Annotated in this window: 96 protein-coding genes, 10 tRNA genes, 3 rRNA genes and 2 other annotated features (2 of these 111 running past the window's edge); of the genes, 101 read left to right on the forward strand and 8 right to left on the reverse strand. The window is 46.9% G+C overall.

Annotation, left to right across the window (positions count from 1 at the left end; translation table 11 throughout):
- A protein-coding gene (locus tag MKY28_RS02150; RefSeq protein WP_340934653.1) for a S8 family serine peptidase crosses the window boundary here: on the forward strand, positions 1 to 2,299 show its 3' portion. The gene continues 1,661 nt to the left of window position 1, outside the view; 2,299 of the gene's 3,960 nt are visible here — the last part of the coding sequence; the start codon falls outside the window, past its left edge; the stop codon is at positions 2,297 to 2,299.
- Positions 2,300 to 2,427: 128 nt separating this feature from the next.
- Here the strand turns inward: MKY28_RS02150 and MKY28_RS02155 are convergent, their stop codons facing one another.
- Positions 2,428 to 3,657: a CynX/NimT family MFS transporter gene (locus tag MKY28_RS02155; RefSeq protein ID WP_047841195.1), complete on the reverse strand. Its 1,230-nt coding sequence runs from the start codon at positions 3,655 to 3,657 to the stop codon at positions 2,428 to 2,430.
- A gap of 625 nt (positions 3,658 to 4,282) precedes the next feature.
- Positions 4,283 to 4,356 (reverse strand) — tRNA-Arg (locus MKY28_RS02160).
- A gap of 189 nt (positions 4,357 to 4,545) precedes the next feature.
- Here MKY28_RS02160 and MKY28_RS02165 point away from each other — a divergent pair.
- The 66 genes from MKY28_RS02165 to yajC all read left to right on the forward strand — a co-directional run bounded on the left by MKY28_RS02165 (position 4,546) and on the right by yajC (position 70,793).
- Positions 4,546 to 5,526: a hypothetical protein gene (locus MKY28_RS02165; RefSeq protein WP_370511445.1), complete on the forward strand. Its 981-nt coding sequence runs from the start codon at positions 4,546 to 4,548 to the stop codon at positions 5,524 to 5,526.
- 138 nt (positions 5,527 to 5,664) lie between these two features.
- Positions 5,665 to 7,005 (forward strand): trigger factor, encoded by a 1,341-nt coding sequence (gene tig, locus MKY28_RS02170; protein WP_338706911.1) that lies wholly within the window; start codon positions 5,665 to 5,667, stop codon positions 7,003 to 7,005.
- 379 nt (positions 7,006 to 7,384) lie between these two features.
- Positions 7,385 to 7,975, forward strand: a complete 591-nt coding sequence (gene clpP, locus MKY28_RS02175; RefSeq protein WP_340934658.1) for an ATP-dependent Clp endopeptidase proteolytic subunit ClpP — start codon at positions 7,385 to 7,387, stop codon at positions 7,973 to 7,975.
- 12 nt (positions 7,976 to 7,987) lie between these two features.
- Positions 7,988 to 9,241 (forward strand): ATP-dependent protease ATP-binding subunit ClpX, encoded by a 1,254-nt coding sequence (gene clpX, locus MKY28_RS02180; RefSeq protein ID WP_036605887.1) that lies wholly within the window; start codon positions 7,988 to 7,990, stop codon positions 9,239 to 9,241.
- Between the two features lie 120 nt (positions 9,242 to 9,361).
- Positions 9,362 to 10,459 carry a flavodoxin-dependent (E)-4-hydroxy-3-methylbut-2-enyl-diphosphate synthase gene (ispG, locus tag MKY28_RS02185; protein ID WP_017692591.1) on the forward strand — a complete coding sequence of 366 codons (1,098 nt, stop codon included), beginning with the start codon at positions 9,362 to 9,364 and terminating at the stop codon, positions 10,457 to 10,459.
- Positions 10,460 to 10,626: 167 nt separating this feature from the next.
- Positions 10,627 to 12,381 (forward strand): ATP-dependent protease LonB, encoded by a 1,755-nt coding sequence (gene lonB / locus MKY28_RS02190; protein ID WP_340934661.1) that lies wholly within the window; start codon positions 10,627 to 10,629, stop codon positions 12,379 to 12,381.
- Between the two features lie 86 nt (positions 12,382 to 12,467).
- Positions 12,468 to 14,807 carry an endopeptidase La gene (gene lon, locus MKY28_RS02195; protein WP_036605889.1) on the forward strand — a complete coding sequence of 780 codons (2,340 nt, stop codon included), beginning with the start codon at positions 12,468 to 12,470 and terminating at the stop codon, positions 14,805 to 14,807.
- A gap of 156 nt (positions 14,808 to 14,963) precedes the next feature.
- Positions 14,964 to 15,620, forward strand: coding sequence for a ribosome biogenesis GTP-binding protein YihA/YsxC (gene yihA, locus MKY28_RS02200; protein ID WP_100527752.1), 657 nt, complete (start codon positions 14,964 to 14,966; stop codon positions 15,618 to 15,620).
- A 267-nt stretch (positions 15,621 to 15,887) separates the two neighbouring features.
- Positions 15,888 to 16,475 (forward strand): hypothetical protein, encoded by a 588-nt coding sequence (locus MKY28_RS02205; RefSeq protein WP_036605891.1) that lies wholly within the window; start codon positions 15,888 to 15,890, stop codon positions 16,473 to 16,475.
- A 335-nt stretch (positions 16,476 to 16,810) separates the two neighbouring features.
- Entirely contained in the window at positions 16,811 to 17,212 is a 402-nt protein-coding gene (gene speD, locus MKY28_RS02210; RefSeq protein ID WP_036673526.1) for an adenosylmethionine decarboxylase, read from the forward strand.
- A 345-nt stretch (positions 17,213 to 17,557) separates the two neighbouring features.
- A complete protein-coding gene (hemA, locus tag MKY28_RS02215) occupies positions 17,558 to 18,943 on the forward strand; it encodes a glutamyl-tRNA reductase (RefSeq protein WP_036605893.1) in 1,386 nt (461 codons plus the stop codon).
- A gap of 14 nt (positions 18,944 to 18,957) precedes the next feature.
- A complete protein-coding gene (gene ccsA / locus MKY28_RS02220; RefSeq protein ID WP_036605894.1) occupies positions 18,958 to 19,785 on the forward strand; it encodes a cytochrome c biogenesis protein CcsA in 828 nt (275 codons plus the stop codon).
- A gap of 5 nt (positions 19,786 to 19,790) precedes the next feature.
- Positions 19,791 to 20,441, forward strand: a complete 651-nt coding sequence (locus tag MKY28_RS02225; protein ID WP_127548251.1) for a precorrin-2 dehydrogenase/sirohydrochlorin ferrochelatase family protein — start codon at positions 19,791 to 19,793, stop codon at positions 20,439 to 20,441.
- A gap of 2 nt (positions 20,442 to 20,443) precedes the next feature.
- Positions 20,444 to 21,400: a hydroxymethylbilane synthase gene (gene hemC / locus MKY28_RS02230; protein WP_036605896.1), complete on the forward strand. Its 957-nt coding sequence runs from the start codon at positions 20,444 to 20,446 to the stop codon at positions 21,398 to 21,400.
- 4 nt (positions 21,401 to 21,404) lie between these two features.
- Positions 21,405 to 22,967, forward strand: a complete 1,563-nt coding sequence (gene cobA, locus MKY28_RS02235; protein WP_340028524.1) for a uroporphyrinogen-III C-methyltransferase — start codon at positions 21,405 to 21,407, stop codon at positions 22,965 to 22,967.
- A gap of 102 nt (positions 22,968 to 23,069) precedes the next feature.
- On the forward strand, positions 23,070 to 24,071 hold the full coding sequence (gene hemB / locus MKY28_RS02240; protein WP_076216943.1) for a porphobilinogen synthase: 1,002 nt from the start codon (positions 23,070 to 23,072) through the stop codon (positions 24,069 to 24,071).
- 25 nt (positions 24,072 to 24,096) lie between these two features.
- Positions 24,097 to 25,401 carry a glutamate-1-semialdehyde 2,1-aminomutase gene (hemL, locus tag MKY28_RS02245; RefSeq protein ID WP_338706907.1) on the forward strand — a complete coding sequence of 435 codons (1,305 nt, stop codon included), beginning with the start codon at positions 24,097 to 24,099 and terminating at the stop codon, positions 25,399 to 25,401.
- On the forward strand, positions 25,398 to 26,306 hold the full coding sequence (locus MKY28_RS02250) for an RluA family pseudouridine synthase (RefSeq protein ID WP_340028525.1): 909 nt from the start codon (positions 25,398 to 25,400) through the stop codon (positions 26,304 to 26,306). The genes hemL and MKY28_RS02250 overlap by 4 nt, the downstream gene beginning before the upstream one ends.
- 366 nt (positions 26,307 to 26,672) lie before the next feature.
- On the forward strand, positions 26,673 to 28,256 hold the full coding sequence (locus MKY28_RS02255; protein WP_340934672.1) for a LysM peptidoglycan-binding domain-containing protein: 1,584 nt from the start codon (positions 26,673 to 26,675) through the stop codon (positions 28,254 to 28,256).
- A gap of 155 nt (positions 28,257 to 28,411) precedes the next feature.
- Positions 28,412 to 28,693 (forward strand) — a binding site (T-box leader).
- Positions 28,694 to 28,754: 61 nt separating this feature from the next.
- The gene (locus tag MKY28_RS02260; protein WP_340028527.1) at positions 28,755 to 31,421 is read left to right on the forward strand and encodes a valine--tRNA ligase; all 2,667 of its coding nucleotides are present in this window, start codon (positions 28,755 to 28,757) and stop codon (positions 31,419 to 31,421) included.
- Positions 31,422 to 31,499: 78 nt separating this feature from the next.
- Positions 31,500 to 32,876, forward strand: a complete 1,377-nt coding sequence (locus tag MKY28_RS02265; protein WP_076253344.1) for a bifunctional folylpolyglutamate synthase/dihydrofolate synthase — start codon at positions 31,500 to 31,502, stop codon at positions 32,874 to 32,876.
- A gap of 56 nt (positions 32,877 to 32,932) precedes the next feature.
- The gene (gene murC, locus MKY28_RS02270) at positions 32,933 to 34,252 is read left to right on the forward strand and encodes a UDP-N-acetylmuramate--L-alanine ligase (protein WP_047841184.1); all 1,320 of its coding nucleotides are present in this window, start codon (positions 32,933 to 32,935) and stop codon (positions 34,250 to 34,252) included.
- 116 nt (positions 34,253 to 34,368) lie between these two features.
- Positions 34,369 to 35,598 (forward strand): SPOR domain-containing protein, encoded by a 1,230-nt coding sequence (locus MKY28_RS02275; RefSeq protein WP_340934674.1) that lies wholly within the window; start codon positions 34,369 to 34,371, stop codon positions 35,596 to 35,598.
- A gap of 145 nt (positions 35,599 to 35,743) precedes the next feature.
- A complete protein-coding gene (locus MKY28_RS02280) occupies positions 35,744 to 35,986 on the forward strand; it encodes a DUF4321 domain-containing protein (RefSeq protein ID WP_047841183.1) in 243 nt (80 codons plus the stop codon).
- Positions 35,987 to 36,080: 94 nt separating this feature from the next.
- Entirely contained in the window at positions 36,081 to 36,692 is a 612-nt protein-coding gene (locus MKY28_RS02285) for a Maf family protein (RefSeq protein ID WP_036673538.1), read from the forward strand.
- A gap of 37 nt (positions 36,693 to 36,729) precedes the next feature.
- Entirely contained in the window at positions 36,730 to 37,419 is a 690-nt protein-coding gene (gene radC / locus MKY28_RS02290; RefSeq protein WP_036673540.1) for a RadC family protein, read from the forward strand.
- A 183-nt stretch (positions 37,420 to 37,602) separates the two neighbouring features.
- Positions 37,603 to 38,637 (forward strand): rod shape-determining protein, encoded by a 1,035-nt coding sequence (locus MKY28_RS02295; RefSeq protein WP_017692612.1) that lies wholly within the window; start codon positions 37,603 to 37,605, stop codon positions 38,635 to 38,637.
- A gap of 185 nt (positions 38,638 to 38,822) precedes the next feature.
- The gene (gene mreC, locus MKY28_RS02300) at positions 38,823 to 39,695 is read left to right on the forward strand and encodes a rod shape-determining protein MreC (protein ID WP_076253325.1); all 873 of its coding nucleotides are present in this window, start codon (positions 38,823 to 38,825) and stop codon (positions 39,693 to 39,695) included.
- Positions 39,695 to 40,228 carry a rod shape-determining protein MreD gene (gene mreD, locus MKY28_RS02305; protein WP_036673543.1) on the forward strand — a complete coding sequence of 178 codons (534 nt, stop codon included), beginning with the start codon at positions 39,695 to 39,697 and terminating at the stop codon, positions 40,226 to 40,228. The genes mreC and mreD overlap by 1 nt, the downstream gene beginning before the upstream one ends.
- Positions 40,229 to 40,302: 74 nt before the next feature.
- Entirely contained in the window at positions 40,303 to 40,965 is a 663-nt protein-coding gene (gene minC / locus MKY28_RS02310; RefSeq protein WP_017692615.1) for a septum site-determining protein MinC, read from the forward strand.
- A 3-nt stretch (positions 40,966 to 40,968) separates the two neighbouring features.
- The gene (minD, locus tag MKY28_RS02315; protein WP_017692616.1) at positions 40,969 to 41,763 is read left to right on the forward strand and encodes a septum site-determining protein MinD; all 795 of its coding nucleotides are present in this window, start codon (positions 40,969 to 40,971) and stop codon (positions 41,761 to 41,763) included.
- A gap of 149 nt (positions 41,764 to 41,912) precedes the next feature.
- Positions 41,913 to 42,764 carry a M23 family metallopeptidase gene (locus MKY28_RS02320; protein ID WP_076320302.1) on the forward strand — a complete coding sequence of 284 codons (852 nt, stop codon included), beginning with the start codon at positions 41,913 to 41,915 and terminating at the stop codon, positions 42,762 to 42,764.
- On the forward strand, positions 42,757 to 43,617 hold the full coding sequence (locus MKY28_RS02325) for a M50 family metallopeptidase (protein ID WP_076329937.1): 861 nt from the start codon (positions 42,757 to 42,759) through the stop codon (positions 43,615 to 43,617). Before MKY28_RS02320 ends, MKY28_RS02325 begins: the two co-directional genes overlap by 8 nt.
- Positions 43,618 to 43,723: 106 nt before the next feature.
- Positions 43,724 to 44,974 carry an Rne/Rng family ribonuclease gene (locus tag MKY28_RS02330; protein WP_036605911.1) on the forward strand — a complete coding sequence of 417 codons (1,251 nt, stop codon included), beginning with the start codon at positions 43,724 to 43,726 and terminating at the stop codon, positions 44,972 to 44,974.
- A 56-nt stretch (positions 44,975 to 45,030) separates the two neighbouring features.
- Positions 45,031 to 45,115: a sequence feature (ribosomal protein L21 leader region), on the forward strand.
- Positions 45,116 to 45,129: 14 nt separating this feature from the next.
- Positions 45,130 to 45,441 carry a 50S ribosomal protein L21 gene (gene rplU / locus MKY28_RS02335; protein WP_017692620.1) on the forward strand — a complete coding sequence of 104 codons (312 nt, stop codon included), beginning with the start codon at positions 45,130 to 45,132 and terminating at the stop codon, positions 45,439 to 45,441.
- A gap of 14 nt (positions 45,442 to 45,455) precedes the next feature.
- On the forward strand, positions 45,456 to 45,785 hold the full coding sequence (locus tag MKY28_RS02340) for a ribosomal-processing cysteine protease Prp (protein WP_340934684.1): 330 nt from the start codon (positions 45,456 to 45,458) through the stop codon (positions 45,783 to 45,785).
- Between the two features lie 23 nt (positions 45,786 to 45,808).
- Positions 45,809 to 46,120: a 50S ribosomal protein L27 gene (rpmA, locus tag MKY28_RS02345; protein ID WP_017692622.1), complete on the forward strand. Its 312-nt coding sequence runs from the start codon at positions 45,809 to 45,811 to the stop codon at positions 46,118 to 46,120.
- Between the two features lie 90 nt (positions 46,121 to 46,210).
- Positions 46,211 to 47,008: a Spo0B domain-containing protein gene (locus MKY28_RS02350; RefSeq protein WP_235193928.1), complete on the forward strand. Its 798-nt coding sequence runs from the start codon at positions 46,211 to 46,213 to the stop codon at positions 47,006 to 47,008.
- 17 nt (positions 47,009 to 47,025) lie between these two features.
- Positions 47,026 to 48,336 (forward strand): GTPase ObgE, encoded by a 1,311-nt coding sequence (obgE, locus tag MKY28_RS02355; RefSeq protein WP_036673545.1) that lies wholly within the window; start codon positions 47,026 to 47,028, stop codon positions 48,334 to 48,336.
- A gap of 229 nt (positions 48,337 to 48,565) precedes the next feature.
- Positions 48,566 to 49,003: an ACT domain-containing protein gene (locus tag MKY28_RS02360; RefSeq protein WP_017692625.1), complete on the forward strand. Its 438-nt coding sequence runs from the start codon at positions 48,566 to 48,568 to the stop codon at positions 49,001 to 49,003.
- Between the two features lie 58 nt (positions 49,004 to 49,061).
- Positions 49,062 to 50,348: a homoserine dehydrogenase gene (locus MKY28_RS02365; RefSeq protein ID WP_017692626.1), complete on the forward strand. Its 1,287-nt coding sequence runs from the start codon at positions 49,062 to 49,064 to the stop codon at positions 50,346 to 50,348.
- Between the two features lie 123 nt (positions 50,349 to 50,471).
- The gene (gene thrC, locus MKY28_RS02370) at positions 50,472 to 51,542 is read left to right on the forward strand and encodes a threonine synthase (RefSeq protein WP_036673546.1); all 1,071 of its coding nucleotides are present in this window, start codon (positions 50,472 to 50,474) and stop codon (positions 51,540 to 51,542) included.
- Complete coding sequence (gene thrB, locus MKY28_RS02375; protein ID WP_340028530.1) at positions 51,539 to 52,507, forward strand: homoserine kinase; 969 nt, start codon at positions 51,539 to 51,541, stop codon at positions 52,505 to 52,507. Before thrC ends, thrB begins: the two co-directional genes overlap by 4 nt.
- Positions 52,504 to 53,376, forward strand: a complete 873-nt coding sequence (pheA, locus tag MKY28_RS02380; protein ID WP_340934692.1) for a prephenate dehydratase — start codon at positions 52,504 to 52,506, stop codon at positions 53,374 to 53,376. The genes thrB and pheA overlap by 4 nt, the downstream gene beginning before the upstream one ends.
- 148 nt (positions 53,377 to 53,524) lie before the next feature.
- Complete coding sequence (gene ilvE, locus MKY28_RS02385) at positions 53,525 to 54,409, forward strand: branched-chain-amino-acid transaminase (RefSeq protein WP_017692630.1); 885 nt, start codon at positions 53,525 to 53,527, stop codon at positions 54,407 to 54,409.
- A gap of 195 nt (positions 54,410 to 54,604) precedes the next feature.
- A complete protein-coding gene (locus MKY28_RS02390) occupies positions 54,605 to 56,233 on the forward strand; it encodes a LysM peptidoglycan-binding domain-containing protein (RefSeq protein ID WP_340934694.1) in 1,629 nt (542 codons plus the stop codon).
- A 546-nt stretch (positions 56,234 to 56,779) separates the two neighbouring features.
- Positions 56,780 to 58,332 (forward strand): 16S ribosomal RNA (locus MKY28_RS02395).
- A gap of 310 nt (positions 58,333 to 58,642) precedes the next feature.
- Positions 58,643 to 61,568: ribosomal RNA gene (locus MKY28_RS02400) — 23S ribosomal RNA — on the forward strand.
- Between the two features lie 73 nt (positions 61,569 to 61,641).
- Positions 61,642 to 61,758 (forward strand): 5S ribosomal RNA (gene rrf, locus MKY28_RS02405).
- The 16S, 23S and 5S rRNA genes sit together here with 9 tRNA genes alongside, the layout of an rRNA operon.
- A gap of 83 nt (positions 61,759 to 61,841) precedes the next feature.
- Positions 61,842 to 61,917, forward strand: a tRNA-Asn gene (locus MKY28_RS02410).
- A 4-nt stretch (positions 61,918 to 61,921) separates the two neighbouring features.
- A tRNA-Glu gene (locus tag MKY28_RS02415) sits at positions 61,922 to 61,993 on the forward strand.
- Between the two features lie 7 nt (positions 61,994 to 62,000).
- A tRNA-Val gene (locus MKY28_RS02420) sits at positions 62,001 to 62,076 on the forward strand.
- 17 nt (positions 62,077 to 62,093) lie between these two features.
- Positions 62,094 to 62,167 (forward strand) — tRNA-Met (locus tag MKY28_RS02425).
- Between the two features lie 27 nt (positions 62,168 to 62,194).
- Positions 62,195 to 62,272 (forward strand) — tRNA-Asp (locus MKY28_RS02430).
- Positions 62,273 to 62,296: 24 nt separating this feature from the next.
- Positions 62,297 to 62,371, forward strand: a tRNA-Gly gene (locus MKY28_RS02435).
- A gap of 6 nt (positions 62,372 to 62,377) precedes the next feature.
- Positions 62,378 to 62,454, forward strand: a tRNA-Arg gene (locus MKY28_RS02440).
- A gap of 16 nt (positions 62,455 to 62,470) precedes the next feature.
- Positions 62,471 to 62,549, forward strand: a tRNA-Leu gene (locus MKY28_RS02445).
- A 7-nt stretch (positions 62,550 to 62,556) separates the two neighbouring features.
- Positions 62,557 to 62,630: transfer RNA gene (locus MKY28_RS02450), tRNA-Pro, on the forward strand.
- 202 nt (positions 62,631 to 62,832) lie between these two features.
- Positions 62,833 to 63,525 carry a BofC C-terminal domain-containing protein gene (locus tag MKY28_RS02455; RefSeq protein WP_253502864.1) on the forward strand — a complete coding sequence of 231 codons (693 nt, stop codon included), beginning with the start codon at positions 62,833 to 62,835 and terminating at the stop codon, positions 63,523 to 63,525.
- 308 nt (positions 63,526 to 63,833) lie between these two features.
- Positions 63,834 to 64,337 (forward strand): crossover junction endodeoxyribonuclease RuvC, encoded by a 504-nt coding sequence (ruvC, locus tag MKY28_RS02460; protein WP_076252971.1) that lies wholly within the window; start codon positions 63,834 to 63,836, stop codon positions 64,335 to 64,337.
- Positions 64,334 to 64,948: a Holliday junction branch migration protein RuvA gene (gene ruvA, locus MKY28_RS02465; protein ID WP_036616866.1), complete on the forward strand. Its 615-nt coding sequence runs from the start codon at positions 64,334 to 64,336 to the stop codon at positions 64,946 to 64,948. Before ruvC ends, ruvA begins: the two co-directional genes overlap by 4 nt.
- Before the next feature lie 55 nt (positions 64,949 to 65,003).
- On the forward strand, positions 65,004 to 66,014 hold the full coding sequence (ruvB, locus tag MKY28_RS02470) for a Holliday junction branch migration DNA helicase RuvB (protein ID WP_036616868.1): 1,011 nt from the start codon (positions 65,004 to 65,006) through the stop codon (positions 66,012 to 66,014).
- 105 nt (positions 66,015 to 66,119) lie between these two features.
- Positions 66,120 to 68,207 (forward strand): SpoIID/LytB domain-containing protein, encoded by a 2,088-nt coding sequence (locus tag MKY28_RS02475; RefSeq protein ID WP_340934699.1) that lies wholly within the window; start codon positions 66,120 to 66,122, stop codon positions 68,205 to 68,207.
- A 6-nt stretch (positions 68,208 to 68,213) separates the two neighbouring features.
- Positions 68,214 to 69,242 (forward strand): tRNA preQ1(34) S-adenosylmethionine ribosyltransferase-isomerase QueA, encoded by a 1,029-nt coding sequence (queA, locus tag MKY28_RS02480; protein WP_340028535.1) that lies wholly within the window; start codon positions 68,214 to 68,216, stop codon positions 69,240 to 69,242.
- Between the two features lie 35 nt (positions 69,243 to 69,277).
- Positions 69,278 to 70,414: a tRNA guanosine(34) transglycosylase Tgt gene (tgt, locus tag MKY28_RS02485; RefSeq protein WP_036616872.1), complete on the forward strand. Its 1,137-nt coding sequence runs from the start codon at positions 69,278 to 69,280 to the stop codon at positions 70,412 to 70,414.
- A gap of 67 nt (positions 70,415 to 70,481) precedes the next feature.
- Entirely contained in the window at positions 70,482 to 70,793 is a 312-nt protein-coding gene (gene yajC / locus MKY28_RS02490; RefSeq protein WP_074096232.1) for a preprotein translocase subunit YajC, read from the forward strand.
- A gap of 125 nt (positions 70,794 to 70,918) precedes the next feature.
- On the opposite strand, the gene MKY28_RS02495 is transcribed toward yajC, so the two are convergent.
- Positions 70,919 to 71,311 carry a TIGR04086 family membrane protein gene (locus MKY28_RS02495; protein WP_036616878.1) on the reverse strand — a complete coding sequence of 131 codons (393 nt, stop codon included), beginning with the start codon at positions 71,309 to 71,311 and terminating at the stop codon, positions 70,919 to 70,921.
- 228 nt (positions 71,312 to 71,539) lie between these two features.
- On the opposite strand from MKY28_RS02495, the gene MKY28_RS02500 reads away from it, so the two are divergent.
- Positions 71,540 to 72,253, forward strand: coding sequence for a YetF domain-containing protein (locus MKY28_RS02500; protein ID WP_422395291.1), 714 nt, complete (start codon positions 71,540 to 71,542; stop codon positions 72,251 to 72,253).
- A gap of 3 nt (positions 72,254 to 72,256) precedes the next feature.
- Here the strand turns inward: MKY28_RS02500 and spoVB are convergent, their stop codons facing one another.
- Positions 72,257 to 73,879, reverse strand: a complete 1,623-nt coding sequence (gene spoVB / locus MKY28_RS02505; RefSeq protein WP_127551042.1) for a stage V sporulation protein B — start codon at positions 73,877 to 73,879, stop codon at positions 72,257 to 72,259.
- A gap of 227 nt (positions 73,880 to 74,106) precedes the next feature.
- On the opposite strand from spoVB, the gene MKY28_RS02510 reads away from it, so the two are divergent.
- From MKY28_RS02510 to MKY28_RS02535, 6 genes are all read left to right on the forward strand, one after another.
- The gene (locus tag MKY28_RS02510) at positions 74,107 to 74,346 is read left to right on the forward strand and encodes a post-transcriptional regulator (RefSeq protein ID WP_036617497.1); all 240 of its coding nucleotides are present in this window, start codon (positions 74,107 to 74,109) and stop codon (positions 74,344 to 74,346) included.
- Positions 74,347 to 74,437: 91 nt separating this feature from the next.
- Positions 74,438 to 75,688, forward strand: coding sequence for a protein translocase subunit SecD (secD, locus tag MKY28_RS02515; protein ID WP_051447453.1), 1,251 nt, complete (start codon positions 74,438 to 74,440; stop codon positions 75,686 to 75,688).
- The gene (gene secF, locus MKY28_RS02520; RefSeq protein ID WP_340028536.1) at positions 75,678 to 76,586 is read left to right on the forward strand and encodes a protein translocase subunit SecF; all 909 of its coding nucleotides are present in this window, start codon (positions 75,678 to 75,680) and stop codon (positions 76,584 to 76,586) included. Before secD ends, secF begins: the two co-directional genes overlap by 11 nt.
- A gap of 73 nt (positions 76,587 to 76,659) precedes the next feature.
- The gene (locus MKY28_RS02525) at positions 76,660 to 77,619 is read left to right on the forward strand and encodes a cation diffusion facilitator family transporter (protein ID WP_340934701.1); all 960 of its coding nucleotides are present in this window, start codon (positions 76,660 to 76,662) and stop codon (positions 77,617 to 77,619) included.
- 40 nt (positions 77,620 to 77,659) lie between these two features.
- Complete coding sequence (gene recJ, locus MKY28_RS02530) at positions 77,660 to 80,068, forward strand: single-stranded-DNA-specific exonuclease RecJ (RefSeq protein ID WP_036616889.1); 2,409 nt, start codon at positions 77,660 to 77,662, stop codon at positions 80,066 to 80,068.
- A 37-nt stretch (positions 80,069 to 80,105) separates the two neighbouring features.
- Positions 80,106 to 80,618: an adenine phosphoribosyltransferase gene (locus MKY28_RS02535; RefSeq protein ID WP_017686780.1), complete on the forward strand. Its 513-nt coding sequence runs from the start codon at positions 80,106 to 80,108 to the stop codon at positions 80,616 to 80,618.
- Positions 80,619 to 80,770: 152 nt separating this feature from the next.
- Here MKY28_RS02535 and uraA read toward each other — a convergent pair whose 3' ends face one another.
- Complete coding sequence (gene uraA / locus MKY28_RS02540; protein ID WP_340934704.1) at positions 80,771 to 82,087, reverse strand: uracil permease; 1,317 nt, start codon at positions 82,085 to 82,087, stop codon at positions 80,771 to 80,773.
- A gap of 373 nt (positions 82,088 to 82,460) precedes the next feature.
- Here uraA and MKY28_RS02545 point away from each other — a divergent pair, with 373 nt between their 5' ends.
- The 12 genes from MKY28_RS02545 (at position 82,461) to MKY28_RS02600 (ending at position 99,416) form a co-directional block, all read left to right on the forward strand.
- The gene (locus tag MKY28_RS02545) at positions 82,461 to 84,638 is read left to right on the forward strand and encodes a RelA/SpoT family protein (protein WP_036616894.1); all 2,178 of its coding nucleotides are present in this window, start codon (positions 82,461 to 82,463) and stop codon (positions 84,636 to 84,638) included.
- 12 nt (positions 84,639 to 84,650) lie between these two features.
- A complete protein-coding gene (gene dtd / locus MKY28_RS02550; protein WP_047844082.1) occupies positions 84,651 to 85,112 on the forward strand; it encodes a D-aminoacyl-tRNA deacylase in 462 nt (153 codons plus the stop codon).
- Positions 85,113 to 85,188: 76 nt separating this feature from the next.
- A complete protein-coding gene (locus MKY28_RS02555) occupies positions 85,189 to 85,356 on the forward strand; it encodes a hypothetical protein (protein ID WP_017686784.1) in 168 nt (55 codons plus the stop codon).
- Between the two features lie 266 nt (positions 85,357 to 85,622).
- Positions 85,623 to 86,129: a type 1 glutamine amidotransferase domain-containing protein gene (locus tag MKY28_RS02560; RefSeq protein ID WP_036616900.1), complete on the forward strand. Its 507-nt coding sequence runs from the start codon at positions 85,623 to 85,625 to the stop codon at positions 86,127 to 86,129.
- 104 nt (positions 86,130 to 86,233) lie between these two features.
- Positions 86,234 to 86,680 (forward strand): hypothetical protein, encoded by a 447-nt coding sequence (locus MKY28_RS02565; protein WP_036616903.1) that lies wholly within the window; start codon positions 86,234 to 86,236, stop codon positions 86,678 to 86,680.
- A 631-nt stretch (positions 86,681 to 87,311) separates the two neighbouring features.
- Positions 87,312 to 88,580 (forward strand): SEC-C metal-binding domain-containing protein, encoded by a 1,269-nt coding sequence (locus tag MKY28_RS02570; RefSeq protein WP_340934706.1) that lies wholly within the window; start codon positions 87,312 to 87,314, stop codon positions 88,578 to 88,580.
- 822 nt (positions 88,581 to 89,402) lie between these two features.
- Positions 89,403 to 90,656: a histidine--tRNA ligase gene (hisS, locus tag MKY28_RS02575; protein ID WP_340934707.1), complete on the forward strand. Its 1,254-nt coding sequence runs from the start codon at positions 89,403 to 89,405 to the stop codon at positions 90,654 to 90,656.
- Positions 90,657 to 90,869: 213 nt separating this feature from the next.
- Positions 90,870 to 92,648 carry an aspartate--tRNA ligase gene (aspS, locus tag MKY28_RS02580; protein ID WP_036616911.1) on the forward strand — a complete coding sequence of 593 codons (1,779 nt, stop codon included), beginning with the start codon at positions 90,870 to 90,872 and terminating at the stop codon, positions 92,646 to 92,648.
- Positions 92,649 to 92,666: 18 nt separating this feature from the next.
- Positions 92,667 to 93,425: a tRNA threonylcarbamoyladenosine dehydratase gene (locus tag MKY28_RS02585; protein ID WP_076320351.1), complete on the forward strand. Its 759-nt coding sequence runs from the start codon at positions 92,667 to 92,669 to the stop codon at positions 93,423 to 93,425.
- Between the two features lie 434 nt (positions 93,426 to 93,859).
- Complete coding sequence (locus tag MKY28_RS02590; RefSeq protein WP_340934708.1) at positions 93,860 to 95,158, forward strand: NCS2 family permease; 1,299 nt, start codon at positions 93,860 to 93,862, stop codon at positions 95,156 to 95,158.
- 73 nt (positions 95,159 to 95,231) lie between these two features.
- Positions 95,232 to 97,010, forward strand: coding sequence for an ABC transporter ATP-binding protein (locus MKY28_RS02595; protein ID WP_340934709.1), 1,779 nt, complete (start codon positions 95,232 to 95,234; stop codon positions 97,008 to 97,010).
- Between the two features lie 225 nt (positions 97,011 to 97,235).
- The gene (locus MKY28_RS02600; RefSeq protein WP_340934711.1) at positions 97,236 to 99,416 is read left to right on the forward strand and encodes a HelD family protein; all 2,181 of its coding nucleotides are present in this window, start codon (positions 97,236 to 97,238) and stop codon (positions 99,414 to 99,416) included.
- A gap of 123 nt (positions 99,417 to 99,539) precedes the next feature.
- Here the strand turns inward: MKY28_RS02600 and MKY28_RS02605 are convergent, their stop codons facing one another.
- Positions 99,540 to 100,457 (reverse strand): DMT family transporter, encoded by a 918-nt coding sequence (locus tag MKY28_RS02605; RefSeq protein WP_340934712.1) that lies wholly within the window; start codon positions 100,455 to 100,457, stop codon positions 99,540 to 99,542.
- A 136-nt stretch (positions 100,458 to 100,593) separates the two neighbouring features.
- Here MKY28_RS02605 and MKY28_RS02610 point away from each other — a divergent pair, with 136 nt between their 5' ends.
- The 4 genes from MKY28_RS02610 to crcB are packed head-to-tail and all read left to right on the forward strand — an operon-like array spanning position 100,594 to position 103,625.
- A complete protein-coding gene (locus tag MKY28_RS02610) occupies positions 100,594 to 101,484 on the forward strand; it encodes a LysR family transcriptional regulator (protein WP_076252950.1) in 891 nt (296 codons plus the stop codon).
- 42 nt (positions 101,485 to 101,526) lie between these two features.
- Positions 101,527 to 102,834, forward strand: a complete 1,308-nt coding sequence (locus MKY28_RS02615) for a replication-associated recombination protein A (protein ID WP_282320419.1) — start codon at positions 101,527 to 101,529, stop codon at positions 102,832 to 102,834.
- Positions 102,835 to 102,867: 33 nt separating this feature from the next.
- Entirely contained in the window at positions 102,868 to 103,269 is a 402-nt protein-coding gene (locus MKY28_RS02620) for a FluC/FEX family fluoride channel (RefSeq protein ID WP_340934714.1), read from the forward strand.
- Entirely contained in the window at positions 103,266 to 103,625 is a 360-nt protein-coding gene (gene crcB / locus MKY28_RS02625; protein WP_340934715.1) for a fluoride efflux transporter CrcB, read from the forward strand. Before MKY28_RS02620 ends, crcB begins: the two co-directional genes overlap by 4 nt.
- 131 nt (positions 103,626 to 103,756) lie before the next feature.
- On the opposite strand, the gene mnmA is transcribed toward crcB, so the two are convergent.
- Entirely contained in the window at positions 103,757 to 104,881 is a 1,125-nt protein-coding gene (mnmA, locus tag MKY28_RS02630; RefSeq protein ID WP_340934717.1) for a tRNA 2-thiouridine(34) synthase MnmA, read from the reverse strand.
- Positions 104,882 to 105,202: 321 nt separating this feature from the next.
- Here mnmA and cymR point away from each other — a divergent pair, with 321 nt between their 5' ends.
- Positions 105,203 to 105,622, forward strand: coding sequence for a cysteine metabolism transcriptional regulator CymR (cymR, locus tag MKY28_RS02635; RefSeq protein ID WP_017686811.1), 420 nt, complete (start codon positions 105,203 to 105,205; stop codon positions 105,620 to 105,622).
- 177 nt (positions 105,623 to 105,799) lie between these two features.
- Here cymR and MKY28_RS02640 read toward each other — a convergent pair whose 3' ends face one another.
- A complete protein-coding gene (locus MKY28_RS02640; RefSeq protein ID WP_340934718.1) occupies positions 105,800 to 106,216 on the reverse strand; it encodes a hypothetical protein in 417 nt (138 codons plus the stop codon).
- Between the two features lie 132 nt (positions 106,217 to 106,348).
- On the opposite strand from MKY28_RS02640, the gene MKY28_RS02645 reads away from it, so the two are divergent.
- The 10 genes from MKY28_RS02645 to mltG form a co-directional block, all read left to right on the forward strand.
- Entirely contained in the window at positions 106,349 to 107,500 is a 1,152-nt protein-coding gene (locus MKY28_RS02645; protein ID WP_340934719.1) for a cysteine desulfurase family protein, read from the forward strand.
- Between the two features lie 164 nt (positions 107,501 to 107,664).
- Complete coding sequence (locus MKY28_RS02650) at positions 107,665 to 108,186, forward strand: PRC-barrel domain-containing protein (RefSeq protein WP_017686814.1); 522 nt, start codon at positions 107,665 to 107,667, stop codon at positions 108,184 to 108,186.
- A gap of 10 nt (positions 108,187 to 108,196) precedes the next feature.
- The gene (locus tag MKY28_RS02655; protein WP_017686815.1) at positions 108,197 to 108,406 is read left to right on the forward strand and encodes a hypothetical protein; all 210 of its coding nucleotides are present in this window, start codon (positions 108,197 to 108,199) and stop codon (positions 108,404 to 108,406) included.
- 295 nt (positions 108,407 to 108,701) lie between these two features.
- Complete coding sequence (locus MKY28_RS02660) at positions 108,702 to 109,769, forward strand: AI-2E family transporter (RefSeq protein WP_091027676.1); 1,068 nt, start codon at positions 108,702 to 108,704, stop codon at positions 109,767 to 109,769.
- A 434-nt stretch (positions 109,770 to 110,203) separates the two neighbouring features.
- Entirely contained in the window at positions 110,204 to 112,834 is a 2,631-nt protein-coding gene (gene alaS, locus MKY28_RS02665) for an alanine--tRNA ligase (protein ID WP_074096207.1), read from the forward strand.
- Positions 112,835 to 113,076: 242 nt separating this feature from the next.
- Positions 113,077 to 113,337, forward strand: coding sequence for an IreB family regulatory phosphoprotein (locus MKY28_RS02670; RefSeq protein WP_036616950.1), 261 nt, complete (start codon positions 113,077 to 113,079; stop codon positions 113,335 to 113,337).
- A gap of 128 nt (positions 113,338 to 113,465) precedes the next feature.
- Positions 113,466 to 113,882, forward strand: coding sequence for a Holliday junction resolvase RuvX (ruvX, locus tag MKY28_RS02675; RefSeq protein WP_036616953.1), 417 nt, complete (start codon positions 113,466 to 113,468; stop codon positions 113,880 to 113,882).
- Between the two features lie 12 nt (positions 113,883 to 113,894).
- Positions 113,895 to 114,194, forward strand: a complete 300-nt coding sequence (locus MKY28_RS02680; protein WP_017686820.1) for a DUF1292 domain-containing protein — start codon at positions 113,895 to 113,897, stop codon at positions 114,192 to 114,194.
- On the forward strand, positions 114,195 to 114,509 hold the full coding sequence (locus tag MKY28_RS02685) for a DUF1292 domain-containing protein (RefSeq protein WP_036616957.1): 315 nt from the start codon (positions 114,195 to 114,197) through the stop codon (positions 114,507 to 114,509). It begins immediately after the preceding gene.
- Between the two features lie 76 nt (positions 114,510 to 114,585).
- On the forward strand, positions 114,586 to 115,343 hold the 5' portion of the coding sequence (mltG, locus tag MKY28_RS02690) for an endolytic transglycosylase MltG (RefSeq protein WP_243391439.1). 283 nt of this gene lie beyond the right edge of the window; 758 of the gene's 1,041 nt are visible here — the first part of the coding sequence; it begins with the start codon at positions 114,586 to 114,588; its stop codon lies beyond the right edge, outside the window.

Here is a 115,343-nt window from a genome sequence, read left to right on the forward strand (position 1 = left end):
ACAGCGTGGTGAAATCGCATTTGTAGAGAAAATCGCCAATGCTAAAGCAGCCGGAGCCTTGGCTGTTATTGTATATAACAACATTCCCGGTCCAATCGGTGTAAGTCTGGGAGATAACTTTGAACTTATTCCAACACTGAGCATGTCCAAGGAAGATGGAGATGTGATCAAGGCTGAGCTGGACGCAGGCCAAGCCGTTGAAGTGAGCTTTAGTGATTTTGAACGTTCCCAAACTCCGGGCGATGAAATGAGTTCATCCAGTTCACGTGGACCTGCAAAGGTAACGCTGGATATCAAACCGGATATTGTTGCACCAGGTACAAGCATTTTGTCTACCATTCCTGCGTACGGCAAGGATGAGCCAGACGCAGATTACGCACAAGCTTATGATCGTAAATCAGGTACAAGTATGGCTACACCTCATGTAGCAGGTTTGATTGCGTTGCTGATCGAGAAGCATCCGGAATGGACACCATTTGATATCAAAGTTGCACTGATGAACAATAGTAAAGTGCTGGATACAACCAAGTTTGATGTATTTGATCAAGGTGCTGGCCGTATTCAGGCTGTCAACACCATTGATCCTGCTGCTTTTGTCAAAGTGCTTGATGTGACTCAATACACAGAAAGTGGCTCTGTTGTTGAAAAGGAGAATATCACCGGAAGTATCAACTACGGTAATTTCTTAAGTACAGATGAAAAGACGATTACCAAAACGATTAAAGTTGAAGCGCTGAATGGTAGTGGCGGGGATTACACCGTAAATGTGAATCCAACTCGTAACGTCGCTGGTGTATCCGTTGCGGTAGACAAGAGTTCCTTCACACTGAATGGTGAGGAAGAACTTGCAGTAACAATCACCGTTCCAAGAGGGGTTACTGCGACTACAGAAGCACAAGGATACATTGAATTCTCAAACGGAACCAATACTTTTACTGTGCCATATGTTGCTCATTTCAACGTTACGTTGAGTGGGGTTAAATATATTGAAACCGTAAAAGGCACTGAAAAAAATCCATTCCACTATCCATTGAAGGCTGATGGTACGTTGGATACCCTTAATGTAGCGATGGAATTCTATAATCCAATGACTTTTGCCCTGATTGAGATCTATGATGGTCTTAATCCGGAAGGTGGATATTATCAAGATGGTTATATCGGCTCCATCTTTGGTAACTATTTTAACTTCAATGCCAATGCAAGATACAACCTTGCTTGGGACGGCTCATATGCAGATTACACAACCGATGAAGTGACTGAGATTCCGGATGGTTTATATACCGTAGACATCACTACTATTGGTACGGACGGCAAAACCTATAAGGAAGACACTTCGCCATTTTTGGTGAAAAAGACAGCTCCGGCTGTAACTGCACCAGAAGCGTTGGAGTTCAAAGAGGATGAGTCTGCTGTCCTTAACGGTAGCGTGGAAGACTTGTACTTCCGTGTAGCTCCTGCGCTTGCCAGCGGATGGGACATCACGTTTGATCCGGCCGCTTCTCTGGAAGCAACGTATGTTGTGAAAAAAGAGGATGGATCGGTTTATAAAGAAGGAGTCTTTGAAGTACAAGCTGATGGTACCTTCAACCTTTCTTTGGAGGGAATTGAAGCAGGCGAGTATGCTGTTGAACTTACAGTAAAAGACCAACAGGGGCTTTCGGGTACAGCCAATACGGCACTGAAATTGGAAGCCGTGGAGACCGAACCTGAAACTCCGGCAACCAAGGCCCCAGGTACGCCTGTATTGTCTCACAATAACTGGGTAGGCAACGGCTTACCAGAGGGCGCGTATATCGTTACAATGAACCTGTGGTGGGGCGAGAACGCAACTAGCTACAAGTTATATGAGGACGGGGTTTTGGTTGATACACAAAAGCTGACTTACAACGCACCTTGGGCGCAGTTTGCTCAGACGAAGATCACGGGCAAAGCCAATGGCACGTATACGTACGTGGCTGAGCTGACCAACGACAAGGGAACAACGCGTAGTCAGACGTTGACTGTTCGGGTTACCAACGCAACGCCAGGCAAAGCGGTTCTTTCTCACGATAACTGGGATGGCGATGGCAATTATAAGGTGACCATGAACCTGTGGTGGGGGACCAACGCTACAGAGTATCGTCTCTATGAAAATGATAAGTTGATCGATACGCAAGAACTCCGTTCGGCTACACCTTATGCACAAAGTGCTGTGACTACACTGTCCGGGAAAACATCGGGCACGTATACGTATCGGGCAGAGTTAATTAACGCAGGCGGTGTTACCAGCACAGACACGATTAAGGTAAAAGTGAAGTAAGTTCATTCCTCATTGAAATTGATTAAAATGGATTCAATTAATGAAGGAATTGTTCTATGCATAAACGGCCTCCATCCTGATTTGCAGGATGGAGGCCGTTTTGTTTTTTTTATAAATGAATTGTATGACTAACCGATCATTCTATTTTTGCTGGCCTGAATCCCTGCGATTAGCAAAGCGATGGCCAGAATGACCTGTATTAGCAACGGCAGGGTCCATCCTTTTGTCCAGTCATGAAGCATACCGAACAGTAAAGGTCCAATTGCCGCTAGCATATATCCGAAGGACTGGGCCATACCGGACAGGCTGGCAGCTTGTCTGGCATCTTTTGTGCGAAGGACGAAGAACATCGTTACCATTCCAAATGAAGCTCCAGCGCCTATTCCTGCCAACGTGACACCAATGGTAACGAGCGAAGCGATGCCACTTAACAATAAAGCATACCCGACAATTAAAGAAGAGCACGTAATCGCGGTTAGAACACGCTGATCTCGCGTTCGGCCGGCGAGGATTGGAACGATAAAGGTAGCCGGTACACTAACCATCTGCATTAGGGAGAGCATCCACCCTGCTGAGGTGGGGCTGAATCCTTGCTCAGCGAGAATCTCGGGAAGCCAGGTAATCGTTGTATAGAATATTAGAGATTGAAGACCCATAAATAAAGTAATGAACCAGGCCAGGGAAGAGGTCCGTAGACGTACAGGTGTCCCTTCACTCTGTGTGGCTATGAATAACATTCGCTGACGTCCTGCGGCGATCTGGGGGAGCCACAAGAGAAGCGCCAATATGGACAACAAGGCCCACATGCCTAACGAAGCACGCCAACCCATAGATGTGGCTCCTGCTACGGGCACACTCACACCTGAGGCGATGGCGCCAAATATGTTCATGGATACAGAGTATAATCCGGTGACGATACCTACCCGTAATGGAAAATCACGTTTGATCAAACTTGGCAAAAGCACGTTGCTTAATGCAATGCCGCACCCCAAAATTGCGGTTCCTGCATATAAGGAAAGAACGGAAGGCAACAAGCGTAAGGCCACCCCAATGGTTACGATCATAACAGCCAATAGCAGAGCAGATTCGAGTCCTAAACGTTTGGCAAGACGTGGTGCAAAAGGAGAGACTGCTGCAAAGGCGAGCAAAGGAAGTGAGGTCAGAAGCCCGACCATCGTATGGCCGATACCTGTATCTGAGCGGATCATCTCCACGACGGGACCGGTTGCGGTGATCGGTGACCTCATGGTAGCGGCGATGACGATAATGCCTGCTAATAACAGGCCGAATCTTTTTGATGTCGAAGAATGTTCTTCCTCAGTATGGATAGATGAGTGTTGCTGTATTGAAGATGACATTGATAAAATCTCCTGTTTCCTAAGAAGTTAATATGTATGGATTGTTACATTACCCACTGGGTAAGCATAACATTCTATGTCAATATTGAGCAATGAAATGAAAAAACACCCAATCGACAATGGGTGCCTTGACTACCCTGTGAACTCTAACGAATCCACGTGGTCTTATAATGGGTAAAACGGCTATTTTCAAATTCTAACGAACCTCAGCGACGTTAATCAGGCTATGAAGTGCAGATAAGTGAGTTAACACCCCGGAAGGCGAAATAAGCTCTCTCAGATTCGTTAGAATTCCACAATGCTGAATTTGGAGCAAATAAAGTGTCCTATGTTCGTTAGAATATCGATACTTCAACGTGTTGCTTATAGAGTGATCAAATGCGTGCGCTCCAATACAGCGACATAGAGCATGTAACGAAGTGGATGCTCCGACGAACTGTTGGGGTTCTCATCCCTAGAACGCAAAAGAAGCTTCCCGAAGGAAGCTTCTTTTTATACGTCCCAGGAGGGATACTCTCCTTGCAGTCGAGACTGCGAAGTGGTGCTAACGAAGTGAATGCTCCGACAAACCGTTGGGGATCCCCAGAACGCAAAAAAACTTCCCGAAGGAAGTTTCTTTTTAATACGTCCCAGGAGGGATTCGAACCCCCGACCGACGCCTTAGAAGGGCGTTGCTCTATCCAGCTGAGCTACTGAGACATGAATTTTTTCAAGCAAAATTGATTTTATCATATGCATACAGGAATATCAAGCATTTTATTTTAAACTATTTTTCGTATATGATATTTGGCGGCAGTAACGTTTTTTTCATTATATTTAAGGTTATGTTAGAATATCAGGAGAACTCAGAAAATAGATCAACAATCGTTTTAATATATACATCTATTTATGTTGATTCCGACTGGAGATTCAGGATATAGAGGAGGTGCTCCCATTAAGGAATCCACGACCCCGGAAACCGAGCATAACAACAATATTGTGCTGTTTCCTAAGACGCTGGACTATTACCAGATTCAATTGACAGTTATGCTTGAAAATGAACGGTATGGTGAAGCGATGAAATTGCTTCACTTTTTGCTGCAATGTCAGGGACAGGAAGAGCGCCATTACGATGAATGGCGGGCCCTGCTCGAATGGCTTCAGGCTGCGTTTCCTCAATATGAAGAAACCTCGCCTGCCGTTCTTGAAGAACGAGAAGAGGAAGAAGAGATTAGTGAGGAGGACATGGCACGGCAGCATGCCCGAATGAAGCTTGAACAGGATGATGGTTATGCAGATAAGATGCTTCGCACAGTAATGGAAGAGCCGCTGTCTGAACAGACGATGCTGGCTTTGGAGCAGTTGGCCTATCTTGATCTGCCGAAGATTGACGAGGCTCTTACCAGTTGGTTAAAAGATAAGTCGCTTCACCCTCTGCTTCAATTTCGGGTGCTGCAAACCTTGCGTCGCCGAGGTGTTCAAGGTATGATCCTGTTTACGAGAGGCGAAGAGCAGGTTGAAGTCGAGATCGACACCGTGCCTCTTAGACCAGAGGAATTCCCGCTCCAAATTGTTCAGATTCTGGAACGAGTGGCAGATCAGACGGAGGTTCATGAACCTACGCTCTTTTATTTTGCCCAGGAACTGTGGATACAATATGTCATGGCGGTGTATGGAACCCGTGATTATGTATCGATGCTGGAAGAAAATGATTCCATGACAGATATATGGGCAGCAGCTCTACATATGACCGTTGCAGACAGTCTGGGTGGTTCGCATGATGAGGAAAATACCCGCTCAATGTATGCTGTGACAGGCGCGATGCGCTTTCGACTGGAGCAGGCTTATCGTTCCATGAAACAGTTTGTATCTGCCGGTTTGGATGGTTAATCGAGGCCGGAAACGTTTTCCTTAAACTGTATCAAGGGATTCCCCTTGAAAAAGAATCTAATCTTGTTTATACTAAAATGGTTATTTTGTACGTGATTGCCTACGTGAACATGTGAATTTTGGAGGGGAAAGTATACAATGAAAGCAACTTGGGAAAAGATAGAGAAGAACCTTGGGGTTCTTGAGGTTGAAGTGGATGCAGATCGTGTAACTGCAGCACTCGACAAAGCTTTTAATAAAGTGGTTAAACAAGCAAACGTACCTGGATTCCGTAAAGGTAAAGTACCACGTTCCATTTTCGAAGCACGTTTTGGTGTAGAGAGCCTTTATCAAGAAGCAATCGACATTTTGCTTCCTGAAGCTTATACAGAAGCAATCGACCAAACGGATATCTTCCCGGTTGATCGTCCTGACGTAGATGTTGAACAATTTGCTAAAGGACAAACATTCAAGTTCAAAGCAAAAGTAACTGTGAAACCTGAAGTTACTCTTGGTGAGTACAAAGGAATCGAAGTTGCTGTAGCAAAAGGTGAAGTAACTGAAGCAGAAGTGACTGAAGAACTTGAGCGTCTTCAACAACGTCACGCTGAACTCGTTGTAATCGACGAAGGTTCCGCTGCTAACGGCGACGTTGCAGTAATCGACTTCGACGGTTCCGTTGATGGTGTACCTTTCGAAGGTGGACAAGCTGAGCGTTATTCCCTGGAACTGGGTTCCAACACATTCATTCCTGGATTTGAAGAGCAAGTTGTGGGTCTGTCCACAGGTGACTTCAAAGACGTAGAAGTGACTTTCCCAGAGAGCTACCATGCAGCAGAACTTGCTGGCAAACAAGCGGTATTCAAAGTGAAAATTCACGAAATCAAACGCAAACAACTTCCTGCATTGGATGATGAGTTTGCTAAAGATGTTAGCGAATTCGACACACTTGAAGAGTACAAAGCTGACCTGAAAACACAATTGGAATCCCGCAAAGCTGACGAAGCCAAAGCTGCACAAGAAAATGCAGTTGTAGAAAAAGTGGCTGAAAACGCTGAAGTGGACATTCCTGCTGCAATGGTTGAGAGCGAAGTACAAAACATGATGCGTGATTTCGACAACCGTCTGCGTAACCAAGGTATGAACCTTGAAATGTTCCTGAGCTTCTCTGGCCAGACTCAAGCTGACCTGAGAGGGCAAATGCAAGAAGATGCTTCCAAACGTGTTCGCAACAACCTGGTGCTTGAAGCTGTAGGTAAAGCGGAAAACATTGAAGTATCTGACGAAGAAGTGAATCAAGAACTCGAGAAAATGGCTGAATCTTACAAGCGTCCTGCTGATGAGATCCGTGGCATCCTCGAAGGTAATGGTTCCTTGGACAGCCTTCGCGATGAAGTTAAACTGCGTAAAACGATTGATGTTCTCCTTGAGAACAGCACAGTTGTTGAACCGGTTGAAGCTCCAGCTGAAGAAGTTGTTGCAGAAGCTGACGAAAAATAAGACAAGCTGTTATCAACTTGTCAGTTGAATAAACGATAAGGCACGTGAATTATTGCGTGCCTTATTTTTAAATTATGACATCCATTTTATAGAAAATGAAGTAATTATATGGATGAACACTAATTTTATTGATCCGCGTACACTTTTTACATACCTATGTACTTCATGCAAATAAAAAACGGCAAGACGGCATAGGATGGCTTCAATTTGCACATACATAGAAAACATGGTTAAATATGATCAGGCTAAAAAAGTAAACAAATTGATGTCTCACCCCTCTTGTGAAAAATGACATTGTCACAGGAAAGTGTTAGAATGAATTTGGGTTTGCTTTACAGGTGGCCTATGTCTAATTACATGTAGAAAAGAGGTTGGTCTCATGAGTCTGGTGCCAATGGTTATAGAACAAACCAATCGAGGCGAGCGGTCTTACGATATATATTCACGTTTGCTGAAAGATCGCATTATCTTTCTAACCAGTGCGATTGATGACGATGCAGCCAATCTTGTCATAGCACAGCTTTTGTTTTTGGCAGCCGACGATCCTGAGAAGGATATCAGCTTGTACATTAACTCACCTGGTGGTTCTGTCACCGCAGGGATGGGTATATACGATACGATGCAATTTATCAAGCCGGATGTATCTACCATTTGCGTAGGGATGGCAGCAAGCATGGGCTCGTTATTGCTGACAGCCGGTGCACCTGGCAAGAGATATGCGCTGACAAATAGCGAAGTAATGATTCATCAGCCGCTTGGCGGCATTCAAGGACAGGCTGCGGATATTAAGATACATGCAGAATGGATTATTAAAACACGTCAGAAACTGAATCAAATATACGTCGATCGTACGGGTCAGCCTCTTGAGAAAATTGAGCGGGATACCGACCGTGACTTCTTCATGAGCGCTGAAGAAGCTAAGACGTACGGCATTATTGACCAGGTGCTCAGTAGACCGATCAATTCCTAAAGGGGTGGTTTCATGTTTAAATTTAACGATGAGAAAGGGCAGTTGAAATGCTCTTTTTGCGGTAAATCTCAGGAGCAGGTACGCAAGTTGGTCGCTGGACCAGGCGTGTACATCTGTGATGAATGTATCGAACTTTGCACCGAAATCGTTGAGGAAGAACTTGGTCATGATGAAGAAGTAGACCTGAAAGATATTCCGAAACCAAAAGAAATTCGTAATATTCTGGATCAATATGTTATTGGACAGGAACAAGCGAAAAAATCATTGTCTGTTGCGGTGTATAATCACTACAAACGGATCAACACGCAAAGCAAGATCGAAGACGTTGAATTGTCAAAGAGTAACATTTTGCTGTTAGGACCAACAGGTTCTGGTAAAACGTTGCTTGCGCAAACGATGGCAAAAATTTTGAATGTTCCTTTTGCTATTGCGGATGCTACGTCATTAACAGAAGCGGGTTATGTAGGTGAGGATGTAGAGAACATCCTGCTCAAACTGATTCAAGCTGCTGATTATGATGTGGAAAAAGCAGAGCGTGGCATTATTTATATCGATGAGATTGATAAAGTAGCGCGTAAATCCGAAAACCCATCCATTACTCGTGATGTATCGGGCGAAGGTGTGCAACAGGCTCTCTTGAAAATTCTTGAAGGAACTGTGGCTTCTGTACCACCACAAGGTGGCCGTAAACACCCTCATCAAGAATTCATTCAGATCGATACAACAAACATCCTGTTCATTTGCGGCGGTGCCTTTGATGGTCTGGAGCAAATGATCAAACGCCGGATCGGTAAAAAAGTCATTGGCTTTAATACCGTTTCTGAGCAAAAAGATCTGAAACCAGGTGAATACCTGGGTATGGTATTGCCGGAAGATTTGCTGAAATTTGGTCTGATTCCGGAATTTGTAGGCCGTCTGCCAGTCATCTCCACTTTGGAGCCGTTGGATGAAGATACGCTGGTACGGATTCTTTCCGAACCAAAAAACGCGCTTACCAAACAGTACCAAAAACTGCTTGAACTGGATAATGTGAATCTGGTCTTTGAACCAGCTGCATTGCTTGCGATTGCAAAAGAAGCAATTAAACGTAACACAGGTGCACGTGGATTGCGTGCCATCATTGAAGGTATCATGCTGGAAATCATGTATGAAGTGCCTTCACGTGAAGATGTTACGAACTGTGTCATTACCGAGGAAGTTGTTGAGAAAAGAGTCGTGCCTGAACTAAGCCAATCGAAGGACGATAAGCAGGAAGAGAGCGCCTGATATAGGCCTCAATCCCGTTGAACTCTGAAATATAGACTTGTCAGTTCTCCACTTTGGCAGAAGGCGAATTTTTGTCTCTGTCAGGGTGGAGCTTTGACGTTGTGGGGAGAGAAATCACTCATGTATTTAAGACAGGATACACGTCCCGTGAAAGTGGGAAACGTAACGATCGGTGGCAGTAACGAAGTCATTATCCAAAGTATGTGTACAACCAAAACGGCAGACGTTGAAGCAACGGTTGCAGAGATTCTGCGACTGGAAGAAGCGGGCTGTCAAGTGGTACGTGTAACGGTGAATAATGAGGAAGCTGCCGCAGCCATCAAGGAAATCAAAAAACGCATTAATATACCGCTCGTAGCGGACATTCATTTCAACTATAAGCTGGCTTTACTTGCGATTGAGAACGGCATCGATAAAGTTCGGATTAATCCAGGTAACATCGGTAAACGTGCAAAAGTGGAAGAAGTGGTTAAGGCTTGTAAAGACCGCGGCATTCCGATTCGGATTGGAGTAAATGCGGGTTCTTTGGAAAACCATCTCCTTGAGAAGTATGGGTATCCTACGGCAGATGCTATGGTAGAAAGTGCATTGTATCACATTGGTATTTTGGAAGAGCTTGATTTCCATGATATCATCGTGTCTCTCAAAGCATCGGATGTGCCGATGGCAATTGAGGCATATACCAAAGCAGCTCAAATCATTCCGTATCCGTTGCATCTCGGGATTACCGAAGCAGGTACACTGTTCTCCGGTACAATCAAAAGCTCCGCAGGTATGGGAGCCTTATTGTCTATGGGTATTGGTTCTACGATGCGGATCTCACTGAGTGCGGACCCGGTAGAAGAAATTAAGGTCGCTCGTGATCTGCTCAAAACATTTGGACTCATCACAAATGCAGCTACATTGATCTCCTGCCCAACGTGTGGACGTTTGGATATCGACCTGTTCTCCATTGCCAACGAAGTGGAAGAGTATATCTCCAAACTGAAGGTGCCGATTAAAGTATCGGTGTTGGGTTGTGCGGTTAATGGTCCAGGTGAGGCCAAAGAAGCGGATATCGGCATAGCCGGTGCTCGTGGAGAAGGTCTCTTGTTCCGTCATGGTAAGATGATTCGTAAAGTGCCTGAAGAAATCATGGTTGAGGAATTAAAAAAAGAGATCGACAAAATCGTCGAAGCCTACGAAGAGACAGGTGTTATTCCTGGTCGTTCGCACTGATTGATTCATATCTTGTTATAACAAAAGCTCGCCAGCGATGGCGGGCTTTTTATTTTCTCGCATACAAATTCCGTATCGCCCGTTTACGTCGCGTTGAAAAGGCTATACTACCAAGTATTAGCATGATCTCATATGAGAATAGCGACAAAATAGGAGGATGTGAAGACATGGAATTTGGTATGGTCATCATGTTGATTCAGTTATTTTTTGGAGTGGTGATTGGTTTGTATTTCTGGAACCTACTGCGTGGTCAGAAAACGAACCGCAGTGCCGTTGAGCGAGAATCTCGCAAGGAAATGGAGAAGCTGCGTAAGTTGCGTTCAATCTCACTCACCAAGCCGTTGTCGGAGAAGACGCGTCCAGCTACCATTAACGATATTGTTGGGCAAAAAGACGGGCTGCGTGCCCTTAAAGCTGCTTTGTGTAGTGCTAATCCGCAACATGTTATCATTTATGGCCCTCCCGGAGTCGGGAAGACAGCTGCGGCAAGGGTCGTTTTGGAAGAGGCTAAGAAGAATCCAACATCTCCTTTCAAGCCAGACGCGAAATTCACGGAGTTGGATGCAACAACAGCCCGTTTTGATGAACGTGGTATTGCGGACCCCTTAATTGGTTCGGTTCATGATCCGATATATCAGGGAGCAGGAGCTATGGGCGTTGCTGGTATTCCCCAACCAAAACCGGGCGCTGTGACGAAAGCGCATGGGGGAATGCTTTTTATTGATGAAATTGGTGAATTACATTCGATTCAGATGAATAAGCTGTTGAAAGTATTGGAGGATCGCAAGGTGTTTTTGGAGAGTGCGTACTATAACTCGGAAGACACGCATACTCCTGCTTATATCCACGATATTTTTCAAAATGGCCTGCCGGCCGATTTCCGCCTGGTTGGAGCAACGACACGTTCGCCTCATGAACTGCCACCAGCTTTGCGTTCCCGCTGCATGGAAGTTTATTTCCGACCTTTGTTGCCTGAGGAGATTGGGCGAATTGCAGAGGATGCTGTCCAGAAAATAGGGTTCAGTCCATGTCCGGATGCCGTTGATGTGGTCAAGCGATATGCAACCAATGGACGTGAAGCGGTCAATATCATCCAGCTGGCTGCTGGACTTGCGCTGACAGAGAAGCGTGAGACGCTTCAGGCATCCGATGTGGAGTGGGTGGCGGGTAGCAGCCAGATCCAGCCACGGCCTGACCGGAAGGTCCCTTCAGAGCCACAGGTGGGTTTTGTTAACGGCTTGGCGGTATATGGACCGAATATGGGAACCATTTTGGAGATCGAAGTGTCTGCTGTTCCGGCTCTTAAAGATCAAGGCCGAATCAACATTACAGGCGTTGTGGATGAAGAAGAGATTGGAGGCGGTTCGCGTACACTCCGGCGAAAAAGTATGGCCAAAGGCTCGGTTGAAAATGTGTTAACCGTATTAAAAGCCATGGGTATTCGTCCGAATGATTACGATTTACACGTGAATTTCCCAGGTGGGACGCCTATTGACGGTCCATCCGCCGGGATCGCCATGGCGACTGCCATTACATCAGCCATTCAGAGGCGTCCTGTGGATCATGAGACAGCGATGACTGGCGAGATCAGTATTCATGGTCGGGTTAAGCCTATCGGTGGCGTGCTAGCCAAGGTGGAGGCTGCCTTTCAGGCAGGAGCGAAGACCGTTATTATTCCTGCGGAGAACTGGCAGTCCATTTTTGAGAATCTGGATGGCTTGCGCGTTATCCCGGTAGATACGGTACAGGACGTATTCCGTGAAGTGTTCGCCTGGGTCCCGGAATCACAACAGATGGAACAAACGAAGCTTGCAGAGGAGACAGTTGCACCTGCACCGGAGATTTTTCCGCCGGCATCCGCTTCCTATTTGCGTGCGGACGTGCCTCGTCCAGGACAGGTTACAGATTCGGGAAGCTGCTAAGCGCTTCCCTTCATTGGTTTTTTATGTGAACATTTGATAGAATAATGAATGACTACAACCTGAGAGCCATTGGAGGTGCGAAAGCGATGGGACCGAGCAAAGCGAAAGGTCGTCGTTTTCCTTTACTGCCTTTAAGAGGACTTCTCGTCTACCCGAGTATGGTACTGCATCTCGATGTGGGCCGGGAGAAATCGGTCAAGGCTTTAGAAAAAGCGATGGTAGAAGAACATCTGATTCTCCTATGTTCCCAAGCCGAAGTAAATATTGAAGAACCAACACAAGAGGACATTTTCAGAATCGGAACCGTGGCCAAGGTCAGACAGATGCTGAAGCTTCCGAACGGTACGATTCGTGTACTCGTTGAAGGCTTGGAACGGGCTGAAATTATTGAATATACGGACAACGAGGAATATTATGAAGTACTGGCTAAAGAGCTGCCTGAAGAGGAGAATACCCATCCGGAGACGGATGCCTTGATGCGTACCGTTCTGAACCAGTTCGAGAATTATATTAATCTGTCCAAAAAAGTGACACCAGAGACACTCGCAGCGGTGTCTGACATCGAAGAACCAGGGCGTCTGGCCGATGTCATCACGAGTCACCTGTCCTTGAAGATCAAGGATAAACAGGAAATTCTGGAGACCATCGACGTTCGGGAACGTCTGGAGAAATTGCTGGATATCCTGAACAATGAGCGCGAAGTGCTGGAGCTTGAACGCAAGATCAGCCAACGTGTGAAGAAACAGATGGAGAAAACGCAGAAGGAATATTATTTGCGCGAGCAGATGAAAGCGATCCAGAAAGAACTGGGTGAAAAAGAAGGCCGTGCGGGTGAGGTCGAGGAACTTCGCACTCAGATGGAAGAACTCGGCTTGCCGGACAAGGTGAAAGAAAAGGTCGAGAAAGAAATTGATCGACTGGAGAAAATGCCTGCAAGTTCAGCCGAGGGCGGAGTCATTCGCAACTACGTGGATTGGCTGCTTGGCCTTCCTTGGAGTCAGATGACAGCGGATGATCTGGATATCCAAAAAGCCGAAGATGTGCTCAATGCAGATCATTACGGACTGGAAAAGCCGAAAGAACGTGTGCTTGAATATCTGGCTGTCCAGAAGCTCGTCAAGAAGCTCAAAGGGCCAATTCTCTGTCTGGTTGGACCTCCAGGGGTCGGTAAAACATCACTTGCTCGTTCGATCGCCAGATCGCTAGGTCGGGAGTTTGTAAGAATATCTCTTGGCGGCGTGCGGGATGAAGCCGAGATTCGTGGTCACCGACGAACCTATGTAGGGGCTATGCCTGGGCGTATCATCCAAGGGATGAAAACGGCAGGTTCACTCAATCCGGTATTCCTGCTGGACGAGATTGATAAGATGGCTTCAGACTTCCGCGGAGATCCTTCCGCAGCGTTACTTGAGGTACTTGATCCGGAACAAAATAATACGTTTAGTGATCATTTTGTAGAATTGCCGTTTGACTTATCCAACGTTATGTTTATAACAACTGCCAACACGGTACACAATATTCCGCGTCCATTGCTGGATCGGATGGAAATGCTCAACATCCCTGGTTATACGGAACTGGAGAAGCAACAAATTGCGAAAAACTATTTGTTGCCCAAACAGAAGCAGGACCATGGTTTGGAAGAAGAGCAATTGGAAATCCCGGATGACGCGTTGTTGCGTGTAATTCGTGAATATACACGGGAGTCAGGTGTGCGTAATCTGGAACAGCAGATGGCTTCGTTGTGCCGGAAAGCTGCCAAGAACATCGTATCGGGTGTGGAAGGTCAGATTAACATCTCATCCGATGAGATCAAAGACTACCTTGGACCTGGCAAGTTCCGTTATGGTATGGCCGAACTGGAAGATCAGATTGGTACCGTAACGGGTCTGGCGTGGACTGAAGTGGGTGGAGATACCCTTATCATTGAAGTGACTGTTGTGCCTGGAACAGGTAAATTGACTCTCACAGGTAAACTGGGGGATGTCATGAAGGAATCGGCACAAGCCGCATTCAGTTACACCCGTTCCAAAGCTACACAGCTTGGAATTTCGCCTGACTTCCATGAGAAGAACGATATCCATATCCACGTTCCGGAAGGAGCGATTCCGAAGGATGGTCCATCTGCCGGGATTACGATGGCAACAGCGTTAATCTCAGCCTTGACGAACAAACATGTGTCCAAGGATATCGCGATGACTGGTGAAATAACACTGCGTGGACGTGTGCTGCCGATCGGTGGTCTGAAAGAGAAATCATTGGCGGCCCATCGTGCCGGCTATAAAAAAATATTATTGCCTAAGGATAACGAACGGGACCTGCGTGACATTCCAGACAGCATCAAGGAAGATGTGGAGTTTGTCCCTGTAGCCCATATGGATCAGGTATTGCAGCATGCACTTGTTGAGCAGACAGGAATTCACCTGTAATCCACGTATCCGAAAGGTTCGTATGAAGAGTAGACCGTTCTGCGGAGGCTTCGGCGTCCGCTGGAACGGTTTTTTTGGTATGATAGAACAATCCATGGCATAATACCTTCAACAGGTGATGCATAGCACAGGCGTTCAAGAGAGGAAAGATACAATATGAAAGTAAATCAATCTGAATTTATTATCAGTGCCGTTCGGCCTGAACAATACCCCGAGGACGGTCTGCCAGAGATTGCTTTGGCGGGACGCTCCAATGTGGGAAAATCTTCCCTGATCAACCGTTTGATTAATCGTAAAAATTTGGCTCGGACGAGCTCTACACCGGGTAAGACACAGCAACTCAACTATTATAAAATTAATCAGGATCTCTACTTCGTCGATTTCCCGGGATATGGCTACGCTAAAGTTTCCAAAGAGCAACGCTTTGCCTGGGGTAAAATGATGGAGAAATACTTGTTGGGACGCGAGGAATTGAAACTGGTCATGCAGATGGTTGATATGAGACATGAACCGTCCAAAGAGGACAAGATGATGAACGAATGGCTTCGTCATAATGGACTGCCTTTGGTTGTTGTAGCAACCAAGATGGACAAGATTCCAAAAACACGCAGAGCCAAATATATCAAAGTCATTAAGGAATCACTGGGTCTTCGTTCAGGGGATTTGTTTGTGCCGTTTTCATCCGAAGAGGGATTGGGGAAAGAAGAGTTATGGGACATCATTACCCGCCATGCCCGCATAGATAAGTATGCACCAGTGCTGGATGCAGAGGGTGCTTCTGATGAGGAAGAAAGCAACGAAATTAACGGATAACCGAGATAGTATACCGTTTTAGTGCAGGAAAGTGAGCATGCTAAATGAATCTTTGATGAGATCCAGATTAATCCGGTTTTTTAAGGGATTTCGTGAGAATTCATCATCTGGGTCTGGAGAAAAATAACGTTAGGGTAGTGTATAATGAGCATAGGTGCATATTGCCAACAGTACCAAAATTACCGGCCGTGCCGGCCTGAAGAATTTTGAGATGACTGCTACATGTGCAGGAAGGCAAAACAATCGGGAAAGAATTGAGGGATTTGTATGGCTCAGCGGTTAGCCACAGAGTACGTTAAGGCCACTATGAAATTGTCAGAACCCCAGATGCATCAGTTTTTGCGCATGACAGAAGACGGCAGGCTTCATCACCGGGTTAAGGTGTTGGACAATGGTTGTCAGGAGGTTGTGCTGGGGGATGTAAGTGGAGAAGAAGTGCATTTCCCTTTTGACCGCATAGAAGGGTTTTATATCTGTGAATTATCTTGCCGCCTGGTGAATCTGCATCTGACCAACGTTGTCCGGAAGCTCTTTGTGACTTTTAAGGGTGACGGGGTCGTTCATCGGATCTATAAAGGGTTCACCATGACGTATGTTTATGCTCAAGGCACTGTCCGCAAAATTGTGGAGAAGACCGGGGAGAACACCCGAGTGATCTATGAATACAAAAATACGTTGCTTGAATTGCAACATCTGTTCCAGGCCAGAGATGTAGAACGCGAAATCAACCGTGTGTATGCCGAGATCGATTCACTACTGGACACTAGAAAAGATGCGACTGCTGATCAGCTCCATCAGATTGATGAGACCCTTGCTCGTCATCAAAAACGGTTGTTTGAGCTTGAAGCTTATTAACTTAAAATTGTATGTTTATAAACGTATATGTATATAATGAATTCCCTTGTATCTTCCGTGCAGTGGCACTCGCCAATGTGGAGGTTGCAGGGGGATTTTTTGATGTGAGATGGAATATTCCGAATTGGAAATATTTATTTTACAATCTTCTGGAAAAGGGTTGATTTCACTCTGATTCAATGTTATTTTTAATCTCGTTGAAAACAAAATAGGAACCAGGATTCACTCAGGACATTATATGTTGCGAGAGATTTTTCCCTCGGGAAGTGAATGACGTAGGTCCTAGCGGATGAAATTTTTCAAACATTTTATTCCTAGGAAGGGGGAACCGAAGGATGGAATATTCAACTTTCGGAAGACACGTTGCTGTTGATACTTGGGGTGTTGACTTTAATCTACTGAACAATGCAGAGTATCTGGAAGCCCAAATGGTTGAAGCAGCAGAGGCATGTGGCGCGACAGTGATGTCCGTACAATCCAAGCAGTTTGATCCACAGGGAGCGACCGTACTTGTACTATTGTCTGAGAGTCATCTCTCCATTCATACGTATCCTGAGAGAGGTTTTGCAGCGATTGATTGTTACACTTGTGGGGAGACTGTAGATCCACAGCTTGCTATTGACTACCTGGTATCCGTATTAAAGCCTGAAAAAACGTATGCAAAGAAGTTGGTACGTGGTTTGGGCGAATTGCAAGTTGAAACACCAGACATGAACAACCAGACTGAACGGGTTTAAATAAAAAGTATATTGCATACACACAAATGTTCACATATCGGGATGGACACATAACCTCCCAAACTCTAATAGTCATGGAATAATTCCATGGCTATTTGTTTTAATATGCGTATCGTTATGAATATTCATAATCGGCACTTTTTAACGCATAACGGTGAACTTTGGTGAGACACTACAATAAATGACAGTGCATATGATGATGAACATGGTGATTTCATAAACATTTCATAAAAATGACCCGGTCACGGCTATGATGTGTGATATAATTAACCTTGTCAATCATAAATGGATAGACATATGCAGTAAGCACTTTGATTGGAAATTTATTAGGCAGGTGAACTTGCAATGCACATCGTTGTCGTTGGTTTGAATTATCGCACGGCGCCTGTAGAGGTTAGGGAACGATTCACATTTGCAGAAAAGGATTTGTCTGAAGCGCTGCAGCAGCTCAAGCTGACCAAGAGTGTATTGGAAGGTGTAATCGTAGCCACATGTAACCGTACCGAGTTGTATGTTGTGGTGGACCGTCTTCACATGTGTGGTTATTTTATTCGAACATTCATGGAACAATGGTTTAACGTACCACGGGAAGAATTTACGCAACACTTATATATATATGAAGATGATCAAGCCATGCGCCATTTGTTCCGCGTCATCTGCGGACTAGATTCCATGGTCATTGGTGAGACTCAGATTCTTGGACAGGTGAAACAGGCTTTTCTTAAAGCGCAGGAAGAGAAATCAACAGGTACCTGGTTTAATATGCTGTTCAAACAGGCTGTTACGCTGGGCAAACGGGCACATTCGGAGACTTCCATCGGGGAGAGCGCCGTATCTGTCAGTTATGCTGCTGTTGAACTCGGTAAGAGGATTTTTGGCATGTTCACAGACAAGAAGGTGCTCATTTTGGGTGCCGGCAAGATGAGTGAACTAACCGTGAAACATCTCTATGCCAACGGGGCATCCGAGGTCATCGTGGCGAATCGCACGCTCGCAAGAGCTGAAGAATTGGCAGCCAAGTTCCGGGGGACACCTTGTACGATGGAACAGGCATTAGATCGACTGAATGAAGTTGATATTGTGATTAGTTCCACTGGAGCTGAACGTTATGTCATGGATGCAGCAGTGGTACGAGAGAGCATGAAGCGTCGTCAATCTCGTCCATTGTTCCTGATTGATATTGCGGTTCCACGCGATATTGATCCGGCGATTGGTGAATTATCCAACGTATTTCTCTATGACATTGATGATCTGGAAGGAATCGTGGAGAGCAACCTGGAGATGCGTAAGGTGGAAGCTGCCAAGATTGAGAGAATGATTGAGCTCGAGATGGAGGATTATTACCATTGGCTCAAAACGTTGGGTGTTCGTCCCGTTATTCGAGCTTTGCAGGAAAAAGGTGTCTCCATTCATGAAGAAACGATGGATAGCCTGTTTAATAAACTGCCTGAGCTGGATGAACATCAACGTAAAGTCATTCGTCGTTTGACCAAGAGTATTGTGAACCAAATGACGACAGATCCGATTAATCGGATTAAGGAAATGGCAGGCACGAAGCAAGGTGATGAAGCTCTGCGCATGTTTACTCAGATTTTCGCTCTCGAAGATGCAGTAGAGATGGCCGCTGAAAAAGTGAGTCAGAGTGATGCTACAGCTCTGGCGAAACCAGCCGCTCACCTTAACGAAAACCGGCAAGACCCCGTGCCGGCTTATGCTCCGGCAGGCGTATAAGGCGGGTGGGCAGCTTGACCCTTGCTGAACAAGTTTATGAAGCTCTAATCTATATGTATGCCCTGAGCCTACTGTTCTATTTCTCGGACTGCATTCGACGCAATGCGGGGGCGAAGCGGACAGGCACAGGGTTTCTTGTCGTTGTTTGGGGATTGCAGGTAACGCATGTCATATTGCGCATGTGGACTGAAGGCCATTTCCCGATCTATACCACCTTTGATTTTTTGTTTATATTTTCATTCAGTATTGTGCTGATGTCTCTCGTCATGACTCGCATCCAGCGTTCCGAATTTGTGATTTTGTTGCTGAATGTTGTAGGTTTTTCCGTTACGGTATTAAACCGACTGTGGTTTACGGCCGGAGAGATATCACTGCATAACTGGCAAACGGTACATGGATTACTCATTATGCATATTACCTTGGCGAATCTTGGTTTTGCGGCGTTAACCGTTGCTACGGTATTTGCCATGTTATATCTGTTCCTGCACCGTAAGTTGAAGAAAAAAAAGTGGAATGATACGATGCGACGGATGCCAAGCCTGGAAGTGATCGGCAAATACATGGATGGTGCTAATTTCATAGGTACACCGCTCCTTGGTGTTTCTGTAATGCTTGCCGTATTATCCATTGTGGCTGAAAGACGCTGGATTCTACTCTTGGATCTCAAAGTTATTGCGACAGGTCTTGCTATAGCCATCTATGTGGGGTACTTCGTATCCAAGAGAAGGAAACAGTTCTCTACAATTATCATGGCAAGATGGACACTGATCGGGTACGGATTTGTCATTATAAGTTTTTTATCCAATGCGTATTCAGCGTTTCATCGTTGGACGGGAGAGTGAAGGGGATGGACCGTTACACGCCGATATTTGTGAATACTTCAGGCAAGAAATGCTGCGTGGTTGGTGGTGGACGTGTTGCCGAACGTAAAATTAAGGGATTGCTGCATGCTGAGGCACAGATTACGGTCATTAGTCCGGAGCTTACTCCCGTATTAAAACAACTGCATCATGAATCCCGAATTCAATGGATAGACCGGTCCTACCGCAATGGAGATTTGCGGGGGGCCTTTCTCGTATATGCAGCGACTGACCATTCAGAGGTCAATTCAACTGTGGTTCGGGATGCGGAGGCTGCGGGCATATTGGTGAATGACGCAATGTCTTCGGAGCACAGCAGCTTTATTACACCAAGCGTGGTAAGGCGTGGGAGATTAAGTATAGCGATATCCACAGCAGGAGCGGGACCGGCAGCAGCTGCGGAGATACGTGCCACACTCGAACGACAGTTCGGTGATGAGTATGAGACGTACCTTGAGTTTTTGCACCAGATGAGGACTGAGGTGAAGTCACGCGTATCTTCTTCAAGTCTCAGAAGTACGTTGCTTCGGCAATTAACTGAAATGCACATATTAGAAGATATTCGTACAGGCCATTTTCGGTGGTGGACCGAAGAAGAAATCGGGGACTGGATATCCCGTAATCAGGAGGAAGTGTAGATATGCGTACAATTAAAGTTGGAAGTAGACAGAGCGCGCTTGCGCTAACCCAGACAGGTCATGTCATTCAGGATTTACGCGATATTTGTGAGCGGGAAGGATTAGCTTTTGACTTTGAAGTACATAAGATTGTTACCAAGGGAGATCTCATTCTGGATGTAACGTTGTCAAAAGTGGGAGGCAAAGGTCTGTTTGTCAAAGAGATTGAACAGGCGATGCTTGATCGTACGATTGATATGGCTGTGCATAGTATGAAGGATATGCCTTCCGAGTTACCCGAAGGATTAATCAATGGTGCTATTCCTCGTCGTGCAGATCCACGGGACGCGCTGATCTCCAATGGTGGACTTACTCTAGATCAACTGCCAGAAGGAGCTAGAGTCGGAACAAGCAGTCTGCGCCGGTCGAGTCAATTAAAGGCCTATCGTCCAGATTTGCAATTGGAATCGATTCGCGGCAATATTGATTCCCGTCTGCGGAAGCTGGAGACCGAAGGATTCGATGCGATTATTCTGGCAGCTGCAGGATTGTACCGTATGGGCTGGGAAGACCGGATCACAGAGTACCTGACGGAAACAGCTTGCCTTCCGGCAGTAGGTCAAGGCGCGCTTGGTATCGAATGTCGTGAAGACGATGAGGAACTGTTGCACTTACTGCAGCTGTATAACGATCCCGAGACAGCATTTCCTGTACAGGCGGAACGCCGTTTTCTCAGTGTATTAAATGGGGGCTGCCAGGTTCCGATTGGTGCTCATGCGGTGTGGGTGCCTCAGCAAGATGCAGATTCCCTGAATGGTGAAAACACGTTACAATTAACAGGTATGGTCGGCACACCGGATGGTGGACTGATTCTTAAGGAAGCTATGATCGGCAAGGACCCGGTTCGTCTGGGAGAAGAAGTGGCTTGGAGATTGATCGAACGGGGTGCAGAGCAGATACTGGCAGAAGTTAGGGGATGAAGACATGGTGGGAAAGGTCTTTTTGGTAGGGGCAGGTCCTGGGGATGCAAAGCTGATTACGGTAAAAGGGTGGGAATCCATCGGGAAAGCCGATGCTGTAGTCTATGATCGTTTGGCAAGTCCGAGATTGTTGAAACAAATGAAACCCGGCGCAGTCAAGATTTACGTGGGCAAGCGCCCGGATCGGCATACGATGAAACAGGAAGAGATCAATCAACTGTTGGTTGATCTGGCTCTTGAAGGCAAGGTTGTGGTTCGGCTTAAGGGCGGCGATCCAACTATCTTTGGACGCGTGGGCGAAGAGGCGGGTTTGCTGCACAAAAACGGAATTCCGTTTGAGATTGTACCTGGGGTTACCGCTGCAATAAGTGTACCTGCGTATGCCGGAATTCCTGTGACTCACCGTGACTATGCATCTTCCATCTCTATTATTACGGGGCACGAGAGTCCGGACAAGCTTGATCGCAGTATCCATTGGGATAAAGTGACGAATGCAACGGGCACACTTGTATTTATGATGGGGGTTGCCAAAATTGGATATATCAGCGAACAATTGATTCGTCATGGTCGTCCAGCGCAAACACCGGTAGCTCTGATTCGTTGGGGAACACGAGCGGAACAGGATACCCTTACAGGTACCCTTGAGGATATAGAAGCGAAAGTGATCGCAGCCAATTTCCAACCACCAGCTGTTATTGTGGTGGGAGATGTTGTCAATCAGCGGGAACAATTGAAATGGGCAGAAGCGCTGCCGCTATTTGGCAAACGAATTCTGGTAACCCGTGCTCGCAGTCAAGCGAGTGAACTGGTGAATCGCATTGAGGAACTCGGCGGCGAACCGTATGAGTTTCCGGTCATTGAGACGGTCATGCCGTCCAGTGAATCTGCCAAGCAAAGTGTCAAAGACGCCTTCAGTGCTTTAAATACCTATGACTGGGTGTTTTTCACAAGTGTGAACGGCGTGGAGTTTTTCTTCCGCCATCTGGAACAGGAAGGCAAGGATATTCGTTCGATTCATCAAGCGAGAATTACTGCCGTAGGACCTTCCACAGCGGACGCTTTGCGCAAACATGGCATCGTAGCTGAAGTTGTCAAAGGTCCTTTCCAGGCCGAAGGCATGCTTGAGGCTTTTGAAAGCGAGCTGAAGGAAGGCCAGAAAGTACTGCTTCCGCATGGTGATCTTGCACGTACGTGGTTACGTGACCAGTTGAGAGAAAGAGGGCTTCAGGTCACCGAAGCCATCACCTACGATACGATCCTCGCTGGTGAGGATGATGACGAACTACTCAAGCTACTTGAAGAAGGTGGTATTCATGCGGTGACCTTTACAAGTTCATCGACAGTTACCAATTTCATGAGTATGTTGAAACGTATGGGGTTGCAAGATCCACTGCCTTTATTGAAAGATGTGGAGGTTGCGTGTATCGGGCCTGTTACAGCGAAAACGGCAGAAGCCGCTGGACTAAAGGTTACACTGATGGCAGAGGAAGCAACGATGGATAGCTTGATCACAGTGTTATGCGACTGGAAACGGACAGGCACCAAAGAAGGCGCTCTTCGAAATTAATACACATGTAATCATGTCAACATATGAAGCGTGCTGAATTCGATAGGATACCAGCGCGCTTCCCTTTTTGCTCTATTTAACTTTCAGGGAGGTTTTACTCGTATGAGTTTTCCAATTGTACGGCATCGCCGTTTACGTCAATCCACAGGTATTCGCAATATGGTCAGAGAGACCCATCTAACTGTGGACGACTTTATTCAACCGATCTATGTGACGTATGGAGAAAATGTGAAATCTGAAATTAAATCCATGCCTGGCGTATTCCGCTTCTCGCTGGATCGTCTTCAGGAGGAAGTAACGGAAATTGCCGAGCTGGGAATTCCAGCCGTGTTATTGTTTGGTATTCCCGAGACGAAGGACAGTGTGGGTTCATCTGGCTTCGCTGAAGATGGCATTGTGCAGGAAGCGACGAGATTGATCAAATCCTGGTATCCAGAACTGCTGGTTGTTGCGGATACTTGTCTGTGTGAATTCACGGATCACGGTCACTGCGGTATGGTACACACCGTGGAGATTGACGGTCACATCTGCGGAGATGTGTTAAATGACGAATCACTTGATCTGCTCGTGAAAACGGCAGTGTCTCAAGCCAAAGCAGGAGCGGACATTATTGCACCATCCAACATGATGGATGGATTTGTACAAGCGATCCGCGCGGGGCTGGATGAGAATGGATTCAGTCACATTCCGATTATGTCTTACTCTGTTAAATATGCATCCGCGTTCTATGGTCCATTCCGTGAAGCTGCGGATTCCACACCACAATTCGGAGACCGCAAGTCATATCAGATGGACCCGGCGAACGCGCGTGAAGCCTTGCGTGAAGCAGAGACGGATGTGCTCGAAGGAGCGGATATGCTAATGGTTAAACCTTCGCTGTCCTATCTTGATGTCATGCGTACGATTAAGGATCAATTTGATCTTCCGCTTGTTGCCTATAATGTAAGTGGCGAGTATGCCATGGTGAAGGCGGCGGCGATTCAAGGCTGGATCGATGAGAAAAAAGTTGCCATGGAAATCCTGCTCAGCATGAAACGCGCAGGTGCAGATATGATCATTACCTACTACGGAAAAGACGCTTCACGCTGGTTGGCTGAGAAATAAAATAAATACATTGAGGAGGATATTCATGACTGCACAACAAGGTAATCGTCGCAATGATGAGCGCTCACGCAGCGCGTTTGAGGAAGCGAAGCAGTACATACCCGGGGGTGTGAACAGCCCTGTACGCGCATTCAAATCGGTGGGACTTACTCCGATCTATGCAGAACGTGGTGAAGGGTCCAAAATCTACGATATTGATGGCAATGTTTTTATTGACTATGTGGGATCGTGGGGCCCACTCATTATGGGACATGCACACCCTGACGTTGTAGAAGCTTTGCGTGAGACAGCCCTCAAAGGAACAAGCTTTGGTGCGCCTACCTTGCTGGAGACCGAGATGGCAAAACTGGTCTGTGAGCGTGTACCTTCTATCGATATCGTGCGGATGGTTAATTCTGGAACTGAAGCAACGATGAGTGCCATTCGACTGGCACGCGGGGTAACCGGACGCAGTAAAATTCTGAAGTTTGAAGGATCATATCATGGACATGCAGACAGCTTGCTGATCAAGGCTGGCTCAGGTGTTGCAACGCTGGGTCTTCCAGATAGTCCAGGCGTGCCTGAAGGCGTAGCTGTGAATACCATTACGGTGCCTTATAACGATCTGGAGTCCGTGAGACTTGCTTTTGAACGTTATGGTGGAGAACTGGCCGCTGTTATTGTGGAGCCTGTGGCAGGTAACATGGGGGTTGTTCCTCCGGCTTCCGGTTTCCTTGAAGGCCTGCGGAGTTTGACGACCCAATATGGCAGCCTGCTTATTTTTGACGAAGTCATGACCGGTTTCCGCGTAGGGTTGAACTGTGCTCAGGGACGATATGGGGTTACACCTGACCTGACTTGTCTGGGTAAAGTTATCGGTGGCGGACTCCCGGTTGGTGCTTATGGTGGCCGTCGGGATCTGATGGAACAGATTGCTCCAACAGGACCGATCTATCAGGCAGGTACATTGAGCGGGAATCCGCTGGCTATGGCAGCAGGGTATACCACGCTCAAATTGTTAACACCAGAGGTCTATGACCGTCTGGAGACATTGTCTGCACGTCTGCAAGCCGGATTCGAGAAAAATGCAGCTGAGACGGGTATTGCGATAACCATTAACCGTGTGGGTTCCATGGTTTGTCCATTCTTCAGTGCCGTTCCAGTAACCAATTATGATATTGCCAAAGAAAGCAATCTGGATCAATTCCGTCGTTATTTTGCGGCCATGATTGATCAAGGTGTGAGTGTTGCGCCTTCGCAATACGAAGGTATGTTTGTCTCTGGTGTGCACACGGAGCAGGATATTGACGATACGATTGAGGCGAATCGTAAAGCTCTTCAATCGCTATGACCATCAAAAGTTGGAAACGCCGCGGGGAATGGCTTGAGCTGATGCCAGGGAAAGCCGTAACAGGCAGTTCGGACAAATCGATGGCTGCAGAGCAATGGCTATTGTCTGAACTTCAGTTTCCGGAGAAACTGCTCCGTCAGCTGAAAGCAAACCGAGGAATACAACTTGCAGGGGACCGGCTTCGGCTGGCCCTTTTTGCGTCCCAGCCAATCGATGTCGAGCCACGCTGGGCTGATGTGGATGTATTGTATGAGGACGATTTCTGTCTGGTTATGCACAAACCGGCAGGCATGAAACTGCATCCAGATGGAAGCCGTGCCGATCAGGCCATCACGCTGGATCATGTGGTTGCCTCTTATTATGAAATGAACGGAATCCAGGCGAGCGTACGCCATGTTCATCGACTGGACGAGGATACAACCGGACCTGTCCTGTATGCCAAAAATGCTTTTGCCCTCGCCAAACTGGATGAAGCGATGCGTCGCAAAGAGATTGGCCGCCATTATGTAGCCATTGCAGGTGGACAAATCCCCCCTGAACTCCACAAAATTGATGCTCCGATTGGCAAGGATAGACATCACAAACAGCGCAGGCGTGTCTCGGAAGGTGGACAGGAAGCTGTTACTCATGTGGAGATCGTCGAAGTGTGGGAACAAGCAACCCTTGTACGATTAAAGCTGGATACAGGACGCACACACCAAATTCGTGTACACCTGAGTTACGCGGGACATCCGCTTATTGGTGATGCGTTGTATGGAGGTAGAGCGGATGCCATTGGACGACAAGCACTTCACGGAGAGATGCTTAAGTTTAGTCATCCGTTAACCGGAGCGATGATTGAAGTGAACGACCCTTGGCCATCCGACTTCACACAATTGGCAGAGCGAGAGCGTCAAAATTATTAATACACTATATAAGTTCGACTAACTATTTACACGAAAACAGAGAGGACAGAAACAACCAGAAGAAGCAAAGCGTTCGCCTAAAAGCTTTCTGAAAGAAAGCTGCTTCGGAAGCATAAGCTATCCCCGGATTTTCCCTTTATAAAAAGGAATGAAAAAAATCTGGGGATAACAGCGATCAGAAGGTTGTTCTGTCATTGGAGTGACAGTGTAAATAATCATGAGGTGAACATATATAGCAAGGTTTTTCAAAAGGTGGCATGCTCCTCTCATTCAAGGCATATAGATGGGGTAACGAAGGATTTGGACCATGGATCAGTCCCATGAGAAGGATCATGGTGAACATATGCCGAAAGGAGGACGCCACCTTTGTTGAATCAACCTTATGGTTTGCGGTTCGATATTTATGAGCGCGTTCATTTGTCTGAGGGAGTTCCTGCGATTGAGGAATTGGAGGAGATTGAACTATACCCACGCATTCAAGTCATAGGGCAGGATGATCATGCCACATTAAGAGGGCATCTTTTACTTACAGGTGCGTACAGAGGAGAAAATGAGGCTTCAGAGGAGCTCAAACATTTCATTCCCGTGGAGATCACAGTGCCGCTGAACCGGGTCAGATCGATTGAGGATATTTCCATCGAGATCGAAAATTTTGACGTGGATCTGTTATCCAATCGCAGTCTGAACATTACAGGCGTGTTGTCGCTACGAGGTATCGAAGGTTTTCCTGTTGAAGAGCCACAAGTGTGGTCAGCAGATGAGTTTACAGTTGTTCATTCACCTGATGCTCAGCAATCCAACCGTTCCGATGAAGCAGCACAGGCAGGTAGCGATCCCAACACATTTGCACAAGAGTACCTGCTCCAGCGGAGTGAGGAAGAGAGACTTGCGAATGCAGCAGAACTTGCCTATGGTGCTCCGGAATTCGCTGACCTGTCCACAAGGGAAGAGACATTAAGGAATAGCGAAGAATGGCAGCAAGAATATGCGGATTCGTCTTCGGTCGAGCCACTTCAGTCCGAGGAGCAAAGTGCGGAGTACGCTAACGAAAACAGACAACCTGATGCAAACGAAGATCCTGCATCTCTGACAGCGAATGGAGATGAATTGGCATCTCATGAGCAATACAGCGAACCTTCTCCGATCTCGTCATTTATGGCAGAGACTGCAGATCGATTAGCTTCTTACCCTGAGTCGGAACCATTGCTGCCTCTGGAAGATGAGTCTTCGGGTTGGTCCGAGCCTTCCGTGGATGTATTACCTGCGAACTCGAGAGGTGGAGATCAAGCAGTCTCAGAGCCTGCAGCTCAATCATCTAATGAGTTGGCAGCACCGGATGTACCGGACGCACCAGAGGTATGGCACTTCGAATCAGCGAGATCTGTACCTCAGCAGGAGAATCAGGCAGTTGCCGATGTTCCGGTTGAATCACAGGCGGAGAACTGGCAAGGTGTATTTGCTTCGTCCGAACCAGGCAACGCTGAGGAAGACCGACCGTCTTTTGAAGCGACTGGGGTAGACGAGTTTGTACAGAACGAAGCATTTGTTCCTGAACCTGTGGCTGAGACGGAAGACAAGCCGGAGCTGAAGGTTGCTTTTGGCAGCAAAAAAGAATCCGCACCACGGCAAGAAGAGGGCGTAGGTATCTCTTCCTTGTTATCCTCGGGCAGAGCGGCACGCGATGCTGAAGTGGAGCGAGGCGATGAGGTTCCTGCGGGTGTGGTACAGGAAGAAACTTATCCAGCTGATGATGTGGAATGGAAGAACCTGTTCCTGGGAACGATCGTGGACCAGACCCCGTTCCGCAAGGTGAAACTTTGCATCGTTCAGCGAGAAGATACACTGGATGCCATTGCAGATCGATATCAATTGAGCACGAGGGAACTTCAGTTGTATAACCGATTATCTGAGCAGGTTGTGGAAGAAGGTCAGATATTGTACATCCCTTAATCCGTAGTTAAAGCCTTCGTTACGACCCGTGATCCCCTTGAGGATTGCGGGTTTTTGCATGATTCGTCCTAAACCTGCATTCCAGCGCTCTTTATCCGCTGTTGTCAGGTTGACTATCGCGCACGAGCAAGGTATGATGTGTGTAGGTTTTTTGAAGAACAACGTGGAACGGGAGTAGTAGACAGTATGACCTTTCAGAGAGTGGAATTGCAACGCTGTGAGATTCCGCAGGAACCAACTGATCGAAGTCGCCCGGGAGTTGCCTGTTTGAATACAAGGGATGAATGAGATCTATCGTCATTTATTACTGAGGTAGGATGGGCCGGTAGCAGCCGTTATCTGCTTGAAGTGTCACGTCATGTACAGAGGGTGAAGTCTATCTTGCTGTAGGCGTGAAACAAAGGTGGTACCGCGAAAGCTAACCTTTCGTCCTTTGATGGATGAAAGGTTTTTTTGTTTTTTTTTGGCGAAGATGATGAAGTAACGGAGGAATGACACATGTCTGAGGAAAAAAAATCAGCTACAACAGAAATGCCGACCACTTACGATCCTAAGGCGGCAGAGGATAAATGGTACTCCACCTGGATGGAACGTGGATATTTCAAAGCCGGTCAACGTAAAGATGCCGAGCCGTATACGATTGTAATTCCACCCCCAAATGTGACAGGGATGCTGCACATTGGGCATGCGCTCGATTTTACACTGCAGGATATTCTGATCCGCACCAAACGGATGCAAGGTTATGACGCACTGTGGCTTCCGGGTTCCGACCATGCAGGTATTGCTACTCAAACCAAAGTGGAGCAGAAGCTGCGTGAAGAAGGTCTGACTCGTTATGATCTGGGACGTGACAAGTTTCTGGAGAAAGTATGGGACTGGAAAGATCAATATGCCACTACCATTCGTCAGCAATGGGGCAAAATGGGATTGTCGCTTGATTACTCACGTGAACGTTTTACGCTGGATGAAGGTCTGTCCCAAGCGGTTCGCAAAGTATTTGTTCAACTGTATGAAAAAGGCCTTATTTACCGAGGCAAACGCATCATTAACTGGGACCCGGTGAACCGGACAGCTCTGTCCGACATTGAGGTTGAATATAAAGAGGTTCAGGGTCACCTGTACCATCTGCGGTACCCGCTCAAAGACGGAAGTGGCTACGTTACAGTGGCAACAACGCGTCCTGAAACGATGCTGGGTGATACAGCGGTTGCTGTTCATCCGAAAGATGAGCGTTATGCAGATATGATTGGTAAAGTACTTGTACTGCCTATCATTGGACGCGAAATTCCAATTATCGCTGATGATTATGTGGATAAAGAGTTTGGAAGTGGTGCAGTTAAAATCACACCTGCGCATGATCCAAATGACTTTGAAGTAGGTCTTCGTCATGATCTTCCTCAGATTACGGTAATGGATGAGAGCGGTACAATGAATGCTGAGGCAGGAAAGTATCAAGGACTGGATCGCAGTGACTGCCGCAAGCAGATTGTTGCTGACTTGAAAGAGCAGGGCGTATTGATCAATATCGAGGATCACACGCATCAGGTTGGACACAGTGAACGTACCGGAGCTGTTGTTGAGCCATATCTGTCTACACAGTGGTTCGTTGAGATGAAGCCACTTGCAGAGAGAGCGATTAAGAAACAACAGAGCGGCGAAGGGGTTAATTTTGTTCCAGATCGTTTTGAGAAAACCTATCTGAACTGGATCGAAAACGTTCGTGACTGGTGTATTTCCCGTCAACTGTGGTGGGGACATCGTATACCTGCCTGGTATGATGAAGAAACAGGTGAAATCATCGTATCTGCTGAAGATCCAACAACGCTGCCAGAGTATGCTGGACGCAAGCTCAGACAGGACGAAGACGTACTCGATACTTGGTTTAGCTCCGGCTTATGGCCATTCTCCACACTAGGTTGGCCGGAAGATACGGAAGACCTGAAACGTTATTATCCGACAAGTGTACTTGTGACAGGGTATGACATCATATATTTCTGGGTTGCACGTATGATTTTCACTGCATTGGAATTCACCGATGAGATTCCGTTCAAGGATGTGCTGATGCATGGTCTTGTTCGTGATGCAGATGGACGCAAAATGTCCAAATCACTGGGCAACGGTGTAGATCCGCTGGATGTGATTGAGAAATACGGCGCAGATGCAATGCGTTACATGATCTCAACCAGCAGCACCCCAGGTCAGGATCTGCGTTTCCGTTGGGAACGAGTGGAGCAGGCTCGTAACTTTGCCAACAAGATCTGGAATGCTTCGCGCTTTGCATTGATGAATCTGGAAGGATTCACCTATGAGGAACGTGACATTAGCGGAGAGCTTGGTACAGCCGATTATTGGATTTTGCACCGTCTGAACGAAACTTCCCGCGATATTACGCGTCTAATCGAAGCGTATGAATTTGGGGAAACGGGTCGTGTGTTGTATAACTTTATCTGGGATGACCTGTGTGACTGGTACATTGAGTTTGCTAAGCTGTCCTTCTATGGGGAAGATCCGGTTGCCAAGAAGAAAACACAATCCGTGCTTGCTTATGTGCTGGATCAGACCATGCGCCTGATTCATCCGTTTATGCCATACATCTCCGAAGAGATCTGGCAGCATCTGCCGCATGAAGGTGAGACCATTACGCTGGCATCATGGCCGGTATATGATCCTGCTCTTGAGAACCCAGAGGCTGTTGCCGAGATGAACCTGCTTATGGATACCATTCGTGCAGTGCGAAACATTCGTGCAGAAGTGAATGTGCCGATGAGCAAAAAGATCGAGTTGATGGTCAAAGCAAATAGTGCGGAGACGTCCAGCATCATTGCGCGTAACAGTCACTACATCAAACGTTTCTGTAATACGTCCGAGTTCGATAGTGGGCTGGATTTAAACTCACCGGATAAGGCAATGACTGCGATCATTACGGGGGCAGAACTATACTTGCCGCTCGCAGGTCTTATTGATATCGAGCAGGAAGTGGCTCGTTTGGAGAAAGAGTTGGAGAACCTTGAGGGCGAAGTTCTCCGTGTAGAGAAAAAGCTGGCGAACGAAGGCTTTGTAGCCAAAGCTCCTGCCAAAGTTATTGAGGAAGAGCGCGCCAAACAAGCAGATTATTCCGATAAACGGGATAAAGTGATTGCACGAATCAAGGAACTTAAAGGTTAATATATGTGGGTCGGATGGAGAGCCATTATGCCATCCGGCCGCTTTTTTCACTCAAACTCGGGACCGAAGGTGAATCAGATGACGGAATTAGACGGGACAGATGCAGCAGCTCCTTTACTTACGTACAACGAGGCCGTGGACTGGATCAATGGCCTTATTCCTTTTGGCATCCGACCTGGATTGGAACGAATCGAGAGTCTGATGTCCATGTTAGGCAATCCACACCAACGTCTCAAATTTATTCATGTCGCGGGAACGAACGGCAAAGGTTCGACTTGCGCTTTTTTGACGTCAGTGCTTCTTCAGGCTGGATATGATGTGGGTACCTTTACGTCGCCTTATATCACCAAGTTTACAAACCGTTTTCAATACAACGGTGAGGATATTCCTGAAGAAATCCTGCTTAAGCTCTCGAACCGATTACATCCACTGGTCATGGAAATGGCCTCCACTCCGCTTGGATCACCCACGATGTTTGAGGTGTCCACGGCTCTGGCGCTTCTGTACTATGCAGAGGAGTGTTACCCTGACGTTGTGGTATGGGAGACGGGGCTAGGGGGAAGGATGGACGTAACGAATATTGTCGCACCTGTTGTGTCCGTCATCACGAACATTGGTATGGATCATACGGATGTGCTTGGAGATACGATTGAGCAGATTGCTGGAGAAAAGGCAGGTATTATCAAGCCGGGAGTACCCGTTGTGACTTGCGCGACTCAACCCGAAGCTGTGAAGGTGATTCAGGAGAAAGCACAGCAGCTTCAATCAAGCGTGTATTTGGCTGGAGATCAATTCTCTTATCATAGACTGGACAGCAATGAGAACGGACAATCTTTTCATTTTACAGGCCCGTTCCGTGATCTGGACGTTCGCATACGCATGCAGGGCTCACATCAATGTGACAATGCAGCGGCCGCACTTATGGTGCTTGAATTGCTTAGACAATACATGGCATTTATGCTGGATGACAACGATATTGTACTTGGACTGGAGAATGCTTTCTGGGCAGGAAGATTCGAAAAAGTCGTCGATGAACCCCGAATTGTGCTAGATGGAGCACATAATCCGGAAGGGGCAGAGTCACTGGCCAAGAGCATTATGGATGTCTATCCGCACAACAAGTTAATTTTGATGATGGGTATGTTGGCAAATAAGCATCACGAAGCGTATTTGCAGCATATACTGCCACTAGTGGATACGCTGATCCTGACCGAGCCAGATTTCCGACGCAAAATGGATGCAGCCGAATTGCTGCAGATTGTCGAACGGGTACGTCCCGCCATTGCGAAGCAGGAACTGGAAATCATCGTCGAGCCCGAATGGGCAAAGGCACTTGATCTATTGAAGTCACGGACGGAAGCGGAAGATCTGGGGGTGGTCTCCGGCACACTGTACCTGATTGCGGATGTGCGGGCAGCCCTTTTGCATCAAACCGATTCTGAAAAAGGTTGGTGAAAGTTTTGTTAAATACATCGGAACACGTTCATTTTATAGGGATTGGCGGATATGGCATGAGTGCCATCGCAAGAGTTATGTTGGAAATGGGATACACCGTTACCGGATCGGATGTCGCTTCACAGGAGTTGACCGAGAAGTTGGCAGCCAAGGGAGCGAAAATATATATCGGACATACGGCAGAGCACGTCACTGGAGCAGATCTTGTTGTCTACTCTACGGCAGCGCCTGCTGATAATGTGGAACGGGTAGCAGCTGCAGAGCTGAACATTCCGATTCTGCATCGTTCCCAGATGCTTGCACGTTTGTTGAACGAACGTAAAGGTGTGGCTGTAGCTGGGGCTCATGGTAAAACAACCACTTCATCCATGATTGCACTTGTTATGGATAAATGTGATACAGATCCGACATACATTATTGGCGGAGAAATCATGAATGTGGGTACCAACGCGAAGGCCGGTCAAGGCGACTGGGTAGTCGCTGAAGCGGACGAGAGCGATGGTTCGTTTTTGCAGTACCATCCATGGCTCGGTATTGTAACCAATATTGAGGCAGATCATCTGGAGAATTACAACAGTGATTTTGAGGAGCTCAAAAGGGCTTATGTGCAGTTCCTGAGCCAGATTCGTCCGGAAGGAACAGCGATTGTGTGTTCTGATGACGAGAATGTTCAAGCGATTTTGCCAGAACTCAAGTCACGGATTACAACCTATGGTATTGATCGTGCTGCAGATTATACGGCAACGGATATTGTATTGGGCGATCGCCGTATCTCCTTTACGATGAATCATCAGGGTGCTGCTATGGGCACGGTGGAATTATCAGTGCCGGGTAAGCATAACGTTTATAATGCAATGGCTACTGTGATTACCTGTTTGGAAGCGGGCATTCCATTTGAGAAGATTGTAGCAGCCATCATCCAATTCCACGGAGCCAAACGCAGATTCCAGGTATTGGGCGAGGCGCGCGATATGCTGATCATCGATGATTATGCTCATCACCCGACTGAGATTGAAGCTACCATTAGTGCCGCCAAAGCAACGGGCAAACGCATTATTGCGGTATTCCAGCCACAGCGTTATACGCGGACGTTCTTCCTGCTGGATGCGTTCAGTCGTGCTTTCGCGGAAGCGGATGAGGTGCTTATTACGGACATCTATTCTCCTGCGGGCGAAAAACAGATCGAAGGGGTAACCTCAGCCCGACTGGTTGAACTGATCGTTCAAAACAGTAATGCTTCTGCACGTTACCTTCCTACAAAAGAAGAAGTGGTAGCTGATCTGCAACATCGTCTGCAGCCAGGAGATCTTGTGATTACGATGGGCGCAGGTGATATTTGGAAAGTCGGCGATACACTTGCCAAAGGTTTGAAATAGATCAATTGAGAAATCGCCTGTCTTCGATACGAAGCAGGCGTTTTTTGCGTTATATGGAATTTATTCTCCAGTCTCTGCATATAGCTTATATAAATGGGACAAAGGAGAGGGTACGGGTGAGCAATGCTAGAATGACGTTTCGCTTCGGGGATCATGAGTCGGACAAGCCTGAAAACAAGAGGATATCTGCGTCCAGTCCATTGGTGACGTTAAGTGAAGAATTACCGCATAATCAACCGCTAACGCCTAAGCAGATGGATACAACCCCATCATGGACGCCTGAGGATATCCCCGGAGACTGGGGAGAGACGGTGCTGACAAGCTCTACTGTACCTGAACCTGACGAGCGGGTGAGCCATGATTCGAACTTGAACTTGGATGAGGCCCGTTATTTTGGGAACCGTTCCGGTTACGGTTATGTTAATCATACCGATAATCCGGAGGAAGAGCGTCGTGATCTGTCCAATACCCATGATGATCAAGGCCACGACTGGCTTGCAGATTCGGAGAACTATTCCTATAAACGCAATCGCCCTCCAAGGGGATGGAAAATGATTGGTTCTGTCACTGGGGCACTTGTTACCGGAGCGCTTTTTGGTATGGTTATTCTTTCATTTTTTAATAAAGAAGGAGCCGCGAAGCCAGGCGATCTTCTGCCCGTCAATCAGGCAGTTTCTACTGTGACAGGTCAGGAGGGGGCTGCAGGTACAGAACAGCAACTTCAGACAGCTACGACTGGCAGCACGTATTATGCACTTCAATACGGTGTATTCAGTTCTCCTGAACGTGCTGAGCAGGCCAAGCTTGAGCTCGCTCAGGCAGGGATAGCCGCAGGTTCTGATCCTGAAGATGGCAATCGAGTATATGCAGGCATTTCGGCTGATCGTGAAGAGGCCAAGCTACTTAGCTCCAGGCTAAAAGCCCAGGGAGTTGAACTGTATGTCAAGGAGATTGTGAACCCTGAGATCAATCCGGCTATATTCGGTGGCAAACAAGAGGATGTGCAGCTTTTCTTCACAAACAGTTCTGCACTGGTGGAACAATTATCTACTTTGTCCATTCAGCAGCTGGGACAGTCTGCTCCGGCAGCAGTTTCTACAGAAACGATGACCGCGATTCAAAATAAGCACGAGTCATGGCTGACGGGATTGAATAGTCTTACACCTGGCCTGACCGCAGATGTACAACCTATTATTGGTGGAATGGAGAAATCAATGAACAGTGCAATTACGGCTATCGCGGAGTACAACAAAAACCCGGATGATGTACACATGTGGTCCGTGCAGTCCGATCTGATGGAATATGTACTGCAGCAGAAAAAATGGCTCGAAGCGATAAAGCAGTAACATGCTCTTTCCCATAACAACGCTTGGAAATACCCATCCGGCAAGGAACTGGAAATAGTTCCCCTTGCCGGATTTGTGTTTGTATTGACGTACAAAACCCCGTATAATAATGTGGGTGTCAAAAAATGGCGAGGGAAGATTACCGATGAAAAAAAACTTCGGCATGTTATTGCTGTTTCTGCTGCTCGGCTGGATGGCCGGAGCGTGGATCGCCAAGGCACTGCAGCCTGTAAAGGCAGTAGCCTTTCTTACGAAAGCCACGACCATACGTTGGTCGCCACAGGCTGATCTGGATATTATCAGTTATGATATTTCACTTCAATTTCAAATGAGCCTTCTGAGTCTGATCGGTATGATTGCCGCTGTGTGGCTGTATCGCAGACTGTAGGAGAATGACGAGTTATGACGAAAAAAATTAAACCAGTGACATCTATTATCGTGATCCGGACAGGATGTTGCCGTGGCATAAGGAGCCGTTCATTTTGGATAACACACAACAGCGCCCGATTATTCTGGCCTCCACATCGCCTCGGCGCAAAGAACTGATCGCATCACTCCACCTAGCGTTTGATGTAATACCAAGTCATGCCAATGAAGATACACCACCAGAGTGGACACCTGAACAGACGGTACAGGAACTTGCTTTGCGCAAGGCGCTTGCCGTGTATCGCGGGCTTGAAGGCCGCGAGCAGGAAGCTATTATTGTTGGTAGTGACACCGTTGTTGTTCTGGATGGTGAGATTCTAGGCAAACCCTTAGACGAAGCGGATGCTGAACGTATGTTATCCCGGCTGCAGGGCCGCGTACATCGGGTGTTCACGGGTGTCGCTTGTATTGATGCGGGCAATGGACAGTCGTTAGTTCATTACCGCCAGACCGATGTAACGATGAAAGAGCTGTCGGATGCGACCATCCGTGCTTATGTGCAGACAGGTGAGCCTTCAGATAAGGCAGGATCATATGCCATTCAGGGCATTGGTGCTTCACTGATCGACCGCATTGAAGGATGTTATTTTAATGTGGTTGGCTTGCCGCTATCTTTGTTAAGTGATATGTTGGACGGGTTCGGCGTACATGTGTTGCCACGAACATGAATGAAGCCAAATGTTGTGAAATGAAAAGAGGGAACATATGGAGTCGCCTCAATACATGATGCGCGACATCCCCCAGGAAGAACGCCCGAGAGAACGCATGATGGAATACGGGGCGGGCGCCTTAAGCCATGCTGAATTGCTGGCAATTTTACTTCGAACAGGCACAAGACAGGAATCCGCGGTGCATATGGCACAGCGGATTCTGGCCGAAGCGGGTGGCATTCGCTCGTTGATGGATTTGAGTCTGGAAGAACTGACCGCGATGAAAGGGATCGGCAATGCCAAGGCTGTGCAATTGAAAGCTGGCATTGAGCTGGGTCATCGGATTGCCAAAAGCAGACTCACACAGTCGACTTCAATTCGTACACCGCGTGATGCAGCTGATATCCTGATGGAACAATTGCGTTATTTGCAAAAAGAACATTTTGTATGTCTCTTTCTGAATAGCAAAAATCATATTATTGCCCAGGAAACACTCTCCATGGGCAGCCTTAACGCTTCGATTGTACATCCGCGTGAAGTGTTCCGGGCTGCCATCAAATGCAGCAGCGCATCGATTGTGTGCGCACACAACCATCCGAGTGGTGATCCTACGCCCAGTCCGGAGGATATCCAAATAACCAAGAGACTGATTGAAGCAGGCGCTATTGTTGGCATTGACGTGCTTGATCATATTATTATCGGAGATGGAACGTACGTAAGTTTGAAGGAGAAGGGCTTAGTATAATATAATGGTTGGCGTTGATGTTTTCCTATGAATGTTAACGGCGTTGTCCGTAAAAGATAGGTTCACTTTACAAATGCAAAAAAACAAATGCGAATATTAGCTCCACGTATTGCGTGGGAATAAAATTATTACGCTCTGGATCAGAATGGAGCGGCTATATGAGGCAGAAAAGGAGATTATGTTATGTTTGGTGGTTTTACGAAAGATTTGGGTATTGACTTGGGGACAGCAAATACGTTGGTTTATGTACGAGGAAAAGGAATTGTGGTGCGAGAACCTTCGGTTGTCGCTATACGGACAGATACAAATAGCATCGAGGCAGTAGGTGAAGCCGCCAAAAAAATGATTGGACGTACACCAGGTAACATTCGTGCCATTCGTCCAATGAAAGATGGCGTTATTGCCGATTTTGATACAACAGCAACGATGATCAAATATTTCATCCGTGAGGCGCAAAAACAACGCTCCATGTTCCAGCGTCATCCAAACGTGATGGTATGTGTACCATCCGGGATCACGGCAGTAGAACAACGTGCGGTTGAAGATGCAACCAAACAGGCTGGAGCCCGTGAAGCCTATACGATTGAAGAGCCTTTTGCTGCTGCAATCGGTGCAGATCTGCCTGTATGGGAACCAACGGGTAGTATGGTTGTCGATATTGGTGGCGGTACAACAGAAGTGGCAGTTATCTCTCTTGGTGGTATTGTAACGAGCCGTTCGGTTCGTGTAGCAGGTGACGAGATGGATGAATCCGTTATCCAGTACATCAAACGCCAATACAATCTGATGATCGGTGAGCGTACATCTGAGCAATTGAAGATGGACATCGGATCAGCTATGCCATTGGAACAAGTAGAAACGATGGAAATTCGTGGACGCGACCTTGTAACAGGTCTGCCGAAGACAATTACGATTACTTCGGACGAGATCAGTGAAGCGCTGGCTGATACCGTGAATGCAATTGTTGAAGCGGTAAAAGTAACACTGGAAAAATGCCCGCCTGAACTTGCAGCCGATATCATGGATCGGGGTATCGTTCTTACAGGTGGTGGGGCGTTGCTTCGCAACCTGGACAAGCTTCTCGCTGGTGAGACAGGAATGCCTGTCATTGTGGCTGAGAACCCGCTGGATTGTGTAGCAATCGGAACAGGTAAAGCGCTAGAGAATATTCATTTGTTCAAAAGCAGAAGCAGTTCAGCAGTTCGTTCCAAACGTTAATTGGTATTTGCCTAACTTGGCATAGCGACCAAGTGGCAGGATATCTTTATAGAGGACCCGGTTAACCCCGGGGATGAGCTATTACCCGCTTAACAGGGGAGGATCGGCTGATATTCTCGCAGGGACTACAGGTCTGACAGTCTCCCCGCCGGGCATGGCTCGGAAGAGAATATGGATGTTAGAGGGTGTTCGAACTGTTTAAACTGCTAGGCAACAAAAGACTTTTTGTTTTGCTGGTGGGCCTTGTTACATTTATCGCGTTAATGGGCTTTACGCTCAGTCCGCGAACCACTCTATCCTGGCCGGAGAAATTCCTGAAGGATTCAGTTGGATTTGTACAATACGTATTTTACAAGCCCGCTTCCTATGTAGCGGGCTTTTTCAAAGATGTAGCGAACATGCGTACGGTATATGAAGAGAATGAAGAGCTTCGCATCGCGATGGGTCACTATACCCGGGATCGGCTGAAGTACAATGATATGGAGCAAGTGAATGAGCAGCTTCAGAAAGCGCTCAATTTCACAGAAGAACAGAAGAATCGCTATAATTACGGTTCACGAATTGCTCAGGTTATCAGTGCCAATTCGGATCCAAATAGCAGAACCATTAACATTGATATCGGTGAAAATGCGGGAATCAAGCCGGGGATGGCCGTTACCTCCCAGGAAGGGCTGGTCGGCGTGATCAGTCATGTCAGCTCATATACATCAACGGTTAATCTGTTAACGTCCATGGACGCCAATGATCCGACATCCAATGCCATTGCAGCAACGGCGGTAGGTAAAGAGAAAGTGTTTGGTATGATTGAGAGCTACGATCCGAAGACGGGCATGCTCAAGATGACCAAAATCTCGGAGGATTCTAATATCAAAGAGGATGATGAGATTATCTCCTCCGGAATTATTAACAATTTTCCGAAGTACATGCGGATTGGTGAAGTGGAAAAGGTTGAAGTTGGGGAGTACGGTTTAACGCGAACTGCGATTATCAAACCATACGCAAGCTTCCTTGATTGGAAAGAGCTGATTGTCATTATCCCGCCTGAGGTAAAAGAATAATGGTAACACGTAAGCAAGTTTTGTTCCTGTTACTATTCCTTTTGTTCATTGCGGAAGGCACAATTTTGCCACTGCTCATCCCTTCTGGCTGGCAGATGCGTATTTCTGCCAATCTGGTCTATATCGTAATTTTGTTTATCGCTGTATATCATCATCGACACACGGCACTAGTACTCGGTATATTTTTTGGACTATTGCATGACGTTGTATTCTACGGCGAGATGATTGGACCTTATGGATTCTCGATGGGATTATCGGCATATATGATGGGACTCATTTTTCAAGCACCTCGTGCACCCTTGCCGGTTATGGTATCGGTTGTCATTTTGGGAAGTCTGCTTAATGACACCATGCTATTTTTCCTGTACAAGCTCTTCCAACTTAACCACGTGACGTTTGACTGGGCGTTGATTGAATACATGATTCCTAATTTGTTCATTCATTTTGTGTTTGCCTTGATCATTTATGTCCCCCTTCGGAAACAACTGGAGCGGATCGGCAAGAGACGGAGCAAGACAGAAGAAGCTTCCTAAATACATTTATGGAGCGCAAAGCAGGAACTTGGGGCCCCGGGCACGAAATGTAATGAGATGGGAGGGACAGGCTTATGACGGTAAAATCGAATCACGTAACGATTAAAGGCATCCGAGACGGCCTGGTTTTCCTGTTGGACGATCAATGTGAATTCGAGGAATTGCTCTATGAGCTCCGCTATAAGCTGGAACACAGCCATCAAAATATTTTGACCGGACCGATTGTTCATGTGGATATCAAGTTGGGTGCCCGCGAAGTGACAGAGGACCAGAAAGAAGCAATCCTCGATATATTGAAGCAAAAAGGGAATCTGCTTATTCGATCCATCGACTCACCTGCACTCCAACCGGAGGTTAAAGGACCACCGCCGATTGTAACCATGTGTGGTATGGTGCGTTCAGGTCAGGTGCTTCATCATGAAGGAAATCTCCTGTTTCTTGGGGATATCAATCCGGGGGGCACAGTGACGTGTACCGGAGATATATATGTGTTGGGTTCACTCAGAGGTATGGCTCATGCCGGAATTGGCGGGGACGAGGAAGCGATCATTGCCGCTTCGGTATTTGCACCGACGCAGCTACGGATTGCGGATATCATCAGTCGTCCTCCCGATGAATGGGAGAGCCGAGAGACCGGAATGGAATTTGCTTACTTACAGGACAATCAGATGCAGATAGACAAAATGAGCAATATCGTTCGGTTACGCCGAGATTTTAATGTGTTTAAAGGAGTGTAGCTCATGGGAGAGGCGATCGTGATCACTTCGGGTAAAGGCGGCGTGGGTAAAACAACCACCTCGGCAAACATCGGGACAGCGCTGGCGCTGCTCGGCAAAAAGGTTTGTCTGGTAGATACCGATATCGGCCTTCGTAATTTGGATGTCGTGATGGGACTCGAAAACCGTATTATTTACGATCTGTGCGACGTTGCGGACGGCCGCTGCCGTCTGAATCAGGCTTTGGTCAAAGACAAGCGTTTCGAAGAATTATATATGTTGCCTGCGGCGCAGACGAGAGACAAAAACTCAGTGTCGCCAGAACAGGTCAAGGATATTATCCTTGAATTGAAAAAAGATTTTGAATACGTCATTATTGATTGCCCAGCCGGCATAGAGCAGGGTTTCAAAAATGCGGTAGCAGGAGCAGATCAGGCCATCGTGGTCACTACACCGGAAAATGCTGCAGTACGTGATGCGGATCGTGTCATCGGCCTGCTGGAGAGTTCGCACATTCAATCACCAAAGCTGGTGGTGAATCGAATTCGTAATAATATGGTTAAATCGGGTGACATGTTAGATATCGATGGTATTTTACAAGTACTTAATATTGACCTGATTGGCATCGTGCCTGATGATGAACTGGTCATCAAAGCGGCCAATTCAGGAGAACCTACGGTCATGAATCCGGATTCACTTGCGGCAATTGCGTATCGCAACATTGCACGACGCATTCTGGGAGATACGGTCCCATTGATGCAGCTGGAGCAGAAAAAGGGCGCTTTTACTCGTTTCAAAAAGTTCTTGGGAATGGGTTAACTCATTTAAATGGACTTATTCATTATCTGATTACATGACAGCCGTGGCTTATAGCCCGGCTTTTTTTGTTACCTGCGGGCAGGCTTGTTCATATTATCAACCACCTCTTCATAGGATGTAGTAAACAAGCCTCGGCGGGAGGACATTCCATGAACACGAAACTCAGAATCAAGCAGAGACGAGAAGAACGTATCCGGCGACTGATGGATGGTGCCACTGTGGAGGTCTTACAGGAGCAGAAATTAGGTTCACTGTTGGACAAGAATGAGATCATACACCCAAAACCATTTACGCCGCCTAGTGAGGGGACACAGGAAAGAGATCCGGAATGGTTGTGGAAAAAAGAGAATGGTCATTTCGTTCCAGGGGGGCATTCGAGATTTAACCTGTTCAAGTCACTTCTCAAACGGACGGTTATTAGCGCTTTGATATTTGGCGGAGTATGGGGTCTATTTCAGTTGGATACATCGTGGACGACATCACCCAAAACAGTAATTGCGGATGCACTCCATCGGGATATGGATTTTGCCTCAGCAGCGGCTTGGTATGAACGGCATTTTGGAGGAACGCCTTCGTTTCTTCCGGTCCTCGGACATACGACGGATGCTGTGAACGGATTGAAAGTAAGGCAGTTGCTGGGCAAACCGATCTCAGGCACGGTGGTTCAGCCATTTGCGCTGAGCATGAAGGGAATTGAGATCGTTCCGGATGCCGCAGGTGCAGAACTTATACAGGTCGCAAGTTCTGATGCTGGGCGTGTAATGGAGGTTATCGGAGATGCAGCAAGTGGATTCACAGTTGTCATCCAACATACAGGCAATGTCACGGCAATATACGGTCGGCTGAACGAAAGTGAAGTGAGCGTGAATGATTGGGTGGAAGCGGGGAATCCAGTGGGGAGTCTCAAGGCTACGGGTGGTGAACAACCGGCCACGCTCTATTTTGCAGTCAAAGAGGGGGAGGAGTACGTAGACCCGGCGGAAGTTGTTGCCCTTGATTAGGGTGTGGGGAGTCCGTATTACGTTTCATCCGTTTTTTGTAATTATCATGATGGCCTCCCTTCTGACTGGACATTTTATTGAACTTATTACGTTGTTTGCTATCGTATTCATTCATGAATGTGGACATGCTGCGGCAGCGGCACTTCTGGGCTATCGTGTCTTGTCGATCCAGATGCTTCCTTTTGGAGGAGTAGCGGTTATTGAAGATGGAGGTACGATCACGGCCTACCGGGAAATCATGATTGCTCTCGCTGGTCCATTACAAAACATCCTGATGGTTGGCGTGGTTATGCTGTTACAGTATGGCAATCTGGGCGATCCGGTATTTCTCAACTATATCATTCAGGGGAACCTGCTCATTGCTCTCTTTAATCTGCTGCCTGTACTTCCTCTGGACGGAGGTAAAATTGTTCAGGCACTTGTCAGTCTGTGGGCACCCTACTATACAACATTAATGTGGACTTACAGAATTAGCATTCTGTGTAGCGTAGGGGTTATTTTATATGCTATCAGCCGATGGTTTACTGGAGACTACGGCCTACCGCTCAACATTCTGTTAATCGGCCTTTTTTTGTTCTATTCCAACGTAACGGATTACAGAAATGTGCCCTATCGCTTTATTCGTTTTCTGATGAATCGAGAGGGTGCGTTTGCTCGTCACGCGGCTACTGGCAGTTTGGCGCAGCCAATAATCTCATTCCCGGCGAAACCTTTGGACACTATTTTGCGTCTATTAAAGAGAGAAAGATACCATATGGTATACGTGATGAACAGACAGGGTCGAATTATGGCCGTCTTGCCTGAGCAACGGATTATCGGTTCCTATTTTCAACAAAATGGTAATAAATTGTAGTGTTCTGGTGGACCTGTTCTGAAATGGGTTAATATATGTACAATGAGAACTGAAAAGATACTGAAATGGATGTGGATGATTTGAATTGTCTTCTAGAGGTGAAGCCATGAAACAAATGATAGTACATAATGAACATAACCTCATGCAAATGGCGCTTCTGGAAGAAGGCAAAGCTGTGGAATTTACGGCAGAGCGTACACGTGATCGTGGACTGCTGGGTTCCTTTTTCAAGGGACGGGTCGTGAATGTGTTACCAGGTATGCAAGCTGCTTTTGTGGATATTGGTCAGAAAAAGAATGCGTTTCTCTATGTGGACGATGTGTTGCATCCCCATCTGGAGAAACAGCCCAAGGTGAAGCCTTCCATCTCGGAGTTGCTTCGTCCGGGTCAGGAAGTCATTGTTCAGGTTCTGAAAGAACCGGTAGGAGGCAAGGGAGCCCGGGTGACGACTCATTATTCACTCCCGGGCCGTTGGCTTGTCTACATGCCTGTTGCTGACTATGTAGCGGTATCCAAGAAAATTGCCCGTGAAGGGGATCGTTCCCGTCTTAAGGCACTTGGGGAGCAACTGAGGCGGGATGAAGAAGGACTTATTATTCGGACCGTATCTGGAGAAGAGCAGCATGAAGCCATTAAGTCGGACTTGGAAACATTACGCGCGCAGTGGTATCTGATTCGTGAAAAAGCGGACAGTTTGCCTTCACCAAGCCTCTTGCATAGGGATCATAGCATGGTACAGCGAATCATCAGAGATGTGTATACGCCAGGGAGTGACGAAGTCATCACTGATAGTGAAGGACAAGCTCGTGAAGTAAAAGCATTGCTCGAAGAGATTAGTCCTGGTCATCAACCCAAAGTACAGGTGTATCGGGGAACAGAATCCATCTTTGCTGCCTATGGTGTGCAGGAACAGTTGAATAAGGATTTTGCTCGGAAAGTGTGGTTGCCCGGAGGCGGATACATTGTCATTGATCATACCGAAGCTCTGACTGTAGTGGATGTGAACACAGGCAAATATACGGGAGCTGGCGGTGACAGTCTGGAAGAGACCGTGACAGAGACCAACATACAAGCAGCAGTGGAGATTGCTCGTCTGATGCGCCTGCGAGATATCGGTGGCATGATTATTGTCGACTTTATTGATATGGAGGAAGCTTCGAATCGGCATGAAGTCGCGGCAACCTTGGAGGGTGAGCTCAAGAAGGATCGGACCAAAGCGTTTGTAATGGGTTGGACCAAGCTGGGTTTGCTCGAACTTACCCGTAAGAAAGTGCGGGAAGAAAGTACGTTGCCCTATGTGGAGCCGTGTTCTTCCTGTCATGGTACGGGAAAAAGATATATTTCACCATTGCATTGATTTTTGATATATTGCGTGATATAATCTTCAAGTATGTGTTTAGCCTAATGGTCTTGCACATGCTGTAACCGCACTGGCCGGGTATAAGAACAGTTCCGCAAGGACACTGTCACCTGAGAACGGGCGAGTCTGAGACATGAGGAGGTGCAAGGCAAATGTACGCAATTATTGAAACAGGCGGCAAACAGTACAAAGTCCAAGAGGGCGATGTTCTGTTCATCGAGAAATTGACTGCGAACGATGGCGAAAGCGTAACGTTCGACCGTGTCCTGGCTGTATCTAACGATCAAGGTTTGACAGCAGGTACACCATTGATTTCTGGAGCTACTGTAACGGCTAAAGTGGAGAAACATGGCAAAGGACAAAAGGTTATCGTATACAAATACAAACCTAAAAAGAACTACCATGTGAAGCAAGGTCACCGTCAACCGTACACTAAAGTAACTATCGAAACAATCAAAGCGTAAAGAAGGTGCGATAAGTGATTATCGTTCAAATCTTTCGTGATGAGGACGGGAACATCGAACGTTTTTCCATTGAAGGGCATGCTAATTTTGCCAAGCGGGGAGAAGACATCGTATGTGCCGGGGTATCCGCTGTTACAGTGGGTACGGTGAACTCGATTGAAACATTGACCGGTGTCGAAATGGATGCCAAGATGAAGAATGGCTTTTTAAGCGGTTCTTTACCTTTGTTAGAGAGAGGGGAAACCTGGTCCCAGGTACAATTGTTACTCGAATCCATGGTGGTTATGCTCTCTAATATTGTAGAGTCATACGGGAAGTATATTAAAATACAGCAATTCAAATAAGCAAAGAAGGAGGACAACCAATCATGTTGAAATTAAATCTTCAGTTATTCGCATCGAAAAAAGGTGTAGGTTCCACGAAGAACGGACGTGACAGTAATGCTCAACGTCTGGGTGTTAAACGTGCTGATGGTCAAACTGTAACTGGTGGTAGCATTCTCGTTCGCCAACGCGGAACGAAAATTCACCCAGGAACTAACGTTGGCATCGGTAAAGATGACACTTTGTTCGCGAAAATCGACGGCGTTGTAAAATTCGAACGTTGGGGACGCGATCGCAAAAAAGTAAGCATCTACCCTGTTAATGTTGCTCCTGTAGCAGCAGCAGTAGAAGCGTAATATCGGCATTCCGCCTAAGGAGCCTTCGGCATTTTTGCCGAAGGTTTTTTGTATTCAACGGTTATTCGATAATGAACTGGCAGAAAAGACATGTTATACTTGGTTACGGTGGGTGTAGACCAACCGAGTTTTGTAGAACGGGGAGAAGCCATGAAATCTTGGAAAAGAGTGCCGTGGATTGCGGCATGTTCACTTCTGATTCCTTTGGTTTTCGTTATGTTGTATCCGGCGATGATCTCAAGCGTCGTGTGCGCATTGTGGTCCGTCGCAGTATTGCTCATTTCTGTGAATGCGATGAAGAAACAGGCGGAGGCGGAACGCAGAGCCATCATACAATCCATGGAAAAAACAGCAATTGCTTCATTAAATCATCATCGACACGACTGGATGAACGACCTTCAGGTGTTATATGGATATCTTCGGCTGGGCAAACTTGATAAATCCTTGCAATGTGTGGAAAGAATAAAAGAGCGGGTTACAGAAGAAAGCCGAATCTCCAGATTAGGTATTCCTTCCCTCGTATTTTATCTTCAGTCTTTTCGTGCCAGTGGAATTGCGCTGGACTTGCATGTGGAAATAGAAGATGAGTTGCAGCTTAGTGCTCTGGTCTCTCCCGAGGATGGCGAGTCACTTACCGGGGCGATTGCTGATGCAATCAGGGCCTATCAATATGGCGGCGGCCGGTCTTCTTGGGGAGAGGTTCGCAAACTGACCTTAAACTTCGGACAGGATCATGGAGATGTGGTTGTCCGACTGGACGGGGATCAAACACCCGATCCGGAAACACTGCGGCAGCTTACTGCCGTACTCAAAGGAAAAAAAGTCAGAACGGAGCAGTTTCCGTCTGAGGATACGTTTATACAATTCAGAATGCCGTGTGGAATATAGGAAGAAGGGGTTAACCAATGTTTGTAGATAAAGCGAAGATTTATGTAAAAGCCGGAGATGGAGGGGACGGAATTATTTCGTTCCGTCGTGAGAAGTATGTACCAAACGGCGGACCTGCCGGGGGCGATGGAGGCAGAGGAGCTGACATCATTTTCCGCGTGGATGAAGGTTTGCGTACGTTGATGGATTTTCGTTACCAGCGTCACTTTAAGGCCCCACGTGGTGAGAAGGGACGTAACAAAAGTCAGCATGGTGCAAACGCGGAGAACATGATTGTGCGCATTCCACCAGGAACTATCATCTTGGATGAAGACAGTGGAGAAGTACTGGCGGATATGACACGTCACGGTCAACAGGTTGTTATTGCTCGTGGTGGTCGGGGCGGACGAGGGAACATCCGATTTGCTACACCGAACAATCCTGCACCTGAACTTGCTGAGAACGGTGAAGAAGGACAAGAGCGATACATCGTACTCGAACTGAAAGTTATGGCAGATGTTGGTCTGGTTGGTTTCCCGAGTGTCGGGAAATCCACATTGCTTTCTGTCGTTTCGTCAGCCAAGCCAAAGATCGGGGCATACCATTTCACAACCATTACACCGAATCTGGGTGTAGTCGGTGTAGGAGAAGGCCGAAGCTTTGTCATGGCTGATCTGCCTGGACTGATTGAAGGTGCGCATGAAGGAGTCGGACTGGGACATGAGTTCCTGCGTCATGTCGAGCGTACTCGTATTATTGTTCATGTCGTAGATATGTCGGGTTCGGAAGGACGCGATCCTTTTGAAGACTGGCAGAAAATCAATGACGAATTGAAGTTGTACAATCCGCTTCTCGCCGAGAGAACGCAAGTTGTAGCAGCTAACAAGATGGATATGCCAGACTCTGAAGCGAACCTGGAGCAATTTTTACAGCAAGTTCGTGAAGTGCAACCTGATATTGAAGTGATGCCAATTTCATCCTTGACTCGTAAAGGGATTCAAGAACTTCTGTATCGTGCAGCTGATCTGCTGGATCAGGCTCCAGACGAACGAGTGGTTGAAGAGGTAGCAGATGTATCTGAACGCAAAGTATACAGTCTGGACAAAAAAGAAGACGATGGTTTCAAAATTGTGCGTGAGAACGAAATGTTCGTTGTCGAAAGTGCCAAGATTGACCGCATGATGAAACGGATGCAACTGAACTCGCACGAGGCTATACTGAAACTCGCACGTACACTGCGTTATATGGGTGTGGATGCTGAGTTGCGTAAGCGCGGAGCTGTAGAAGGCACCATCGTTCGTATTGGAGACTTTGAATTCGAATTCGTGGAAGGTAGCAGTTACTACTAAGTAGCCGTCTTCCGTGGAGAGACAGATTGATATAGGAACGCAGAGAAGTGGGAAGTTGACCCGCAACTCTGCGTTTTTTTTGTTTTTTCCTGACATGGGAGAGGGATAAACTTGTATACTGTGAGGAACGTATTTCAAAAAATAGGCGTGTCATGTATTGCCCTTTTGTCATAGATCCTATATAATGTCCACTATATGAATACATGAGTCTTTGAGGAGAGGACGTTCTGTGAACGAACGCTATTACTTAGTACGGGAAGATATTTTACCAGAGGCAGTGGTGAAGACCATGCAGGTAAAAGAACTACTGGCTTCTGGGGATGTTAAAACAGTGCATGAGGCGGTTGAACAGGTCGGATTAAGCCGGAGTGCCTTTTACAAGTACAAAGATGGAATTCATCTGATCAACCAGCTTGAGCGCGAGAGAATTGTAACGATCTCCATTGATCTGGAGCATCAGTCGGGGATATTGTCTCGTGTGCTTGGACATGTAGCTGGTTATGGAGCTAATGTACTCACGATTAATCAGAGTATCCCGCTTCAGGGAAGAGCCAATGTTGTCATTTCGGTGGAAACAACACATCTTCATGGCGAAATTGGTGAAATGCTGGATCGAATGCAAGATATGCCTGGAGTAAGACGTACACGTATTGTAGGCCAAGGGTAATTAGGCTTTAACATACAGGACTGACGGACAAGAATAGACATTAGGGGGTAGATCGTTAGTGAAACCGGTAAAAGTCGGATTGTTGGGTCTGGGAACTGTCGGAACGGGAGTCGTTCGCATTGTGGAAGGGAATCAGGAGGATCTGAGCAGTCAGGTTGGATCGCCGATTGTCATCGAGAAGATCGCAGTGAAAAATACAGAGAAAGAACGTGTTATTGCTGTAGACCGTGCCAAGCTTACGGAAGATCCTTGGGAAGTCATTCGTCATCCGGATATTGATGTTATCGTTGAAGTCATGGGCGGCATTGATCAGACGAAGGAGTATATTCTTGAAGCGTTGGAACGTGGGAAACATATCGTAACAGCAAACAAAGATCTCATGGCACTGCATGGTACAGAGATTTTGGCGAAGGCACAGGAAAAACAATGTGACGTGTTCTATGAGGCGAGTGTTGCTGGAGGGATTCCGATCATTCGTACGCTGATTGAAGGTTTCTCTTCTGATCGGATTACCCGCATTATGGGGATTGTGAACGGAACAACGAACTTTATTCTGACCAAAATGAGTCAGGAAGGTGCATCCTATGAAGAAGTACTGGCTGAAGCACAGGCTCTGGGATATGCCGAATCGGATCCAACTTCCGATGTGGAGGGACTTGACGCAGCTCGCAAAATGGCGATCTTGAGTACACTCGGTTTCCGCACCAATGTGGAGTTGAAGGATGTAACCGTTAAAGGAATATCCTCCGTAACTCGTGAAGACATTATGTATGCCAAAAGATTGGGCTATGAGATGAAGTTACTTGGTATTGCGGACCGTATTGGCGATGAGATCACGATCAGCGTTCAGCCGACAATGGTTAGACAGAATCACCCGATTGCTTCAGTCAACGGTGTGTTCAACGCAGTATATGTACACGGTGAAGCTGTAGGGGAGACGATGTTCTACGGTGCGGGTGCGGGAGAACTCCCAACGGCAACTTCGGTTGTAGCTGACATTGTGGCGGTTACCAAAAACCTTAAACTTGGCGTGAACGGTCTCAAAGCAATTGTGCCTTATAAGATTAAACGACTACAAAGCGACGAGCAGATCGTGTCAAAAAACTTTATTTTACTACACGTAGACGACAAAGCCGGTGTATTGGCACAAATCACACAAATTTTCGCAGAATATGATGTCAGTCTGGCATCGGTTGTTCAACAGCCGAATGAGCACAACCCGGATGCCGAGATCATTATCGTTACACATAATGCAAGTAAGGCAAGCATGGATAAAGTGTTAAAACATTTTGAATCACTCAGCGTCATTCGCCGCATTAAGAGTGTTTACCGGGTCGAAGGATAATTGTCCTTAACCCATACGGCCATACGGCATCTCAATTATTTCAGTTATAACGTATAAGTTAATCATATCCGGTTCAACAGGTCATCATTTCAGATTATTAAAACATAAAGGAGTTTACCCATAATGAGATATCAAGGACTTTTGCAAACGTACAGAGAGCACCTTCCAGTTAATGAAAATACACCCCTGCTTACGCTTCAGGAAGGAAATACACCGTTGATTCATGCAGAGAATCTGTCTGAGGAACTCGGTTTGAATGTTTATTTCAAGTATGAAGGTTTGAACCCTACGGGATCTTTCAAAGACCGCGGTATGGTTATGGCTGTTGCCAAAGCTATGGAAGAGGGCAGCCGTACGATCATGTGTGCATCCACAGGTAATACGTCAGCAGCTGCAGCGGCCTATGCCGCACGTGGTGGCCTCAATTGTATCGTACTGATCCCGAATAACAACATTGCACTGGGTAAACTGGCCCAAGCCATGATCTATGGAGCTAAGGTGATTGCCATCAATGGTAACTTTGACCGTGCACTGGAGATTGTGCGTGAGATCACAGCCAAACATCCGATCACGCTTGTAAACTCTGTGAATCCGTTCCGGATTGAAGGACAGAAGACAGCAGCGTTTGAAGTAATTGAACAACTTGGCGAAGCGCCTGACGTTCTGGCTATTCCAGTCGGTAATGCGGGTAATATCTCGGCTTATTGGAAAGGTTTCAAAGAATATAAAGAGGCAGGCAAGTCCAGCACGCTTCCACGTATGGTTGGTTTCGAAGCAGAAGGTGCGATGGCCATTGTCAAAGGTGAGCCGATCCTTGAACCTGAAACGGTAGCAACAGCAATTCGAATCGGTAATCCGGCGAGCTGGAAAACGGCGGTAGCTGCAGCTGAGGAATCTGGTGGACAGATCAACTATGTAACGGATGAACAAATTCTGACAGCGTATCGTACACTTGCTTCTCGGGAAGGGATTTTTGCTGAACCTGCTTCTGCGGCTTCCCTTGCCGGTGTATACAAACTGAAGAGTGAAGGGTACTTTAAAGGCGGAGAGACTGTCGTTTGTGTACTGACAGGTAATGGCCTGAAAGATCCTAATATTGCGATCAAAACAGTAGCGACTGAGCCACTTGTTGTTGAAGATACGGAAGAAGCAGTAATGGCGGCTATTGCACAACTGGAGCAGCAATCTGTATGAGTTTGCGTGAAAAGGTAACCGTAAAAATACCTGCAAGCACAGCCAATCTCGGTCCGGGGTTTGATACCCTGGGCATGGCATTGTCTTTGTATGCCTGGTTGGAAATGAAACCTGCCGAGCAGACGTCATTTCATCTTCACGGCAATCATTTGACAGGCCTGCCAACAGATAAATCGAATTTGATTTACGAAGTGGCACAGATGGTATTCAATGAAGCTGGGGTATCCATCCCTGAATTGGAGATTTCCATGTATTCCGATATTCCGCTTACGCGGGGACTCGGGAGCAGTGCATCAGCCATCGTTGGTGCATTGGCAGCAGCGAATGCATTAATTGGTTCTCCTTTATCCGATGCGAAGCTTCTGGATATGGCCACATCCCTCGAGAAGCATCCTGATAATGTGGGAGCATCTCTGTATGGCGGTATTATTACGGCTGTATGGAATGGTCAACAGGTAGATCATATACGTATTGAACCACACCAGGATCTGCAGGCTTTGGTTATTGTACCTGAATTCCAGCTGTCTACTTCAAAAGCAAGGAATGTAATTCCAGAGCAATTTGGCATGTCTGATGTGGTGTATAACATTAGCAGATCTTCACTGCTCGTTGCCGCTTTGGCGAGTGGACGACTGGATATGATTCAGAAGGCGATGTCAGATCGAATTCACCAACCATATCGGGCATCATTGGTGCCAGGCATGGCTGAGATATTGGAACATGCTGTTGATCATGGAGCGTTGGGAGCTGCCTTGAGCGGAGCTGGCCCGACCGTATTGACTTTGGTAGATCGTCATGACACCCGGAAAGCGGGATTGGAACAATATTTGCTGGACACTATGGAGCGGGAGGGCATATCTGCTTCTGCACTGTGGCTCGATCCGGATTTGGACGGTGTAACCGTGCTGCCTGATCAAGACGAACGTCCTTTTCTGGACAGAATCAAAGGGGAAGTTAATGCATGAAACGAATTGCAGTATTACCTGAAGGCTCAGTCTCTCATGAGGCAATTGATTTCCTTTTCAACGGGGAACCATTAGATTTGCTTCATTCCAAGCTGATTTCGGATGTGTTTAGAGCAACGGATAGCGGGAATGCACAATACAGCGTCATTCCGATTGAAAATACCATTGAGGGTTCCGTTAGTCTTCATATGGACTGGCTTGTAAATGAAGTGGACATTCCGATGCAAGCGGAGTGGGTATACCCATCCATCCAGAATGTCATTGGACATGGCTCGGAATTTAAGACGGAGAGCGGCGAGTATGATTTTAGTAAAATTACCAAGATCATGTCTCACCCTGTGGCTATTCCGCAGTGTCAGAATTTTATTCGGTTGCATTCACCCGGGGCGGATCTTGAAGGTGTGAACAGTACAGCCGAAGCTGTAGAAATTGTGAAAAAAAATCCAGGTAAGGGCTGGGTAGCGATTGGTACCAAACTTGCTGCTCAGAAGCATGGTCTGGACATTATGGCTGAACGGGTTACAGATCATGACAACAACTACACTCGTTTTGTGCTCATTGGCCATGAACCTGTGAACATTCCACGTGAACCGGATCATGTAAAAACCAGCTTGCTGGTGACGTTGCCAGAAGATGCACCGGGTGCATTGCATCAGGTATTGTCGGCTTTTGCATGGCGGAAGCTGAACTTGACCCGTCTCGAATCTCGTCCAACGAAGAAACGATTGGGCAGTTACTATTTTTACATTGATGTTGTGGAAACGGTCGATTCGGTATTGCTTACCGCAGCCATGGCGGAAATTGAAGCATTGAATTGTCAGGTGCGCGTTCTGGGTAGCTATCCTTGTTATACATATCCTTCGAGATAATTGACCTGATGGTGTTTGGGAATGTTAGAAGGTTGTCATAAGTCGGGGTAGAATGAGCGAGTAATGGCTTGTCATTTGGTGTACAATGGACGGGTTAATAACGTTTCGGAGTACAGGGAATGGATATTTTATGGAGGTGCAGTCATCAGTGGCAGAACAATGGATCTATTTGGATGGTCAGTATGTGACCAAGGAGAACGCAACCGTTTCGGTATATGATCATGGATTTTTGTATGGAGATGGAATTTTCGAAGGTATTCGGATCTATAACGGAAATATTTTCAGATGTAAGGCCCACTTGGATCGTTTGTATGATTCGGCAAAATCCATTAGTTTGAACATTCCGCTGTCCATTGATGAGATGCTGGAAGTCATGGCTGAAACGGTGCGCCGCAATGATATGCGTAATGGTTATATTCGTCTTATTGTATCGCGTGGCCCTGGTAATCTGGGGTTGGACCCGTTACGTTGCCCTAAGGCATCCGTAATCATCATCGTGGAGCAATTGGCGATCTATCCGGAGGAAGCGTATCTTACTGGATTGAAAGCCGTGTCGGTATCCCAACGCCGGAACATTCCAGACGCATTGAATCCAAAAATTAAATCGTTAAACTATCTGAATAACATCCTGGTTAAAATCCAGTCTAACTATTCAGGTGCTGGTGAAGCAATTATGCTGAATTCCCAAGGTTACGTAACTGAGGGTTCAAGTGATAACATCTTCATCATCAAAAATGGTGTAGTGTACACGCCGCCTTGTTATCTCGGAGCACTTGAAGGGATTACACGTCAAGCGATTATCGATCTATGTGGCGAACTGGAGCTTGAATTAAAAGAAGTGCCATTCACCCTGCATGATGTGTATATCGCAGACGAAGTCTTTTTCACCGGGACAGCTGCAGAAGTTATCGCTGCATATGAAGTCGATGGAAGAACAATTGGCACGGGAGTAGCAGGTCCGGTAACGCTGAGACTGCTGGAAGCATTCCGTCAGATTGTTGACAAAGATGGATATAAAGTGTGGGAATCTTAAGTTAGAACTGCATAACATAGGGAACAGGAATCCTCCTTGTCCGATAAAATTTTGCATACCTGGCGTATGGGGATTTTAGAGACAGGAGGATTTTTTTTGTTTAGTTGATGTCATTAGCCCGGTTTCTGCATAGGATGTAGTAACGGTATGGGCGAATGTACTGCCCAAGTATGACGTCTAGGAGGTTAGTTCCCTGTGAAAATACACATGGTGAAAAAAGGCGACACATTATATCTGCTGTCCCAAAAATACAATGTAGCGCTGGACAAATTGATCGCGGCTAATCCGCAAATCACAAATCCCGACAAGCTGGATATTGGCATGAAGGTCAAAATCCCTGCAGAGCCAGTAACACCGAAACCGGAGGGTGTGCTCCACAGTCACAAGGTGCAACAAGGAGATTCGTTATGGAAGTTGGCACAAGCCTGGGGAGTTCCTTTAAAAGACATGGTCAATGCCAATCCACAGTTGAAAAATCCGAACGCTCTGCTGGTGGGGGAGACAGTTTATATTCCATCTATGCACGCACAAGGAAACACCACATCTAATTCGGGTGCCAGTAATATTGCTGCTCATGAAAAGTTGTCACCTGAGGGTAAGGAATACACGGGAGTCAAAGAACCGGAACCACCGGCTCCAGTAGCGCCAACTCCCCCTGCTCCGGTAGCAGAGGTTCCTGTTCCTGTCCCGGTGCCTGCTCCACCACCAGCCAATACGGAGAAGCCGAATGTGAAGCCTGAACTGGAGGTACTGCCGCAGTTACCGGAGCTTCCTGAAGTGAAACCCGAAAAGGAAACGCACAAAAAAGAAGAGGTTAAACCCGAAGTTTATGTAAAACCGGTAGCAGAATCCAAGAAATACACAATGCCTAATCTTTCGCCTGAAATTATGCCTTTGCCTGTAATGCCTAATACAAAGTCTCCAACTGAGGTTGCACCAGCAACGAAAAAACCTTGTGGTTGTGGTAATAAGTTGCATCATGCGCCAGCCGAGCACCCTTATGTTCAAATCCCGGTTTCTGTACAAGAGGTGTATGGTGCTCAGCAAGACATGTACACGGCAGGAGCGAGTAACAATGCGGCGTTTCCAGGGATTCCGGAAGTTAGTCCTTATAGTGGCAGTGATCTGCCTAACAGTCCGTGGACTGGCGCGGAGCAGGGTTATAACCACAATAACGTTATGCCGAATCTGTCCGCAGACATGCAAAACAACTCATTTCCGATTGCGCCAGCTGGCGAAGTGAATAGTCCATTCCCAACATATGCAGCACCTAGTCATATGAATCATCAGCCGCCTTTCATATCTCCATACTCAATGCTTCCGTACCCTCCATGCGGATGTGGCTCACATACACATATGCCTCAGTATACTTATCCTTCTCATGGTTATCAGGATCCGGCTTGGAATATGTATGGTCCTTCGTACGGTATGCCGCCTGAAATGTCCACATCAACGATGCCAAACCAGCCTATTGAGTATGCTTATCAGAATCCGTACCCTACTCAGAACATGGTTCCCCCGTCCCCGCTTGGAGCATTTGGTGAAATGTATCCTCCTCAGGGGCAAGGGAAGGGTGGCAAAAAAGGGGGGCGTGAAGACGCTAACTTAAGTCAGGTAGCAATTGAAGAGGTTGGATCAGATTCGGAAGGGAAGTCTAAGCAAGCAGGGAATAAGCCGGCCGCTGCAAAACGCAGAACAAGCAAGGCTCCTCTGAAGAATAAATCCAAGGTATCCGTGTCCGGGAAAACATCCAGAGAGGGTGCAGCTACTTCCAACCAACGGAAATCCGATAAAAAGCGTCGTAATCCATGGATACAAAACTAACCTGAGGATTGTGATTGATGAATAAGTGAGGGACCTGTTATATAAGCGGGAAGCCAGCTCTGTAATAGAGAGCTGGCTTCCCGCTTACTTGAGTGAACATTGAGTTGCACATAACGGAGATATAGTTGCTCAGGAAATAATAGAAAGCATTTTATTAAGAAGTTATTGTAAACCCTTTCATAAATGTGTTAAAATATTTGTACCCTATGAGCATGACCTAATATGATAGGACAAGATAGGGTACGGATATGATAGCTCTAGCTAATGTAAAACTACTAAAGAAAAGAAATGAAAAAAACTGTTGCATTACATTCAGCCGTATGATATATTATTTAAGTCGCCGCTGAAACACAGTGCTGACACGGGAAACACAAGAGATAATGAAATAAGTTTGATCTTTGAAAACTGAACAACGAGTGAGTAAACATTCTGCTTGCAGAATGAACGCAAAAGTTTGAGACAAGCCTTGGCTTGAATCGACTGGAGCACAAATGAGATTTTTAATCTCGTCAGATTCAAAATGAGCTTATCGCTCTTTTCAATACTTTATTGGAGAGTTTGATCCTGGCTCAGGACGAACGCTGGCGGCATGCCTAATACATGCAAGTCGAGCGGACTTGAAGAGAAGCTTGCTTCTCTGATAGTTAGCGGCGGACGGGTGAGTAACACGTAGGCAACCTGCCCTCAAGTTTGGGACAACTACCGGAAACGGTAGCTAATACCGAATAATTGTTTTCTTCGCCTGAAGAGAACTGGAAAGACGGAGCAATCTGTCACTTGGGGATGGGCCTGCGGCGCATTAGCTAGTTGGTGAGGTAACGGCTCACCAAGGCGACGATGCGTAGCCGACCTGAGAGGGTGATCGGCCACACTGGGACTGAGACACGGCCCAGACTCCTACGGGAGGCAGCAGTAGGGAATCTTCCGCAATGGGCGAAAGCCTGACGGAGCAATGCCGCGTGAGTGATGAAGGTTTTCGGATCGTAAAGCTCTGTTGCCAGGGAAGAACGCTTGGGAGAGTAACTGCTCTCAAGGTGACGGTACCTGAGAAGAAAGCCCCGGCTAACTACGTGCCAGCAGCCGCGGTAATACGTAGGGGGCAAGCGTTGTCCGGAATTATTGGGCGTAAAGCGCGCGCAGGCGGTCATTTAAGTCTGGTGTTTAATCCCGGGGCTCAACCCCGGATCGCACTGGAAACTGGGTGACTTGAGTGCAGAAGAGGAGAGTGGAATTCCACGTGTAGCGGTGAAATGCGTAGATATGTGGAGGAACACCAGTGGCGAAGGCGACTCTCTGGGCTGTAACTGACGCTGAGGCGCGAAAGCGTGGGGAGCAAACAGGATTAGATACCCTGGTAGTCCACGCCGTAAACGATGAGTGCTAGGTGTTAGGGGTTTCGATACCCTTGGTGCCGAAGTTAACACATTAAGCACTCCGCCTGGGGAGTACGGTCGCAAGACTGAAACTCAAAGGAATTGACGGGGACCCGCACAAGCAGTGGAGTATGTGGTTTAATTCGAAGCAACGCGAAGAACCTTACCAGGTCTTGACATCCCTCTGATCGATGCAGAGATGTATCTTTCCTTCGGGACAGAGGAGACAGGTGGTGCATGGTTGTCGTCAGCTCGTGTCGTGAGATGTTGGGTTAAGTCCCGCAACGAGCGCAACCCTTATATTTAGTTGCCAGCACTTCGGGTGGGCACTCTAGATAGACTGCCGGTGACAAACCGGAGGAAGGTGGGGATGACGTCAAATCATCATGCCCCTTATGACCTGGGCTACACACGTACTACAATGGCCGGTACAACGGGCTGCGAAATCGCGAGATGGAGCCAATCCCAACAAAGCCGGTCTCAGTTCGGATTGCAGGCTGCAACTCGCCTGCATGAAGTCGGAATTGCTAGTAATCGCGGATCAGCATGCCGCGGTGAATACGTTCCCGGGTCTTGTACACACCGCCCGTCACACCACGAGAGTTTATAACACCCGAAGTCGGTGGGGTAACCGCAAGGAGCCAGCCGCCGAAGGTGGGATAGATGATTGGGGTGAAGTCGTAACAAGGTAGCCGTATCGGAAGGTGCGGCTGGATCACCTCCTTTCTATGGAGAATCGTTTCCTGCAACGGAAACATTCAAATATGCAGCTTAGCTGCAAAACACTCACTCGTTGTTCGGTTTTGAGAGCTCAAACTCTCAAAACAGCTTGCTTTTGCATGGAGCTTGTTCTTTGAAAACTAGATATCGAAACGAAACAAACGCGAATTAGAACATTCCTTTAAGCTGAACTTGTGCAAACAAGTCAAGTGTATAAAGGTAGTTAAATTGCTTTTGTGATGGTATCGGGTGAGAGCGACTTTTGGCTTTGCGCAAGCAAAACAAGGGAAGCGAGCGACCGAAACCGGAACAAAATGGTTAAGCTACTAAGAGCACACGGAGGATGCCTAGGCGCTAGGAGCCGATGAAGGACGTGGCGAACAACGAAACTGCCTCGGGGAGCTGTAAGCAAGCTTTGATCCGGGGGTGTCCGAATGGGGAAACCCAGCTGGGGTAATTTCCAGTTACTCATAACTGAATACATAGGTTATGCAGAGGCATACCAGGGGAACTGAAACATCTAAGTACCCTGAGGAAGAGAAAACAATAGTGATTCCGTCAGTAGCGGCGAGCGAACGCGGAGAAGCCCAAACCAGAGAGCTTGCTCTTTGGGGTTGTGGGACGTCTCACATGGAGTTACAAAGGAACCGGTTAAGCGAAGAGGTCTGGAAAGGCCCGCCAAAGAAGGTAAAAGCCCTGTAGTTGAAAGTTGGTTCCCTCCGAGACGGATCCCGAGTAGTGCGGGGCACGTGAAACCCCGTATGAATCCGGCAGGACCATCTGCCAAGGCTAAATACTTCCTAGCGACCGATAGTGAAGCAGTACCGTGAGGGAAAGGTGAAAAGCACCCCGGAAGGGGAGTGAAATAGAACCTGAAACCGTGTGCTTACAAAAAGTCAGAGCCCGTTTTAGGGGTGATGGCGTGCCTTTTGTAGAATGAACCGGCGAGTTACGTTCCCGTGCAAGGTTAAGGTGAAGAGCCGGAGCCGCAGCGAAAGCGAGTCTGAATAGGGCGAATGAGTACGTGGACGTAGACCCGAAACCGGGTGATCTACCCCTGTCCAGGGTGAAGGTGCGGTAACACGCACTGGAGGCCCGAACCCACGCATGTTGAAAAATGCGGGGATGAGGTGGGGGTAGCGGAGAAATTCCAATCGAACTCGGAGATAGCTGGTTCTCCCCGAAATAGCTTTAGGGCTAGCCTCGGAAAACAGAGTCGTGGAGGTAGAGCACTGATTGGGTGCGGGGCCCGCAAGGGTTACCAAGCTCAGTCAAACTCCGAATGCCATAGACTTACTTCCGGGAGTCAGACAGTGAGTGCTAAGATCCATTGTCAAAAGGGAAACAGCCCAGACCATCAGCTAAGGTCCCCAAGTGTGTGTTAAGTGGGAAAGGATGTGGAGTTGCACAGACAACCAGGATGTTGGCTTAGAAGCAGCCATCATTGAAAGAGTGCGTAATAGCTCACTGGTCGAGTGACTCTGCGCCGAAAATGTAACGGGGCTAAACACACCACCGAAGCTATGGCTTGATGCTTTGCATCAGGGGTAGGGGAGCGTTGTATAAGGGTTGAAGGTGTACCGTAAGGAGCGCTGGACATTATACAAGTGAGAATGCCGGTATGAGTAACGAAAAGATCAGTGAGAATCTGATCCGCCGAAAGCCTAAGGGTTCCTGAGGAAGGCTCGTCCGCTCAGGGTAAGTCGGGACCTAAGGCGAGGCCGAAAGGCGTAGTCGAAGGACAACAGGTCGAAATTCCTGTACCACCGTAAGCCGTTATGAGCAATGGGGGGACGCAGTAGGGTAGTGACGCGGACTGATGGATGTCCGTCTAAGCAGTGAGGCTGATGTGTAGGCAAATCCGCACATTGTAAGGCTGAGCTGTGATGGGGAGCGAAAATTATAGTAGCGAAGGTCATGATCTCACACTGCCAAGAAAAGCCTCTAGCCAGGTGATGGTGCCCGTACCGCAAACCGACACAGGTAGGCGAGAAGAGTATTCTAAGGCGCGCGGAAGAACTCTCGTTAAGGAACTCGGCAAAATGACCCCGTAACTTCGGGAGAAGGGGTGCCCCGGTAGTGTGAATAGCACGAGGGGGCCGCAGTGAAAAGGCCCAAGCGACTGTTTAGCAAAAACACAGGTCTGTGCGAAGCCGTAAGGCGAAGTATACGGGCTGACGCCTGCCCGGTGCTGGAAGGTTAAGGGGAGTGGTTAGGAGCAATCCGAAGCTGTGAACCGAAGCCCCAGTAAACGGCGGCCGTAACTATAACGGTCCTAAGGTAGCGAAATTCCTTGTCAGGTAAATTCTGACCCGCACGAATGGCGTAACGACTTGGGCGCTGTCTCAACGAGAGATCCGGTGAAATTTTAATACCTGTGAAGATGCAGGTTACCCGCGACAAGACGGAAAGACCCCATGGAGCTTTACTGCAGCTTGATATTGAATTTGGGTACGATCTGTACAGGATAGGTGGGAGCCTTTGAAACGTGAGCGCCAGCTTGCGTGGAGGCAACGTTGGGATACCACCCTGATCGTATCTAGGTTCTAACCTGGTACCGTAATCCGGTGCGGGGACAGTGTCAGGTGGGCAGTTTGACTGGGGCGGTCGCCTCCTAAAGAGTAACGGAGGCGCCCAAAGGTTCCCTCAGAATGGTTGGAAATCATTCGAAGAGTGCAAAGGCATAAGGGAGCTTGACTGCGAGACCTACAAGTCGAGCAGGGACGAAAGTCGGGCTTAGTGATCCGGTGGTACCGCATGGAAGGGCCATCGCTCAACGGATAAAAGCTACCCTGGGGATAACAGGCTTATCTCCCCCAAGAGTCCACATCGACGGGGAGGTTTGGCACCTCGATGTCGGCTCATCGCATCCTGGGGCTGAAGTAGGTCCCAAGGGTTGGGCTGTTCGCCCATTAAAGCGGTACGCGAGCTGGGTTCAGAACGTCGTGAGACAGTTCGGTCCCTATCTGTCGTGGGCGTAGGAAATTTGAGAGGAGCTGTCCTTAGTACGAGAGGACCGGGATGGACGTACCGCTGGTGTACCAGTTGTTCCGCCAGGAGCACCGCTGGGTAGCTATGTACGGACGGGATAAACGCTGAAAGCATCTAAGCGTGAAGCCCCCCTCAAGATGAGATTTCCCAGTATGTAAGACCCCTTGAAGACGACGAGGTAGATAGGCTGGGGGTGGAAGTGCAGCAATGCATGGAGCTGACCAGTACTAATCGGTCGAGGGCTTATCCAATAGCAAGTTGTAATTCGCATGTTTCGTTTCGAATCTAGTTTTCAGAGAACAACTCTGAAATGTAAGCTACGCGTTTGGTGGCGATGGCGGAGGGGTTCCACACGTACCCATCCCGAACACGACCGTTAAGCCCTCTAGCGCCGATGGTACTTGGACCGCAGGGTCCTGGGAGAGTAGGACGCCGCCAAGCGAACTCTTTCATCATACATAGAAAACAGGCTCTGCATGTTGATGTTGTACGATGAATTGCATTTGCACTGCAAATGCATATATTCCCTGATAGCTCAGTTGGTAGAGCACTCGACTGTTAATCGAGTTGTCACAGGTTCGAGCCCTGTTCGGGGAGCCATTAAGGCCCGTTGGTCAAGGGGTTAAGACACCTCCCTTTCACGGAGGTAACAGGGGTTCGAATCCCCTACGGGTCATATAGTTGGAGGCTTAGCTCAGCTGGGAGAGCATCTGCCTTACAAGCAGAGGGTCGGGGGTTCGATCCCCTCAGCCTCCACCATATAAACTTTATAACGACGCGGGGTGGAGCAGCCCGGTAGCTCGTCGGGCTCATAACCCGAAGGCCGCAGGTTCAAATCCTGCCCCCGCAATTATACTTTCCTTTGAGAAAGTGATCTGGAACCGTGGTGTAGTTGGCCTAACATGCCTGCCTGTCACGCAGGAGATCGCGGGTTCGAATCCCGTCGGTTCCGCCATTTTTTATATTAATAATACCGTGTGCGGAAGTGGCTCAGCGGTAGAGCATCGCCTTGCCAAGGCGAGGGTCGCGGGTTCGATTCCCGTCTTCCGCTCCAATATTTGCGCCCTTAGCTCAGCTGGATAGAGCGTTTGACTACGAATCAAAAGGCCGGGAGTTCGAATCTCTCAGGGCGCGCCATTATAACTTCAAATTTGCCGGCGTGGCGGAATGGCAGACGCGCTCGACTCAAAATCGAGTGGGAAACCGTGGAGGTTCGAGTCCTCTCGCCGGTATATATAACGGGATGTAGCTCAGCTTGGTAGAGCACCTGGTTTGGGACCAGGGGGTCGCATGTTCAAATCGTGTCATCCCGATCTCTAAAAACACTATCTAATTATAGATAGTGTTTTTTTATATTTATCTATATAAAATTCTATAAATGCAGGTTCGATATTAACTATGACAAATTCTCTAAGCTAACACATGTGTGTTCCTTCTTCAGACTACAAGTTAATTGTGCATAAAGCCTCAATCTTTAGGTCACAATAGGTTTAAAAAGTGATAGAAGGGGTTCATGTGAACACGTTTAACTTCAGAAAACAATTCAAGAGACGCTGGCGAAGGTGGAAACGAACAGTATGGATGACGGCGGCTCTGCTTGCAGTTACGATATTGGCTTACAGCGGGTTGTCTATCTCATCGGCGATAGAGCGTTTGCTGACAACTAATTTTAGTGAGGCAACCAGTGTGATGGGCCCTGTTACGCAGGAAACAAGATCAGAACAGGAGATTCAGGCGTTAGTAGAGCAACTTGATTCTGATCCGGATCATTTAACAAGTGTGGTTTTGGAGACAAAGTACATCTGTGGAGTGGAAACAGAGCAGTTAGGCAAGATGGCTAGACCACAGTTGAAGATGCTGCTGGCTCAACATCCGGAATGGGATGCTACCGTTGGAACATCAGATGAGTTGCATCTGAAGCAACGTGTAGATGACCTTTCACCGCTTTGTAAACAGCAGGCTTATATCAGCATAGATGCTGTAGGGAACCTTAATTTGTACGAGGGTAAGCCTGCAGAAGAGAAGGTTATTCGTACATTCTTTCAATTGGATGTTGGGACGTTGGAAAGTTCTTTGCCTGAAGGGGTGCTCGAGCAATTGCAGCAGGGTATTCGGATTCAGGACAAGGATGAATATGATAGCGTAATCTCTACGTTCAGTGACTATGCCGTGGATGAAGACCATCATTTAATCCGTAATGGCGGGTAATCCAAACGTCTTCACCTACGGTATTAAAATTGTGAAGTACTGAAACGATGCTGGCAATAGCAATAACATTGGTGGTTTACGTAACCAAGCGATTGAATCTAAAATACGTGGAATGTGGTGAAGGACATCGAAGAGATGTCCTTTTTGTCGTTTGAACTGAAATACATGAAAATACGAATAAACATGTAAAAAATCCGCGAATAAAGACGAGTAATCAGTTAGACAAAGTTTTTCCTGCCGCAGGGTCTATCTTTTGTTATAATGAAATGAACGATACATATGTTCGCTTTTGTGAGGGAGAGATGGTTTTGCGTTTTTTGGGAATTGACCCGGGGATTGCGATTGTTGGTTTTGGTTTTGTGGATAAAATCGGCAGTAAGGTGGTACCCGTACAATATGGATGTATTCAGACGGAAGCTCATACCCCTGAAGAGGAACGGTTGCTTCATGTATATGAAGGTATGGTGCAATTGATTGATAAATACAAACCGGACGCAGTAGCGCTGGAGAAACTTTTTTTCAATCGGAACGTTACAACAGCAATGTCTGTCAGTCAGGCGAGAGGCGTTATGGTACTCGCTGCCGCACAGAAGGGTTTGCCTATTGCAGAGTATACGCCAATGCAGATCAAGCAGGCTGTTGTGGGGTACGGTAAAGCAGAGAAGAAGCAAGTACAGGAGATGGTCAAAATGTTTTTGCGTCTTCAGGTCATTCCTAAACCAGATGACGTAGCGGATGCATTGGCTGTAGCCGTGTGCCATGCACACTCTTATACATTAAATTCCAAGTTGAATGAGGTATTGCGAAAATGATTGATTTTCTAAGAGGACAGTTCATTCATGTAGAGAATGATTATATTGTGCTGGATGTTCATGGTGTAGGGTATCGCGTATTCTGTCCAAATCCATTTGCGTTTGCGAAGCAAGAAGGCGAAATTACCGTGTACACTCACCATCATGTGCGTGAGGATGCGATGTTGCTGTTTGGATTTGTTACACGGGATGAGCAGCGTTTGTTCCGTAAACTGATTGAAGTATCCGGTATTGGTCCAAAAGTTGCTCTGGGCATACTCGCTGGAGGTACACCAGAACATGTGGTTACGGCGATTTATCAGGAGAATCTTACGTTCTTGACCAAATTGCCAGGCATCGGCAAGAAGACTGCACAACGCATGATTCTGGATCTCAAGGATAAGCTGGATAGTTTTGGCGCGGCAGCGTATGCAACAGGGTTGTTCGCTCCTCCATCGGAAGAGTCGGGAAGTGGTTCAGCCTGGGATGAGGCACGTGAAGGTCTCAAGGCACTTGGGTATACTGACAGTGAGCTTGATAAAGTATGGCTCAAATTGAAAAAGGATGTTACTACAGCAGATTCCGTTGATGTGTTGATGAAAAAGGCGCTGCAAATGCTGTTTACGGGATAATACAAATTGCATATTATAATATAGCTGTAGCCTGCAAAAAAAGGTAGGGATGAACATGGATGACCGGATTATTTCAGCGAACCTGATGATGGAGGACCAAAATGTTGAGTTGAGTCTTCGTCCCCGGTATCTGAATGAGTATATCGGGCAGAATCAGGTGAAGGAAAATTTAAAGATATATATTGAAGCTGCTAAATTCCGTAATGAGGCATTGGATCACGTTTTGTTATATGGACCACCCGGACTGGGTAAAACAACACTTGCCAACATTATTGCCAACGAATTGGGCGTTAATTTACGAACTACGTCAGGCCCGGCCATTGAACGCCCGGGTGATCTTGCAGCATTGTTAACCAATCTGCAGGAAGGCGATGTCCTGTTTATTGATGAGATTCATCGTTTGCATCGTACGGTTGAAGAAGTCATGTACCCTGCTATGGAAGATTCGGCATTGGATATTATGATTGGTAAAGGTCCAAGTGCACGTTCCGTTCGGCTGGATCTGCCACCATTCACTCTGATTGGGGCTACAACGCGTGCTGGATTGCTGTCTGCTCCACTTCGAGATCGATTTGGTGTTATAAGTCGCTTGGAATTCTATACGGTTGATGAGTTGGCTTATATCGTCTCACGCTCTACCGAAATTTTGGGTGTAGAGATTGTGGGAGATGCTGCGCAAGAGATTGCATTGCGCTCACGTGGGACACCAAGGATCGCCAACCGTTTGTTAAAACGAGTACGCGACTTTGCACAGGTACGTGGTGATGGGATTATAACGCAGACACTGGCGGAAGAAGCGCTGCAACGTCTCCAGATTGATCCACGTGGCCTGGATGACATTGACCATAAGATGCTCAAATCGATGATCAACAGCTTCCGGGGAGGTCCCGTAGGATTGGATACAATTGCTGCTACAATCGGTGAAGAAAGTCAGACGATCGAGGATGTCTATGAGCCGTATCTGCTTCAGATTGGTATGATTCAGCGTACACCAAGGGGCAGGATCGTAACAGATCTCGCCTATCATCATTTGGGTCTTCCTGTTCCACCAAGAGATGGGAAATAATCGAATCTGTTGAACATGCTCATTTGAACGTTCACAATAAACATTGAAATAATCACGTGTTAATCCGATATAAAATGAAAGAAATGCACGGAGAGGAGTCTGATTGTGGGAAAAGCAATACGAACGAAGAAGTGGAGTCGTCGATTGAAGGTACTGGCGGCAGCTCTTTTGACAGTGGGTTGTCTGCAAGTGCCTGCGTATGCAGCAGGAAATGATGGACAGACGATCCGGGTAGCCATGTTTGCAAATCTGGGTAGTACGTATAAATCAACTACACCACTCATTACGCTTGAATCGACGGGACAATGGAGCATCCAATCGGAGAGTGGCGCAAATGTAAGCCTTCCGGCAGGGCAAGTCCGTTTCAGTGCAGATGGATTCCGAGTGAAAGTGTTGGAAACAGCGGATTTCAAGGCAGCATCTGCAGCAGCAAAATTGTTGCAAGCAACAGCGGATAAACCTTTGCTGTTTACAACGTCTGTGAATGGAAATGCCATTTATCAGCTCTACACAGGCAACTATGCAACGGAGGCACTTGCTGGACAAGCTGTTACACGGGTACAAAAGGTAGCAGCAGCTCAATTGGCTGGTCAAAAGCCAGCTGTAACGGGAAGTAAACGCCTGTCTGCTGGAACCTATGGTTCGATTCAGGAAGCAGAGGCAGCACAAGCCAACCTTTTATCAGCAGGAGTTAGTATTGTCAATCCAGTCCTTCAACTGAGTGGGGGAAGCCAAGCATACGCGGTATGGGTGGGTGAAGCTTCAACGGATGCGGAATTAACCGCATTGAAGAACAGTGTGGAAGCCAAAGCTCCAGGGGTAAGCCTTTCACCTGTCAACAATAGTGCAGGGCTCATCATCCGCCAGGATGCAGGATTAAGTACGGATGCACTCAAAACAGCTCCGCATTACACCATTGCAGGTACTGAATCCAAAGCATTGGTACAAGGGAATGGCAATGGTATCAAAGTAGTGGAACGTTCCCAGCGAACGTATCGTGGAGATATGGAAATCAGCATCGTAAGTGGTGATCTGGCGTTGGTCAACGTCGTTCCACTGGAGCAATACCTGTACTCTGTCGTAGGGGCAGAGGTGTATTCCTCCTGGCCTGCTGAAGCTCTGAAAGTTCAAGCCGTAGCTGCTCGATCCTACGCGCTTCAACAGGGTGAACGTTTCAAAATTGCGAATGTCGTGGATACAACGCTCAGCCAAGCCTACAACGGGATTGGTTCGGAGAACGATAAAGTAACCAGTGCAGTGGATGCAACTGCTGGAGAAGTGGTCAAGAGCGGTGGGAAAATCATCGAAGCTGTATTCTCCTCCAATGCTGGTGGCCAGACCGCTCATCCTTCTGAGGTATGGAACGGCGGAGCAGGTGTGTTCACCAATGTGGTTAGCTCAGGAGATACATCAGCCCAGGCAGGATTACATACGTGGTACCATGTGCTGCTGGGTACAGGCGTTAGCGGGTACATTCGTGAGGATAACATCAAAGAATTAACGACCAAGACCAATGCGGGACTGGCAAAAGTGACGGTAACGGCTCAGAATACCAATGTGCGTGCCGTTCCGTTAGTTCAATCCACCGTTGAACCTGTAGCTAAAATGAATCCAGGCAACGAAGCTGTTGTGTTGGCAAAAGTGGCTCAATCCAACGATTATGCTTGGGTGAGAGGACCTTTCACGTCTGCCCAGTTGGTTAAATCCCTTCAGGGTAAAACAACATCTTCTGTTCCTGCTTCAATCTCAACCTTGGAAGTGACCAAGCGTGGACCTTCCGGAAGAACACTTGAAGTCACTGCCAACGGACAGGCTATGACGGTGAAATATGCCGATACATACCGCTCTGCGCTCGGTGGATTACCGAGCACTCTATTTGATATTGCAGGGACCGGAAGTTATACTGTATTAGGCGCTGACGGCAAAACAGCCAGTAAAACCGGCTCAAATGGTGCCTCTGTATTGTCTTCTTCTGGCACAGGAACATCATCCGGTAATGCACTTGTAGTTATGAGTGGTGATGGTCAAGCGAGAGCGGTAACGCAGGGTCAGACCTTCATGTTCATCGGTCAGGGCAATGGCCACGGATTGGGCTTGTCCCAATGGGGAGCCAAAGGCATGGCAGATGAAGGGTATGATTACCAGACAATATTGAAACACTATTATCAAAATGCGACTATTGTTAAGGAATGAAACTAAATGAATGTGAACTTATATGATTTTGAATTACCAGAGCAATTGATAGCACAGACGCCGTTGCTTGATCGCACGGCATCCCGTTTGCTTACCTTGAACAAAGATAGTGGTGAGATTAATCATCAAACGTTTCCTGATATTATCGATTTTCTGAATCCCGGAGATACATTGATCCTGAATGATACACGTGTTCTACCAGCCCGTCTATTCGGTACAAAAGAAGATACCGGAGCAAAAGCGGAAGTATTATTGCTCAAAAATGTGGAAGGCGACAAGTGGGAAGCACTGGTTAAGCCGGGTAAAAAGCTGAAAGCCGGTTCAGTCATCGTATTTAGTGATGAACTCAAGGCAATCATTGAAGAAGAGGGCGAGATGGGGGCACGTACACTTACGTTTACGTATGATGGAATCTTCCAAGAGATTTTGGACCGTCTGGGTGAGATGCCGTTGCCACCTTATATCAAGGAGACATTGGATGACCGCGAACGGTATCAGACCGTGTACGCCAAGCATGAAGGATCGGCGGCTGCACCTACAGCGGGACTGCACTTTACGGATGAATTGTTGGATCAGATTCGTGCCAAAGGTGTTAATGTGGCCTTCATCACGCTTCATGTAGGACTGGGAACATTCAGACCAATGTCGGTTGACGTTGTTGAAGATCATGTTATGCATGAGGAGTATTACTCCTTGTCACAAGAAACGGCAGATCTGATTAACCAGACTAAAACGAATGGACACCGTGTTTTTGCGGTTGGGACAACGAGCTGTCGGACTTTGGAAACGGTAGGCAGCAAATTTGAAAATGGAATACTGCAAGCGAGCAGCGGATGGACCAGCATTTTCATCTATCCGGGCTATTCCTTCAAAGTGATCGATGGGATGCTTACGAATTTTCATCTCCCGAAATCCACGTTGGTTATGTTGGTTAGTGCACTAGCAGGCAGGGAACATATTATGCAGGCATATGAGGAAGCCATCCAAGAGAAATACCGGTTCTTCAGCTTCGGCGATGCCATGTTGATATATTAGTATAACGATTAACTTTTAGAGGATGATTAAAACCAATGGCAGCAATTACGTATGAACATATCAAAACTTGCAAACAATCCGGTGCACGTCTGGGACGTGTACATACACCTCACGGTATTATTGAGACACCAACCTTTATGCCTGTAGGTACACAGGCGACTGTCAAAACAATGAGCCCTGAAGAGTTGAAAGAAATGGATGCTCAGATTATTTTGAGTAATACCTATCACCTGTTTCTGAGACCAGGACATGAAATCATCCGTGAAGCTGGCGGGTTGCACAAATTCATGAACTGGGATCGTCCAATTCTGACGGACAGCGGCGGATTCCAAGTGTTTTCTCTCAGCGAGATGCGCAAGATTACGGAAGAAGGCGTTAACTTCCGTTCTCATCTGAATGGAGACAAGAAGTTCCTTTCTCCTGAAGTGGCGATGGAAATCCAGAATGCACTTGGCTCCGATATTATGATGGCGTTTGACGAATGCCCACCGTATCCGGCTGAATATGAATATGTAAAAAAATCACTCGAAAGAACAAGCCGCTGGGCAGAACGTTGTCTCGAAAGTCACGCTCGTCCGCATGACCAAGGTTTGTTTGCCATCGTACAGGGAGGCATGCATGAAGATCTTCGCCGTCAGAGCGCCGCAGATTTGACTTCCATGGATTTCCCGGGGTATGCTATTGGTGGACTGAGTGTTGGAGAACCGAAACATTTGATGTATGGTGTACTGGATTATACGTTACCTTTGTTGCCGTCCAATAAACCACGTTATTTGATGGGGGTAGGTTCGCCCGATGCGTTGATTGAGGGATCTATTCGTGGAGTGGACATGTTCGATTGTGTTCTGCCTACTCGGATTGCCCGTAACGGAACAACGATGACCAGCCAAGGACGTCTGGTAGTTCGCAATGCCAAGTTCGCAACTGATTTTGGGCCACTTGACCCTGAATGTGATTGCTACACTTGTCGCAACTATTCCAGAGCTTATCTGCGTCATTTGATCAAAGCAGATGAAACATTTGGCCTGCGTTTGACAACGATCCATAATCTTCATTTCTTGCAGAATTTGATGCGTAATGTACGTAAAGCCATTATGGAAGATCGTTTGCTTGATTTCCGGGATGAATTTTTCGATCAATATGGTCTTCATGACAATGACAAAGGTTTCTGATTGAGGTTTTGAGGGAACTGGCGTAACAAGCAATATCTGTATGTATAGTCGATAAGGGGGAGTTTGAATGTTTCAGGGAATGACTCTAGCAGGAGCGCAAGGCGGTGGAATCGTATCTTTGATTGTACCTTTGGTACTCATGGTTGCGATTTTCTACTTCTTGATGATTCGTCCACAGAACAAAAAGCAAAAGCAACGGAATTCGATGCTGAGCCAATTGAAAAAGGGCGATAAAATTGTAACGATTGGTGGCCTTCACGGTACGATCGCTGAGATTACGGACGATGTGGTTGTATTGCGTGTAAACGATGTAACTAAGCTTACATTTGACCGTAATGCAATCAGCACGGCTGTAGCTCGTGATACGGCTGTTGAATAGTTACTGTAACATAGAATAACGAGGGTGCGTTTGTGGCGTATTCCCTAGTAGAGAACCGGATCTCCCTGGAGACCCGGTTCTCTTTTTTGATTTATGAGGGAAGGTAGATGTTCTTTACGAGTCAGCTAGGAGCGATGCGTATTAACACCGAACATACCACCGAGAGCTGAAATGAAGAACGCGCTAAGCAGTTGTAAACTATCCTTCCAATTAAACGAAGCATCCAGCGCGAGAAATCCGATCAACAGCACAAGGAGTCCATATACGATTCCGGTAATCCCTCCGTAGTACCATCCTTTTTCACCAGAACGTTTGCCTGCGACAAAACCACCAACCAATAATGACAAGCCATGAACAACATAGGTATACAATGAGAGGTCCTGTTCCCGCATTCCACTCATCCAGAGAAACAAGGAGAGAATAAATGCCCCGATAAACATCCATACAAAAGCCTGACAGAGGCCTGACAGAATCGGATTGGACACTCGAAACGAAACCAAGCGGCGGATCAATTGCATGAAGCAACCCCCTTGTACAAGTTATAAGTTAATACAGTGTATGGTCAAGCCTTCGGACTTATGAACTGTTTTCCATTAAATGAACGGATTATTTCTGCATGAGCATGTAAGGTTCAGGTCAAAATAGGGATTGCACTACCCAGCTAACTGTTAAAAACTCAGTTTCGAAGGAGGACCCCTGTTGTGAACTTCCCAGATGTCGGATCACATATCTTTCGAACCATTCTCATGTACTTTCTGGTGTACTGTGCAATGAGGGTTATGGGTAAACGTGAGATTGGTAAGCTATCCATGTTTGATCTTGTTGTCTCCATTATGCTTGCTGAAATGGCTGCTTTTGTCATTGAAGATATTGATAAACCGCTCTCTCACGGGATTGCCCCCATGCTTACCTTGATCATTGTACAGATCGGAATGGCCTTTATAGGCCTTAAAAGTCGGCGTCTTCGTCTGATGATTGATGGGAAACCTACTGTTTTGATCTCCAAAGGCGTTCTTCACCGGGATGAGATGCGGAAGCAACGATATAATCTGGATGATCTATTACAACAACTCCGTGAACAGAATGTAGACAGTATCGGAGAGGTTGATTTCGCTATTTTGGAGACCACAGGCAAGCTGACCGTTTTTCCCAAGGATGAGAATACTTCTAACGAAAGCAATTCTTCCGGTTCTGACTCAGAAGATTCTTCTTCCAGTAAATCCAAAACGGGAAAAAACCAGATTGACGGATTTCCAAATATCAAATATGAAGGTCTGCCACTCCCCTTAATCATGGATGGAAAAGTCCAGGATCAGAATCTGGAGATCATCCAGAAAACGAGATTTTGGCTGAAAAATCAAATTCAACAGAACGGAATTATGGATTTCAAAGATGTATTTATATGCTCCATTGACCACAATGGGAAGATATATGTCAGTCCAAAAGATGATAAAAAATGAAAATCATTTGCCTGAGCGGCGCTTGAACCATGAACCAATCAAAGGAGCACGGGACAGATCATGAAAGTCAATCATTTTGGTCCAGCCCATGACGATGAAATACACGATAAGCCCGACAAAAGGAGCGAGAAGCATCCTCACCCAAAAAGGCAATATCATGGCGGTCTCTTCGTATACGAGTAGGGTCGCTGCTCCCATGATAAACATTCCTGCACCCGTCTTGACCCAATCCATCATTTTGAAGCGGAACTGTAGCAGGCTACGTACGCTTTGGGCATGTAACAGGGTAACTACAGTAGAATTCACACAGATGGCGATGACTGCACCGAAGATGCCATATTCAGGCCGGGAAGCAAGTGTTAAAATCAACGTGATTTTGATAACAGCACCGATAAACGTATTCAGCAATGCTTTACCCGGACGGTCAAGAGCTTGTAGTGCAGCTTGAAGAGGAGCTTGAATATAAATGAACAAAGCAAAAGGAGCCATTAGCTTCAGCATGCTTCCGATCGATGCATCATTATACAGAACAAGACACATCGGTTCGGCAAGCACATACATAAACACGGAAAACGGAGCACCTGTCACAAGTGCCAAGCGTAATGCCTGATGCATTCTTTTGTGAATCAGTGCGCGATCTCCCTGAGCAGAAGCTTCGGACAGTGAAGGCACAAGTGATGTCGCGAGCGATGAGGTTAGTGCCCCCGGCAGCAGCAGCAAAGGAATAATCATACCTTGTAATGCACCATATTGTGCTGTAGCGAGCCCTTTGGATATGCCTGCCAGAGCCAGACTCTGGGCAGTAACGATGGTTTCGGCCAAATAGGATAAGGAGCCAACCAATCGGCCTGCTGTAACAGGAATAGAGATTGCAAGCAAACGCCGGATTAATCCCGGCTGTGGAGTACCCGTTTCTTTCAGAACTGAAGGTATTGGGTTTAAAGGTTTGGCTGTGAGATTGGACATGTTCTGTTGGTTAGCGAGCGGTAACTCTTTCTTCTGCCTGTTATACTTCCACAAGAGTACAAGCATACCGCCGAATTCTCCAACGAGCGCTCCCAGCATGGCACCAGCAGCAGCTTGGGCAATACCGTGGGGGAGGAGAAGCCAGGCAAACCAAATGACACAGACGATACGAATGATGGTTTCAACAATGGATGAAATGGCAGTAGGCATCATGTTTTGCTTACCTTGGAAATACCCTCTGTAGACAGCAGATACGGCGATAATGGCAATCATGGGGCTCATACTAACGAACGTATGGTATACCCGCTCATCTGTGAGCACGTACTTGGTAACCCAGGGTGCAAACAGGATGCACAAAAACATGAATACAACACCCAGGGTCAATGTAAAGCTTAAGCTTACTTGCAGGATTCGCTGGGGGGAATAACGATTGGCACCGGTATCAGCTTCGGCTACGAGCTTGGCTACGGCGAGCGGAATACCACCCGTAATTAATGTCACCAGTACGATAAAAAAGGGATAGCTCAATTGGTAGATGCCAACACCTTCTGCACCAATGACTCGTGGCAGCGCAATGCGCGGGATGAAACCAAGTATTCGATTAATTATGCCTGCCGCGAGCAGGATCATGGCCCCCTGAATAAATGTCTGTTTCTTCAAGATTACCCCTCTTTCCCGGTTGAAAGTACAGGCTATCAACATAAACGGGACAAAGCCGTTGTTCTTCATCCTATGCCAGTCCTTTATCTTCTCATGACAACTTGGACACGATTAACAAAAAGAACCATATTCAGCAAGAAGGAATATGATCAGGCGAAGTCGAATCATGTAATATTGATGCCGCATAAAGGCTTGGATGTACGAAGGGAGGCTCCCCGTTGGAAGAAATGAATGATGTGGAGTTGGAACAGTCAATAGAGATGCTCTGCCGTAGCAAAGCGGAGGAATTAAGGCTTGTCGGTTACGAATATGTCACCAGCAAAGATGTCTGGAATTGCGTCAGTCATAAATATGAAAAACAGGGCATTCCACCGCTTCACCAGCTGGTGAACGACATTTTGTCACTGAAAGCAACAAGCTTTATGAACTTTATGACCGTGTCTGCATACCGGGGGTCCTCTTTCTAGACGAAAGGGATCTTTTTTGTTGAAAATTGACTGCTTTTTACGGCATCGCTATAATAGGAATATTGAGAACGAAAGGGGATCTAGGAACGGCATGAAAAGAATTATCAGTTTCATTCTGGTCGTGCTTGTCACCACAGGGGTAATGGTGGGAACAAGCCCGGAACTGCTCAAAAATATACGCTTGGGCCTTGATTTAAAGGGAGGCTACGAGATCTTATATGAAGCAGAGCCGCTCGAAGCAGGTCAACAAGTCACCAAAGCATCTTTGGTGCAAACGGCCAAAAGTCTTGAAAGCCGCGCCAATGCGCTCGGAACAAGCGAACCGGAGGTAACCACTGAAGGAAGCAACCGGATTCGATTGAAGTTGGCAGGGGTTACGGATGAGGCTGAAGTTAGAGCCAAAATGAAAGAGCCGGCTGTTTTGACCTTCCGTAGTAAAGCTGAGAACGACAAGGAAGGCGAATACACCAAAATTGAGCTTCGCGGAAATGAATTTGTTGAGAATGCAGCCAAAGTTGTGTTCACTCAATTGAATGAGCCGATGATTGACATTCAAGTGAAAGATAAAGCCAAATTTTCCGAGATTACCAAACGTTTGATCGGACAACCTCTCGCGATTTATTTGGACGATGAGCTTCTATCTGCTCCAACCGTTAGACAACAGTTGACAGATGGTTCCGCTCAGATTTCGGGTGCTTACACACGTGACGAAGCAAACCAGCTTCGTGACACCATTAACTTGGGTGCATTGCCACTGAAACTTACAGAGAAGTATTCACAAAGTGTTGGTGCAACACTTGGTAAGCTTTCTCTGGATCAGACCATTAAAGCAGGATTGATTGGTTCCGTTATTATTCTAGTGTTCATGATTGGGCTTTATCGCATTCCTGGTATAATCGCGAGTTTTGCCTTGATCACACATACGTGGCTGGTACTTGCAATCTTCTATTTAGGAGAATTCGTGCTTACCCTTCCAGGTATTGCGGCGTTTATCCTGGGTATAGGGATGGCGGTGGATGCCAATATCATCACGTACGAACGGATTAAAGAAGAGATGCGCAGTGGTAAGTCGATCTTGTCTTCGGTTAAAGCGGGTGGTAAGCATTCCTTCCGAACAATCATTGACTCCAACATCACAACCATTATTGCTGCGGCTGTTATGTTCTTCTTGGGAACAGGTGCGGTAAAAGGTTTTGCACTCGTGCTGATTTTTGATATTGTCACCAGTATTATCACGAATATTTTCTTCTCCCGCTTCCTGTTGACCCTGCTTGTACGGGGTAACGTGTTGAAGAAGCCTAAGTACTTCGGAGTGAAGGAGAGTGAAATTCGTGCGCTTTAATTGGAATTTTGATTATGTTAAAGGTAGTAAGATTGCCTATATCTTCTCGATTATTCTGACGATTACGGGGATCATCAGCATTCTGGCTTTGGGTTTGAATTATGCAGTTGATTTCCGTGCTGGATCGAATGTGGATATCTCGGTATCCAAAGCAATCACAGCGGAGCAGATTAAACCTATCGTTAAGGGCATCGGTGTTGATGAGGGTGATGTTACCATTACATCGGGGGCTGACCGTGTAAATGTTCGTTTCTCGAACGTATTGGATGAAAATCAAGAAAGTAAGTTCAAAGAAGAATTTGCCAAACTGGATGCATCAGCTTCGTATGAAGTAAATACCGTTGATCCGGAGATGGCCAAAGAATTGGAGCGCAACGCGATCTACGCAGTACTCATTGCAAGTATCGGGATCATGATCTATGTTGCGATCCGGTTTGAGTGGCGCTTTGGTTTGGCTGCGGTTATCGCACTCTTCCATGATGCATTTGTTGTAATAAGTGTGTTCTCTATCTTCCGTTTGGAAGTCGATCTGACCTTTATTACCGCAGTATTGACCATTGTTGGGTTCTCGATTAACGATACGATCGTTATCTTTGACCGGATTCGTGAGAATCTGCGTTTTGCCAAAAAGACAACCAAAGCCGACCTACGCGAGGTAGTCAATCGCAGTTTGGCTCAAACGATGACACGTTCCCTGAATACAACATTCACCGTGTTTGCAGCTTCAATCTGTTTGTTCATATTTGGTGGAGAATCCATTCGCATGTTCTCGCTTGCGATGGTTATCGGAACACTGTTCGGTGCATATTCTTCAATCTATATCGCCGCTCCACTATGGCTGATGCTCAAAGGTAAACAAGTGGATAAGCCAAAAACAGTAGCTAAAGAATCTAACTAAACATCTTATTGTGAAGCCGCGTCTGCCAGGCGCGGTTTTGCAACTTTATGTACAGAATTAAGGGGGAATATTCATGACCAGAGAACATATCCCATCTGCTCAGGCTGCCACATGGAGCGGTATTGCCGGTAATATGGGACTTGCGGTGATCAAAGCGGGAGTCGGTTATATGGCAAACAGCAAATCATTGCTCGCTGACGGCTTGTATTCTGCTTCTGAAGCTGGTTCTGCCCTGGCTGGTCTCTTTCCCTCCAAGTCTGTACGCGATAAGAGCAAGGCTCGCAGGGGACGGTTTAAAGAACATTCAAGTGTTGCTAGACCCGGAATCTCAGTATTGTTATCTGTGCTGATTCTCATGGGTGGATTACAGCTTGCCATCTCCGCATTGGGCAGTCTCTCCGGAAGTGAACCGGAAGCACCCGGCAAGTCGGTACTTTTGGTGGCTGTTGCAGCTTTGGCTGTGAAAGAAGCGATTTTTCAATTTCAGTACAGATATTTCCGTAAACGAAACCAGTCTCAGGCGCTGGCTTATGCACAGCAACATCGCCGTGCACTCTATTGTTCGCTCACCGTGTTAATCGGCATTATAGGATCGATGGCTGGTAAAGAGACGGGTTTGAGCATGCTGCTCTACCTGGACCCCACGGCTGCGTTGATTGCTTCCTGTTTTGTGCTTCACAAGGGTTACCGAATGATTGTGGACACGGTATATGGTTCACTCGTTCAGGAACTGGAGCAGGAAGAAGCGTCAGATTTCAAAGAGACCGTACAGCGGGTATATGGCATCATTACCATTGAGCATTTGGTTGCACGTGAACAGGAACACGACGTTACGATTGAGCTGGTCATTAGTGTGAACCCGAGAATCTCAATACTGGAAGCACAGGAGATTGCTAATCGGGCCAAGACTCTACTGCTCACCCGTTTCAGTCATGTGAAAGAAGTACAGATTCAAGCGATACCTTATGATCCAGGTTATCCCTATAAATCCAATCATGAACTGCCCGATCACGAAGCGACATTAATTCAGTAGTGAAGCGCGGGTCCAGTAGATCAGGAAAGGAGCGTTATCATTGCTTTATTCGCAATACCGGTGGAATACACCGAATATCGATTTGGAGGCGGCTGCGGGACTCTCGCAGGCGCTTTCCGTTTCACCCCTTGTTGGACGTTTGCTTGTGAGTCGAGGAGTGCACAATGAGAAGGAGGCCGAACGTTTTTTGCATCCTGACCTGAATCAGATGCATGATCCCTATCTGCTCCTCGGCATGAATGAAGCTGTGCCACGTATCAAGCTGGCATTGGAGCGGGAAGAACATATTTTGATCTACGGGGATTATGACGCTGATGGCGTATCCAGCACATCGCTCATGATCCATTTGATGCGTCATCTTGGGGCTTCGTACGATATATATATCCCTCATCGCTCGAATGAAGGGTATGGATTGCACAACCATGCATTGGATTGGGCCCATCAACAAGGCGTTTCATTGATTATTACCGTGGACACCGGAATCAGTGCTGTTGAACAGATTGCCTATGCGGCCACGCTGGGCATCGAAGTCATTGTGACAGATCACCACGAGCCGCCTGAAATTTTGCCCGAAGCCTTTACACTTATTAATCCGAAACTTCCAGGATGCCCGTATCCTTTTAAAGGTTTGGCAGGAGCGGGAGTAGCCTTGAAGCTCGCTCAGGCATTAATCGGGGAAGTGCCCGGTGAATGGATGGAGATTGCCGCCATCGGCACCGTTGCCGATCTGATGCCTTTGGAAGGGGAGAACCGGGTTATTGTCAGTTATGGAATAGAATCGATGCGTGGTTCACGTCTTCCCGGTGTAAGTGCATTGCTGGAAATCAGTGGGGTGGATCAGAGTCAGGTGACTTCAATTAATATTGCCTTTGCCATGGCACCTCGTATTAATGCCAGTGGACGTTTGGATCATGCGGGGAGAGCGGTATCGCTTCTCACCACCGAGAATCTGGATGAAGCTCATACGCTTGCGGGCCAGCTTGATCTATTGAATCGGGAGCGGCAGCAAGTCGTAGAGGGCATATTACAAGAAGCAACTGCACAGTTGGAACAAAAGATACAGCTTCGTTCAGGATCCGTTCCAGATGTAATCGTATTGGCTGGTGAGGGGTGGAACGTTGGAGTGGTTGGTATTGTGGCTTCCAAATTGCTGGAGCGTTATTACCGACCTACACTTATCCTTGGGATCGATCCAGAGAGCGGTGTCTGCAAGGGCTCTGCACGCTCCATTGAGGGCTTGGATATCTATCAGGCACTCACAGTCAATAAACACACTATGGACCATTACGGGGGACACCCTGCTGCAGCAGGTATGACCTTGCATAGGGAACAGTTGGAAGAACTTGAGGCTGGTTTGAATGAGTTTGCTGCATCTGTATTAACTGAAGAGGACTTTGTACCTCAACGTCTTGCGGATGATGAATGCAGAATCAGTGATGTTCCGCTGAAAGTGATCCAGGAGATCGACAGATTGCAGCCTTTTGGAATGAGCAATCCTTCGCCACGGTTTGTATTGAGAAGTGTGACTGTGAAGGAAACCAGAACGATGGGACGAGAGAAACGCCATCTGAAACTGGTTCTGGAACAGGATGGTCAGCAACTGGAAACCGTCGCTTTTGGCAAGGGAGCGTTAGCAGAGTTTCTTCTCCCAGGTTCCGTTATTGATGTGATGGGAGAACTGTCCATCAATGAATGGAATGGGATGAGAAAACCTCAATTGATGCTTCAGGACATTCATGTTCCTCAGGTCCAAGTGTTTGATTTGCGCGGTAATGCCGAGCCATTAAATGCGATGAAACATTTCTTGAGCTCACTTGAGGTGCATCTGCGATATAAATCTGGTTCTGTTGGTGCTATTGTTCGGAAAGAAACAGATGTTTCCGAGGGAAATTCATTGTATGAACCTTGCCTTTGGGTATATGATAGAAAGGTCGGGTTATTTCCGTGTAATGCTGCTGCACAGCATTATGGACAGGAACAAGTCCGGACGTTATTTGTGTTTGATACGCCGGAAACCCCGGAACAACTTAATGCCATGCTGGCTTTGTTCAGTGGAGCTGAGAATATCATCCTTCTGCACGGATCAGGCAACCGCCGAGATCGCCTTCAGATGCCTTCCAGAGAACTCTTTAAGCGTATTTATATGCAGGTGTTGAAATGGAAAGCTGAACCCGTGGAGGAACAAGAGATTACTCCTGTGCTCAGTCGTCAGTGTGGTTGTTCACCGCGCATGATTACGATGATGTTGGATGTATTCGAAGAGTTATCCTTCATTACCCGTGATAACGGCAAAATTGCGTTTGTGGATAACCCGCCTAAGCGTGAACTAACCGCTTCACGTCACTATCAGGCGCTCGAAAATATGGCCGAGATAGAACAGGTGATGCTGGATGCAGCCACACCGCAACTGACACAATGGATGATATCCCGGATGAAGGGCGTATCTTAGATGGAAGTTTGTGTATTTATTTTAGGAGGAGATTATTTTGGATTTTAAAGATTATATTCGTGTCATTCCTGACTTTCCACAACCGGGAATCAGCTTTAAGGACATTACAACATTGTTGAAGGATGGAGAAATGTACCGCAATGCGATCAATGAACTGAAAGTGATGGTTTCTGATCTCAAAATTGACGTTATTGCTGGACCTGAAGCACGTGGTTTCGTTGTGGGCGCCCCTCTGGCATACGCTCTTGGTGTCGGTTTTGCTCCGATTCGCAAAAGTGGAAAACTGCCTGGAGAGACGATTGAAGTTGGTTATGATCTCGAGTATGGCAAGGATACACTCGCGATGCACACAGATGCGATTGAAAAAGGTCAAAATGTCCTGATCGCAGATGATCTGCTCGCAACGGGTGGAACGATTGCAACTTCCATCAACTTGATTGAACAATTGGGTGGAAAAGTTGTCGGAGCTGCCTTCCTGATTGAGCTGTCTGATCTGAATGGTCGTGCTAAATTGCCAGAAATCGATGTATTCACATTGATGAATTATTAAGCTGAAATCTCCACATGTACCGCTGTGATGAAACATGAATTGTTTTTCCGTTTCCCGGGAAATAATATACAGCATTAATGATTATCAAAAAGCCTGTTCTTCCAACCGTAAGGTTAGGGAGAACAGGCTTTTTGATGTGTATACGATGGAAGTTAATCGGGCATTTTTTCAGTGATAGGCTGTTTACGTGAATCGTCATTCAACCAACCCAGCACTTCAAACAGTTTGAACAACAAGCTCATCAGGATTCCGACGATGGTTGCCAATGCCATCCCTTTCAGATGAACGCCGTAGAAGGTAACTTCTGTACCACTCAGTCCGATGACCAATACAAGTGTAGTAAGCAGCAGATTGGTCGGTTTGGCAAAATCGACTTTCTGTTCAACCAGAATACGCAGACCAGATGCTGCAATAACCCCGAACAGAAGCAGGGATACGCCACCCATAACTGGCACAGGAATATTGGCTACAAGCGCCGAGAATGTTCCTGAGAAGGAGAGTACGATTGCAATGACTGCTGCGCCACCAATGACATATGTGGAGTATACGCGAGTCAGGGCCATTACACCGATGTTCTCACCATAGGTTGTATTGGGAGTAGATCCTACAAACCCGGACAGAATGGTGGAGACCCCATTACCAAGCAGGGAACGATGAAGCCCAGGGTCTTTCGAAAGATCTTTGCCTACAATGCTGCTCGTTACAAGCAAATGTCCAATATGTTCAACGATAACCACAAGCGCTACAGGTAAAATGGTGAAAATAACGGACCAGTCAAATGTAGGCGTTGTTACGGTTGGTAGTGAGATGAAATCAGCGTTTCCAATAGCCTGTTTATCAACCAGACCCATAGAATAGCCAAGGATATAACCGACTACAATACCGATTAGAATATGAATGATTTTGGGGAATCCACGGAACGTTACGGCACCAATTACTGTGATTCCCAATGTGACCATGGACAAAATAATTGGCTTGGCTTGAGGTGCCCAGTTGGGATATTTAAGGACATCAGGATTAATCAGACCTGCCATTCCTGCAGCCACGGGTACAAGCTCCAGACCGATCAGGGCAACAATAGCACCCATAACCGCTGGTGGGAATACAACGTTGATCCATCCTGTTCCAGCATATTTAATAATTAAAGCCACCAGGCAGAACACAAGTCCTGTTATGATAAAAGCTCCAAGTGCCATGGAGTAGCCGTTCTCTGGATGTGTTTTCAATACTGAAGTGACAGGAGCAATAAAGGCAAAGCTGGACCCGAGATATGCAGGGATCTTTCCTTTACACATCAGTATGTACAACAGTGTTCCAATCCCGTTCATCAGCAGGATCATACTTGGATCAACACCAAACAGGTTTGGTACAAGTACTGTACTGCCAAACATGGCGAACAAATGCTGAAGGCTAAGCAGTGAACCTGAGCCAAGTGGCATCTTTTGATTAACCTGAATTTCGCGTTGCAATGAATTTCATCTCCTTTTCCGAAACACAAACTTTCAATAGATTACAGAGTTTCTCTTAATTAATCAATAACATTTTTGACGTAACAGAGCGATAGAATTAATATTTTCATGAATTTTCCTTCTATTTCAGCAAATAACGGCAATAATACATAAGAAATAAGAAATACATCCAATCCCCTGTGAGTCATAGGGAAACGAGATAGAAGTAATTCAGATCACCAATATAAAAATTGGATAAGCGCTCTTATTCGTCAGCAGTTGACGGGAAACGGGCGAAGCGTCATAATTATAGGAAATTACTTTTACGGGGAACCTGTGTTGCAGCACTGTCACGGGTTCCATTTGGTATAGAAAGGACACGGAACAGATCAGAATGGGCATAGAGCAATTACTCGAGAAGGCCGGGGCATATATCAAAGAACCCGATCTGGTGCGCATACGAGAAGCTTACGAATTTGCTGATCAGGCCCACCATGGACAGACGCGAAAATCGGGAGAACCGTATATTCTGCATCCGCTTGCGGTTGCCGACATTGTTGTGAACATGCAGATGGACACCATCTCCATAATAGCAGCGCTTCTTCATGATGTAGTAGAGGATACTACGGTCTCACTTGAAGAGATCCGCAATCATTTCGGCAATACGTGTGCCATGCTTGTTGACGGCTTGACGAAGCTGGAACGTATTCAGTTTCGCTCCAAGGAAGAACAGCAGAACGAGAACTACCGCAAAATGTTCATCGCCATGGCGCAGGACATCCGTGTCATCGTGATTAAATTGGCTGACCGTCTGCATAATATGCGGACACTCAAGTTTCAGTCGGAAGAAAGCCAGCGCCGGATTTCATATGAGACGCTGGAAATTTTCTGTCCGATTGCAAACCGTTTGGGTATCTCTGCAATCAAATGGGAAATGGAGGACATCGCCCTCCGTTATTTGAATCCGCAGCAGTATTACCGAATTGCTAACCTCATGCACAAAAAACGTGCAGAACGTGAGCAATATATTGATACGGTTATGGATGGAATTACGAACAAGCTCGATGAGATGGGAATTCAGGCAGACCTTTCGGGCCGCCCGAAACATATCTACAGCGTGTTCAAGAAAATGACCACCAAAAACAAGCAGTTTAACGAAATTTATGATCTGCTTGCCATTCGTATTATTGTGGATAATATCAAGGATTGTTATGCTACCCTGGGAATTATACACACGCTATGGAAACCGATGCCTGGACGCTTCAAAGACTACATTGCGATGCCAAAGGCGAATATGTATCAATCGCTGCATACAACGGTAGTTGGTCCCAATGGCGAACCAACAGAAGTACAGATCCGGACATGGGATATGCACCGGACTGCTGAATTTGGTATTGCTGCCCACTGGGCCTACAAAGAAGGCGCTGCGAACGGAAATCATTTTGAAGACAAGATTACGTTCTTCCGTGAAATTCTTGAACTTCAAAACGAAGCACAGGATGCATCAGAATTCGTAGAGTCACTCAAAATGGATTTCTTCTCGGATCTGGTATTTGTATTTACGCCAAAAGGAGAAGTCATCGAATTGCCAATCGGCTCTGTTCCTTTGGATTTTGCTTATCGAATCCATACGGAGGTTGGTAATCGGACCATTGGTGCCAAAGTAAACGGTCGGATTGTTCCGCTCGATTATCATCTGAAGACAGGTGATATCATCGAAATTTTGACGTCCAAACATTCTTACGGACCGAGCCAGGACTGGATGAAAATTGCGAAATCTTCTCATGCACGAGCGAAGATCAAGCAATGGTTCAAGAAGGAACGCCGTGAAGAAAACGTTGAAAAAGGTCGGGAGAGCTGTGAGCGTGAACTGAAGCGCATGGGGCTTGATCCTTCTGCGTGGATGACGGATGACAAGTTGATGGAAGCTGCCAAAAAATATGCGTTTAACGATATTGATGACATGCTTGCGGCTGTTGGATTCGGTGGGATTACTGCTGCACAGATTGTAACCAAAGCAACCGAAAAACTGCGTAAAGAGCAGGAAGAGTCCAGTTTGCTGGAATTAAATTCCGAGATGCGCGAGCTGAAACCTGCGCCTGAGCGCAGAAATCGTCCAACCAACGGTATTCGTGTCAAAGGCATCGATAATCTGCTTGTTCGATTCGCACGATGCTGTAATCCTGTACCTGGGGATGACATTATCGGATATGTTACACGCGGACGCGGCGTTTCCGTACACCGTAGTGACTGTCCGAATATTCCGACAAGTGCAGACGGAGAAGAAGCAGCACGTGTTATTGAGGTCGAGTGGGAAGAGAATATCGAAGCAAGTTACAGTGTGGATATTGAGATTACAGGCCATGATCGGAATGGCTTGCTCAACGAGGTACTTCAGGCTGTATCTGAAAGTAAAACCAACATATCTGCCGTTACAGGACGGACAGATAAAAATAAATTAGCATTGGTGCACGTCACAATTCTGATTCGTAATACGGATCATCTGCAATCCGTTGTAGAACGGATCAAACGTGTGAAAGATGTCTATTCGGTGCATCGGATTATGCAGTAAGGAGCCTGTAAGATGAGGGTGCTTGTACAACGCTGTAAAGAGGCTCAGGTGACCGTGGGAGACGAGCTGACAGGTAAGATCCAGTCCGGATTAATGCTGCTCGTAGGCATTACCCATGAGGACACCGAGAAGGATGCCCAGTATCTGGCTGACAAAGTTAGTGGGTTGCGGATATTTGAGGATGATCAGGAGAAGATGAATCTCAGTCTGCTTGATGTAGGCGGTGCTGTATTGTCTGTTTCCCAGTTCACCCTGTACGGAGATTGTCGCAAAGGAAAGCGTCCGAGCTTTGCGGCTGCGGCCCGACCTGAAGCGGCAGAACTGTTATATGAAACGTTTAATCAACTGCTACGGGATAAAGGTATCCAGGTTGAAACCGGGCGTTTCGGAGCGATGATGGATGTAACATTTACCAACTGGGGACCCGTGACTTTGATGCTTGAAAGTCCGGTTCGTCAGGAACCACGTGCATAATTCCATGGGGTTCAGGCCATAATAAGGGATAATTCGTTGATGACCATTTCATGATCAAAGGAGTATCCATCCAATTATGCGCCAATCTGCGAAAGAAACACGTACCCGTTCAGAACCTTTGTTACTCCCTGGCAACCTGTATGAATCATTGCACCTTGCCCGTTCGGCTGCTGAGTATGTTGCAACGATCTGGGCACTTCAGGATTCGGACAAAGGGAAGCAGAGTCATCTTCCGCGATCTTGAATGTCTACACAGGGATATAAACATCCGATATTTGGATTATACAGATTTTGAAAAAGTCCTGATTCCTTCCCGAATCAGGACTTTTTGTCGTGAGTTGATCTTTTTAACTATTCGTTTGAAGACTTCGTTACAAAATGAAATTACATTGAATTGTTATAAATTGCTCTGGTGAGGGTAATAACAAAACGAGGCACAACGAAGTGCCAATGTACTGCAAGACCCGATTTTATAAAGAAAGTTCGAACACGGAAAGGAGAACATACGTTATGAGTAAAGTTGCTTTTTTATTGGCGAATGACTTTGAAGATTCGGAGATGCAGGTCCCGTATGACGAAGTAAAAAAAGCTGGACATGAAGTGGAGATTATCGGATTAAAAGCCGGTGAGACCCTTAAAGGTAAAGGAGGAAAGGCCTCCTATACCACAGATAAGGCGATTGGTGATGCATCCGCTTCAGATTATGATGCAGTCGTGATTCCTGGTGGATCATCCCCTGAGAATTTGCGAAGTGATGCGCACATCTTGAAATTTGTCACCGAGATCAACAGTGCGAAGAAACCAATTGCTGCGATCTGTCATGGTCCGCAAATTTTGGCTAGTGCCGGTCTCTTGAAAGGCCGTACCATTACATCCTATCCACCACTTAAGGATGATATGGTAAACGCAGGAGCAGAGTTCAAGGATCATGAGGCCGTTGTGGATGGAAACTATATTACATCCCGAACACCTGAAGATGAGCCAGCGTTTGTACGTGAACTGCTAAAAGTTATATAACTTCAGCCAGTACAACTGACATACATTGATGTATCTTAACTACGTTACATCGTGACGTTTACAAACTTCACGTTGCATTTCATTCCGAAAAAGGAGGGTTTGACATGACAAAACATATTCAGGCGTATTTTCGAACCGAGGACGAGGCAGAGGGAGCAAGAACTTCACTTCAGACGTTCCGTACAGAGCATTTGGAAGTAGGTCAACTGGACAGTGCGGTAGGTAGAGACACGCGTGTTATGGTGCCACTGGTGCCTTATAATACAGCAGGTGGCGTAGGCACCAACGGAGCAATGGGTGTAGGTGCAGCCCCTGGTGTTCCAGCTAGCGAAAATGTGATCCCTGTAGTAGCCAATGTGGACCGTGATGCAGAACGGGATACTCGTGACAGAGTGAATGAGGATGGAGACCTGCTGAATGCTGCAGATGTGTCTTCGGCCGATTATGATGATCTGCATTATGTTCTGTCTGCCAAAGTAAGAGATGAGGATTATGACGAGATTGTTCATAAGCTTCGTTCCAACCATGCCTATGTGGAAGATTTGAATTAACGTGTAGATACTTCTTGGCCCTTGCACTGCTCGACCACACAGTCGAGTGATGTGCAAGGGCTTTTTAATCAGGAGGATATTAAAAAACTAATTTATAAAGCGCTATCATTTTTGTAATATTACTGTAATATTAGATACATAAGCCTTTAACATAGTGGGCTTATAATAACACACATGACCCCCTTTTTTTATATATCCTTTGAGCCTGCACACCGTGTGCAGGCTATTTTTTTGAGCTGAGAATGTGTATGTTTTGGGTAGAGCTTACCCCTTTATTCAATTTTTGCTAGAATAGAGAGATGGGTTTATATATTCTACAGCGAATTGTTTTCATAGTTGGGCTACATTGGACGGTAAATCTAGCTCCAGTGATTGGGTTCAGGCGAATCCAATTCTATGACAGAGAGTATGAGGAACTCATCGCCAGAGTGATCCGTCATATTCCAGATGAAACATATACTCGCTGAAACGGCCCCGCCTTTTTTATATAAGTAAGGGGCAGCCGTTTCTGCTTGATCGATGGAATTTGAAAGTTATATAGAATGCCTCGTTTGAGAAATGACACCTACAATGCTAAAGCAACAGAGTTCTCATGCGAATGGCTAGAGACAGATTTAAGGGGGAATTAGTTTTGAGTAAGGTTGGAAGAAATGATTTATGCCCATGCGGTAGTGGGAAAAAATATAAGAAATGTTGTCTGAACAAGGAGTCCTCTGCAGTAGAATCCATACTGGGGATAATATCAAAGGAGCAACCGGTTCGGGAAGCCTCCATGCAGCCTGAGGGCAAACTGACCTTGACCAAGCTGAAAAAGATGGTGGCAAGCGATTTGAAATGGGAGCACCCGGCTCACGAACAGCTGGCCCTGCAGACTATTGAGAACATGAGGAACCAATACGAGCCCGAGGTAATTTTGGAAGCTCTGGTGTTATGGAACGGCTACTCCCGTCAGACCCGCCCTACTGTGAAGAAGACAGGCTCGTTCTCTGCTGCAATTGAGTATTTGCTGTCCGAGGAATACGGCTTCAATGTCACAAAGGCTGAGCTGGCTGATAAATATGAGGTAACGACAGGCACGATCTCCCGGAAGGTTAAGGAGATGAATAGTTACATCGAAGAATACGGCATGGGCGGTGAAACGGACGAGCTATTGATGCTGAACGGTCCAGGCACATCGAAAGACAAAGCACAGGCTCTGCTGTCTAAGGCGAGGGAAGCGAGCTCTTCCAAACGGAGAGTACATCTGGCGGAAACAGCGCTGGAGATGTATCCTGACAGCTCTGATGCATATCTCATTTTGGCTGAGGAATCGGACAATGAGAATGATGCACGATCTTACCTCAAGGAAGGAATCGCTGCTGGCAAACGTGAACTGGGCGAACTATTCTTTGAGGAGAACAAAGGGGACTTCTGGGGGCTTCATGAGACTCGTCCCTATATCCGGATATGCAAAAGCTATGCCGAATCCTGCTGGTTTGGTGGAGATACGAAAGAAGCAGCACAGATCCTGGAGCATATGCTAGAGCTTAATACGGAAGACAATACCGGAGCACGTTACCTGCTCGCTGCTGTGTATCTGTACAGCAACCAATTGGAACAGGCAGGGCAATTGCTGGAGGAGTATGGAAGAGATGACGCCGCAGCGGCCTTTGCCTATGACAAGATCATTCTGGAGTATAAGAAAAACGGAATCACCTCCCAGCTCAAAATGCTGTATCGTGTAGCCCGGGGTGTGAACAAACATGTGCCTGATTACCTGTTGGGTTTGAAACGGCTGCCGCATAACCTCCCTGACTTTGTCGGCATGGGCGACTCCGACGAAGCGATTGAATATGTCATTATGCATTCCCGTTTATGGGCGAGCGCGCCGGATCTGTTGAAGTGGATGCTGCAACAATAGAGGAATAAGAAGCGAATAGAAGTTGGAATTCATATGATGAATCCAGCTTCTATTATCCGTGATTTCTGTCACTCCCCCACCCGGTGCAGTGTGTGAGTAAAATTTTTTAGAGCTATCTTTTCGTGTTAACCCTTGACTTTAGCACTGCGGTTCATTACAATCAGAAAATAATACGTTGACTATAGTCAATACAAGTCGATTTTTGAACTATATTACTGATTTGATGACGGGACCAAGTACTCCGTGCCCACATGACCAGAGAGGAATCCCCAGGCTGTAAGGATTCTCTTGATGAGCGGACGAATGACTTCCCCGAGAACAGACGGCGAACACAGCAGATATGATCTGTTGACCAGTAGCTGGCCTGCGCAGGACGTGCGTTACACGTAGAGCGGAATATCTGCTTGATCAGAATGCCTTGGGCAAACCTGAATCATCAGAGATCGCCTGAACGGCTAAAGTGTCAGGTTTCCGGAATGTGGGTGGTACCACGGGTGAATGTATATTACACAATCTCTCGTCCCTTTGTTTGCTGTATACACAGCGACAGGGCGAGGGATTTTTTTGTTATATAAGTTGATTTAAAAGAAATACACGAAAACGGAGATTGTAGAACCAAGCTGTAGAAGCGAAGCGTTCGCCTAAAAGCTTTCTGAAAGAAAGCTGCATCGGAAGCATATGCTATCCCCGGATTTCCACATTATAAAATTAATTCGAAAAATCTGGGGATAACAGCGATTGTAAGGTTGTTCTGCCCGCGCAGTGATCACGTGTAGAATTTTTTAACTTTTAGAGAAAAAAATCAATGCTGGAGGGATCAAGATGGCTTTTCAAAAACCGACTGGAACGCAGGACTTACTGCCTGGAGTTGTCGAGAAATGGCAGTACGTAGAAGAAAAAGCACGAGATCTGTGTCGACGGTTTAATTACCGTGAGATTCGTACACCGATCTTCGAACAGACTTCTTTATTTGTACGCGGTGTAGGAGAGACTACCGATATCGTTGAGAAAGAAATGTATACCTTTGATGACAAAGGCAATCGCAGCATGACTCTTCGTCCGGAGGGAACAGCAGGTGTTGTCCGTGCGTATGTGGAGAATAAAATCTACGGCGAACCGGATGTGAGCAAGCTCTATTACATCGGTCCGATGTTCCGGTACGAGCGTCCCCAGGCAGGCCGTCAGCGTCAGTTCCACCAGTTTGGTTTAGAAGCCATCGGTGCGCTGGACCCTGCGATTGATGCCGAAGTAATCGCACTAGGTTACCAGTTGTGCGTCGAGCTCGGCTTGAAGGATGTCAAAGTGGAGATCAACTCCGTTGGTAACTCAACCAGCCGTGCAGAATACCGCGAGACGTTACTTGGGTTCCTCAGACCGATGAAAGACAGCCTGTGTAAGGACTGTCAGTCCCGCATGGAGCGTAATCCGCTGCGTGTACTCGACTGTAAAGTCGATCAGGACAAATTCGTTGGGGCACCGTCCATACTGGATAGCCTGGATGAAGAGTCTTTGAATCACTTTGCCAAGCTGCAGGCATACCTGGATGATTTCGGTGTGGATTATGCTGTGAACAATCGTCTGGTACGGGGCTTGGATTATTACACGCTGACTGCTTTTGAATTAAAAGCCCAAGGTATTGGAGCAATAGATACGGTTGGCGGCGGTGGTCGGTACAATGGTCTGGTTGGAGATATTGGCGGACCTGATCAGCCGGGCATCGGCTTCGGTATTGGTCTGGAGCGTATTCAACTGATTCTGGAGCACCAAAACATTGAGGTTACTACGCTGGCTCCACTGGATGTATACTTTGTTGCTCTGGGAGAGGCTGCTGATCGTGAAGTGAACCGTCTGTTGTTCAAACTTCGTCAGTCTGGACTGTCTGGGGAACGTGATTATCTGGGCCGCAAGATGAAAGCACAGATGAAATCAGCTGACCGTTTCAAATCCCGCTACACTGCCATCCTTGGTGATGACGAGCTGGAGCGTGGTGAGATCGCCCTCAAGTCGATGGATACGGGTGAGCAACAAACCGTGAAGCTTGATGATCTGGTAGAGGCAATTCGCGAAGGTAAATAAGCACGAGGTGTTACATTAAATCTTAAACATTCAAGTAAAACAATTGATCCGGCAAAAGTACTGAGGTTCACCGACGTTTCCAATTAAGCGGAAGTTGGCGAGCCAGAGGTAACATGCCTTTTCGAATACATGATCTACACGTAACCGGACTGTTGAAGAGCAGGCACTAACTGCCCATACAGAACGGAAATTCACATAATGAGGAGTTTGGTTATGAAAAGAAGTCATCATTGCGGCGCATTAACACCCGCACACATCGGTGAAACAGTAACATTGAACGGTTGGGTTCAGACCCGCCGTGACTTGGGGGGCGTACTCTTCATCGACCTGCGTGATCGCAGCGGGATTGTACAAGTTGTCTTTAACCCGGCTTATTCCGGTGAAGCTCTGCAAATCGCAGATCGCGTACGTAGCGAGTATGTTATCGCTGTAACGGGTAAAGTTGTTAAACGTGATGCTGAAACAGTTAATAAAAACCTGCCTACTGGCGAAATTGAAGTTCAAATTACAGAAATCGAAGTGCTGAATGCAGCTAAAACACCTCCATTCTTCATTGAAGATGGTGTTGAAGTTGATGAATCCCTTCGTTTGAAATATCGTTACTTGGACCTGCGTCGTCCGGAAATGTTTGAAACATTGAAACTGCGTTCCAAAGCATCCAAAGTGTTCCGTGACTACCTGGATGGAGAAGAGTTCGTTGAAGTGGAAACACCGATCCTGACTAAGAGCTCCCCGGAAGGTGCGCGTGATTATCTCGTACCGAGCCGTGTGCATGAAGGTGAATTCTTCGCCTTGCCACAATCCCCACAAATCTACAAACAATTGCTGATGGTGGGTGGCGTTGAGCGTTATTATCAGATCGCTCGTTGTTTCCGGGATGAGGATCTGCGTGCAGACCGTCAACCAGAATTCACTCAAGTCGACATCGAAACGTCCTTCTTGCAACAGGATGACCTGCTGCCAATGATGGAAGAACTGATGGCCAAATTGCTGCGTGAAACGAAAGGTATTGAGCTGGAACTACCTTTCCAACGTATTACGTACGCAGATGCAATGGGCAAATACGGTTCAGACAAACCAGATCTGCGCTTCGGTATGGAACTGGTTGAAATGAACGATATCGTAGCGAACAGTGGTGTAAAAGTATTTGCTTCTGTCATCGAAAAAGGTGGAGAAGTGAAAGTGCTGAACGCTAAAGGCTGTGGCACATGGAGTCGTAAAGAGATCGATGATCTCGGACCATTTGCTGCACGTTACGGTGCGAAAGGTCTGGCTTGGATTCAAGTGAAAGACGGCGAGTTCAAAGGGCCAATCGTGAAGTTCTTCACGCCTGAAGAAATCGAAGCTGTCAAAGAACGTACTGGTGCTGAAGATGGCGACTTGTTGCTCTTCTCCGCAGACACTAAAAAAGTGGTTGCTGACGTTCTGGGCGCATTGCGTCTGAAAATCGGCCGTCAACTTGGACTGATCGATGACAGCAAATTCAAATTTGCTTGGGTTGTGGACTTCCCACTCCTCGGATATGATGAAGATGCGAAACGTTATGTGGCAGAACACCATCCCTTCACACGTCCAAAAGACGAAGATGTACATCTGTTCGACACTGATCCGGGTGCAATCCGTGCTCAAGCCTATGACCTTGTTCTCAATGGTTATGAAGTAGGTGGCGGTTCAATGCGTATCTACAAACGTGATGTTCAGGAGAAAATGTTTGCAGCCCTTGGACTTTCTACAGAAGTAGCGAATGAGAAATTCGGCTATCTGTTGGAAGCTTTCGAATATGGAACTCCACCGCATGGTGGTATTGCCTTTGGTCTGGACCGCCTCGTGATGTTGCTGGCGGGCCGCACAAATCTGCGTGAAACGATTGCCTTCCCGAAAACGGCAAGTGCAACGGATCTGCTCATGAATGCACCATCCGAAGTGGATGACTCACAATTGGAACAACTGCATATCCGCGTAGCCCGTAAACCGGTAGCGGAAAAGAAATAAAGGAGGCATCGATTCTCAATGCTCCATCAATTTTCAAGAACAGAACTTGCGATCGGACCGGAAGGTCTGGATACGTTGAAGAATAGTACAGTCGCTGTGCTTGGTATTGGCGGCGTAGGTGGTATTGCTGTAGAAGCTCTTGCCCGTAGCGGCGTTGGGCGCATCATCCTGATTGATAAAGACGTCGTGGACATCACCAACATTAACCGCCAGATTCATGCGCTGACCACGACAGTAGGGCAGAAAAAAGCGGATCTGATGGTGGAACGTGTGAAACTGATCAATCCGGAATGTGATGCGATTGCCCTGAATATGTTTTACACGGAAGAAACCTATGAGGAATTGTTCAAATATGAACTGGATTATGTGCTGGATGCATCCGACACGATTATCTACAAAATCCACCTCATTAAAGAGTGCCTCAAACGTAAAATTCCGATGATTTCCAGCATGGGTGCGGCGAATAAAATGGACCCTACGAAATTCCAGGTTGCAGATATTTCGAAAACGACCATGGACCCGATTGCCCGTGTTGTGCGTACGACACTTCGTAAAGACGGCATCAAAAAAGGTGTGAAAGTGGTCTTCTCGACTGAAAAGCCGATGAAACCGCGTGAGGACGTAACACAAAAAATCGTTCCCGAGAATGCTCCGGAAATTCGCAAGGCTAAACAACCGCCTGCGAGTAACTCATTTGTGCCTCCGGTAGCTGGACTGATCATGGTCAGTGTTGCGATTAAGGATTTGTTAGAGATTGCAGAGAACAAGCAGCAGTAACTTGCTGCCAACTGAAGAAGCGTGGATGCCGATAAGGCATCTGCGCTTTTTTGTGTGATCATACTTCGCAAGAGAGGAGCGGATGGGACGTCAATCGTCTATGATAGCCGAACTGTATCCTTAGATAAATGCCAGAGTTACGTCATGTACTTCAAAGTCAAAACCGTGTATGATATTCACTGCTGCGCGAAATGATGATACATACATAAAGAATTTGCGGCCATATAAGCTGAATAAGATTTACACAAGAACGAAGAGGACAGAAGAAACCTGAAGAAGCAGAGCGTTCGCCTTTATCACCGGATTCGTACATTTAAAAAATTTAAACAAAAAATCTGGGGATAACAGCGATCGGAAGGTTGTTCTGTCCGCGTAGTGGTGGAGTGTAAATACTCAGTTATTCAGCCTATATAGAGAGAGGGGAATAGAACGAAATGAAACACGGATGGATGACCAGACGTCTTGGCATGGAGCCAGGAGACCAGTGGAAGAAGGAAGTTGTGGCGGGAGCCATTTCCTATTTTGCCGTGGTCTATATCGTTATGGTCAATGCTACAATTCTTTCCGATGCCGGGATGCCTTTGCAGGCAGCTATGGTTGGAACACTGCTGACGTCCATTGCAGGATGTTTGCTCATGGCATTTGGCGGAAAATCACCGATTATCGTAGTACCCGGAATGGGGATTAATGCATTTTTTACGTATACACTTGTACATTCCATGAAATTAAGCTGGCAAGAAGCGCTGGCCGTTGTAACCGTTACAGGTGTACTGTTTGCCATTGTTGCGTTTACGTCACTATACAAAATGATCAGCGAAGCAATCCCGAAAAATCTGCAGCATGGCATTACGGTCGGGATTGGTTTGTTTCTGACATTTATCGGTTTGCAAAAAAGTGGAATCGTTATCGCACATCAGACCACGTTTGTTGCGATTGGGCATTTCAATGATCCCAATGTCATTACAGCCTGCGTTACGCTGGTGCTTGCCTTGATTTTATTTATACGTAACGTACAGGGTGGACTTCTGATCAGTATTCTGGTCGGGACAAGCCTTGCCTATGTACTTGGTGCAGTGAACCCGGGTGAGTCCGTATCAGCGATGGATGCGCTGCGTCAATACGGCGGCTTGTTTGGCGAATTATCTTTGATGAAACTGGCTGATGTCGCATTCTGGATCGCGGTATTTTTGCTACTGCTAATTGTGGTGTTCGAAAATATCGGATTAATTACGGCTCAGACACAGATGATTGGTCGTCCAGAGCGGTTCAAAGGTAGTCTGCGTGCTCTATCCATTAGCACCGTGCTGGCAGGTATATTCGGAAGTAGTCCTCCGGTTGCTGCAGCCGAGACTACAGCCGGAATTGCGGCAGGCGGTCGCACAGGTTTGACTCCGCTCGTTACAGCCGTGTTATTCGGAGCTACTTTTTTCTTCATCCCGCTCCTCGGTTACATTCCGGACAGTGCAATTGCGCCCATTTTGATCATTATTGGTGGCCTGATGGTACAAGGTGTGAAAGATATGGATTTTGGTGACTTCACAGAGGCATTTCCAGCATTTCTGATCATGGTCATGATTCCATTTACATATAGCATCGTGGACGGTATGGCGTTTGGATTTATTGCCTATCCATTAGCGAAGCTGGCAGCAGGTCAAGGTAAACAGGTGCCTGTGGTCATGTATGGCATTTCCATCCTCTTTTTAGCCAACTTTGTGTTGCATGGAGTTTTGTAATAACAAAAGGCAACGTCATGTAAGTTCATACGTATGATCTCTGGTGAGCAGATGGAGAACGGGAGGAACGGGAATGGAAGAGCAGCAACAAGCAGGGCAGAATGAACCGAAGGTAGGAAAAAAGGGATTTAAGGATTTCGTCAAGCTTATCGCCTCCACGAACCCGCCAAAACTGATCTTGATTCTGGCCCTCATCTTAACCCTGATTCAAACTACAGCCGGACTGATCGTGCCATTGATGACCAAAGGTCTGATTGATGGATTAACCACTTCGGCATTGAACAAATCTGTTATTTTGTTATTGCTTGGGGCATTTGTGATTCAGGCAATTGCCTCGGGTATTAGCATTTATATGTTAAATTACGCCGGACAACGCGTGGTCGCAACACTTCGCACCAAGCTGTGGAACAAGGTATTGTCACTGCGAATGCCATATTTCGATCGGAATCGTACAGGCGATACGATGAGCCGGATTACGAATGATACAAGCCAGATCATGACGTTGATCGCGGATTATCTGGTTTCCTTTGTATCCAACATCGTTGCTGTTGTGGGTGGCGTGGCATTACTATTTTACTTGGATTGGGTGATGTCGCTCATTATTCTGAGTCTGGTGCCGCTTACGCTGTTGATTCTGTTGCCGGTCGGGAAGAAAATGTACAAGATCTCCAAGAAGCAGCAGGATGAGATGGCAGGTCTTACGTCTGTGCTCAGTCAGGTTATTGGCGAGATCCGCTTGGTGAAAGCTTACGGAACGGAGAAACAGGAAGTGGAAGCAGGAGATTCCCGGATTCGTAAAATGTTTGCTTTTGGCTTGCAGGAAGCGCGCATTCTTGCTCTGATCGGTCCTTTGTTTACATTTGTCATGACTGCCGTACTGGTCGTTATTCTGGGTGTGGGGGGAATGCGCGTAGCGTCTGGACTGTTGTCGCCTGGTGAACTGGTTGCGTTCATTTTACTGTTGTTCCAGGTCATTATGCCAATGGGACAATTCACGACCTTATACTCCCGTTTGCAAAAAGTCGTCGGTGCAACGGAGCGCATACAAGCGATCCTTGCCGATGAGGAAGAGCCACATGACAGCACTAAGGTAGCGCCAAAAGGAAATGAGACGATTGCATTCCATGATGTACATTTTTCCTATGTTACAGGTGAGGAAGTGTTGCACGGAATCAATTTGACGGTACCTACACAAAAAGTGACAGCCATTGTCGGTCCAAGCGGTAGCGGCAAATCAACACTGTTCTCTTTGATGGAGCAGTTTTATATGCCCGATTCAGGCCATATTTCATATGGGGGACAAGCCATAACAGATTATTCTTTGGCCTCCTGGCGCAGCAAGATTGGGTATGTATCTCAGGAAAGTCCACTTATGGCGGGTACGATCAAAGACAACATCACGTACGGATTAGGTCGTGAGGCCACGATGGATGAGATAAGGCGAGCTGCTGAGATGGCCTATTCTGCCGACTTTATCGACAAGCTGCCACAGGGCTATGACACGGAAGTGGGCGAGAGAGGAATCAAGTTATCCGGGGGCCAACGTCAGCGGATTGCTATTGCTCGTGCCTTACTGCGCAGTCCGGATATTCTTATGTTGGATGAAGCGACATCCAGTCTGGACAGTACCTCAGAGTATGAAGTACAACAGGCTTTGTCCAACCTGATGGAAGGAAGAACTACGATCGTGATCGCGCACCGATTGTCCACAGTGGTGGATTCCGATCAGATTGTTGTATTGGAGCATGGACATGTTACCGGAACAGGAACGCATACGGAATTAATTAGCAATCATCCGGTATACCGTGAGTTAGCTCAAAAACAGTTTGTGGCACAGGAAGGACAAGGTTGAAATCAGAAATAAATTGACTACTATTTCAAAAGATAAGATTCAAATATAGTTCAACTTAAGACCGTTGTTCATTCGTTCAGTACGAGCGTGAGCAACGGTTTTCTTTAATGAGATCACCAGGCTGCTGTAGCTTTTTACACATCAATATGATATAGTGGGTATCCTTTTGCGTCGTCAGTGATTGGCGATGCAGAGCAAAACATATTCTTAGGAGGTAACTGAAACATGTCAGACAGCTTTCAAAGTGCCTATCAAGAAGAAGAGTACAGGTTAGAGCGAACGATGGAGGAAGTGGATAGTCAGCTGGAACGACTGCAGAACATTCCGGTATACACCGGCCACGACTTCACAGAACAAGTGCTGGAAGCTGGACGCGAAGAGCGCCGCACCGCCTTGTCCAAGAGCGCGCAGCAACCCTATTTCGGACGCTTGGATTTCGAAGAACAGGGCAGTGGTGCACGGAAACCGCTGTATATTGGCAAAATTGGCGTAGACCGCGAAGAGGTGGGAGAGCATCCGCTCGTCATCGACTGGCGTGCTCCTGTCGCAAGCCTGTTTTACTCATTTACGGGAGGGGAAGCCTCCGCTACGTATGAAGCCCCGGAAGGGCTTATTGAAGGTCTCGTATATCTGAAACGAAACGTTGTCATTCGGCAGCGGATATTGGAACGTGTGGCGGATACATATAACCGTGACAGCGACCAGCCAGCGGTATCTGATGAATTCCTCGTTTATCGTCTGGGAGAGAACAAGGATAACAAACTGCGTGATATCGTATCGACGATTCAGGCGGAGCAGGATCTAATCATTCGTGCGGCGAGAAACACCGCACTGATCATTCAGGGTGTAGCGGGATCCGGGAAAACAACGGTTGCCCTGCATCGGCTTGCCTTTTTGCTATATCAGTACAAGGAGCAGGTATCTGCGGAGAAAATGGTTATTTTTGCACCCAACCACATGTTCTTGGATTATATCTCGGATGTGCTTCCGGAACTTGGAGTAGGGGACATTCAACAGCGGACATTCCCGGATTGGGCGATGAACCTGCTGGGGCTGGAGATGCCTTTGGCGGATACGTCGGAGACATTGAACACCTGGTTCGAAACACCAGATGCGCGTCCTGAATTGAATGATGATGTACCTGGGCGTTACAAAGGATCCATCCGTTTCATGGAGCTTATTCGTGAGTGGCTGTCGGGCATGGAAGAAGAATCCGTGCCGGATATGGACTTCAGTCCATGGGATGGCAAGGTGCTTAGCAAGACGGAGATCGAAAACTGGTTCGGTGAGGAATACAAGCATTATCCACTAGCCAAACGCAAAGAACGGGTCATGGCGCGGGTTCACCGCTGGATTGAGATGGAACTTAAGAAACCGATGCCAGAAGCTGTGCGCAAAGAACGCAAGAAAAAAGCGTCTACTCGTGAGAAAGCTTATGCCAAAAAATGGCCTCAATACGAGCCGCTTACGTTATACAAACAGTTGTTCAAAGCTACAAAGGGCGGCTCTGTGCCAGCCTCGCTCAGTGGGCTTATTCCAAAACTAGTCATGAAACAAACGGCAGCAGATCTGAAGCAGGATATCGTCCGTGAAGAGGATTTACCTGCATTAGTATACATTCATACAATGGTCCATGATATTGAGGGTTCGGAGCGGTTTGATCATGTCGTGATTGATGAAGCGCAGGACTTTTCTCCTTTTCATGTGGCGTTATTGGATCAGTTCGTCAAAGGGCATTCCTTCACCATACTGGGTGACTTGTCCCAAGGCATTCATGAGTACCGTGGTGTTCATGCGTGGGAAGAGATGAGTTCTTTATTTCCTGAGGAACAGAATGCATACTTTGCATTGACCCGAAGTTATCGTTCGACGATGGAAATTATCGACTACGCAAATACGATCCTGGAAAGTGGCGTCAAGAGCGGGATTACGGCGATCCCTGTTTTCCGTAGTGGTGATCCAGTTCGTACATTAGCTTATGGAGACGAAGGGCGGACGGCGAGTCTGGAGCAGGCTTTGAAGGTGTTAACGGTCAAAGACTACCGAACAGTCTCCATCCTGACCCGTACACTCCATGAAGCAGAGGTGCTTCACCGTGACCTTCAGGCCGCAGGCTGGGATCTAAACCTGATCGATGGTGGAAAAAAGCAGTATACGGGTGGACACTCCGTTTTGCCTGTCTATCTGTCCAAAGGGTTGGAGTTTGATGCCGTTATTGTGGCAGACGTAGATCAGAAGCATTATTTGCCAAATGCAGGTGATGCAAAGCTGTTGTACGTTGGTTGTACACGGGCCTTGCACGAATTGTGGTTGTTCCACGAGGGTGATTTGCCAGAATACGCGGCTGCAACACATAATCCCGACGGCGAGTCCGTAACCATTCAGGGTTGGCCAGAGCTTGGTTAGATAAAGTTTCTTTATACAACAAAAGGCATGACGTTCATGGGAAAGTCCCATAAGCGCATGCCTTTTTTGCTTTTGTGCGAGAAATGATTAATTTTCCAAGGAAGAACGATGAAGAAGTTCAAGTTATGTTACGCTATTTCTCATTCTGGATGAGCGACGGTTCACCAGGAATATACCAACACCAATAAATAAACCGCCCGCCAATGCAAACCACTGAACGTGTTCTCCTAGTAAAATCCAACTCGATAATACACCAAAGAACGGTGCCAGAAACAGATACGAACTGGTTTGGGCTGGGTCACTATTCTGAAGCAGATAAAACCAGAGTGAAAACTGAATAATGGAGCAAACAAGCGTTAACCAGAGCAGCGCCATAACCGAGGTGGTATTGACCATAAAGTGAGGCTGTTCAGTCCATAAGCTCAGTAGAAGAAGCGCAGCACCTCCCGCGAGCATCTGATAGGCTGTTAAGACAAAAGTATCGTAACCATTGCCCCAGCGTTTGATGAGCAATGTGGACACGGCAAAGGAGATCGCTCCACCAAATCCAATCCAGGTTCCGGGGCTAAAGCTCATCTGCCATCCAAAAGTTAACATAATTCCGATGAAACCGAGTATAACACCGATCCACTGACTGAAACGGTAGGTCACTCTATATAAGAGAGCACTGAGGATAATGACCAGTAGCGGATTGGTAAACGTAATAATGGCGGATTCACCGGATGTAATCCAGTTCATGCTGTAGTAGGCGCAGCCCATCACTCCTGCGGATTGGAACAGGCCAATAAGGATTATTTTCAACCAAGACTGCCATCCAGTAGGCAAAGGACGTTTACGAAGGAACAAGGCCATCAAGCCACCTGCCAGTATATAACGTATGCCCATGAGCAGGAAAGGTGGGGCATATAACATGCCGATCTTGCCAACTGGAAAAGAAGTGCCCATGATTAACGTTGTCAAAATGATCAAGATGGTATACTTTAAGGGTTTTATGCTTCGGGTACCTGTGATCAGAGCAACTCTATTTTTCCAGTATGTCATGCTGAACACTCCTTATCATCATCCAGTCAGATGACTGGTTTGGGATCTACATGAATTGTAGTCCGGTTTACACATGAAGTATAATGATTGGTAATGAAGCGGATATCATTTTGAATGATGTCAGAGTGGAGGGACCATGGAGAGCGGGGATCTTAGAATATTTCAGTGTGTTGCACAGGAAGGGAATCTGACCAAAGCTGCCTCTAAACTGGGGTATGTTCAATCCAACGTAACGGCACGAATTCGGCATCTGGAAGCAGAAGTAGGTACAACGTTGTTCATTCGTCATAACCGAGGCATGACGTTATCTCCAGCCGGAGAGATGCTGCTGACCTATGCAGATAAAATTATTGGCTTGCTGAATGATGCTTCCAAGGCGCTTCGGGCGACGAGCACACCATCGGGTCCAATGCGAATAGGTTCTACACAAACCTCAGCGGCCGTGCGGCTACCTGAACTTTTCGTCAGATATTACAAACAGTATCCAGATGTCTCCTTGTCACTGGTTACTGGCAATTCGCAGATGCTTATGGATCAGGTTATTGGGTATGAATTGGAGGGAGCATTTATAGGCTGTCCCTGTGATCATCCTGATATCGTTTCTATTCCCGTATTTGATGAGGAACTATTTGTTGTCTATTCTGGTATGGGTCCTACGGATGAAGATCTTAAGAGTAAACCTATTCTTGTCTACAGCATGGGGTGTTCCTATCGTCAGGTTTTGGAGGAATGGTTAGAGGTGGGTGGTGTTACCCGTCCAGTAATTATGGAATTCGGAACCCTTGAAGCGATTATTAGTGGAGTTACGTCCGGTATGGGAATTTCCTTATTACCAGAGATTGTGATTAGGCATCAGATCAAAAATGGATTATTGCGCACGCATACACTCCCCGTAGGTATGAATCGCATGATGACTCATTTTATTACTCGCAAGGATACCTTTGTCAGCAGTGCGCTTCATGCATTTATGGCTATGTTACCGCGAGAGTATGATATGATAGAGAGTGGAGAACCATCAGAAGTATAATTGTAATCAAGGCAAGGCAATCCGTTAAGGAAGTGATGAGCAATGGATTTATTTTCGTTTCAACAGGACTCAAAACCACAAGCTAGACTGCTCGCGGACCGCTTGCGGCCAGAGCATCTGGATGAATATATTGGACAGGAACATATTATTGGACCAGGGAAATTACTCCGGCGCGCCATCGAGGCTGATCAGATTTCGTCCATCTTGTTATACGGCCCTCCGGGATGTGGCAAGACAACCTTGGCACATATTATTTCCCAGCAAACGCAAGGACAGTTCGTACGTCTGAATGCAGTGGAAGCTTCCGTCAAGGATGTGCGTGAAGTTATCGAACAGGCCCAAACGAACAAACAGCTGTATGGAACAAAAACCATTTTGTTCCTCGACGAGGTACATCGGTTTAACAGTTCACGTCAGGATGCGCTATTGCCAGCGGTAGAGAAGGGTACGATTATTTTTATCGGCGCAACAACAGAGAATCCCTTTCATTATGTCAATGGAGCCTTGATGAGTCGCTCCACCCTGTTCCAGCTGGAATCGCTGAACAAGGATCATTCCCTAATTGCAATGCGCAGAGCATTGAGTGATGTGGACAAAGGTCTGGGGTTCATGGAACTACAGGCGGACGATGAGGCGCTAGAGCATATTGCCACGATGGCCAACGGAGATATTCGGCGTGCGCTTAATGCGCTTGAACTGGCTGCGTTGACCACGCCACCGGAGAAGGATGGGTCCATTCATATTACGCTTGGTGTAGCTGAAGAGTCTATTCGGCGTCCCATTGTGAAGGCAGATGAATCCACACAGTATGATGTGCTGTCTGCATTTCACAAGAGTATTCGGGGTTCCAGTGATGCGGCGTTGTTTTGGTTTCTATACGCGGTGGAGAAGCTCGGCATGGACCCGATGACCTTCATTCGGCGTCTGATTGCAGCGAGCAGTGAAGATATTGGACTTGCGAACCCGCAAGCCATGACTCAGGCGATTGGAGCACTTGATGCGTACCGAAATAACGGCTGGCCCGAAGCCAAGCTGAACATTGCACAAGCGATTCTGTTCGCGGTCGAAAGTCCAAAATCAAATGCGGTGTACACCGCCATTTCCAAAGCCATGAACGCGATTGATGAGGTGAAATCGGCAGAAGTTCCGCTTCACTTGCGAGATACGCATTACTCGGGTGCCGTGAAGCTTGGACATGAGGGTTATCAATATCCACACAACTATCCGGGGCATTACGTGAAACAAGAATATTTGCCAAAGCAGCTCTCACGGAGAGTATTCTATGAGGCAACGGAGCAGGGTAACGAATCGAAGATCAGGCTGAACCAACAGCGGCGCAGAGATCTATAAGATCAGACAGATCATTCGGGAGATGTACAAAACATGAAAGAGCTTTTGTATATAGGGGCGGGTGGATTTCTCGGTACATTAACCCGATATGCTATACAGTTAGGGATACCAACTGTCCATGGGGGGTTCCCATGGGCAGTGCTGTTAATCAATGCGATGGGCAGCCTTTTTTTGGGTTGGTTCTTTACCATAGCTGTTCCAGGCAAAATAACACCACAACTACGACTGGCGATTGGTACAGGTTTTACTGGCGTATTTACGACATTTTCCACGTTTACACTGGATATTGTTCGTTTATCCGAAGGGGGCGAATGGATCAGTGCCGCTATTTATATGATCGTGAGTCTGTTGGCAGGATTGTTGCTCTGTGCGCTGGGAATGAGCCTTGGACATCGTATGTTGGGAGCACAAAGACAAGAGGGTGATGCCTCATGATCCTGTGGATTGGTTTTGCAGGTGTGCTGGGTGCGGTACTGCGTTACAGTCTGGGAAAATGGGTCTCTGGCTTGCTGGGAACGGCTTTTCCATGGGGAACATGGATCATCAACATCAGTGGTTCATTGTTGCTTGGGTTGTTATATGGGTGGCATGAATCTGCAATGATCTCAGATGGAATCTGGGTGATGTGGGGAACCGGATTTTGCGGTGCGTACACCACGTTCTCTACCTTTGGTTATGAGACGTTAGGACTTATGGGTCGACAACGATACGCAAGCGCGGCGCTCTACGTTGTAAGTTCGGTTCTAGTTGGGGTGTTGGCCGCCTGGGCAGGAGTCTGGTTGACTGCATAACGAACTATTTTTTATTTTTTTGCAAAAATAAGCAGGAAAAAAGCCATCCTTCATGGTATACATGAAAGACGGCTTTTTTTATAGGGATACACGGTATTGTGTATAATCCGCATTTTAATGGACAAGCTCTATTATTGCATTGCGGGTACAGGTACTTTTTGCACCTGATCGATCGTACCCCCACCCAGGCAGACCTCTCCGTCGTAGAAAACAACGGCTTGTCCTGGCGTGATGGCTTTTTGCTGCTGGTCAAATTGTACATCCACACTTCCATCTTCCTGCCAGGTCAATGTTACACCTTGATCCGGCTGACGATAGCGGAATTTGGCAGTACAACGGTATGGCACATTAGGCATGTGCTCTGCACCAGCAATCCAGTTCACACCCGTTGCGGTAAGACCAGTGGAGTACAGGCTTGCATGGGCATCGCCCTGAACAACAAGCAGTTGATTCTTCTCCAGGTTCTTGTCTGCAACAAACCAGGGTTCACCATTGCCGGAACCACCAATGCCAAGACCTTGGCGCTGTCCAAGTGTGTAGTACATCAGACCGTCGTGGCGACCTTTGACTTCACCGGTTGCGATATCAACCATGTCTCCACCTTTGGCAGGCAGATAGTTACTCAGGAACTCTTTGAAATTACGCTCACCGATGAAGCAGACACCTGTGCTGTCTTTTTTCTTGGCAGTATACAAACCAGCCGTTTCTGCGATTTTGCGTACTTCCGGTTTGGGCAGATGACCAATCGGGAACATGGCTTTGGACAGCTGGTTCTGATTGAGTGCGTTAAGGAAATACGTTTGATCCTTATTGTTGTCCACACCACGAAGCAACTTGAGAGTGCCATCTTCTTCAATCAGACGAGCATAGTGTCCTGTAGCTACATAATCTGCGCCGAGATCCAGAGCTTTGTTCAGGAATTCACCAAATTTGATCTCACGATTACACATGACATCCGGATTTGGTGTGCGACCCGACTTATATTCATCAAGGAAATAGGTAAATACTTTATCAAAATATTCTTTCTCGAAGTTGACAGTGTAGTAAGGAATGCCGATCTGTTCACATACGCGGCGTACATCCTCTGAATCTTCTTCAGCGGTACAGTGGCCGAACTCGTCGGTGTCATCCCAGTTTTTCATGAAAATGCCGATGACATCGTACCCCTGCTCTTTCAGCAGCAGTGCGGTAACGGAAGAATCGACACCTCCGGACATGCCAACGACGACCCGTGTATTTTCAATTGTTTTGGACATCGTTATCACCATTTCTATATATAAATGTGTTTCGTTTCTTATTCTAGCATAACCGGACTCAAGATACGATACACCCGGCCAATTTTGGATAGTGTCCACCACAGGTGCACATTTTGGAATATCGTCAATCTTTCTTTTCCATAAAGCATGCAGATATGTTAACATTAGCTGAGGGTTATGATCGGAATACGGAGGATTAGAAGGTTTATGCTAATCTCAATGCATCTCCGCTGTGGACAGATCGTGAAACAGACGGTCATGGACCATAGGATTAAATATAAAGTTTCCAATCGTTTCTGAAAATTGAAAGAGGTGACTCCTTTGAAAATATCGACAAAAGGCCGTTACGGCCTCACAATCATGATGGAGCTTGCTGCCAGAATAGGCGAAGGCCCTACATCACTTAAAAGCATTGCTGAGCGCAACCAGCTCTCGGAGCATTACTTGGAGCAACTGATTGCTCCACTGCGTAATGCAGGACTGGTGAAAAGCATTAGAGGTGCTTACGGCGGTTATATCCTTGCGGGTGATCCTGCAACCGTGACTGCAGGCGATGTAATCCGTGTACTGGAAGGGCCAATCTCTCCAGTAGACTTCACGGAGGAAGATGATCCGGCGAAACGTGATCTGTGGTTGCGTATTCGTGACGGGATTGCGGAAGTATTGGATTCCACAACACTGAAAGACCTGATTACCTTCCAGGATCAGGACAAAAAAGATAGCTACATGTTTTACATTTAAGATCATTAATTCGCATCACAGAAGACACAATAAAGCCCCCAACTTGGGGGCTTTAGATATGCCAATGGGTACTTTGTTCTTCAATTTCTACAGATCATTTTAATTGAGCAGGGCTATGTATTCAGCCGCGGGATTAACAAGATGGTCAAGTGTGAACTTAACTGGATCACTTGTAAATCAGCGACTTTTTAAGGTTTCTATATCAGCTTCCATGCGTAACTGACGGCGATTCAAAATATCAATGCTGTGCTGATGGGTATTTAATTCGGTAGTTACTTTGCGTTCAGAGACAGAGTGGGAAGCGTCAAGACGTTTCGTAACGGTTAGTGTTTCCAGAACAGCTTGTTGAAGAAGCGGAATGTTTTTAGTTTGTTCCTCGATGGTGTCCAATCTGCCATCTACCTTATCGAGCTTGTCGTCAATAACATTAAGTGTGCGATCAACAGTGTCGAGTCTGCTCTCTACGGCACCGAGCCTCTCTTCCATAGTATCAAGCCGGTGGTCTATTTTTCCTAGATGTCCATCAATACTGTCGAATCGTTTGTCCATTTGTTGAAGCTGATTCAGAATCTGCCCGAGAATGGGATCACTCATGTCTCTCTCTCCTTTTTGAAATGGATATATAACATTATACACGAAGATGTGACAATAGAGCATCCGTTTCAATTTCCAATTTTAATAGTTTGCCATGAGATAGAAATTTAACATATAACGGGGTGAAGATAAATGAAACGAATTTATTTGGATCACGCCGCATCGACACCTATGCATCCACAAGTCGCAGAAGCGATGATGAACGTCATGACAGGACAATTTGGCAATGCATCAAGTATCCATGCCTTTGGGCGTGAGGCCAAACGGACTGTCAGCGGAGCAAGGGATGTCATTGCGGCGTCTTTGGGCTGTTTCCCGGACGAATTGGTATTCACCGGAGGTGGCACGGAGAGCGACAATCTGGCAATCTTTGGAGCAGTGGCATCCAGGCAGGATGAGGGGAAACACGTCATTACGACCGCAATTGAGCACCATGCTGTCTTGCATACGTGTCAGGAATTGGAGCGGCAAGGTTATGAAGTAACCTATCTATCTGTTGATCAATATGGACGAATAAATCTGGATGAGTTGCGAGAGGCCATTCGACCGGATACGGTGTTAATTACCATGATGTATGCCAACAATGAAGTAGGCACGATTCAGCCGATCCGCGAGGTGGGTGAGCTTGCCCGTCAGCATAATATCCTTTTCCATACCGATGCAGTTCAGGCTCTGGGCAGCCAGAATATTTCCTGTAAGGATATGCCTGTGGATCTGATCAGCTTCTCTGCGCATAAAATCAACGGGCCTCAGGGTGTGGGTGCACTCTATGTACGGCGAGGAATTGTGCTGGAAGCAAGAGCTCACGGTGGGTTGCAAGAACGTCAGCGTCGCGCTGGTACGGAAAATATCGCAGGAATTACCGGATTTGCAGAGGCGCTCAAGATTGCATCAGCACAGACGGAGGCGCATCGCCAGCATGATTTGGAATTGCGTAAACTTTTGTTGGAACAGCTTGAAATTCATGTGGGAACGGAGCACTTTCACGTGAATGGACACCTGGAGCATACGCTGCCAAACATCCTGAATATCAGCTTTCCGGAAGTGTCCACAGAGACGATGTTAATGAATCTGGATATGGAAGGGATTGCTGTTGCAAGCGGTTCTGCCTGCACTTCCGGTTCACTTGAAGTCTCTCATGTGCTCAAAGCGATGAAATTGCCTGAAACATTTTTACACTCTGCGATTCGATTTAGCTGGGGATTGGGTAATACTACGGAAGAAATCATGATAACCGCCGAAAAAATTGGAACCATTCTTGGACGACTGCGTAATAGACCCTAAGGGGAACTTTACACATGGAACAGAAGGAGGGAAGAAGTTCCATTTCATCGGTTGGATAGAAGCGGTTTTGATGATCGGCGTCTGATTGCCACTCATCAACTTTGGGCATACCTAGCAATAGCGCCGCGCCTATTTAATGATAAGAAGATGAGGGGGACCCAGCGATGAAGCTTCAGGAAATGATCGGACTTGCCGTTTTTGATGTTGAGGACGGGAAGCAGGTCGGTAAAATCCAGGATTTCATTGTGAATGATGATTGGGAGATCGAAGGCATTGAGCTTGAGAACAAAGGTCTGTTTACCAATCATGTCAAAATCGTGCAGTGGCAAGATATCGTTGCCTACGGCGAAGATGCCGTCATGATCCGTAATCAACAGGCTGTCCGCAAGACGGGAGCCGACGACATAAAATACACGTACCTCCTCGGTCGGTCTAAATTGAAGGAGATGTCCGTGCTCACCGAAGAAGGTTTGCTGCTCGGGCGTGTCTCCGATGTTTATTTTGACCAAGAGTTGGGAAATACAATAATAGGGATTGAAATTACGGACGGTTTTGTGTCCGATCTGATCGAGGGCCGCAAATGGCTGCCATGTACAAGCGATATGTCCATCGGGGAAAGTGCCATTATGGTGCCGTCTCTGAGTGAACAACGCTTGGAAAATGCCATTCATTCTGTTAATGGATAGGTGAATGAATATGAAATGTCCAAACTGTAGTTCCAAAGATATCGGGAAAATTGGTTCCCACCAGTTTTATTGCTGGGGATGCTTTATCGAATTAACGGTGAACGGTGAGAAAATGTCTGTATATCAGGTGGAAGAAGACGGTACGCTGAGTTCCCTGGATGATCTGTTTTTCGGGGACGAGCTGCCACAAGACTTCCCTCATCTTCACGCTTCTTCTTAATAAGCAGAATAACTTCCTCTATATGCGGTTTCATGACAATGTCTGTCATGGGAGGCTGTCGTTAATTGTTGGCAGATGTATATAGATGCGGTTACATAGTGGTTCGGCTGGTGTATGGTTGATTATATGCTAACCTATACTGCAAAATGCGCTTCCTTCTCTGATGAAGGAGGCGTTTTTTCGGGTTTAAGAAAAAATGTTCGGATTGCTCCTTTCCACTTCTGCGCTGTGTTAATAAATATTACCTTTCCTACATATACTGACTCTCAGAGCCAGTCCAAAAGGAGAGATGCAAGTGGAGCAATTAACCAAAAACAAGCTGTTCCGTTACGCGATCTGGCTGCTGCTCGGATTGATCATTTTATATTTTATTTGGCTGCTGCGGCCTTTACTGCTTCACATATATGCGTTCCTGAAAACAGTGCTGGCACCCTTTATCGTAGCCCTTATCATATCCTATGTACTTAATCCGATTGTCAGCATGCTGGGAGGGCGCAAGGTGCCGCGTACAATTGCGGTTCTACTCATATATGCCTTTTTCCTGACCTGCCTCGGTGTCATTCTGATGAATGTCATTCCGGTATTGATTGAACAGCTGGGGGAACTCAACGAGCATATGCCGGAGCTATCCATGCGTGCACAGAGCCTGATGAACAATATGGATCACAAATTAATGCCGCCAAGTGTGCGAACAGGCATGAACAGTTGGTTTTTTCAGATGGAGGATCGACTAACTCAGGGAATTACCGTGCTCATGGACAATATCGGGGCGACCATTAATGTGTTATTTAATGTGTTTATCGTGCCATTTCTGATCTTTTATATGTTAAAAGACTTTGAGGTGTTTGAGCGCACCATTGTGGCGTATCTTCCGCGTTCACGTCGTAAAGCGATTGTCTCGGTGATGAAAGAGATCGATACTGCACTGGGGAACTACATTCGGGGACAGTTTATTGTCTGTGTCATTGTTGGTATCTTTGCCTACATTGGTTATATCATCATTGATATGCCGTATGCCCTGCTGCTTGCAAGCATTGTAGCTGTGTTTAACATCGTGCCCTATCTGGGGCCGTTCCTTGGAGCTGCTCCTGCTGTGGTCATGGCATCAACCGTATCGTTTAAAATGGTGCTACTTGTTGTCATTGTGAACACACTGTGCCAGGTGTTGGAGAGTAACGTTATTTCTCCTCAGGTGGTGGGACGTACGTTGCATCTGCATCCACTGTCGATTATATTTGCACTGCTCGTCGGAGGTGAACTGGCAGGCATTGTAGGTTTAATTCTGGCAGTACCTGTTTTTGCCGTGCTGAAGGTGATTGTGCAACACTTTTTCGCCTATTACATCAAACGAAGGACCGACTAAATAACAGGGTTAAAACATCAACGAGGCCGCGTTGACACCCGCTTGTGCTACCGATATAATGAGTGTGTATGTTGAGAACATGAAATCGATGATGAAATAAAGTACGCCGAGGGTTCCTTTCCTCAGAGAATAGACTTCTTCGGATCAGGGTGAGCCTGAACTGATGGCTGGAAGAGTCTTGAAAGATGAAGCGGCGGAAAGCTAATTTCGGAGTGCAGGACAACCCTGCCGGGAGCGACCGTTATTTCGCATGAACGAGGAGATTGTTTGTTTGTCCGGGCAGCAAGGGATGAACAGCAATAACCAGGGTGGTACCGCGATAACATCGTCCCTGATTATTCAGGGGCGTTTTTTGTGTTTATTTTTACAAAAACAATGTTGACCAACCGGAGCGAATACGCAACGGACTATTATAATTAATGGGGGCATCCAGTATGAAAGCCAGTGAAATCCGGTCCAAATGGATAGAGTTTTTTGCAAGTAAAGGTCACAAAATCGAGCCGAGCGCATCGCTCGTGCCTCACAACGATCCTTCCCTTCTGTGGATCAATGCAGGTATGGCACCGCTCAAACCATATTTTGACGGACGTGAGAAGCCGGAGAACCCGCGTCTAGCGAACTCCCAAAAATGTATCCGTACCAATGATATCGAGAATGTTGGTAAAACGCGTCGTCACCATACGTTCTTCGAAATGCTTGGCAACTTCTCTATTGGAGATTACTTCAAGGAAGAGACCGTAACATGGGCTTGGGAATTCTTGACCAGCAAAGAGTGGATCGGATTCGATCCGGAACGTCTTTCCGTAACGGTATATCCGGAAGATGAAGAAGCTTTCAAACTATGGAACGAAAAAGTAGGACTGCCTGCTGAGCGTATCATTAAATTGGATGAAAACTTCTGGGATATCGGCGAAGGCCCATGTGGACCTTGTACCGAGATCTTCTATGACCGCGGCGAAGCTTATGGAAACGACATGAGTGATCCTGAAATGTATCCAGGTGGGGAAAACGAACGTTATCTGGAAGTATGGAACCTGGTATTCTCCCAGTTCAACCATAACAAGGACGGTAGCTACACACCGCTTCCTAACAAAAACATTGATACAGGTGCAGGTTTGGAGCGTTTTGCTTCCATTCTGCAAAATGTGGATTCCAACTTCGACACAGACCTGTTCCAACCGATGATTCAAAGAACAGCCGCTCTTGCGGGTGTGAAATATAACGACAGCGTAGAGATTGATGTTGCATTGAAAGTCATTGCCGATCATATCCGTACGGTTGCTTTTGCAGTAGGTGATGGCGTTCTGCCAAGTAATGAAGGACGTGGATATGTCATCCGTCGCTTGCTTCGTCGTGCAGTTCGTTATGGAAAAGTGCTTGGGCTTGACCGTCCATTCCTGTATGAACTGACAACAACCGTTGGTGAAGTGATGGGCATGTACTACCCTGAGGTAGTAGACAAACAGGAGTTCATCGCCAAAGTAATCAAAACCGAGGAAGAGCGTTTCCACGAAACACTCACAGATGGTCTGGCTATTCTGGCTGATATCAGCGGCACAGCCAAATCCGAAGGACGCACGGTTATTAGCGGCCCTGAAGCTTTCAAGCTGTATGATACGTACGGTTTCCCGTTTGACCTGACAGAAGATTATGCTGCAGAGCATGGACTGACTGTGGATCGTGAAGGTTTTGATGCTTCCATGCAGAAACAACGTGAGCTTGGACGTGCTGGACGTCAAGAGAACGAGAGCATGAAAGTTCAAGGCGGACCACTTGCTGATCTGGAGGTTAAAAGCGAGTTTGTTGGTTATACTGACCTGTTGACGGAAGCAAAAGTGGTAGCCATCGTAGCTGGTGACGCCCTTGTTGAATCTGTAGGCGAAGGACAGACGTGTCAGGTTGTTCTGGACAAGACTCCGTTCTACGCGGAAAGTGGCGGTCAAGTGAGTGATCAGGGCTTGCTGCGAGGGGCTGGTGTATCAGCGAAAGTACAAGGTTTGTTCAAAGCTCCACTTGGACAACATGTACATCTGGTGACTGTGGAGTCTGGTGAACTGCGTGTAGGTGATGTGATCAACGCCGAAGTGGATTCAGCAAAACGTGGCGACATTATCAAAAACCATACGGCTACCCACTTGTTGCACAAGGCACTCAAAGATGTGCTCGGAACACACGTAAACCAGGCAGGATCGCTCGTAGAGCCACAACGTCTGCGGTTTGACTTCTCTCACTTCGGTAGTATTACGCCGGAAGAGTTGACAGAGATTGAACGTCAGGTGAATGAACAGATCTGGAATCGTCTGAACGTGAACATCGAGCTGAAAGCTATTGATGAAGCTAAAGAAATGGGTGCAATGGCCCTGTTTGGCGAAAAATATGGAGATATTGTACGTGTTGTTCAAGTCGGAGACTACAGTTTGGAACTTTGTGGCGGCTGTCACGTAAATAATACTTCAGAGATTGGAATCTTCAAACTGGTGAGCGAGAGCGGAATTGGCTCCGGCGTACGCCGGATCGAAGCTGTAACTGGCCGCGGCGCATATCTGTATGTGGAAAGCCAGTTGGAACTGCTTAAACAATCAGCAGCACTGCTCAAAGCAAATGTGGCTGATGTACCTAAACGGATTGAAGGTCTGAACCAACAACTGAAAGAAGCAGCCAGAGAGACTGAATCCCTGCAAAGCAAGCTGAGTGCCATGGAAGCTGGTCAATTGACCGATCAAGTGGTACAAGCAGGAAATACACAATTGCTGGCAGCACGCGTAGATGCTCCAAACATGGATGCGCTGCGTACAGTGGCAGATGAGTTGAAAGTAAAATTGCCTAACGCGGTACTCGTATTGGGTGCTCCAGCGGACGGCAAAGTGAATTTTGTTGTGGCAGTACCTGCTGAACAAGTAAAACAAGGATTACACGCAGGCAAAATCGTCAAAGAAGTCGCAGCAGTATGCGGCGGCGGTGGCGGTGGACGTCCAGATATGGCGCAAGCCGGAGGTAAGGATGCGACCAAGCTGGATGAAGCGCTGAAACTGGCGGTTTCGCTGGTTAGCGGGCATAATGCATAAATCCATTGAACGGCTTTCAATCGTCAAAAAATAAATCGAAATGGTTCTGTTCGTTTATTTTTTGTACCCGAGAGCGTGTGGAATCGAATGATGCAATATGCTGAAGCCAGTAAAGGACAAGCAAAAAACACAATTGCCTTATCCTTTGTTTACTTGTGGCAGTCAGAATATGTTATTATATAAACAGAAATCAATTCGGCAGGACATGGTCCCCATGTTCATGCAGGAGCGAGGTGTCATCAATGGACTCCATGGATAAGACGGTTAAATTTAATGTGAAAGGTGACGAACAGGAAGCATCATCCAAAGAGATTCTTCTCACGGTATATGATGCATTGGTCGATAAGGAGTATAATCCGATCAACCAGATTGTTGGGTATCTGATTTCTGGAGACCCGGCATACATTCCTCGTCACAACAACGCACGTAGTCTGGTCCGTAAAAAGGAGCGCGATGAGCTGATTGAAGAGCTTGTACGTTCCTATCTGGCCAATCACCGGTAATGTACGCCGCTTCCGCTGTGTTGCAGCCTTGCAGGCAGCGGGAAATGAACCGACAGAAGACAGCCTGAAGCTTGAGAAGGCGATTATTTGTAATCGACCTGAGCAGGCCCCAGGATGGGAGAGCATGGATGAAAATATTAGGTTTGGACTATGGGGACCGAAGAATCGGAGTTGCCGCGAGTGACGCCTTCGGTTGGACTGCCCAGGGATTGGAAGTGCTAGAACGCCGCCGTGATGAAGGCGAGTTCGCTCGGATTGCCGAACTTGTGCGTGAGCATGAGATTAGTGAGATCGTAGTCGGACTTCCCAAAAACATGAACGGCACCGTAGGACCGCGCGGTGAGATATGCATTGCTTTTGCCGATCGCCTGCGGGATGAACTGAATTTACCTGTTCACCTTTGGGATGAACGGCTGACAACCATGGCAGCAGAACGTACGCTGATTGAAGCGGATGTCAGTCGGAAAAAACGCAAGCAGGTTGTGGACAAAATGGCCGCAAGCTTGATTTTGCAAAATTATTTGGATGCCAATAGTAGAAGGTGAGGGGGATCAACAATGGCTGAAGATCAACTGGGTATGGAAGAAGAAGCGGAAATTATTTACATTGCGGATGACGAGGGTAATGAAGAGGAATTCGAAGTCATCATGAAGTTTGAAGTAGATGGTTCGGAGGCCAAGTACATGATGGTTGCTCCGGTTGAACCTGAAGATGGCGAAACGGATGTATATGCATTCCGTTATGAAGAAGAGGGCGACGATATTAAACTTTTCGTCATCCAAGATGATGCCGAATGGGATATCGTCGAGGAGACGTTTAATACATTTCTTGCTGAAGATGAAGAGGAAGCGAACTAAATGACGGAATATAATCGCAAAGACCTGAAATGGACAGATTCACTGCGTCTGGCATTCGGTGCTCATGTTGAGCTCGAGGAAGAGAACGGTAAATCACAACCGTATGACTTGTTGGCTGAGTTCGAAGTGAACGGTCAGCAGTACGCGGTGCTCCGCAGTTCGTTGCGACCTTATGACGAGGTTGAACTTCTGCGGGTATCACCTGGAAGTGAAGACCAGATCATGCCAGAGTTAGTTACGATCGACGATGATGATGAGTGGGAGAACATCTCGGAACTGTATGATGAGTGTACACTCCCCATTGACGAAGATTAAATCAGCTTCAAATTGAAGAAACCGGGAGGGCGGAGAAGTCCGCTCTTTTTGGTTGTGTAAAGGAGTTGTTTCTTTTTTGAAAGGGAAAGCAATTGTAGTCATACTGCTTATCATTGTAGTTCTTGTCGGAGGCGCAGGCGGTTACGTGTGGAGTATGATGCGTCCTGTGGAAGCTTCTACAGAACCGGTCGTATTCGAGATTAAGAGCGGATCGGGAACTTCGAAAATCGCGGATCAGCTTCAAGAAGAAGGCCTTATCCGAAGCGGGTTAACCTTCAAAGGGTATTTAAAGTGGAAGAAACTAGGTTCTAATTTCATGGCGGGTACATATTCAATGAATCCTGGCGTGACATATGATGAGATTGTTAGCAAGCTGAGTAGTGGCGAAGTTGTACCGGAAGAAATGGTGAAATTTACGATTCCGGAGGGTTATAACGTTCTGCAAATGGCGGGTAAGCTTTCTTATGAGCATGTAGTAGATCGGGATGAATTCATCAAGCTGGCCAATGATCCTTCGGCCTTTGATGTAGATATCATCAAAGATATTCCAGTGGATGAAGAACTTCGCTACGTATTGGAAGGGTATCTATTCCCGGAGACGTATGAGCTGAAAAAGGGAAGTTCCACGCATGATGTGATGCAACGGATGCTGGAAGAATTCCAGACCAAGATTAATTCCATTCCTGATTTGGAAGCCAAGCTCCAGGAAAAGAACCTTTCCCTGCATGAACTGCTGACGATCGCGTCACTCGTGGAGAAAGAAGTTGTAGTGGACGAGGAACGTGCTCTGGTTGCAGGTGTAATCTACAATCGGATCAATCAGGATATGAAGCT

Origin of the sequence: Paenibacillus sp. FSL R5-0473, from assembly GCF_038004565.1 — a bacterium.
Taxonomy (GTDB): Bacteria; Bacillota; Bacilli; order Paenibacillales; family Paenibacillaceae; genus Paenibacillus; species Paenibacillus amylolyticus.

What these genes read in the sequence shown, in the direction of transcription:
- MKY28_RS02560 (WP_036616900.1), top strand. Translation starts at nt 85,623, where the DNA reads ATGAGTAAAGTTGCTTTTTTATTGGCGAATGACTTTGAAGATTCGGAG.
- MKY28_RS02155 (WP_047841195.1), bottom strand. Translation starts at nt 3,657, where the DNA reads ATGTCATCTTCAATACAGCAACACTCATCTATCCATACTGAGGAAGAA.
- MKY28_RS02525 (WP_340934701.1), top strand. Translation starts at nt 76,660, where the DNA reads ATGACCAGAGAACATATCCCATCTGCTCAGGCTGCCACATGGAGCGGT.
- ruvX (WP_036616953.1), top strand. Translation starts at nt 113,466, where the DNA reads ATGAAAATATTAGGTTTGGACTATGGGGACCGAAGAATCGGAGTTGCC.
- ispG (WP_017692591.1), top strand. Translation starts at nt 9,362, where the DNA reads ATGTATTTAAGACAGGATACACGTCCCGTGAAAGTGGGAAACGTAACG.
- thrC (WP_036673546.1), top strand. Translation starts at nt 50,472, where the DNA reads ATGAGATATCAAGGACTTTTGCAAACGTACAGAGAGCACCTTCCAGTT.
- MKY28_RS02590 (WP_340934708.1), top strand. Translation starts at nt 93,860, where the DNA reads ATGAAACACGGATGGATGACCAGACGTCTTGGCATGGAGCCAGGAGAC.
- queA (WP_340028535.1), top strand. Translation starts at nt 68,214, where the DNA reads ATGAATGTGAACTTATATGATTTTGAATTACCAGAGCAATTGATAGCA.
- MKY28_RS02670 (WP_036616950.1), top strand. Translation starts at nt 113,077, where the DNA reads ATGGACTCCATGGATAAGACGGTTAAATTTAATGTGAAAGGTGACGAA.
- MKY28_RS02620 (WP_340934714.1), top strand. Translation starts at nt 102,868, where the DNA reads ATGAAAGAGCTTTTGTATATAGGGGCGGGTGGATTTCTCGGTACATTA.
- MKY28_RS02320 (WP_076320302.1), top strand. Translation starts at nt 41,913, where the DNA reads ATGAACACGAAACTCAGAATCAAGCAGAGACGAGAAGAACGTATCCGG.
- crcB (WP_340934715.1), top strand. Translation starts at nt 103,266, where the DNA reads ATGATCCTGTGGATTGGTTTTGCAGGTGTGCTGGGTGCGGTACTGCGT.
- lon (WP_036605889.1), top strand. Translation starts at nt 12,468, where the DNA reads ATGGGACCGAGCAAAGCGAAAGGTCGTCGTTTTCCTTTACTGCCTTTA.
- MKY28_RS02545 (WP_036616894.1), top strand. Translation starts at nt 82,461, where the DNA reads ATGGGCATAGAGCAATTACTCGAGAAGGCCGGGGCATATATCAAAGAA.
- MKY28_RS02280 (WP_047841183.1), top strand. Translation starts at nt 35,744, where the DNA reads ATGAAAAAAAACTTCGGCATGTTATTGCTGTTTCTGCTGCTCGGCTGG.
- MKY28_RS02650 (WP_017686814.1), top strand. Translation starts at nt 107,665, where the DNA reads ATGAAGCTTCAGGAAATGATCGGACTTGCCGTTTTTGATGTTGAGGAC.
- MKY28_RS02495 (WP_036616878.1), bottom strand. Translation starts at nt 71,311, where the DNA reads ATGCAATTGATCCGCCGCTTGGTTTCGTTTCGAGTGTCCAATCCGATT.
- murC (WP_047841184.1), top strand. Translation starts at nt 32,933, where the DNA reads ATGAGTGCCATCGCAAGAGTTATGTTGGAAATGGGATACACCGTTACC.
- MKY28_RS02500 (WP_422395291.1), top strand. Translation starts at nt 71,540, where the DNA reads ATGTACTTTCTGGTGTACTGTGCAATGAGGGTTATGGGTAAACGTGAG.
- yihA (WP_100527752.1), top strand. Translation starts at nt 14,964, where the DNA reads ATGAAAGTAAATCAATCTGAATTTATTATCAGTGCCGTTCGGCCTGAA.
- MKY28_RS02640 (WP_340934718.1), bottom strand. Translation starts at nt 106,216, where the DNA reads ATGAGTGATCCCATTCTCGGGCAGATTCTGAATCAGCTTCAACAAATG.
- dtd (WP_047844082.1), top strand. Translation starts at nt 84,651, where the DNA reads ATGAGGGTGCTTGTACAACGCTGTAAAGAGGCTCAGGTGACCGTGGGA.
- MKY28_RS02610 (WP_076252950.1), top strand. Translation starts at nt 100,594, where the DNA reads ATGGAGAGCGGGGATCTTAGAATATTTCAGTGTGTTGCACAGGAAGGG.
- rpmA (WP_017692622.1), top strand. Translation starts at nt 45,809, where the DNA reads ATGTTGAAATTAAATCTTCAGTTATTCGCATCGAAAAAAGGTGTAGGT.
- hemC (WP_036605896.1), top strand. Translation starts at nt 20,444, where the DNA reads ATGCGTACAATTAAAGTTGGAAGTAGACAGAGCGCGCTTGCGCTAACC.
- clpP (WP_340934658.1), top strand. Translation starts at nt 7,385, where the DNA reads ATGAGTCTGGTGCCAATGGTTATAGAACAAACCAATCGAGGCGAGCGG.
- mreD (WP_036673543.1), top strand. Translation starts at nt 39,695, where the DNA reads ATGGTAACACGTAAGCAAGTTTTGTTCCTGTTACTATTCCTTTTGTTC.
- pheA (WP_340934692.1), top strand. Translation starts at nt 52,504, where the DNA reads ATGAAACGAATTGCAGTATTACCTGAAGGCTCAGTCTCTCATGAGGCA.
- MKY28_RS02645 (WP_340934719.1), top strand. Translation starts at nt 106,349, where the DNA reads ATGAAACGAATTTATTTGGATCACGCCGCATCGACACCTATGCATCCA.
- cobA (WP_340028524.1), top strand. Translation starts at nt 21,405, where the DNA reads ATGGTGGGAAAGGTCTTTTTGGTAGGGGCAGGTCCTGGGGATGCAAAG.
- rplU (WP_017692620.1), top strand. Translation starts at nt 45,130, where the DNA reads ATGTACGCAATTATTGAAACAGGCGGCAAACAGTACAAAGTCCAAGAG.
- thrB (WP_340028530.1), top strand. Translation starts at nt 51,539, where the DNA reads ATGAGTTTGCGTGAAAAGGTAACCGTAAAAATACCTGCAAGCACAGCC.
- MKY28_RS02260 (WP_340028527.1), top strand. Translation starts at nt 28,755, where the DNA reads ATGTCTGAGGAAAAAAAATCAGCTACAACAGAAATGCCGACCACTTAC.
- MKY28_RS02595 (WP_340934709.1), top strand. Translation starts at nt 95,232, where the DNA reads ATGGAAGAGCAGCAACAAGCAGGGCAGAATGAACCGAAGGTAGGAAAA.
- MKY28_RS02225 (WP_127548251.1), top strand. Translation starts at nt 19,791, where the DNA reads ATGGACCGTTACACGCCGATATTTGTGAATACTTCAGGCAAGAAATGC.
- mnmA (WP_340934717.1), bottom strand. Translation starts at nt 104,881, where the DNA reads ATGTCCAAAACAATTGAAAATACACGGGTCGTCGTTGGCATGTCCGGA.
- MKY28_RS02600 (WP_340934711.1), top strand. Translation starts at nt 97,236, where the DNA reads ATGTCAGACAGCTTTCAAAGTGCCTATCAAGAAGAAGAGTACAGGTTA.
- MKY28_RS02685 (WP_036616957.1), top strand. Translation starts at nt 114,195, where the DNA reads ATGACGGAATATAATCGCAAAGACCTGAAATGGACAGATTCACTGCGT.
- MKY28_RS02605 (WP_340934712.1), bottom strand. Translation starts at nt 100,457, where the DNA reads ATGACATACTGGAAAAATAGAGTTGCTCTGATCACAGGTACCCGAAGC.
- minC (WP_017692615.1), top strand. Translation starts at nt 40,303, where the DNA reads ATGACGGTAAAATCGAATCACGTAACGATTAAAGGCATCCGAGACGGC.
- MKY28_RS02555 (WP_017686784.1), top strand. Translation starts at nt 85,189, where the DNA reads ATGCGCCAATCTGCGAAAGAAACACGTACCCGTTCAGAACCTTTGTTA.
- MKY28_RS02165 (WP_370511445.1), top strand. Translation starts at nt 4,546, where the DNA reads ATGTTGATTCCGACTGGAGATTCAGGATATAGAGGAGGTGCTCCCATT.
- secD (WP_051447453.1), top strand. Translation starts at nt 74,438, where the DNA reads ATGAAAAGAATTATCAGTTTCATTCTGGTCGTGCTTGTCACCACAGGG.
- MKY28_RS02350 (WP_235193928.1), top strand. Translation starts at nt 46,211, where the DNA reads ATGTTATACTTGGTTACGGTGGGTGTAGACCAACCGAGTTTTGTAGAA.
- MKY28_RS02205 (WP_036605891.1), top strand. Translation starts at nt 15,888, where the DNA reads ATGGCTCAGCGGTTAGCCACAGAGTACGTTAAGGCCACTATGAAATTG.
- aspS (WP_036616911.1), top strand. Translation starts at nt 90,870, where the DNA reads ATGAAAAGAAGTCATCATTGCGGCGCATTAACACCCGCACACATCGGT.
- MKY28_RS02680 (WP_017686820.1), top strand. Translation starts at nt 113,895, where the DNA reads ATGGCTGAAGATCAACTGGGTATGGAAGAAGAAGCGGAAATTATTTAC.
- tig (WP_338706911.1), top strand. Translation starts at nt 5,665, where the DNA reads ATGAAAGCAACTTGGGAAAAGATAGAGAAGAACCTTGGGGTTCTTGAG.
- radC (WP_036673540.1), top strand. Translation starts at nt 36,730, where the DNA reads ATGGAGTCGCCTCAATACATGATGCGCGACATCCCCCAGGAAGAACGC.
- MKY28_RS02510 (WP_036617497.1), top strand. Translation starts at nt 74,107, where the DNA reads ATGAATGATGTGGAGTTGGAACAGTCAATAGAGATGCTCTGCCGTAGC.
- hemB (WP_076216943.1), top strand. Translation starts at nt 23,070, where the DNA reads ATGAGTTTTCCAATTGTACGGCATCGCCGTTTACGTCAATCCACAGGT.
- MKY28_RS02585 (WP_076320351.1), top strand. Translation starts at nt 92,667, where the DNA reads ATGCTCCATCAATTTTCAAGAACAGAACTTGCGATCGGACCGGAAGGT.
- hemL (WP_338706907.1), top strand. Translation starts at nt 24,097, where the DNA reads ATGACTGCACAACAAGGTAATCGTCGCAATGATGAGCGCTCACGCAGC.
- MKY28_RS02265 (WP_076253344.1), top strand. Translation starts at nt 31,500, where the DNA reads ATGACGGAATTAGACGGGACAGATGCAGCAGCTCCTTTACTTACGTAC.
- lonB (WP_340934661.1), top strand. Translation starts at nt 10,627, where the DNA reads ATGGAATTTGGTATGGTCATCATGTTGATTCAGTTATTTTTTGGAGTG.
- MKY28_RS02250 (WP_340028525.1), top strand. Translation starts at nt 25,398, where the DNA reads ATGACCATCAAAAGTTGGAAACGCCGCGGGGAATGGCTTGAGCTGATG.
- obgE (WP_036673545.1), top strand. Translation starts at nt 47,026, where the DNA reads ATGTTTGTAGATAAAGCGAAGATTTATGTAAAAGCCGGAGATGGAGGG.
- yajC (WP_074096232.1), top strand. Translation starts at nt 70,482, where the DNA reads ATGTTTCAGGGAATGACTCTAGCAGGAGCGCAAGGCGGTGGAATCGTA.
- MKY28_RS02655 (WP_017686815.1), top strand. Translation starts at nt 108,197, where the DNA reads ATGAAATGTCCAAACTGTAGTTCCAAAGATATCGGGAAAATTGGTTCC.
- MKY28_RS02615 (WP_282320419.1), top strand. Translation starts at nt 101,527, where the DNA reads ATGGATTTATTTTCGTTTCAACAGGACTCAAAACCACAAGCTAGACTG.
- speD (WP_036673526.1), top strand. Translation starts at nt 16,811, where the DNA reads ATGGAATATTCAACTTTCGGAAGACACGTTGCTGTTGATACTTGGGGT.
- ruvB (WP_036616868.1), top strand. Translation starts at nt 65,004, where the DNA reads ATGGATGACCGGATTATTTCAGCGAACCTGATGATGGAGGACCAAAAT.
- MKY28_RS02295 (WP_017692612.1), top strand. Translation starts at nt 37,603, where the DNA reads ATGTTTGGTGGTTTTACGAAAGATTTGGGTATTGACTTGGGGACAGCA.
- hemA (WP_036605893.1), top strand. Translation starts at nt 17,558, where the DNA reads ATGCACATCGTTGTCGTTGGTTTGAATTATCGCACGGCGCCTGTAGAG.
- hisS (WP_340934707.1), top strand. Translation starts at nt 89,403, where the DNA reads ATGGCTTTTCAAAAACCGACTGGAACGCAGGACTTACTGCCTGGAGTT.
- clpX (WP_036605887.1), top strand. Translation starts at nt 7,988, where the DNA reads ATGTTTAAATTTAACGATGAGAAAGGGCAGTTGAAATGCTCTTTTTGC.
- alaS (WP_074096207.1), top strand. Translation starts at nt 110,204, where the DNA reads ATGAAAGCCAGTGAAATCCGGTCCAAATGGATAGAGTTTTTTGCAAGT.
- tgt (WP_036616872.1), top strand. Translation starts at nt 69,278, where the DNA reads ATGGCAGCAATTACGTATGAACATATCAAAACTTGCAAACAATCCGGT.
- ruvA (WP_036616866.1), top strand. Translation starts at nt 64,334, where the DNA reads ATGATTGATTTTCTAAGAGGACAGTTCATTCATGTAGAGAATGATTAT.
- minD (WP_017692616.1), top strand. Translation starts at nt 40,969, where the DNA reads ATGGGAGAGGCGATCGTGATCACTTCGGGTAAAGGCGGCGTGGGTAAA.
- MKY28_RS02565 (WP_036616903.1), top strand. Translation starts at nt 86,234, where the DNA reads ATGACAAAACATATTCAGGCGTATTTTCGAACCGAGGACGAGGCAGAG.
- MKY28_RS02330 (WP_036605911.1), top strand. Translation starts at nt 43,724, where the DNA reads ATGAAACAAATGATAGTACATAATGAACATAACCTCATGCAAATGGCG.